We start from the raw sequence: 111,301 nt of genomic DNA on the forward strand, positions 1-111,301 counted from the left end.
CCAGGGCACGCCGATCCACGGCCCCGGTCGCGACCGCGGGGTCGTCTTCCAGTCCGCGACGCTCCTGCCCTGGCTGAGCGCCATCGACAACGTCGTCTTCGCCCTGCGCGGCGAGCCCGGCATGTCCCGTCGCCAGCGGGTGGATCGCGCCCGCGACGTCCTCGCCCAGGTCGGTCTGTCGGGCTTCGAGGACTCCTACCCGGCTCAGCTCTCGGGCGGCATGCAGCAGCGCGTCGCGCTCGCGCGCTCGCTCGCGTACGGTCCCGAGGTCCTCCTCATGGACGAGCCCTTCGGCGCCCTCGATGCACTGACACGTCGCACCATGCAGGAACTGCTGACGACCGTGTGGGAGCGCAACCGGATGACCGTCATGCTCATCACGCACGACATCGAGGAAGCCGTCTTCCTCTCCGACCGCGTCGTGGCGATGACACCCCGGCCGGGCAAGGTCCGTGCCGAGTTCACGATCGACCTGCCTCGCCCGCGCGATCCGGAGGTCATCGGCAGTCCCGAGTTCCACCGGTACTACAGCGACATCCTCGGCCTCATCCACCATGGCTGAGGTCTTCGACTACGTCGTGGTCGGAGGCGGGACGGCCGGCTGCATCGTGGCCGCCCGCCTCAGCGAAGATCCCGACGTGTCGGTGTGTCTCATCGAGGCCGGTCCGAGTGACGAGAACGAAGAACGCGCGGGGTCGATCCGCCGCTGGGCGGAGATGCTGGAGGGGGAGTACGACCGCGATTACCGGAGTGTGCCGCAGGCGCGCGGCAACTCGAGCATCCGTCAGGCCCGGCTCCGCATCCTCGGCGGGTGCTCGACGGCGAACACGATGATCACGTGGCGGCCGCTCCGCGGCGACCTCGAGGAGTGGGCGGCATCGGGGGTGGAGGGCTGGGACTACGAGACGGTCTCCCGGTCCTTCGACCGCATCATCGGTCCCATCCGACCGGTCGCGCCGGAGGATCGGAACGCCTACGTGGCGGACGCGGTCGAGGCGGCGGCATCCGCTCTGGGGCTTCCGCGGCGGCAGACGTGGAACGACACCGAGTTCACGGAGGGGGCGGGCTTCTTCGAGATCGGATACGACCCGACCACGAATCTGCGGTCGTCCACGTCGCGCGCGTACCTGCATGGAGTGGAGCGTCCGAACCTGACGCTGCTTCTCGAGGCGACGGCAGATGCCGTCGTCTTCGACGACGAGCGGGCCGTGGGTGTCCGCGTCGGTGACCGGGTCGTCTCTGCAGGGCGAGAGGTGATCGTCAGCTGCGGTGCGATCGACTCGCCGGCTCTCCTCATGCGCTCCGGGATCGGCCCGTCGCAGGTGCTCGCGGAGGCCGGTGTCGCACTCGTCGTCGATCTGCCGGGCGTCGGGGAGAACCTCCAGGATCACGCCGAAGGCCTGATCGTCTGGGAGGCGACGGGCGAGCGTACCGACGTCTGCGCGACAGGGTGGGATGCGGGATACGTCTTCCGCGTCGATGAGGACGGGTCGCTCCCCGACATCTCGACGCACATCCCGCTCGAGTCGTGGACGGTCCACGCCGAGAACTACGGCGCCGAGATCCCGGACAACAACGTCTCCTTCGCGCCGAACGTGGCCAAGCCGCGCAGCCGTGGTCGGGTGTGGATCACGTCTGCCGACCCCGAGGCCGCGCCGATGATCGACTACCGTTCCTTCACCGATGCTGACGGGCGGGACGAGCGGATGCTGGTGGCCGGCGTCCGCCGTGCACGTCTGGTCGCGCAGCAGGAGCCGTTCGCCTCGCACCTCGTCCGCGAAGTGTTCCCGGGCCCGGCCGTTCAGACCGACGAGGAGCTCTCCGCCGTCCTGCGCGCGACGCATCAGACGGTCTACCACGTCTCCTGCACCTGCCGGATGGGCGCTGAGGACGACCCCCTCGCCGTCGTCGACAGTGTGTTGCGAGTCCGTGGCGTCGCGGGACTGCGTGTCGTGGACGCATCCGTGTTCCCCACCGTCACCGCCCTGAATCCGGTGGGCACCGTCATGGCCGTCGCGGAGCGCGCAGTCGACCTGATCCGCGCGGCGGCGTCGCGGTGATGGGTGTGGGACCGATCCCATAGACTCTCCGTCGGCTCTCACATGGACACCGACACCCGCACCCCCATCGCACCGCGCCGCGACATCCAGGGCCTCCGTGCCCTCGCCGTCCTCGCGGTCATCGGCGCACACGCGGCCGGGTGGCCGGCGGGTGGCGTCCTCGGCGTCGACGTCTTCTTCGTGATCTCCGGATTCCTCGTCACGGGGATGCTGCTGCGCGAGGCGCGCGAAACCGGACGCATCTCCCTCGCCGGGTTCTACGCGCGTCGCGCTCGCCGCCTCCTCCCGGCTGCCCTCGTGGTGCTCATCGCCGTCGCAACCGCATCCTGGTTCCTGTTCAACCGCACGCGCGGCGAGCAGACGCTGTGGGATGCCGTCTCGGCCGCCCTCCTCGCATCCAACTGGCGCTTCGCCGCGCAGGGCACGGACTACTTCGCCGACACCGGCGCGGTCTCACCGCTCCAGCATTTCTGGTCCCTGTCGGTCGAGGAGCAGTTCTACCTCGTCTGGCCCGTGCTCCTGATCGCCCTGCTCGCCCTCGCGGGCACGCGCCGACTTCGCGCTGTCGCCGCCGGGGTCGCGGCGGTCGTCGTCGCGTCATCGTTCGCCTGGGCACTCGTCCAGACCGACATGCAGGCGACGGTCGCGTACTTCTCCACCCTGACGCGCGCGTGGGAGCTGGGCGTCGGCGCGCTCGTCGCCGCCATCGCACCGCTCCTGCGTCGGCTCCCGCGCGCCCTCGGAGGCCCGCTCCAGTGGGTCGGCCTCGCCGCGGTCCTCGCCTCGCTGCTGCTCATCGATCCCACAGGCACCGGGTTCCCCGCGCCGTGGGCGGCAGCACCCGTCGTCGCCACCGCGCTGATCCTCGCCGGCGGTGTCGCGGGAGACCCCCGACACCGCCCCCTCTTCCCGCTGACGAACCCGATCGCCGTCCTCCTCGGCGACGCGTCGTACTCGCTGTACCTGTGGCACTTCCCGGTCGTGGTCTTCGCCGATGCGCTGCTCCCGGCATCCGAGGTGCGCCTCTGGATCGTTCTCGGCGCCTCACTCACCCTCGGCCTCGCGTCGTACCTCATCGTCGAACAGCCGCTGCGCTACGCGCCGTTCTTCGGCGGGATGCCGCGGGTCCCCGCGCTCTCCGACCCGGCGCCCGCGCCGATCGAGCCGCCCCCCGCGGCGACACCCGCTCCCGCGGTCGCCGCGACGACCCGGCCCGCCGGGTGGACGCCCGGGACGCGCTACTACCCCGGGCAGACCCGACCGAGCGTGCCGGCGGCGGAGCCCGTCAGGGCCATCGCGGCGTCGGTGCCCGCAGCCGCTCTTCCCGCGCCCACCACCGCGGCGGCAGCCCCCACCGAGTCCGCGGGCCTCGCAGCCTGGCGCGAACGTTTCGGCGGACAGGTGTTCCTCTCGACCGCCGCACTCGTCATCGTCGCGCTCGCCGGCGCCCTCTGGGTGACGGCGTCGGGCCACGGCCCGCGGATCACCCTGCCCGAGACGGCACCCACAGCATCCGCTCCCGCCGTCGTCGGGGATCCGGGCGCCGACCTCCGAGCCGAGCTCGCGGCGGCGGTGACCGCCGACGCCTGGCCCGCCCTCGACCCCTCGCTCGATCGGGTCATGGCCGCCTCGTCCGGAGCGAACCCGGCGCACGCGTGCTTCGATCCGGGTGCGACACCCGACCCGGCCTCCTGTTCGTGGGGGAGTGGTGACGCCCCCGTGCACATCTGGGTCGTCGGAGACTCGACGGCCATGGCCTACGCGCCGGCCTTCCGGCGCATCGCCGACGACAGCGCCGGGGGCATCCGCGTGACCGCCATGGGCATGTACGGATGCCGCTTCACCGACGTCCTCGTCGAGAACGACGACCCGCAGGTCATGGCGGGCTGCCAGGAGCGCAAGGCCGCGGTGCGGGCGATGGTCCTCGCCGACCGCCCGGACCTCGTCGTGATGTCGAACGCGTTCACCCTCGGCCACACGGTCGCAGGTCAGGACCTGTCGGCCGACGCGCTGATCGGCGCGCAGCGCCGCGAGGCCGCGACCTACGACATGGGCGATCGGATGCTGTTCCTCGCCCCTCCGCCGCAGGGCGTCAGTCTCGCGGCCTGCTACACCCCGACGTCATCGCCGCGTGCGTGCGACAGCGCCGTCGACGGCACCTGGCGCACGATGGAGGCGATCTCCGAGTCGTCGGCGACGGCAGGCGGCGGCCACGCACTGTCGTCGCTGCCGTTCACCTGTGCCGACGATGTCTGCCCGCCGTTCGCCGGAACGATCCCCACGAAGTACGACCAGACGCACCTGACGGTCGAGTACGCCGAACACATCGCGCCGGCGTTGCGCCAGGCGCTCGACGCGATGGGGCTACTCGAGGCGTCGCGATAGACTCGTGCGCATGGGAACGATAAACGGAGCGCCGATGACGGCGTTCGTCTACTCGATCCGCGACCGCCGCGCCTGACGGCGCGTCGCTGATCTCCGCGTGATCGCGCCGTCTTCCGGGATGTCCTCGCACCCCGGCAGCGCGTCCTTCTCCGTACCCGCTCACCGGGGTGCTCCGAATCTTCCTTTGGAGCGCTCATGCGTACCCGTTCCGTTCACGGCGGCCGTCACGAACTCGGCCAGAACTTCCTCGTCCACCCGCCCACCATCGACCGGATCGCCGCCCTCGTCGCGGCGACCGACGGCGCGATCCTCGAGATCGGCGCCGGCGGCGGAGCGCTGACCACCGCACTCGCCCGCCTCGGCCGTGACCTCACCTCGATTGACATCGATGAGCGCCGCATCGCTGCGCTGCGCCGTTCGCACCCGGCGGTGCGCGTCGAGCACGCAGACGCGTTGCGGCATCCGTTCGACGCGCCGGTGATCGCCGGCAACGTCCCGTTCCACCTCACGACCCCGATCCTGCGCCGGCTCCTGCAGCGACCCGCCTGGCGCGACGCCGTCCTCCTCACGCAGTGGGAGGTCGCGCGCAAACGCGCGGGCGTGGGCGGCGGCACCCTCCTCACGGCGCAGGCCGCCCCGTGGTTCGAGTTCGCGCTGCACGGCAGGGTTCCCGCCCGCGCATTCCGCCCGATGCCGAGCGTCGACGGCGGCATCCTCTCGATCACTCGGCGCGGCTCGCCGCTCGTCCCGCTCGCCGAGCGACGCGCCTACGAACGGTTCGTGGGGGATGTCTTCACCGCACGCGGACGGGGGATGGCCGCCATCCTCTCGACGGTGAAGCGGATGCCGCGGCCCGCCGCCCGCCGCGTACTCGACAGCGCGGGGGTCGAGGGCGATTCGCTTCCGCGCGATCTCAGCGCTCGACAATGGTCGGACGTGTGGCGTGTAAAGGATTCTTGACACGCACGATCGCCCGTGTCATCCTTCCGATGTCAAACATTCCTGACATCGGAGGTGCAGCATGGCTCGTGAGGAACGCGCCGCGTGGGTCGGACTCGTCGTGTCGCTCGTCGCCATCGCGGTCTACGCCGCGGTCATCGGCGGACGCGCGGCATCCGCTCCGCTCACGGAGGTCGACTGGCTGGGGCCCATGCTCTGGACGATCATCGGCGGCCTCGTCGTCTCGATCGTGATCGCGATCATCTGGGGCGTCATCGCCGAGGGCGGGTCGCTGCGCGGCGAGAACGCCGCCGACGAGCGCGACCGCGCCATCACGCAGATGGGTGATCGCGTCGGCGTCGCGTTCCTCGTCATCGGAGGCGTGGTCGGCATCGTGCTGTGCGCGGTCGACGCTGCACCGTTCTGGATCGCGAACACCCTCTACGCAGGCTTCGCGCTCTCGTCCGTCGTCGGCGGCATCGCCCGCGTCGTCGCCTACCGCCGCGGGCTCGTGTGATGGTCAAGCCCACCCGTGTCACCAACGCCATCCGCGAGCTGCGCACCGATCGTGGACTCACCCAGGCCGACCTCGCCGGCGCCGTCGGCGTGACCCGGCAGACCCTGATCGCCATCGAACAGGGCAAGTACTCGCCCTCGCTCGAGATGGCCTTCCAGATCGTCCGCGTCCTCGGCGTCCCCTTCGACGCGGCCTTCCAGTACCCCGAGGACTGACTCATGACCGACACCATGACCGTCTGGCGCCAGCGGCGTTACGGCTCCGCAGACGCCGTCCGCCCCGAGACCGTCCCGGTGCCCGTCCCGCGTGCCGGTGAGGTGTTGCTGCAGACGGATGCCGTCTCCCTGAACTCCGGCGACGTCCACCTCATGCGCGGCGAGCCGGGGCTCGTCCGCGTCGCTCTCGGCGCGCGCGGGCCGCGCATCCGCGGACGCGGTATGGACGTCGCGGGCACCGTCCTGGCGCTCGGCGAGGGCGTGACGGAGCTCGCCGTCGGGGGCGCCGTCGTGGGTGCGTGGCGCGAGACCCTCGCCGACCGCGTCGTCGTGCCCGCGAAGCGCCTCGTCCGGGTACCGTCGCGCGTGACGCCCGCCGTCGCCGCGACGCTCCCCATCGCAGGGAACACCGCCGTGCAGACGCTCGACGCCTGCCGCGTCGGTCGCGGGTCGCGGGTGCTCGTGGCGGGGGCCGGCGGTGGCGTCGGCACCTTCCTCGTGCAGCTCGCCGCCGACCGCGGCGCCGAGGTGTGGGCGACGTGCGGCGAGCGGGCGCAGCCCGTGCTCGAGCGTTTCGGCGCCGTGCGCACGTTCGACTACCGGGCGCTCGAACTCGGCGACCTGCCCCGCGGCCGGTTCGACGCGGTCGTCGACATCGCCGGCGAGCCGCCCCTCACCGTCCTCCGCGACCTGCTCGCCCCCGGCGGCACCGCGGCCCTGGTCGGCGGCGACGGGCATCCGTTCTTCGGTCCGGTAGGGGGAATCCTGCACTCGCTCGTCGCCCGCGGACGGTTCCGGCCGATCACCTCGGTCGCGAAGACCGAGACGACGGCCCAGCTCGTCGACCTCGCGGCATCCGGTCGTCTGACGCCCCACATCGAGCGGGTCTTCCCCCTGTCGCAGGCCCGGGCGGCGCTCGCGCACGTCGAAGCGGGCCGCACGGTCGGCAAGGTCGTCGTCGTGCGCGACGAGATCCTCGACGTGTGACGCGACCGTCCGACAGGATGGCGGGATGCCCCTCCTCCCCGCACCCCGTCTGATCGACCCCACCACCGTCCCCGCGCTCCGCTGGGGCGTCATCGGCACCGGCATCGCCGATCGGTTCGTGCACGCGATCGACGCCCACACCGGCCAGCGGGCGGTGGCGGTGACCGCACGGGATGCCGAGAGGACCCGCGCGTTCGCCGCCACCCACGGCATCGAACGCGTCCACGCGTCGGTGGCCGACCTCGTCGCCGATCCGCACGTGGACGTCGTGTACGTGGCCACACCGCATCCGCTGCACCGGGAGCAGGCGCTCACCGCGATCGCCGCCGGCAAGCACGTCCTCATCGAGAAGCCGATCGCCCTCACGGCCGCTGAGGCGACTGAGATCCTCCGCGCGGGGCGTGCAGCCGGCGTACTCGTCGCGGAGGCGATGTGGACGCGCTACCTGCCGCAGGCCGACGTCATCCGGCAGGTACTGGACGCCGGCCTGCTGGGTGAGATCGACCTCGTCCGCGCCGACTTCGGTTCGCTCGTCCCGTTCGACCCCACCAGCCGCATGTTCGACCCGGCCCTCGGCGGCGGCGCGATGCTCGACCTCGGCGTGTACATCGTCGCGTTCGCGTCGTCGATCATCGGTCCGCCGCGCACGATCCGCGCCGTCGGGACCCTCGCCGCCACGGGAGTCGACGACAGTGCGACCGTCGCCCTGAAGACGGATGCCGGGGCCCAGGCCGCGCTCACGACCACCTTCGGCGCCGTCACACCCGTCGAGGCCTCGGTCTTCGGCTCACGAGGGCGGCTCGACGTCCTCGCACCGTTCTACGGACCGACCGGTCTGCGCCTTCGGGTGGACGACGCCGACGCCGAGGTGTGGCGGGACGAGGCCCTCCCCACCGTGCACGACGGTCTCGGCTATCAGGCGACGGCGTTCGCGTCGTACGTCGAACAGGGGCTGGTCGAGTCCCCGCTGCACCCGCACGACGAGGTGGTCTCCGTGCTGACGACGATCGACGAGGTCCGTCGTCAGATCGCCGAGGAGTGAGCGGGCGGGGCTAGCGTGGACGCATGACCATTCAGCACACCGTCGTGTTCGCCCTCCACCACGCCGAGGACTCCTCGGAGGAGAAGACGTTCCTGACGGACGCGCAGCGGTCGCTCACGGCGATCCCCGGCGTGCAGCAGTTCCGTGTCAACCGTCAGATCAGCGATAAGAGCGACCTGCGCTGGCAGTTCACCATGCTCTTCGACGATCAGGCCGCCTACGACGCGTACAACGCCCACCCCGACCACGTCGCGTTCGTCGAGAGCCGCTGGCAGCACGAGGTGCGTGCCTTCCAGGAGTACGACTTCGTCGCCGGAGACTGATCCGGCTCAGCGCTCCGCGCGTGCCTCGGCCAGCGACGGGTAGTCGGTGTAGCCGACGGCCCCGCCCGCGTAGAAGTACTCCGGCCGCGGCTCGTTGAGCTCGGCCCGCTGCTCCCAACGCTGGGCCAGGTCGGGGTTGGCGATCGCGGGTCGGCCCACCGCCACGCCGTCGGCCCAGCCCTCGAGCACGAGCTCCTCGGCCTCCTCACGGGTCGTGACCGTGCCGAAGCCCGAGTTCACTACGGCCGGTGCGGCCGCCTCGTGACGGATCCGCTGCACGATCGTGCTCTTCGGGTCGGCGTGCAGCAGATCGACGAACGCGAGCCCGAGCGGGGCGAGACCCTGCGCCAGCGCGGTGTACGTCGCGAGGGCGTCGACGTCGTCCGACTCGAGCACCCCCGGGATCTGGTGCTGCGGCGAGAGACGGATGCCGGTGCGTCCCGCCCCGACCGCGTCGGCGACCGCGCGGGTCACCTCGACGGCGAAACGTGCGCGGTTCTCGGGGGAACCACCGTAGACGTCGTCGCGGACGTTCGACTCGGGGGAGAGGAACTGGTGCACGAGGTAGCTGTTCGCCCCGTGGACCTCGACGCCGTCGAAGCCCGCGGCGATCGCATTGCGCGCCGCCTGCACGAACTGCTCGACGACGCCGGCGACCTCCGCCGTGCTCAGCGCGTGGGGGACGGGCAGCGCGACCTTGCCGTCACGAGTGCGCCCCTCGCCGGGCGAGGCGATCGCGCTCGGACCGACGACGCGGTCGACGCCGGAGATCTCGGGGTGAGAGACGCGACCGCCGTGCATGAGCTGCATGACGATCGTGCCGCCCTCGGCGTGCACGGCCTCGGCGACCCGGCGCCAGCCCTCGACGTGTTCGGGCGTCTCGATGCCGGGCTGCCCGAGGTACGACATCCCCTCGCGCACCGGCCAGGTGCCCTCCGACACGATGAGACCCATGCCCGCACGCTGGCGGTAGTACTCGACCATGTCGTCGGTCGGCACACCCTCGTCACCCGCGCGGGTGCGGGTCAGCGGCGCCATGACGACGCGGTTGGAGAGGTCCAGATCGCCGAAGACAGCGGATTCGTACAGGCTCATGCTGAGGGGGAACGACGCGGGCCGGCCGTCCTATTCCACGCCTCCCGATACGATCGCGCACATGCGTGTTCACCTCATCGGCGGAGGCCGTGACGACACCCACATCGTCCCGCTGCTCGCCGCCGGGCTCGCCGGCGCGAGACGGGTCCGGATCCTCCTCGTCATCGAGGCGGATGATGAGGAGTCGGTCCCGCGGTGGCGCCGGCTCGGAGAACTGGCCGGAGTCGCTGATCCGGACGTGGTGAGTGTCGTCGAGGGCGAGCGCTTCACCGCGCGCATCCTCGAGGGCGTCGATGCCGTTGTCGTCGGCGGCGGACTGACCCCCACCTACGCCCACGCCTTCGCCAACGTCGCACCACACGTGCGCGAGCGGGTCGCGGGCGGGATGCCGTACATCGGCTTCTCGGCGGGGTCGGCGATCGCGGCGTCCTCCGCTCTGGTCGGCGGCTGGCGGCTCGACGGGGTGCCGGTGGCGAACGAGGATGCCGGCGAGGAGGAGGACGAGCTCCTCATCGTCCCCGGACTGGGCCTCGTGCCGTTCGCCGTCGACGTCCACGCCGCGCAGTGGGGGACGCTCACCCGGCTGACCGCCGCCGTCGCTGCCGGGCTCGTTCCCCGCGGCTACGCGGTCGACGAGCACACCGCGCTCGTCGTCACCGATCCGGGCAGCAATCCGACGGTCGCTGGAGTCGGCGCCGCCTGGCACGTCGCACCCGACGGGCGGTCGGCCGTCGTGACACGGCTGACCGCCCGCGGGTAACGCCGGCTCACTCGGCCGGGGCCGCGCTCTCCTCGGCCGGCGCCTCGGCGAGATCGTCGTGCGCCTGCTCGAACTGCGACCGGTACAGGCGGTAGTACGCGCCCTGAGCGGCGATCAGCTCGTCGTGCGTGCCCTTCTCGACGATGTCGCCGTGCTCCATCACGAGGATGAGGTCGGCGTCGCGGATGGTCGAGAGTCGGTGTGCGATGACGAACGACGTTCGTCCCTCACGGAGCGCGGCCATCGCGTGCTGCAGGAGTAGCTCGGTGCGGGTGTCGACCGAAGAGGTCGCCTCATCGAGGATCAGCACCGCCGGCTGGGCGACGAACGCGCGGGCGATCGTGATCAGCTGCTTCTCGCCCGCCGAGACGTTCGAGGCATCCTCGTCGAGCATGGTGTCGTAGCCGTCGGGAAGCGACCGGACGAACCGGTCGACGCGGGTCGCGACCGCGGCATCCACGATCTCGTCGTCGGTGGCCGACTCACGGCCGTAGCGGATGTTCTCGCGGATGGACCCGGCGAACAGCCATGGATCCTGCAGCACCATGCCGGTGCGGGAGCGGACGTCGTCGCGCGAGAGCTCGGCGATGTCCTGCCCGTCGAGGAGGATCCGACCGCCGTCGAGCTCGTAGAACCGCATGAGCAGGTTCACGAGCGTCGTCTTTCCGGCACCCGTCGGCCCCACGATCGCGACTGTCTGGCCCGGTTCCACCCGGAACGACAGGTTGGTGATGAGGGGGTGCTCCGGGGCGTATGAGAACTTCACGTGCTCGAACTCGATCACACCGCGTCCGTCGCCGCGGGCGGGGGCGTCAGCGGCATCCGGATCCTGCTCATCGGCGTCCAGCAGCTCGAACACCCGCTCGGCCGACGCGGTTCCCGACTGGACGACCGCCGCCATGCCGCCGAGCTCCGACAGGGGCTGCGTGAACTGCTGCGAGTACTGGATGAACGCCTGCACGTCGCCGAGGCGCAGCTGGCCGCTCGCGACCTGCAGTCCGCCGAGCACCGCGATGCCGACGTAGGTGAGGCTGCCGATGAACGTCATGCCGGGCATGATCATGCGCGAGAGGAACTGCGCCTTGAACGCCGCCTGGAACAGCTCCTCGTTCTCCTCCTGGAACTTCGCCTGCGCACCGGCCTCGCGACCGAACACCCGCACGAGCGAGTGACCCGAGAACGACTCCTCGACGCGGGCGTTGAGTCGACCGACCTTGCGCCACTGCACACCGAAGGCCTTTTGCGATTTCGGGCCGATGATGCCGAAGATGACGGCCATGAGGGGAAGCGCGACGAGCGCGACGATGGCGAGCTGCCACGAGATCGAGAACATCATGATGAGGACGCCGACCACCGTGAGGATCGCTGTCAGCGCGCCCGAGAGCGACTGCTGCATCGTCTGCGTGATGTTGTCGATGTCGTTGGTGACGCGCGAGATCAACTCGCCGCGCTGTACCCGGTCGAAGTGCGACAGGGGCAGACGGTTGAGCTTCGCCTCGACCTGCTCGCGCAGACCCCACATGGTGCGCACCATGATCACGTTGATGACGTAGCCCTGCAGCCAGGTCAGGACGGCGGACACGACGTAGATCACCAGCACCCAGGTGATGACGACCTTGAGGGCGTCGAAATCGACACCGGCGCCGGGGGCGTAGTTCTGCATCGACGCGACGATGTTGGCGAAGTCATCCTGACCCTGCGCGCGCAGCGCAGCGACCGCTTCGCCCTGCGTCAAGCCGGCCAGCGCCGGGTTCTGGCCCAGGAAGTTCGAGAGGAAGCCCTCGAACACGATGTTGGTCGCCTCGCCCAGGATCTTCGGGGCGATCACGGCGAGCACGACGCCGACAGCACCCGCGATGGTCACGAGACCGAACCACCACTTGAACGGGGAGAGCAGCCCGATCATGCGGATGAAGCTCGGACCGAACTGCGATGCCTTACCCGGGGCCACCGAGTCCCAGCTGCCGCTGTTGAGCCGCGCCTGTTCGGCGAGTTCCGCCTCGGCGCGCTCCTCTTCGGTCATCTCCTTCTCGGACGTGCTCATGCGTCCACCCCCAGCTGCGATTCGACGATCTCGCGGTAGGTCTCGTTCGAGGCGAGCAGCTCGTCGTGCGTGCCGACACCGACCATCCGGCCGCCGTCGAGCACGACGATGCGGTCGGCATCCGTGATCGTCGACACGCGCTGGGCGACGACGATCTTGGTCACCTGCGGCAACTCCCGCCACAGCGCCTGCCTCAGCTTCGCGTCGGTGGAGAGATCGAGCGCCGAGAACGAGTCGTCGAAGACGAGGATGTCGGGCTGGTGCACGATCGCGCGGGCGATCGACAGGCGCTGACGCTGCCCGCCGGAGACGTTGGTGCCGCCCTGCGCGATGCGGGCGTCGAGGCGGTCGTCCATCTCCTCGACGAAGGCGCGCCCCTGGGCGATCTCGAGAGCGTGCCACAACTCCTCGTCGGTGGCGTCCTCGCGCCCGAATCGGAGGTTGGAGGCCACCGTTCCGGTGAACAGGAACGCCTTCTGCGGCACGAGGCCGATGCCCTGCCACAGCCTGTCGAGGTCGGCGTCGCGCACGTCGACACCGGCGACCCGCACCGATCCGCTCGTGACGTCGAACAGCCGCGGGATGAGGGAGACGAGCGTCGTCTTGCCGGCACCGGTGGAACCGACGATCGCGACCGTCTCACCGCGCGCGGCCGAGAAGCTCACGCCCGCCAGCACCGGCTCGTCGGCCCCGGGGTAGGTGAAAGTGACGTCGTCGAACTCGACGGTGCCCGGCGTCGGGAAGTCGGAGACCGGCTGCGCAGGCTTGACCAGGCCGCCCTCCACCGCGAGCACCTCTCCGATGCGGTCGGCCGACACCGCGGCCCGGGGGATCATGATCGTGATGAAGGTCGCCATCAGGACACCCATCAGGATCTGACCGATGTACTGCATGAAGGCGAACAGGGTGCCGATCTGGACCGAGCCTTCGTTCACCTCGATGCCGCCGAACCAGATGACCCCGACGACGGTCACGTTCAGGATCAGCATGGCGAGCGGGAACATCAGCACGAACAGCGAGCCGACCTTGCGGCCGACGACCATGATGTCGGTGTTCGCGCCGCGGAAGCGCTCCTCCTCGATGCGTTCGCGCACGAACGCCCGCACGACGCGGACGCCGGTGAGCTGCTCCCGCATGATGCGGTTCACCGCGTCGAGCTTCTTCTGGTAGCTGCGGAACAGCGGCACCATCCGGCTGATGATCAGGATGCCGACGACCAGCAGCGTCGGCACCGACACACCGATCAGCCAGCTGAGCCCGACGTCCTGCTGCAGCGCCATGATGATGCCGCCGATGGCCAGCAGCGGCGCCGTCACGAGCATCGTCGCGCCCATCATCGCCAGCATCTGCACCTGCTGCACGTCGTTCGTGTTGCGGGTGATGAGCGAGCCGGCCCCGAACTGCGTCACCTCGCGCTCCGAGAAGCCGCTCACCCGCTGGAAGACATCGCGACGGAGATCGCGTCCCACGGCCATCGCGGCCCGGGCGGCGAAGAAGGTGGCGATGATCGAGGCGGCGATCTGCCCGAGGGCGATCGTCAACATGAGGACACCGTGCGACCAGATGTAGCCGATGTCGCCGCGCGTGACGCCGTTGTCGATGATGTCGGCGTTGAGGCGCGGGAGATACAGAGCGGCCATCGCGGAGGCGAACTGGAACACCAGCACGCCCACGACAAGCCAGCGGTAGGTGCGGAGGTACCGCACCAGAAGGGTTCCGAGCATAGGAATCAGAGTGCCACCACCCGCCGACATCCGCGTCCCCCTGAGGGTGGATGTCCGCTGACGGCGTACGCCGTCAGCGCGCGGGGGAGAGCAGCTCCGTGACGTGCGCCACGATCTCGCGGGGCCGGAACGGTTTCGCGACGACCTCGTCGACCCCGGCCCGCAGCGCCTCCTCGCGGTCCGAGGTGTGCACGCGCGCCGTGAGCATGATGATGTGCGGCTGCGGGATGTCGGCGGCACGGATCTCACGAGAGGCCTGGGTGCCGTCGGTGCCGGGCATCATCCAGTCCATCAGGACGACGCGCGGGTGGTCGGCGAGGACCCGTTCCACGGCCTCCCGGCCGTTGGACGCGCGGCCGGCGACGATGCCTGCCCGCTCGAGGCTGGAGACGAGGAGCATAGCGATGTCATCGTCGTCGTCAACCACGAGCACGGATATGTCCACCCCCGTACTCTGACACGATCCCGGGTCGTGGAAGAACCTGGGCCGCGGCGGGGGGATCGCCGGAGTACTTCTGGTAAAGGGGGCCGATGTGAGCAGGAAACCTCTGTGGACACCGATGCAGCCGGGGGATCTGTTCCTACGGCTGCAACTGCCGTTCCTCGCAGGCACGCTCTTCGTCGTCGTGGCAGCGGGCCTCGCGGTGCCGAGTTTGTGGACGTCGCCGCTGCTGCTCGCCGGCGCGGGCGCCGCGGTCGCGGCATCCGTCGCCTTCGTCCCGTCGCGGCGCGGCTGGCTGCTGACGTCGTGGGGCATCGTCGTCCCGCTGGTCGATGTCGTCTCCGTGGCGCTGGTCCGCGCCGAGCTGTTCGGCTACATCCCGACCGTCGGCGTGCTCTGCCTCATGCCGTTCGCGTGGATCGCGCTGCGGTACCGCTGGCCGGCGCTGTCCCTCGTCTTCCTCGGCGGGCTCCTCATCTCCGCGCTTCCGCTGGTGATGCGGCTTGAATCGCTCTCGACGCCGCTGATGGTTCTCAACTTGGTGACGCTGCCGGTCCTCACGACGGGCATCTCGATCGGCGTCCATCTCGCGGCGAACAGCTTCCGCCGCAGTCGGCGTCAGGTGCAGGACACCGCCGAGTCGCTCGCGTCGACACTCGCGCAGTCGCGTGACGACGAGCTCGTGCTGCGCACCGTGCTCGACACCGTCAACGGTGCCGTCGCCTTCTACAACGCCGACGGTCGGCTGGTGCTCGCCAACCGTGCCGCGCAGAAGCTCGCCGAAACGGTCGGGTTCCGTTTCGACGATCCGCCCTACGCGGGGCCGAACGTGTGTCGGGGTGACCGCACGACACCCGTCCCGTGCGAGCAGCAGCTCGTGCCGCGCGCGCTGCGCGGCGAGGTCATCCACAACCACCTCGAGTGGTGCGGTCCGGAGGGCAGTCAGATGGCGATCCTCTCGTCGTCGCGCCGGGTCCACCGGCCCGACGGAGCGTTGCTCGGCACCGTCATCGCGGCCTACGACGTCACCGACCTCGCCGACGCCGTCGAGGCGCGCGAGGAGGTCCTGACGACCGTCTCCCATGAGCTGCGGACCCCGTTGACATCCGTCGTCGGCTATACCGAGCACGTCGTCGACACCCTCGGGGCGGATGCCGAGAAGCTCGGCGTCGAGCAGGCGCTGAGCGCGATCGCACGGAACGGCGAGGTCCTGCTCGAGCGGGTTTCGCAGCTGCTCACCGCAGGCAACAAGCGGATGGTGCTGGCGCCGGCGCGTGTCGACGTCCGCGCCCTGGTCGAGGAGACAGTCGCCGTTGTGACGCCGTTCGCGAGCCAGGCAGGGGTCTCGGTGTCGGTCGAAGGCGAGAGCGACGTCGAGGCCGACCTCGACGCGCGTCGCATCGAGCAGGCGGTCGAGAACCTCCTCACCAACGCCGTCAAGTTCACGCCGCGCGGAGGCTCGGTCACGGTCCGTGTCGGCGGCGAGGGCGAGCGGGCGCTGATCGCGGTCTCCGATACCGGTATCGGGATGAGCGCGGACGACAAGCAGCGCGTGTTCGACCGCTTCTACCGTGCGAGCTCGGTGCGCGAGAACGCCGTCCAGGGGATCGGGGTGGGGCTCTCCATCGTGAAGTCGATCGTCGACGCGCACGGCGGCGAGGTGACGATCGAGAGCGAGCCCGGCCAGGGCACGACGATCGGTCTGTCGCTTCCGCGCACGCACGAGACGACACCACCGGCCGAGGAGTTCGCCCTCTCGGCATGAGAGGACGGCGCGCGTCGCTAGGATGACGCCGTGACAGCCTCCGGAGACGAGCCGCGGGACAGCCGGTCCCCGCGGAACACCCGCTGGCTGCGCGAGATGACCGACCGGGTGCCGACCGCCTGGGTGCCCGGCATCCTCACTGCGGTGTTTCTCGGCGCGGCGGCCGCGTTCGGGGGGCTGGAGGCCGTCGCCGCCCCTCCCCTCGCGACGCTGCAGCCGGGGGACGAGCATCGCAACGACATGCTGTCGATCACGGTGGATCGGGCGGTGCTCATCGACGCCCTGCCCGACGCGGGGGTCTACGCCGACCCGGAGAAGGGACAGCGTGTGGTCGCTGCCGTGGTCCGAGCGGAGAACGTGTGGGACACCGCCCTGCCCGGAGGGACCTCGAGCGCCTCGCCGACGGGGCTGGCGGGCTCCCTCCTCGCCGCCAACCTGGACGGACGGACGCCGGACGCGGTCGCGCGGCTCGACGACGCGACAACGTCGGTCTGGCTCCAGCCCGGTGTTCCCGCCGAGCTCGTCGTCGCCTGGGTCATCGACCGGGACGAACTTTCGGCGGACGACACGCTTGAGCTTGAGATCCGGGACTTCACGCTGCGGGAGGGCGCCCTGATCCTGGAGGGGCGCTGGTGGGACACCCCGATCGTCGTCGCGACGATGGACGTTCCACTGACCGATGTCGGCGCCGGGGCCGACCAGCCGCCCGCGGAGGAGTCGGAGTGAAGCGTGCGGGAGTCTGGGGCCTCGGCATCCTCCTTCTCGTCGCCGCGTGGTTTGTCACACAGGTGACCCCGGGGCAGGCGCTCACCGAGTCCTCATTCGTCCAGACCGTGGCCGTGGGGGATCGCGCCGTCGGTCGCGAGATGATCGTCACCGTCACCGACGTCGGGGCAGCGGACGCACTGTCGGATGCGAACGGCTGGTCTGCCGAGGGCAATTGGGTCTTCGTCGATGCGGACGTAGAGTCGCGATCGACCGAGATCTCCGTGCGACTCGGGTTGGCCGTGCTGGTCATCGACGGCGTGACCTACCGCGCGAGTGAGCGACCGAAATCGTCGTTGTTGGGCCGGCAGCTCGAGGTCGGTGTTCCGACGAGCGGCAGCCTGGCGTTCGAACTGCCGGCGGACCTCCGCCGCGGTGACGCCGTCATCCGGTTCACGGTCGACGACCAGGACTGGCGGCTGGACTCCGTCGTCGAGCTCCCCGTCGAGCTGGGGCAGCTGCCTCGGAACGACGAACACGAACTGGCGACATTGTCGGGGGGTGGCGTGTGAGCGGCTGGTGGCGGCGCAATCGAGGCGCACTTCTCGCTCTCGTCATCCTCGTGCCCGTCACGGTCGGGGTCTTTGGCGGCTGGGAGTGGTGGAAGACCGCGAGCGGGCAGCCGACGTTCGCCGTCACAGCGCAGCAGGGGGAGTCCGTCGACCTCGGCGGCGTCACCTTCGGGCCCGCGCGAGTGACCGAGACCACCATCGCGGACACGGACACCCCCGCGGGCACGAAGATCCTCGCCGTCAGGGTCCCGGTCGACCGGCACGGCGCAGTGACGGGGTGCCAGGTCTACGCACTGCGCGAGCTCGACGGGAAGGAGCGGGTATTCGAAGCCGATACGACACTCGTGCCGTGGGACTACCACCGGTACACGCTGTGTCCGATGGATCCCGAGGCCGACCTATTCCCCGCGGGTCCGTTCGGCATCGACGTCCCCTTCATCGTGCCCGACGACGTCGACGGACCGCTCGGCATCGAGCTCGTGATCGTGGACGAGCTGCCGCGCTACGCGCGACTCGTCGTCGTGCCCTGAGGTGACGACGGGGGCCCCGATGAGGGCCCCGACCGTGGCGTCGTACGTGCTCGCGATCAGAACCGTGCGGAAGGGCTCGATGATGAGCGGCGCGACGAGGAGGAAGATCGCTCCCCACGAACGCCAGAACTCGACGGGGCTCTGCGGTCCGACCAGCCGCGTCACCGCGAAGTCGATGTAGTCCTGGCAGAAAAGCAGGAGGACGTAAGCGAGCACGTACCCGCCGATGAGGATCGGCCCACCGCGCCACATCAGGACGAGTGCGCGCCAGATGGGCTGGAACCTCGCACCGACGCTCGCGCCGATGTCGCCCAGCCGGCGGCGCAGTCGCTGCGGGACGGTGCCGTAGCGCTGCCGCGCCCGTTCCACGAGGCGTCCACGCCACTGCAGTCCCTGAGGCGCGACCGCCTGGCCGTAGATGACCCCCGCGACGGTCAGCCAGGCGAGGGGCACGCCGATGAGCCCCGCGGCAGCGCCGATGACGGTGGCCACGGCATCCCATGTCCATCCGAGCGGCGCGAACCAGGCGCCGACCGTCTCGCGGAGATCGCCGATCCAGGCGATCGCACGACGCGACTGCACCCAGGCCGAGACCTGCCCCAAGGCATCGCCGATGAAGTAGGCCGCCAGGAACACCCACAAGCCCTCGAGGTACGTCGCAGCGAGAGAGCTCCATCGAGGGAGACGGTCACGCCAGCGGTTCCACGCCCAGCGGCCGGCGAACGCGAGGACGACGACGAGTATCGTCCACGGCTCCCAGGAGAGCTTGTCGACGGCGCCGGAGGTGTCGACGTCGACGCCCGTGGCGGCGGCCATCGCGTCTCGGCCGATCTTGACCTGCAGTGCGGTGTCCAGATAGGTGGCGACATCCTCGACCAGGAAACCCAATGCGGCGTAGACGGCGATGAACGGCAGGATCGACGACAGCATCGCGTCGCGGAAGGCCACTCGCCGGGCGCGCGGCTCGGTAGGCGGCGGGGCGATCGCGCCCAGCCGCACCATGCCGTCCCGGAGGACGAGGAACATGCCGACGTAGCCCAGGAGTTTCGCCAGGATGGCGATCGGGATCAGCAGGATGCCGCCGAGCGCCGTGTATCCGCCGACGTACCCCGCGACCTCGAGCCCGACGTAGCGGCCCAGGGTTCCTGCCAGGTACCACGCGAGCAGGGCCGGCCAGTGGCGCACGAGGAGGCGCCACGTCAGACCGAGCATCGTTCGCACGGTCTCACCGTAGTGGCACCGACGCGGCGACGCCCGCCCGACCACAGGGATCGGACGGGCGTCAGCGGATGCCGCGGCTCAGCCGACGTCACCGTCCGAGTCGCGGGTTCCCCGGCGTCCCCGACGCTCGCGTTTCGCGGCGGCGGCGGCGAGCTCGGCCCGGATCGTGTCGGTGCGGACGTCGGTCGGGCGGTCACCGGCATCCCACATCCGGTCGACGGCTGCCTGCGGGTGACCCTCCTCGGCGGCGAGCGACGCCTCGAGCGCGCGTTCGTAGCGGCTCTGGCGACGCTTGAGCCACAGACCCGCGACGAGCATCACGATCAGCACCGAATAGGCGACGGCGGCGAACGGGTGCAGCACCAGATCGGCCAGGTCGCCCTGGCTCAGCTGCAGCGCCTTGCGCAGCTGCTGCTCGCCCATGGGACCCAGGATGAGGCCCACGATCAGCGGCGCGATCGGGAAGCCGAATCGGCGCATGAAGTAGCCGAGCGCGCCGACGATCAGCAGGATCGCGATGTCGAGCGTCGAGAAGCTGACCGCGTACGCTCCGAGCACCGCGAAGGTGATGATGCCCGCGTACAGATAGGGGCGCGGGATCTGCAGCAGCTTCACCCAGATGCCCGCCAGCGGCAGGTTCAGGATGATGAGCAGCACGTTGCCGATGTAGAGGCTCGCGATGAGCGCCCACACCAGGTCGCCCTGGTTCTGGAACAGCTGCGGGCCGGGCTGGATGCCGTACGACTGGAACGCCGTGATGATGATCGCGGCGGTCGCCGTGGTCGGGAGTCCCAGTGTCAGCAGCGGCACGAGCACACCCGCCGCCGCGGCGTTGTTCGCCGCCTCGGGGCCGGCGACGCCTTCGATCGCGCCGCGACCGAACTGGCCCTTGTTCTTCGAGAGGCTCTTCTCGCTCGCGTAGGAGAGGAAGGTGGCGACATCCGCACCACCGGCGGGGATCGTGCCGACCGGGAAGCCGATGAACGTGCCGCGCAGCCACGGCTTCCACGAGCGCTTCCAGTCCTCGCGACTCATCCAGTTGCGCCATCCGCGGGTCACCGGGATCACCGGGATCGGTCCGTGCCGCAGCCGCGCGGCGACGTAGAACGCCTCGCCGATGGCGAAGAGGCCGACGGCGACGAGCACGACGCTGATCCCGTCCGACAGGGCCAGGATGCCGAGCGTGTACCGCGCCTGCCCGGTCGTCACCTCGGTGCCGATGAGCCCGATGAGCAGGCCGATGCCGAGCGAGGCCAAGCCGCGCGCGGGGGAGGACCCGAGCAGGGCTCCCACGGTGATGAAGGCGACGACGATCAGGGCCACGAAGTCCGCCGGCGCGAGGTTCACCGCGAAGCGGGCGATGATCGGGGCGAACAGCGTCAGCAGAGCCGTCGCTATCGTACCGGCGACGAACGAGCCGATCGCCGCGGTGGCGAGCGCCGCGGCACCTCGACCGAGCTTGGCCATCTTGTTGCCCTCGATGGCGGTGATGACCGACGCCGATTCGCCGGGGGTGTTCAGCAGGATGCTGGTGGTCGACCCGCCGTACATGCCGCCGTAGTAGATGCCCGCGAATGTGATGATCGCTGCCGTGGGCGAGAGGGAGTACGTCAGCGGCAGCAGCAGGGCGACGGTCATCGCCGGGCCGATGCCGGGCAGCACGCCGACGGCGGTGCCGACGATCACGCCGATGAAGGCGAAGAGGAGGTACTCGGGCTGCAGCGCGGTCGCGAAGCCCACCATGAGGGAGTTCAGTGCGTCCATGATCTCTTCCGATCAGCCGAACAGAGGACCGGGGCCGTACCACCAGTCGAAGGCCATGCCGCGGGGCAGCGACAGGCCGAGGCCTTCGCCGAACAGCAGCTGGGTGCCGATGCCGAGGATGAGCCCGGCGAGGAAGGCGACCCAGGGGCGCTTGGCTCCGAGGGTCCATGCGGCGCCGCCGAACAGCAGGGCGGCGACCATCCACCAGCCGAGGATCTCGAGCAGGACGATGACGCCGACGACCAGGCCGACGAGCTTGAGGATCGTCCACCAGTCCGTCGCTGCGTTCGGGTCGATGTCCTCGCCCTCCTCGGGCGCGGCGACCTTGCCGCGGACGGCGGCGACCACCAGGAACGTCCCCGAGGCGAGGAGGATGGCCGACACCAGGAAGGGGAACACCTGCGGGCCGATCACCCCGCCGGCGGGGACGCGGATCGAGAACGCACCCACGAGGGCGAACACGCCCAGGGCGACGATCACGCCGGCGAAGATCAGGTTGCCGATGCGGTCCGCCCCCCAACCGGGGCGCGCAGTCTCCTGCGCACCCCGGTCCAGAGTGCTCTCGCTCATGACACGAGACCGATGTTCTTCAGCGTCCCGGTGACCTCGGTGATGTTGCCGTCGAGGAACGACGTGAACTCGTCGCCGGTGAGGAAGGCGTCGGTCCATCCGTTGGTCTCGAGCGCGTCCTGCCAGGCGCCCGACTCGTGCATCTCGGTCACGAGGTTCACCAGGCCCTCGGCATCCGCGTCGCTGATCCCGCCGGGGGCGAGCAGGCCGCGCCAGTTGGTGTACGTGATGTCGAAACCCTCGTCGAGCATCGTCGGCGTCTCGGGCAGCAGCTGCGCCGGCTCGTCGCTCGAGACGGCGAGCGCGCGGAGGTCGCCGGAGTCGACGTACTCGGCGAACTCGCCGACGCCCGAGATGCCGGCCGCGGCGTTGTTGCCGAGCAGCAGCGAGACCGCCTCGCCGCCGCCGGCGTTCGGGATGTAGTTCAGCTTGTCGGTGATGCCCGCACCGTCGAGGCCGGCCTCCTCGAGGAGGAGTCCCGCGAGGATGTGGTCGGCGCCTCCGGCGGAGCCGCCGGTGATGGTGACGGACTGGCCGTCGGCGACGACGGCGTCGACGAGATCCTGCAGGGTCTGGTACTCGCTGTCGGCCGGGACCACCACGACCAGCGGCTCCTCGGTCAGACGGGCGATGGGGGTGGTGTCCTCCATGCGGTTCTCGGCGGCATTGGTCTCGACCGCGCCGACCATGACGAGGCCCGTCACCATCAGGGTGTACGGGTCCTTCTCGTTGGCGAGGCTCGCCAGACCCACCGTGCCGCCCGCTCCGCCGATGTTGGTGACCGCGGCGGTTCCGACCAGATCTTCGCCGGTGAGCACCGACGAGACGGCGCGGCCGGTCTGATCCCAGCCGCCGCCCGGGTCGGCGGGGACGATGATGCTGACGTCGCCGACGGCGGCCGCAGCCTCTGACTCCGTTCCGCCGCCACCGACGGCAGCGCCGCGGGGGTTGCAGCCCGAAAGGGCGAGAGCGGCGACACCGGCGAGGGCGACGATCGCGAGGGACTTGCGCATGGGGGACTCCTCTTCGAGTTCCGCCGAGGCATCCTCGCCTCGACGTCCGTTCGGACAGACGCTAGGGAGCCATCGTCGGACTGTCGCGCTTGCGGAACTAAGACGTAGTTCGGAAAGTATTGGTCGCGTACGGGGTGGGCGCGCCGGGGCGGTGCGGGGGAGAATGAGCGCGTGCCCCGAGCGATGTCGCTGAGATGGCAGCTGTTGCTGCTGCAAGCCTTCATCGTCTGCGTCGTCATCGTGATCGCCGGTGTCGTCGCGATCTCTCTGCAGGAGCGCTCCATCCGCGAGTCCTATCGGGAGCGGATGGTGGGGGTCGCCCTCTCGATCAGCCGGCTGCCCTCCATCGCCGAGGCGTTCGACGACCCCGACCCGAGTGCGACGATCCAACCGATCGCCGAGGTCATCCGCGAGGCATCCGATCTCACCTACGTCGTCGTGACGGATGCCGCCGGCATCCGCTACTCGCATCCGAACCAGGACCGGATCGGTGAGGCTGTCTCGACGGACCCGTCTGTTCCGCTGTCGGGCCAGGTGTGGTCGGGGACGGAGACGGGCACCCTCGGCGAGTCGTACCGTGTGAAGGTGCCCCTGTATGCGGGCGGAGGCGTCTCGGGCGAGATCATCGGGTCGGTCTCGGTCGGGGTTCTCGAGTCCGAGCTCGCCGCCGACGTGCAGTCGCGCCTGCCGTGGCTGCTGCTCGCGCTCGGCGGCTCGGCCGTCGTGGGGGTGTTCGGCGCCGCCGGCGTCGCCGCGCTCATCCGCCGCCGCATCCTCGGGCTCGAACCGGGGCAGATCGCCGAGCTCGTGGGCGAGCGCGAGACGATGCTCCACCGCCTGTCGGAGGGCGTCGTCCGTGTCGACCGCGACGGCGTCGTCGCCAGCGCCAACGACGCCGCCGTGCGTCTGCTGGGTGCGGGACCGCTCGTCGGGGAACGCGCGTCGGATGTGCTCGAGGGGCCGATCCACGAGGTGCTCGTCGTCGGCGAACGCGAGGGGCGCCTCGTGCTCGCGGGGGAGCGACCCCTCATCGCGCGGGCGACGGGTCTGTACGACGACGACGGCAAGCCGGTCGGCGGCACGCTGCTGCTGCGCGACCACACCGAGCTGCACCAGGCGGTGCGCGAGATGGACGGGCAGCAGTCGCTCACCGACGGCCTGCGCGCCCAGGCCCACGAGTTCGCGAACTCGATGCACGTCGTGTCGGGGCTTCTCGAGCTCGGCGCGTGGGACGACGCGCGCGATTTCATCGCCCGGATGCAGCCCGGGGGATCGCTCGACATCGGGGCCGCCAGCGAGCAGCTCGGTCCCGAGCTCGCCGCGCTCCTGTCGGCGAAGCTCGCGCGATCGCGGGAGCTCGGCATCACGTTCTCCATCGACGCCGAGGGAGCCGTTCCCGCCGCCGTGGCGGGCGATCTCGTCACCGTCGTCGGGAACCTCGTCGACAACGCGTTCGACGCCTGCCATGCCGGAGACACCCTCGCGCTCGCCGTCCGCGCCGATGCCGACGGCGTCAGCGTGGTCGTTGAGGACAGCGGCCCCGGCGTCGACCCGGCCCTCGCCGACCGCGTGTTCGACGAGGGCGTCAGCACGAAGGACCCGAGCGCCCGCACCCGGGGCGTCGGGCTCGCTCTCGTGCGGCGCATCGCCCGCCGGCACTCCGGCGACGTCGTCCTGAGCCGCTCCGAACTGGGCGGTGCCCGATTCAGCGTCGTGCTGCCCGTCGCCGCGAGGGTCTCGTGAGTCTCCGCGTCCTCGTCGTCGACGACGCTCCCGCCGTCGCGCAGCTCCACGGCCGTTTCGTCGCCGCCCACCCGCAGTGCGAACTCGTCGGCACTGCGGCATCCGGTCCCGACGCCGTCGCCGCGATCCGCTCCCTCGAGCCCGACCTCGTGCTCCTGGACGTCCACCTGCCGGGCTTCTCGGGCATCGAGGCGCTGCGCGCCGTCCGAGCGGATGCCGCCGTCCGCCAGCCCGAGGTCGTCGCCGTCACCGCGGCCCGCGACGTCGACACCGTCCGCGACGCCCGGCTCATGGGCGTGCGCCACTACATCGTGAAGCCGTTCACCGCGCACGACCTGCACCAGCGGATCGACGACGTCCTCGCCGAACGGGGAGCCGCGGCATCCGGCGGCACCCTCGACCAGACGCGGATCGACGCCGTCATGCGGCCGTCCGCGCGGAGGTCGCTCCCGAAGGGACTGACGCGCGAGACGCTCGACCTCGTGCACGACGCGCTGCGGCGCCTCGGCGGCGGCACGGCGGCCGACCTCGCCGCCGAGCTCGGCCTCTCGCGCGTGAGCTGCCGGCGCTACCTCGAGCATCTCGCCGACGAGGGCGCCGCCCGCCGCACGATGGACTACGCGACGGCTGGGCGGCCGAGCACGCGGTACGTCGTCTAGTCGGTCAGCGCGCGGCCGCGTACTCCTCGATCACGACACCGGAATCGAAGGCGCGCGTCCCGACGAGATCGAACGACCGCGGCGCATACGCCGATCCGCCGAAGAGCGGGATGCCGCGCCCGAACACCACGGGATTGCGCTTGAGGATGAGGCGGTCGATCTCGGGCCGCAGGGATCCGGCGAGCTCACCGCCGCCGCACAGCCAGAGGTCCCCGCCCGGCGCGCCCTTCAGCTCGCGCACCGAGCGGAGCGGATCGTCGGTGACGTCGAGGTCGGCGGAGAGCCCGCGCGGCCGGTGCGTCGCCACGATCTGTCGCAGGTGCGGGTAGGGGCTGGCGACTCCGATCTCGAGAGCCGGACCCAGCGTGTTCCGCCCCATGATCACGGTGTCGAACCGCCCCGCGGCGATCGGGATGCCGAGGGCCTCGGCGACATGCACGGGGACCGTCTCGGGGAACTCCGCGAGGAGGGCGCTCAGGTGATCTCCCCCGGCGAGGAAGGCATCCGTCTCGCCCGAGGGCCCAGCGATGAATCCGTCCAGGCTGACGGCGACGTAGTAGACCAGTTCCCATCACGACTCCATTCACGACGTTTGTCGTGGTTAATGTACGACATGTGTCGTGATGGCGCTACAGTCGCCCCATGGTCCGCAACGACGAACGACGCGCCGCGCTCGCCGACGCCGGCATCCGCGTCCTCGCCGCCGAGGGTGCACGAGGGCTCACCCACCGCGCCGTCGACGCCGCCGCGGGCACCCCCCGGGGCACGGCGTCGAACTACTTCGCGACGAGGACAGACCTCATCGCCGCCCTCGTGGAGCGGATCGGACAGCGACTCGCTCCCGACCTGGACGCCCTGGCCCCCCTGCGCGATCGGGAGCCCAGCCGCAAGGTGTTCGGCGACTACGTCCGTGACATCGTGCGCCGACTGACGGCTGATCCGCATGTCGCCCTGGCACTGTTCGAACTGCGTCTCGAGGCCGTACGCCGTCCCGAGGTCGCCGGCGCGCTCGCCGAGTGGCGTCGTCACGGCTTCGAGAACGACGTCGCCTTCCACCGCGCCGCGGGGCTGCCCGGCGACGCCCTCGAGATCGCGCTGTTCCACTTCGCGATCGACGGGCTCGTCTTCGACCGGCTGACCCAGCCGCTCGACGACGGCCTCGCGGTGGACGACGCCGTCGACGCCCTCGTGTCTCGGTTGCTCCCATGAACGGCCGGCGCGGGACCACCTTCACCGAGGTGACGCGGGTCGCGTGCGATCCCGCGACGCTGTTCGAGCTGTCGCTGTCGATCGACGCGCACGTGGATTCGATGCGTCGCTCGCGGGAGCGCGCGGTGGCCGGTGTCACGAGCGGCACGATCGGACTGGGCGAGACGGTGACCTGGCGTGCCCGCCACTTCGGGGTGATGTGGACCATGACCTCGCAGATCACCGCCCTCGACCGCCCGCGCCGCTTCGTCGACGAACAGGTGCGGGGGCCCTTCCGCGTCTTCCGCCACGAGCACCGCTTCGAACCGGACGGTGACGTCACGGTGATGACGGACACAGTGACGCTTCGCTCGCCGCTGCTCGGATGGGTCGTCGAACGGCTCCTGCTGAGGCCGTACCTGCAACGGCTCATCCGCTCCCGCAACGCGGTCCTCGTCGAGAAGGCGACCCCCGGCCGGGGCGTCGGCGGCCACTGACGCGGCGACTCTTCCCGTCCACCGGGGATTTTGGTGCCCGGCGCGATAGCGTGGGAGCGCGTCCGTCCCCCGCGAAAGGAACCCATGAGCACTGGCAGTGAACCGGCACGGGCGTACGCGCACGTCACCGGGGGGTCGGCACGGTTCACGACGGTCGACGGCGCCGACCAGACTCTCGACGCCCTCGACGCGGACGGCGTCCGGCAGCTCATCGTCGATCGGGTGAGAGCGGATGCCGCGGCCACCGGCATCCCCATCGAGCTCCACACCAGCGGCGACCGCGGTGAGCACCTCCTCGTCGTCGACCCGTCGGGCGCGATCGACGTCGACGTCGACGACCGCACGGTCACCCGCGCGGAGCTGCGGCAGCAGGCGTGGTGGATCACCGACCCGGCTCCCGCGACCGACGAAGAGACGGACGCGGAGCACGAGAAGCCCGCCGCGGCCGCCGAGCCTGGCCCCGAGCCTGTCCTCGTCGACGAGGTCCCCGCCTTCTTCCCCCCGACGCCGACTCCCGGCAGCGAGACGGACGAACGACCGCCCGTGTTCGACAGTGGCGACGACGACGACCTCGACGACGATGAGGCCCCCGCTGAGTGGGCGCCCGCGCGAGTGGCCGAGATCCCCGCGGCCGCCCCCGCGACGGGAACCGACCCCGTCGACGTGGCCCACGACTCTGTCGATGCCGAGGCGGATGCGGCGCCCCAGACGCCTGACGCGGATGCGTCGCCCGAGGCGGCACCCGCGCCCGAGGCGGCACCCGCGCCGGAGACGGCAGCGGAAATCGAGCCCGAGACCGTAAAGCCGGCGGCGGGCACGGCGGACGCCGCCCCTGCGCCCGAGACCGCCTTCGAGGCATCCACTGCCGACGGCACGCGTCCCTCGTTCATCGAGCCGCCCACGAACCACCCCGCGAAGGTGACCGGCTGGCGGTCGTTCTTCGTGCGGCTGGGCATCAAGATCCCTCCCTCGAAGGCCGAGCTCGAGCGCGCGGAGCGCGAGAAGGCGGTCTCCCGCCAGTGGGCCGGATGCCGCGCCATCGCTGTCGCCAACGGCAAGGGCGGCGTCGGCAAGACGATGACGACGGCCGTCCTGTCGGCGGTCTTCGCCCGCCACGGCGGAGGCAACGTCCTTGCCTGGGACAACAACGACACCCGCGGCACCCTCGGATGGCGCACCGAGCAGGGCGACTACGACACGACGATCCGCGACCTGCTGCCCGAGGCGCAGCGGCTCCTCGAGGCGACGGCATCCGTCTCCGACATCGCGCGGTTCGTCCACCATCAGTCGGTCGACCGGTACGACGTGCTGCGCTCGAACCCCGAGCTGCTCGCCGCCGACCAGCGCATCACGACGGCCGACTTCGATCTGCTCGCTCAGGTCGCGGCCCGGTACTACCGGATGGTCATCTTCGACTCCGGCAACGACGAGTCGGCCGACCGCTGGCTGCGGATGATCGATTCCGCGCACCAACTCGTGGTTCCGACGCTGGCCGCCCCCGAGTCCGCCGAGTCCGCGGCGCTGCTGCTCGACGCTTTGCGCAAGCGCGACGAGCACTCCCGCCGCCTCGCCGACGGTGCCGTCGTCGTGGTCGGCCAGTCCGAGCGCGCCGGCATCGGTGCCGCGCAGCGCATCGCCGCAGGGTTCGAGGGACACGTACGCGCCGTCGAGATCATCCCCTTCGACGACGCGCTCAAGGCCGGTCGCATCCGCTACGACGCCCTGCAGTCCCGCACGAAGAACGCCTGGATGCGCGCGGCCGCCGCCGTCGCGGACGGCCTCTAGACCGGCGGACAGATGCGCGCCACGACGGGCGTTCTGCTCGTGCTCGCCCTCCTGGCAGGTACAGCGCTGGTCGCCGGCCTCTGGCTGGATACGCGCGAGAACGTCGAGACGCGGTGCTGGCTGGATGACCCTCACGTGGGTGTCTCGGTATCGGAGACAGCGCTCATCTCCGCCGAGGAGACAGTCTGGCCTGTCGGGCGCCGTTGCGAATGGGAGCCCGCCGCCGGTGACGGCGTCATCGTGACCCAGACGGGCTGGGCTCGAACGGCTGCCTTCCTCGTCATCGGTTCCGCGAGCGCCGCGTGGGCTGTCGTGGGCGCCGCCCGTCGCCGACGAGCAGCCGCCCTGCCCTTCGCGGTGTGCGTCTGTGTGCTCGCCATCGTCCTCTTTCGGACGGCGTGACCGGGTCGGTCAGTGAACGGAGCTCACCACACGCATCGGGCGGAGCTGCAGATCGCCGCCGCAGTTCGGGCAGGCGCGACCGGGAAAGGCATCGCGGCACGTCGCGCACCACGTGCACTCGTACGAGCAGATGTACGCCTCGCCGTCCGGCGGCAGGTCACGATCGCAGGACTCGCACGTCGGGCGCATCTCGAGCATGCTCCGACGATAGGGCGGGAGGCGAGCCGGCCGCGGTCGGAGGGGTGCCGCGGGACGTCGGAATCCTGCCGATCCGTCGGCGGCCGACGTGGGGGAGGATGAGCAGATGACCGGTGAGACGGACGACACGCGGCTGATCGAGGTCGCCGCGCGGTTGAGTGTCGCTCCGGCCGGTGACTTCGTCGCATTGCGCACCGCGGCCGCGGCGGAAACGGCCGACAAGGATCTCGCGGCGGCGATCAAGAAGCTCCGCAAACCGGTCCTCGCCGCCTGGGTCGTGAACGTTCTGGCATCCCACGACGCCGACGCGCTCGCCCCGGCCGCGGACCTCGCCGAGGAGTTCCGAGAGGCCGCGGATGCCGGTGACGCCCGCGCCCTCACCGACCTCGCCCGACGTCGTCGCAGCATCCTGCGCGAGCTCGTCGGCCGTGCCGTCGAGCGTGCGGGCGAGCGTGGTGTCGAGGTCGGCGGCGCCGTCCGCGCCGCGGTCGAGCAGACCCTCGACGCCGCTCTGCGGGATCCGGATGCCGCGGCCGCCGTCGCGAGCGCCCGGCTGCTGCGCCCCATCGAGGCCACCGGAGTGGACGCGCCCGATCTCACCGACGCGGTCTCGGGCCCGTTCGAGGCGGCGACTGCCCGGCCGGAGCCGAGCGACGAGCTCGCCGAACGGCGCGCCGCCCGTGCCGCGGCTCGCGCCGCGGCCGAAGCGCGCCGCCACGCCGAGAGCACGGAGAGGGATCTCGCGCGGGTCGAGGATCAATGGCGGGCCGCGCAGGAGCAGGAGTCGTCCCTCGAAGACCGACTGGCGTCACTGGAGGTGGAACGCGCGAGAGTGGAGGACGAGATCGAGCGGGTGCGCCGTGAGGTCGAGCGTCTCGGCGAACAGCGACTGCAGGCGCGCGATGCCGCACGGAAGGCGAGGAAGGCCGCGGAGCGGGCTGCCGACTGATCAGCCGCGAGAGCGGAACTGATCCAGGGCGGTCGTAGCCGTCGACCAGACGAGGGTCTGAGCGACCTCTTCGGCGCGGTCGTATCGCGACCCCGTGAGGACGACGAAAACCGCGCCCACCACGTCGATGAAACCGGCGACCTCGCCCGCGATGCGGACCTCGTAGCGGTCGTCGGCGATCAGGCTCCACTGGATGCGCGAGGCCCGGGGCGGGGCGTCCGCCGGTCGTCGAGTCGGCAGCGCCCGCAACGTCTCCGCATCCACGAACATGATCCGCACCTCGTCCCGCTGACCCCACCGACTCCGATCCCAGGACTTCACTGTCACCCGCGATCCGCGGGACACCCAGGGGATTGACGACGGGCGGGAGGCTCGCTACACCAGGGCCGGTGAGCGGTCCGCCGCCTCGCGGACGGCCGAGGTCACGGTGTCCAGCAGCGGCGATGCCAGATTCCATCGCTGCCAGAACAGGGGGATGTCGATCGTGTCGTCCGAGAGGATCACGAGCGAGCCGTCCGTCACACCGGTCTCGAACTGTCCTGGCAGCAGCATTCCCCAGCCGAGCCCGAGGGTGATCGCCTGCGCGAACTCCGCGGAGGCGCTGATGATGTGCCGCGGGGCGTCGCGGTCGGCACCGTGTCGCTCCGCGAACGAGCTCTGCAGCGTGTCGTGACGGTCGAAGTCGACGCGGGGCGCCGCGCCGAGCGCCGTGTTGCTGAGTCCCTCCGGGAACCAGCGTTCGGCGAAGGATCGGGTCGCGACCGGGGTGTACCTCATGCGCCCGAGCGGCGAGGCGACGCACCCAGTGACCGGCTCGCGTTGCGACGTGACCGCCGCCATGACGGTCCCTGCGGCCAGCAACTGCGCCGTCCGCTCCTGATCCTCGCGGTGCACCTCGAAGGTGACCGTGTGAGCCGCGGTGACGGCGGCGAGAGCCGGCAGGAACCAGGTGATGAGCGAGTCGGCGTTGACGGCGAGGGGCACGTGCGCCGAGCCGGCGTCGTCGCCGAGCACGGCCTTCGCCTCGTGCTCCAGCAGGTCGAGTTGGCGGGCGAGGCGGACGAGCGGTTCGCCCGCCGCCGTCGCGGTCACCGGCTTCGTGCGGCGCAGCACGACGCGGCCCACGCGTTGCTCGATGACCCGGATGCGCTGGCTGACGGCGCTCGGCGTGATCCCCAGGCGGACGGCCGCCCGATCGAGTGTGCCGGCGTCGACCGCCGCTGCGAGGGTGCGCAGGTGTTCGAACGGGATGTCCACCCGACCCACCCTAATGAAGAAGAGCTTCAGATCATGCAGAATCCTTCGCTGTACTGCAGATCGGGCTCACCCTAGCGTGGACGACGTGACCCCTGAACTCGCCGCCCTCCTGTCGGGCCTCGGCCTCTGCCTCGGCCTCATCGTCTCCATCGGCGCGCAGAACGCGATCGTGCTGCGACAGGGTCTGCGCCGCGAGCACGTCGGGATCGTCGTGATCGTGTGCGTCGTGAGCGACGCCATCCTGCAGACCCTGGGAGTCGCCGGCGTCGCGACCCTCGTCACTGCGCATCCGTGGCTCGAGACGCTCGCTCGATCGGCGGGCGCGGCCTTCATCGTGGGGTTTGCGTTCGTCAGCGCGCGCCGCGCATGGCGGGGCGGCGGCAGCCTCGAGGCAGCGGGAGACGATGCCTCGACAGCGGATGCCGCGGGCACCGGCACGGTCCTCGTCCGGCCCCGAGCGGCGACGCGGACGGCGACGCTCCTCACGATCCTCGCCGTGACCTGGCTCAACCCGCACGCGATCGTCGAGACGACCGTCGTGCTCGGCTCGGTCGCGGCGACGCACGGCGACGCGCGGTGGTTCTTCCTCGCCGGCGGTATCACCGGGAGCACCCTGTGGTTCGTGCTGTTCGGCTACGGAGCGCGCTACCTGGCGCCGCTCCTGCGCACCGCACGCGCATGGCGGATCCTCGACGGCGGCATCGCCGTCATCATGCTCGTGATCGCCGTGAGCCTCATCCTCGGCTGAGGGGGCTCGCCGCGGTCAGTGCGCGGCGTCGTAGGCGTCGAGCACCTGAGCCGGTACGCGGCCGCGTTCGGACACCTGATAGCCGTTCTTCGCCGCCCATTCGCGGATGGGCGCGTAGTCGCGCTGGCCCGCGCGCTTCTGCTTGCGACCTCCCCCGTTCGACGAGGTCGTCGTGCGGGGGGTCGTCGCGCGCGACGAGACACGGCGGGCGGCGTCGATGTACGGGGCGAGCGCGTCGCGCAGCGCGGTCGCATTGTCGTGGGTGAGGTCGATCTCGTAGGCGGTGCCGTCGAGTGAGAAGAGGACGGTCTCCCCGTCACCGACCTCGAGGACGGTGCCGTCCAGGTCGTCGACGAGCTGATGCACGATTTTGCGAGCCATGCGCTGAGCCTAGTGGCGCGGGCGCCCGCTACGGCAGAAGGCCGGCACGGCGCGCCTTGGCGACCGCCGCGTGGCGGGTGGAGGCATCCAACTTCGCCATCGCCGACTGCAGGTACGACTTGACCGTGCCTTCCTTCAGCGACAGCGACGCCGCGATCTCGGCGTTCGTGGCACCGAGAGCGCAGCACGCGAGGACGTCGAGTTCGCGAGGGGACAGCATCACCTCCGGTGCCGCCTCCGCGGGTGCAGGTCGCGACATCCCCGCCAGACGCTTCTCGACCGCCGCGATCCGCTGTCGGAGATCGGGATCGGTGACGGATGCCGCAATGCTCCGCAGCTCGGCGTAGCTCTCCCGCAGGTCTTCCTGTGCGAAGGCGGGGAGCGCGGGCTCGCCGGGCAGGAGCGCAGTGACACGTCGATCGACCTCTTCACGGACGCGCAGCTCGGTCGCGAGCATGTCGGCGGCGCGGAAGGCGGGTCGGCTGACGAGATCGCCGACGGGGCCGGGCGTCCACGACCCGCAGTAGACGATGCCGCGGGGTCGTCCCGTCACGACCACCGGCACGGCCAGCAGGGTGGAGATGCCCTCACCGAGGATGGCTCGGTCGTAGTCATGGGTGATCGTCCGGGCTGTCCTGTAGTCCAGGGCCAGACGCGGCCGCTTCTCGATCATCGCGGCACCGCCCAGGCCCCGACCCGCTTCGACGACGAGTCCTTCGATGCTGCGCGTGCGGGTGCCGGCGATGGCCGTCACGTGAACGGCGCCGCCGCGTTCCAGACCGCCGAACACGACCGGAAACCGCGTCTGACGTGCCAGATCCGACACGGCTCGGGAGACGAGCCGCGTGTCCGCGTCGCTCTCGACCGACGATCCCACGCGTACCTACTTCCGGGGGTGACGGCACCTCTGCCGCCTTCGTACGGTCGAACCTACCACGCGGCCGATTCCCAGGAACGGCCCGTTCGAGCACCGTCGCTCACCCCATGAGGCAAGGAGGCCACATGTCGTCCCAGTCACCCCGCCGAGGCGTGGAAGGGAGTGCCATCGACTACGTCGCGGTCGAACGATCGCCGCGGTTCGTCGAACTGAAGAAGAAGCATCGCAGCGTCGTCTTCCCGCTCGCGGTGCTCTTCCTCATCTGGTACTTCGTCTACGTCCTGCTCTCGTCCTTCGCCCCCGACTTCATGGCGCAGGAGGTCTTCGGCCACATCACCGTCGGCCTGCTCCTGGGCCTCGGGCAGTTCGTCACGACCTTCGCGATCACGATGGGCTACGTCGCCTTCGCGAACCGCCGGCTCGACCCGATCTCGTCCGAGATCCGCGCCGACCTCGAGAGGCAGGAAGCCCGATGAGCCCGATCCTCCTCGCCGCGGCACCCGCCGGCGCCGCCGAGAACAACCCCGTCCTCAACATCTCCATTTTCGGCGCGTTCGTCGCGGTGACCCTCTTCATCGTCATCCGGGCGAGCCGCAACAACAAGACGGCCGCCGACTACTACGCCGCCGGTCGCTCGTTCACCGGCCCGCAGAACGGATTCGCGATCGCCGGTGACTATCTGTCGGCGGCATCCTTCCTCGGCATCGTCGGCGCCATCGCCATCAACGGATACGACGGATTCCTCTACTCCATCGGCTTCCTCGTCGCGTGGCTCGTCGCGCTGCTGCTGGTCGCCGAGCTCATGCGCAACACCGGAAAGTTCACGATGGCCGACGTGCTGTCGTTCCGCTTGACGCAGCGTCCGGTGCGTCTGGCCGCCGCGATCACGACCCTCGCGGTCTGCTTCTTCTACCTGCTCGCGCAGATGGCCGGTGCCGGCGGCCTCGTCTCGCTGCTGCTCGGCATCACGGAGCAGATCGGCCAGTCGATCGTCGTCGCCGTCGTCGGCGTGCTGATGATCGTCTACGTCCTCATCGGTGGCATGAAGGGCACGACCTGGGTGCAGATCGTGAAGGCGTTCCTGCTCATCGGCGGCGCCATCGTCATGACGATCTGGGTGCTCGCGATCAACGGGTTCAGCCTCGACACACTCCTTGAGGCGGCCGTGCAGAAGTCGACGACCGATCCGCAGGACGCGATCCTCGGCCCGGGCCTGCAGTACGGCGCGAACCCGTGGGACTTCATCTCCCTCGCGATCGCCCTGGTCCTCGGCACCGCGGGTCTGCCCCACGTCCTGATGCGCTTCTACACCGTGCCGACCGCCAAGGAGGCGCGTCGCTCGGTGGTCTGGGCGATCTGGCTGATCGGTCTCTTCTACCTGCTGACGCTCGTCCTCGGTTACGGCGCCGGCGCGATCGTCGGGTCCGAGACGATCAAGGCGGCACCCGGTGGCGTCAACTCGGCAGCACCGCTCCTGGCGGCGGCGCTCGGCGGACCGGTCCTGCTCGGGTTCATCTCCGCGGTCGCCTTCGCCACGATCCTCGCGGTCGTCGCCGGTCTCACGATCACTGCGGCCACGTCGTTCGCGCACGACATCTATGCGAACGTCGTCAAGAAGGGGAACGTGCCGCCGGACGGCGAGGTCAAGGTCGCCCGTCGCACGGTCGTCGTGATCGGCGTGCTCGCGATCCTCGGCGGAATTGGCGTGCAGGGGCAGAACGTCGCGTTCCTCGTGGCGCTGGCCTTCGCGGTCGCCGCCTCGGCCAATCTGCCGACGATCCTGTACTCCCTGTTCTGGCGCAAGTTCACGACGCGAGGCGCCGTGTGGAGCATGTACGGCGGCCTCGCGACCGCCATCGTGCTCATCGTCCTGTCGCCCGTGTTCTGGGGTACGGAGACGAGCGTGTTCAAGAACGTCGGAACGGCGATCTGGCCGCTCAACAACCCGGGCATCATCTCGATCCCGGTCGGGTTCCTGCTCGGCTGGCTCGGGTCCGTGACCTCGCGCAAGGCGGAGGACGCGACGAAGGCCGCGGAGATGGAGGTCCGTTCGCTCACCGGGTACGGCGCCGAGAAGGCGGTCGACCACTAGAAGCGGATGCCGCGACGAGGCGGGCAGGGACGGCCTACACGTCCCTGCCCGCCTCCGTCATGCGCGGCCCGTCGAGCCGACGGCCCGCTCCTCGAGATCGAGGAGGAACCGCTTGTGCTCGGGCCGGCCGCCGTACTCGCCGAGCGACCCGTCGCTGCGGATCACCCGGTGAGCGGGCAGCACGATCGACCAGGGTGTGCGGGCGCACGCGGTCCCCACCGCGCGATGCGCCCGCGCAGACCCCGCGGCGACGGCGATCTCGGCGTACGACGCGGTCTCGCCGTACGGGATCTCGACGATGGCTTCGAGCGCTCGCCGCGTGAACCCGGCGGTCAGGCGCCAGTCCAGCGGCACCGTGAACACCTGACGAGTACCGGCGAAGTATTCGTCGAGCTCGACCGTCACGTCCGCCGACGGTCCGTCGTCGGGGGTCGGCACGGCGTGCAGCAGCATGCTGAGCCGCGCGACCTCCGCGTAGGCCGGGCCGTCGAGGACCGACAACGCGACCAGGCCCGCCTCGGTCGTCACCAGGAGGGCCTCGCCGATCGGTGTCGGGTGCACCGAGTACGTTGCGATCGTCATGACCTCATCATGGCCGTCGGGTCCGGGCTCGAGCGCGGAGGAGTGCGCGAGAGGGGAGAAGCGGCATCCCGACCGGGTTGTGGAGGAAAGTCCGCTCATCAGGCGACCGATCCGCGAAACTCGGCCGTCGATCCCGCTTTCCCAGGCTGACGCGCCTAATGTTTTCGGTGTGTGGCGAGCAGAGAGCGGTGCTGTGCGCGGCGAGAGTGCCGAGCAGTTGCCCGCGGTGACCCCGGCGGACGTGACGCTGTCCGACCCCGAGGTGCTCGTCATGCACGCCGCGGTCCCCGAGCGCAAGCGACTGCGCGAGGAGGCCGCCCAGTTGGGCGGTGCCTCGACGCTCCTGCACTACCGGGACGACGGCGACGCGGGCATCGACATCACCAAAGCTCACCCCGGCAGTCTTCCGCAGTTCATCACGGGTCGTCCGACCCTGCTGTCGAACATGTTCCGCGACGAGGTCGCCCTGCGCACGGCGCGATTGGCCGCCGAGCGGATCACGTCGAAGGACGTCGAACTGCGCACCGCACGCGGACTCGACACGGTGCACCTGGCGATCGGCATGGCGTCGTGGCGGATCGGCGGCGTGAGCTGCACCGCTCCTGTGCTGCTGCGCCCGCTGACCATCCGCCGCCACCACACCGATTTCGACCTGCGGCTGCACGGTCCCTTCCACGTCAACCGCGAGCTAGTCACGGCCGCCCGCATCCACTTCGGCGTCGACCTGGACGGCGAGGCCCTCGCCGCTCTCGCGTACGACGGCGGCGTGTTCCAGCCCCAGCCCGTCATCGACCGCCTGCGCGCGCTCACGGCGCACGTGCCCACCTTCACGGTGCAGCCCCGCCTGGTGGTCTCGACCTTCGCCGACGTCGCCTCCGACATGGAGCGGGATGCCGTCGACCTCGATCACCCCGTGCTCAACGCCCTCGCGGGCCATCCGGCCGATCGCGAGCGTCTCTCGTTCGTGCGTCCGCAGCCCGATGCGGTGAGTCCCGACGACCGCACCCCCGCCTCGGATCGGCTGATCCTCGACGCGGATGCGGAGCAGGAGGCGGTCCTCGCCCGCATCACCGAGGGGCAGTCGCTCGCCGTCCACACCCTTCCCGGGACGGGCGGGACGCAGACCGTCATCAACGCGGTCGGCGAGCTGGTCCGCTCAGGCAAGCGCGTGCTGGTCGTGAGCGCCCGCCGGTCGACCCTCGACGGCGTGCGTCACCGTCTCGCGGGGATCGGCCTCCCCGGCCTCGCCGTCTCGCCCACCCGGTTGCACCGCGACCTCATCCGCGCGATCGCCCGCAACGAGAAGGCGGAGCAGCCCAAGGTCGCCGAGGTGGACGACGCGCTCGTCCGCCTGCGCACCGTGCTGCGCGACTATCGCGCCGCCCTCACCCAGCGTCACGCCTCGGTCGGGGTCTCACCGCTCGAGGCGCTCCGAGAATTGACACGCATCGGCGAGCACGAGCCGCAGCCCAGCGCGACCACGCGCTTCGACCTCGCCACGGTGCAGCGTCTCGCGACCCGTCGCGTCGAGGCGGCAGAGGCGCTCGCGGCCTCCGCGCGGCTCGGGGAGTTCCGGATCGGACCCGACGACTCGCCCTGGTACGGGGTGGCGTTCTCGACGACGGACGCGGCGCGTTCCGCGCACGCGCTCGCCGGTCGCCTCCACCGCGCCGAGGTGCCCGCTCTCCTCGAGCGCGGCTACGAACTGATCGGACAGACGCGGATGCGGCCGTTCACCACGGTCGCCGAGATGGGCTCCTACGTGCAGCTGCTCCAGGGCATCCGCGCCTCGCTCGACCGCTTCAGCCCCACCGTGTTCGAGCGCCCTCTCACCGACCTGATCGCGGCGCACTCGTCGCGCCGCGACTCCGCGCAGATGACGACGGCCAACCGGCGGCGTCTGCGTCGGCTGTCGAAGGAGTACGTGCGTCCCGGCATGCACGTCACCGACATGCACGAGGCGCTGCTGCGGGTGCAGAATCAGCGCGCGCAGTGGCAGCAGCTCGTCGACGCCGGGGTCACCCCCGAGATCCCGATCGGCCTCGACGACGTCGCAGCTGCCTGGCAGCGGGTGAACGCCGACCTCGCCGACCTCGACCGCGCGCTCGGACGCACCGAGGGGCTTGCGAGCCTGCCGATCCCGCAGCTTCTCCGCACGCTCGCGGGGCTCGCGGCGGCATCCGATGTCTTCGAAAACCTCGTCGAGCGGGCGGCACTGCGCAGTGAACTGGCGCAGCTCGGGCTCGAACCGCTCCTGATGGAGCTCTCGACGCGGCACGTTCCGGAGTCCGAGGTCGCCGCGGAGTTCGAGTACGCCTGGTGGCGCTCGGCCCTCGAAGCCATGCTGCGCTCGGACCGGGCGCTGCTGGGCGCGAACACGACCGTCCTCGACCGGCTCGAGCGCGACTTCCGCCTCGTCGACGAGGCGCACGCCTCGTCGTCCGGACCGCTCTTGGCCTCGGAGCTCGCCAAGCGGTGGCGGATCGCCCTCGTCGATGAGCCTCGCGAGGCGGCCTCGCTGAAGGCGGCACTGCGCGGCGGCACGGCGTCGGCGTCCGAGCTCGTCGCCTCGGCGCCGACGCTCATGCGGGTCCTGGCCCCGGTGTGGCTCGCCTCGCCGTACGAGGTGCCGCACGTGCCCGACCACCCCGAGTTCGATGTCGTCATCGTCGCTGACGCTGCGGCTCTGTGCCTCGCGGAGGCGACCCCCGCACTGCGCCGCGCGCGCCAGGTCGTCGTCTTCGGCGATCCGGTGACGCAGCTGCCGACGCCGTTCCGGTTGTGGTCGGGCCGCGGCGACGACCTCGAGACGCCCGAGGTGCCTTTCGACGAGACGAGCGTGTTCGAGCGGCTCAGTGAGCTGATCCCGGTCGAGACGCTCACACGCAGCTACCGGGCCGGGGGAGAGGATCTCGCCGAGCTCGTCAACGACGCCTTCTACGGCGGCGCGATCAGCTCGCTGCCCTGGGCGGGCTCGTACCTCGGGCGCGGCAGCCTCAGCGTGGACTACGTGGAGGGCGGCACGGGCGCGCCGAACCCCGACACGGGGGCCGTGGAGAGCCCGGATGCCGAGGTCGCCCGTGTCGTGACCCTCGTCGTCGAGCATGCGATCAACCGTCCGGCCGAGTCGCTGATGGTGGTGACCGCGTCTGCGCGGCACGCCGAGCGGGTGCGCGCCGCCGTCGCCAGCGCATTCGCGGGGCGTTCGGACGTCGCGGACTTCGTCGGCCGCGAGACGGCTGAGCCCTTCGCGGTCCTCGGCCTCGAGGAATCCGTCGCCGAGAGCCGCGACCGTGTCATCTTCTCGCTGGGGTTCGGGTTGACCAAGCACGGCCGGGTCCTCAGCGATTTCGGCGACCTGTCGACCCCCGACGGCGAACGACTGCTGACGGTGGGCATGACCCGCGCACGTCGGTCGATGGTGATCGTCTCGTCGATCCGCCCGTCGGCCTTCGACGAGGGTCGGCTCACGTTCGGCGCCGCCACGCTCATGGCGATCCTCGGCCGCATCGCCGCCCGGGGGCGCGATGCGCGACTCGAGGACCTCGCCGATCCGCTGACCCTCACGCTCGCCCAGCACCTGCGGAGCCTGGGCGTCTCGGTCGACGTGCACTACCGCGGCGGGCAGCTGCCGCTCGTGGCGCAGTACAAGGGCAAGGCCGTCGTCGCCGACATCGACCCCGAGACCACCCACGACAGCCTGCGCGAGACCCTCCGTCGTCGCCCGCAGCTGCTGCGTCGCCTGGGATGGCACTACGTGCGCGTCCACGCGTTCGACGTGTACAACGATCCCGCCGCGGTCGCCCTGCGCATCGCCGGGGTCATCGGCGTCCAGCCCGAGACGCCGTCGGCGCCCGGCTCGACCCAGCCCATCGATGTCGACTGAGCGTCAGCGCGTCGAGCGGGTCCCGGGGTCGCGCCGCGCAAAGCTGACGCCCGCGCCGGGGACGGACCCGAGCCCTGAGACGCCGAACGGGCCGGACGCGGGGCAACCCCCGGCATCCGGCCCGAACGACGATCGACTGCGGAACGACGTCCCGCCGCACTACTGACGCGTCAGATCGACGGCGACGGCGGTTCGGTCGCGCGCGTCGGAGCGGCGGTGCCGCGCTGCTGCTCGAGCAGGTCGCGGATCTGGACGAGCAGCTCGGCCTCGGTCGGGAGCTTCGCTTCCTCTTCGACGACTCCGGCTCGCGCCGCCTGACGCTCCTTCCACTTGTTCATCGGGACGACGAACACGAGGTAGACGACGAGGGCCACGGCGAGGAAGCTGATGATCGCGCTGATGAGCCCGCCGATGGGGAAGGTGACGACGTCGAAGAGGCCCTGCACCTGAATGCCGAATTCCCCCGTCTTCGGGTCGGCCTTGAAGAACAGGCTGATCAACGGAGTGATGATGCTGTCGACGATCGCGGTCACGACGGCGCTGAAAGCCGCGCCGATGACGACCGCGACCGCCAGGTCGATGACGTTGCCGCGCATGATGAAGTCTTTGAAGCCTTTGATCACGGCTCCTCCTTCCTCCGCCGGCACGGGGCCGGGCTACGAACCCGCGGGAGCGGGCGAAGCGGGTGCTTCGGATTTCTTCGATGATGTCGAAGAACCCGAGCTCTCGCCAGAGGATGCAGGGGAGCTGGCGCTGCGCGAATCGGTGCGGTAGAAGCCCGAGCCGTTGAAGGTCACGCCGATCGACCCGTACTGCTTGCGCACGAGGCCGCCGCATTCGGGGCACTCGGTGAGGGTGGCGTCGGAGAACGACTGGACGGCGTCGAAGCGGTGTCCGCACGCGGTGCAGGCATAGGCGTAGGTGGGCATGAGACCTCGGTGGTTCAGCGGAGGGGAAGGCGGACGGTACGGGTGGGGGTCACGACCCCCGAGACGGGCTGGTCGTGCAGCTCGCGGGGGACCTCATCGACCAGCTCGGAGTCGAAGATGACGGCGTACACCGGCGGGCACTTCTCCATCGACCCGATGGTCTTGTCGAAGTAGCCGCGGCCCCAGCCCAGCCGCATCCCACTGCGGTCGACAGCGGCCGCGGGGATCACGAGCAGATCGACGTCGTTGACCGCGACGGGGCTCAGCAGTTCGCCGACGGGCTCCGGCAGTCCGAACATCCCCTCGGCGATGTCGCCGTCGTGTTCGGCGACCGCCCAGTCGAGCAGACCGTCCGCGCGGGTGACGGGCAGGAGAACGCGGATGCCGCGGGCCACGGCCTCGGCGATGAACTCCCGCGTGCCGGGCTCGGTGGGGGTGGAGAGGAAGCACGACATGGACCGGACGCCGTTCCCGGCCACCAGCGCGTCGAGCTGCGCCCGGATGCCTGAGGAGGCCTCGTCCAGGGCGCCGGCCGAGCGCTGCTGACGGCGTTCGCGGAGTTCCGCGCGCAGCGCGCGCTTCTCGGTGTCCACGGGGCCGGTCATGGTCCGATTCTAAAGGGACACGCCCGCCGTCCCGCCGTGTCATATGCACGACACGAGTGATCTGTATGGTGATGGTCATGTCTTCCGAGCGCATCAAGGCCGTCATCCCTGCCGCGGGCCTGGGCACCCGCTTCCTGCCCGCCACGAAAGCCATGCCGAAGGAGATGCTGCCGGTCGTCGACAAGCCCGCGATCCAGTACGTGGTCGAAGAGGCAGTGTCCGCCGGGATCGACGATGTGCTCATCATCCTGGGGCGCAACAAGAACAACATCTCGAACCACTTCGACTCCGTGCCCGAGCTCGAGTCCAACCTCTCGAAGAAGGGCGACCACGAGAAGCTGAAGCGGGTGCAGGACTCGTCGGTCATGGCCGACATCCACTTCGTCCGTCAGGGTGAGCCCAAGGGCCTCGGCCACGCCGTGCTGCGTGCGCGCTCGCACGTCGGTGACAGCACCTTCGCGGTGCTCCTCGGCGACGACCTCATCGACGCGCGCGACGTGCTCCTCGAGAAGATGCTCGAGCAGAACAAGAAGACCGGCCTGACCGTCATCGCGCTCATGGAGGTGTCGCCCGACCAGATCCACATGTACGGCGCGGCCGCCGTCGAAGCGACCGATGAGCCCGACGTCGTGAAGGTCACCGGTCTCGTCGAGAAGCCGAAGAAGGAGGACGCACCCTCCAACTACGCGATCATCGGACGCTACGTGCTGACTCCGGGCGTCTTCGACATCCTCGAGCGGACCGAGCCGGGCAAGGGCGGCGAGATCCAGCTGACGGATGCGCTCGAAGAGCTCGCCACCACGGAGGGCGTGCTCGGTGTCGTCTTCCGTGGCCGCCGGTACGACACCGGTGACCGTGCCGACTACATCAAGGCGATCGTGCAGCTCGCGGTGGACCGGGAGGACCTCGGCGCCGAGCTGCGCCCATGGATCAAGGACTTCGCCTCGGGTCTGTGAACCCGAAGCGTCACTGATGGGCATGGACGGGCCGGTCGTGCGCGCGCACGGCCCGATCTCGATCCGGCTCGTGCGTCCGCGCGACGCGAAGATCCTGCAGACCGAGCTCGTGCAGAACCGGGCGTGGCTGCGGCAATGGGAGGCGACGAGCCCCGACGGTCCGATCTCCCTCGACATGCGCAGCGGTGTGCGTCGGCTGCTCCAGCAGTACCGCGACGGGACCGGGGTCCCGTTCGTCATGGAGCACGAGGGTGAGGTCGCCGGCCAGTTGAACGTCTGGGGGATCGCCCGCGGCTCGCTGTCGTCGGCGACGATCGGCTACTGGGTGAGCGAACGATTCGCCGGCAAGGGCATCACTCCGACGTCCGTGGCCTTGGCGACGGACGTGTGCTTCGAGGATCTGCGTCTGCACCGCATGGAGATCTGCATCCGTCCCGAGAACACGAAGAGCCTGCGTGTCGTCGAGAAGCTCGGGTTCCGATACGAGGGCCTGCGCCGCCGCTACATCCACATCGACGGCGATTGGCGCGATCACTATGCGTTCGCGCTCGTGAGGGAAGAGGTCCGCGAGGGTGTCCTCAACCGGTGGTTGGCGGGACGCGCGCCGCAGGATGCGGCATCCACCCCTCCGGCCGACCGTTAACCCTCAACCAGAAGTTCAGACACGCCCAGCGGATGCCGGGCCGCACCGCTCCGGCGACATACGGTGAGCGGCATGGGTGAGCAGGTGATGGGTGGCGGGGTGATCGTCCTCGTCGCTGTCCTCTTGTGGCTGGTGTACCTCCTGCCGTCGTGGCACGGTCGTCATCAGTACCAGGCGGCCGAGCGCAACGCCGTGCGGCTGAACCAGGCCCTCCGTGTGCTGGCTCAGACGAGCGAGACGCCCGGCGAGGTCCGTCTCGAACTCAACGCGCGCACCGCGCTCGCGCAGCAGCGCCTCGCGCGTCGCGTCCAGGCCGAGCAGGAGAGCGTCGGCCTCGAAGCCGCGCGGGCCGAACTCGCCGCCGCCAAGGCTCAGGCCGCCCTCGACCGCGAGATCGCGAAGGCCGACCGGCGTCGCGCGATCGCCGACGCGGAAGCTGCCCGCGAGAAGGCCCGAGCGGACGCCGCGATCGCCCACGAGCAGGCGGTCGCAGAGGCGGCCGCCGCCCGTGCTCTGCCCGCCGCCCGTCGCGCCCGCGCGCGTCGCCGCGTGCGCCTGACCGCCTCGATCGCTGCTGTCCTGGCTTTCGTCGTCGCCGGTGTCGGCGGTTATCTCGGCGCGATCGGCGCCGGCTGGACTCTTCTGGTGGTCGGTTCGAGCGGGGTCGTCTCGAGCCTCCTCGTGCTCGTGCGCATGAACACCGTCGCGCGACGCGCGGCATCCCGGGTGGCCCCGGCCGCCGTCGTTCGCGAGGCGGGGTTCGTACAGGATGTCGCGCTCGAATCGGACCGTGCGGAATGGACCCCCCGCACGCTGCCGCGCCCGCTCACGGCATCCGCGGGTTCGCGCGCGGCTGCCGTGCTCGACGCCTCCGAGGCGCAGGAAGCGCTGCGCCACGCGGCCGTCGAGGAGGCCCTGCGCGAGCGCGCGGCCCAGGCCGCTCCGCCCTCGATCGACACGGCCCGCCGCACCCGTGCGGCCGAGGTCGCCTTCGCCGGACCGGCCGACGATGACCGCATCGAGGCCCACGTGCGAGAGCTCCTCGCCCGCCGTGCATCGGGTCAGTAAGACCCCGCCTCGCGTTCGAGCGACCATCGTCGTCATGGTAATGTTGAGGCTTCCGGGCCTGTGGCGCAGTTGGTAGCGCGCTTCGTTCGCAATGAAGAGGTCAGGGGTTCGAATCCCCTCAGGTCCACCATCGGAAAGGCCCCCGTTCGCGGGGGTCTTTCCTCGTTCTCAGTGATCACGGACCTGCCTGTCGTGGGCCGTAACAGGCCGCCCTTCTCATGGACGACGGTGTCGACGAGGCTGGGTGTGAAGAAGTCCACGGTCGACTCGCCGTACGCGACGTCCTCGGGATCGGCGCCGGACGATGGAAAGGGCCGCTGGCTACCGCCACCCTTGCGTATGCAACCGTGACGTGGGGCACGGCGCGCGCGGGTGGTCGCAAACCCCCTGACACCGGCGGGTGGCGGGCCGAGGCGGGTTCTAGTCCGGCAGGCGCACCGCCGCGCGCGCGGCGTCGAGCTCGGCAGCGCGCCGGTCGGGGGTCCAGTCCAGCTCCGCGCCGGCGATGTCGGCAGCCGCCGACAGGACGTCCTCACCCGGGTCGCCGCGCCGCCCGATGCCGGTGCGGTTGAGCAGGATGTCGGTGAGATGCAGCACCGACTCGTGCCGCGCCGCGAACGCCACGCCGGCGAGCAGTTCGCCGTCGTCCGTCGCCGGCCGCGACAACACAGGCGACTCGGCGGCGATCGCGCGGAGGGCACCGGCATCCGATCCGTAGAGCCGGTCGATCAGGTCGGAGGTGCCCGTGTCGGCGAAGTCCGTGCCGTCGAGCGGCACGTCGGCGGTGCGGCTCCGTGCGACCGTCAGACCGAGGGCGCGCGCGAGCACCGGCACGGTCTTCTCGGCGAACGCCCGCGCGGTCGTGTACTTGCCGCCGGTCGCCGTGACGATTCCTGGCACGCCGTCCCTCGCGTGGTCGACGAGCTCCGATGCGCGCGTCGCGCGGTAGGTGTCGGTGCCGCTCGTCTCGGTGAGCGGGCGCAGGCCGCCGTACGCGGCGACGACGTCCGAGAACGACAGCTCGACGGGAAGGCGCCCCGCCGCGTTGATCTCGGTCAGGAATCGCTCGATCGCCTCGCGCGTCAACCGCCACTGCGACACCTCGCCCGTGTACGGGGTCTCGGTCGGGCCGATGAGCGTGCGCCCGCGCCACGGCGCGAAGCTGAAGTGGCCGCCCGACGAGACCGTCAGCACCATCGTCTCGGTGAGGGGTCTCGTGAGCAGGTAGATGCCCTCCGAGCGCACCGCCGGGCGCGGCCCCGCGGCATCCTGCAGCAGTCCGTCGGCCACCAGCACGTCGTGGGCCCAGGGACCGCTCGCGTTCACCGTGATGCGCGCCCGGATCTCGTGCTGCGTCCCCGTCACGAGGTCCGTGACCCGCGCGCCGCGGACACGACCGGATGACGCCATCAGCCCATCGGCGCGCGCGTAGTTCGACACCCGGGCACCGTGTGCGACGGCGGACCGCACGAAGGCGAACGTCAGGCGTTCGGGCGAGAGCATCATCGCGTCGTGGAACAGGATGCCGTGCTCGAGGTGTCCGAGTCCCCGTCGGCGCAGCTCGTCGCGGCTGAGGCTGCGGTGACGGGGGATGCGGTGACTGTCCGGCACGCGGTTGCGGTCGAACGACAGCAGGTCGTACGCGGTCAGACCGAGGTGCTCGATCAGCCCGGGATCGGGGAGAACCATCCCGATGGGGGAGACCAGTCCCGGCGCGATGCGGGAGAGAGTGCGCCGCTCGACGAGGGATTCGCGCACGAGCCCCACCTCGAGGTTCTTCAGGTACCGCAGCCCGCCGTGGACGAGCTTGCCCGTCGCGGCCGACGTCGCCCCGCCGAAGTCGCCCTTCTCGACGAGCGCGACGGACAGGCCGCGGCTCGCCGCCTCGTACGCGATCGCCGCGCCGGTGACGCCGCCGCCCACGATCAGGACGTCCACCGTCTCTCCACGCCCTGGCAGCGACCGCCGCACCGTGGTCGTCATCGCGCGATCACCGAGCGGATGCCGCCGAGCAGCCGTTCCCGCTCGCTGGGGATGTCGAGCATCCCGAGGCGTAGGACCCGCGCCGCAGTCGCCCAGCGGTCGAGCCGCGCCGTCGTCAGGCCCGTCAGAGCGAGGTACTCCGAGAGGTACATGCGTCCCATCGCGCCGCGCGCCGCCCCGTAGACGAGCAGTTGCGCGCGGGTCGCGCCCGGGAAGAGCTCCGCCTCGGTGAACAGCAGCCGTGTCATGGCGACGTCGGCGGCCGGGTCGCCGCACGCCGTCGACTGCCAGTCGATCGTCGCGATGCCACCGCCGTGACGGAAGACGTTCATCGGGTGGAAGTCGAGGTGCAGCACGCTCTCGCCGCCGGGGAGCGAGGCGAGGTGATCGAGCAAGGCGCTGCGTTCGCGGGCGGTGAGGGCGGTGAACGGCGCGGTGCCGACGAGATCGGCCGCGACATCGCGGACGTCGGGGAAGCGGTCGGTGCTGACGCGGTGGATGCGGGCGTGCTCGCGCGCGAGCGAGCGGGCGACCCGCCGCATCCTCAGGGGGTTCTTCTCAGCCACGGTGGTGAGCGCGACGCCGTCGATGCGGTCGAACGCGACGGCGCGGCGACCCCCGGCATCCGTCCTGCCGTGGCACCGGATCGGGGTCAGCCCGAGGTCGAACGCGGCCGTGGCGTCCTCGACCTCGCGGTCGATCGCCTCGTCGGGCCACTCGTCGTGGTAGACCTTCAGCACCCGGTCGGGGGTGAGGGAGTGCACGTCGGCCGAGCGACCGTGCGCGACGAGTTCGCCGACGCCGCTCACGCCGACACCCGCTTCGTCGCGCCGTATCCGAGCCGGGTCGCGTGCGCAATCACGGCCCGCTGCTGAGCTTCATCGAGCGGGCGCGGGACGCCCACGACCGCGGCGCGCAGGTACAGGTCGGCGAGCCATTCGACGAGCAGCGCGTTCTCGATGGCCCCGGCGAGATCGGGTCCCAGGGCGACGGCGCCGTGGTTCGCCATGAGCGCGGCCAGCCGCCCGTCGAGGGCGGCGCCCACGGCCGCCGCGAGCTCGGGGGTGCCGAAGGCATGGAACGGCGCGACGCGCAGGATGCCGCCGAGGGCGAGCTGCTGGTAGTGGATGACCGGGAGCTCGTCGAGCACGAGCGACAGCGCGGTCGCCTTCGGCGCGTGGGTGTGGACGACGGCCGACACGCGTTCAGGCGGCGCGGAACGCAGGACGCCGAGGTGGAGAGCGAGCTCCGACGTGGGGGCCAGCGAGCCCTCGATGACCGCGCCGTCGAGATCCACCACCGTGACGTCGTCGACGGTCGCGTCCGCGAGGACCGCACCGGTCGCTGTGACGGCGACGACCTCGCCGCGGCGTGAACTGACGTTGCCGGCGGTTCCGATGAGCAGGCCGTGCTCGGCGAGGCGGCGGGATGCTGCGGCCACCGACGCGCGGAGATCGTGGTGGTGCGACGTCGTCGTCATGCTGCTAACGTTGCCGCCACCCCTAATCAAAGTCAAGTTTGATTCGCATGGACACCTCTGACGACACCGCCGCCGACGACCCCCAGGACTGGGCGACGCTCGTGCTGCGCCGCACGCCGACGCAGCGGCGGTCGCGGCGGAAGCTGAGCCAGGCGATCGCCGCCGCTGAGACCCTCGTTCTGCGCGACGGTGTGGACGTCATCACCCTGCCGCGCGTCGCTGCCGAGGCGGGGCTGAGCGTCGGCGCGCTGTACCAGTACCTGCCCGACCGTGACGCGATCCTCGGCGCCATCGTCGCCCGATATCACGACCGTCTCGAACGCCTCCTCGACGACGCGATCGAGCGCATGAGCGCCGACACGCGCACGGAGGACCCTGTCGGGCGAGTGCTGCGGGCGGTCGCGGACGTCTACCTCGACGAGCGGTCCGCCCGCTCGCTCGGCACCGTCGCGATCTCGGCGGAGGCGGATGCCGCGCGGCGCCGTCACAAGCGGGCGATGGCCGATCGGGTGCACACGCTGCTGCGCCTCGCGGGCGTCCTCGACGGCGTCGACCCCGAGCGCGGCGCTGCGGTCGCCCGGGTCGCGTTCGCCTCGGCGGACGCCGTGCTGCATGAGGCCTTCGCCGCACCCGAGGCCGAGCGGACACTCCTGCTGGCCGAGCTCGAGCGCGCGCTGCGCGCCTCGCTCGGCGCCTGACCGGGTCAGACGGTCGTGCGGCGCCACGCCGGAATCGCGGCGGCGAGCAGCAGGGCGGGCAGGAGGAACGCGAGACCGGAGCCGGTCACGTCGGTGAGGACCCCGACCCCGACGGCGCCCAGGACCGCGCCGGCGTAGTTGAAGAGGTTGACGCGGGCGACGACCTCGTCGCTGCGCGCCGGGTCGATCGCCCCGGCGAGACCGAACGCGATCGGCACGAGAGCCCCGACGGCGAGGCCGCTCACGGCGAACGCCGCGATCGTCACCACGGGCGACGGCACCGCCGCGACGACGATCGCCCCGATCACGCCGAGGACGAGGCCGATCGCGAGCAACCGGCCGCGGCCGATGCGCCGGACCACGGCATCCGTCGCCAGTCGCGCCGCGAGCACCCCGCCCTGGTAGGCCGCGAGGCCCACCGGTGCGAGCGCCCCTGCCGCTCCGATGGCGAGGAGGTGCACCGAGCTCCACGAGCTGACGGCGGAGTCGACCGTATACGCCGCGAGGATCACGAGTCCGACGACGGTGATCGCGCGTCCGTCGAGCCGGGGGCCGCGGGGGCCGCTCCACTCGGCGCTGCGCGCGGCGCGCTCGCGGCTGAGCAGCCGGGCGAACGCGACGACGAAGACGATCTGCAGGGCCGCCGCGACGATCAGTGCCGCGAACGCCGGAGCGCCGGAGGCGAGGATCCCGGCCATGCCGAGCGCTCCGACGATCGAGCCGGTTGTCAGCGTCGCGAAGAGGCGTCCGAGCAGCGGCGTCTCCCGCCCCCGCTGGACGAGCACTCCCTGCATGTTCGACGACGCGTCGATCATGCCGAGCCCGAGTCCGTAGAGCAGGACGGATGCCGCGAGCACCGCGGTCCCCGGGGAGAGCGCCGTCGCCACGAGTCCCGACGCCTGCAGCGACAGGCCGACGATGATGCCGTGCCGGCTGCTGGCGCGGCGGGCGATGGCGTCCGCGGTCAGCGATCCGAGCGCGGCGGTGACGCACACGCCCAACAGGATCAGGGCGATGCCGGTCGCATCCAGTCCGGTGCGCTGCTGGAACGCCGGCAGCGCCGTCACGATGACGGCGTATCCGAGGCCCTGCAGCCCGTACACCCCCGCGACGACGAGGACGCTGCGGGTCGAGGTCGGGGCGATCGTGCCGCTCACCCTCACACCGCCGCGGGGTGGCGCGTGCGGAGGGCGGCGAAGGCGTCGGCGGCGATCTCGACGGTGCGGTCGACGTCGGCCTCGGTCACAGCGGCATTCAGGAAGTGGTTGTGATGCGAGGTGAGGTACGCGCCGCGCCGCACGCATTCGGCGATCCAGTCCTGGTGCAGCATGAGCGAGTCCGCCGGGTCGGCGACCCGCAGATAGAACAGGGCGGGCGCGCCGGACGCCACCAGGGTGTACCCGGCGTCCGCGGCGGCCTCGGTCAGCCCGTCCGTGAGCCGTCGCCCCATCCGTTCGAACAGCGCCGGCGCATCGAGCTCGCGGAGCTTGCGCTGGGTCGCGATCCCCGCGGCGAACGGCACCGCGCTCATCCAGTAGCTGCCCGTGTAGGTGATCGAGCTCACCGCCTCCTTCAGCGAGTCCTTGCCCAGCAGGGCGGAGACGTTGTAGCCGTTGGCGAGCGCCTTGCAGAAGCAGATGAGGTCGGCCTCGAACCCGAAGTAGTGGTCGCTGCCGGCCAGGTCGAGTCGGAAGCCGGCGCGTACGTCGTCGATGATCAGGACGACACCGTGCTCGTCGCAGAGCCGGCGTACGGCCTGCCAGTAGCCGTCCGCGGGCAGCTGGTTGTCGACGAAGTTGCCGTGCATGTACGGGGTCGAGATGAGGGCGGCGACCTGTCCGCGGTGCTCGGTCAGCGCGCGCCGCAGCGCCTCGATGTCGTTCCACGGCACGTACAGGTTGTTCGCGACGTCCTCCTCGAGCACGCCGGGATAGTCGAGCTTCTGCGTCCACGGTGCGACCCCGTGGTAGAAGCCCTTCACGAAGATCACCTTCTTGCGCAGCGTGGCGGCGCGGGCGGTCATGATCGCGAGCGTCGTCGTGTCGCCGCCGTTCTTCGCGAACATCGCCCAGTCGGCGCTGGCAACCTGATCGACGAGCAGTTCGGCGAAGTCGATCATCACTGTCGAGGGGAGCGAGACGACGTCCTCCTTCTTCGCCTGCTCCTGAGCCGCCGCGGCCACGTCCGGGTCGTTGTACCCGAGGACATTGGGGCCGTAGGCGCACATCCAGTCGATGAACTCGTTGCCATCGAGGTCCCAGAAGCGCGTGCCCTCGGCACGGACGGCGAACTTCGGGAAGCCCTCGTTCGGCAGGTGCAGGCCCTCGGTCGGACCGAGGTGGCCGGGGATGCCGCCCGGGATCACCCGCTGGGCGCGGCGGAAGGCAGCGAGGCTCTTGTCGAAGGTGTACACGGAGGAGCTCACTTTCCGAGGTAGTGGCCGACGCGGTCGAGGATGCGGCTCGTGTTGTCGACGAGCGGGATGTAGCCGCGGATGGCGATGCGCCCGTCGCCGACGCACGCGAGCGCGCTCTCGCGTCCGGCGAGGACGTCGCCGGCGGTCTGCAGATCGGCGAACCGGAAGACGGCTCGCGGCGCGGCATCCGTCACCGGAATGCGCGAGAGCCGGTGGTCCCGCACGCGCAGCCGGTGTCGCAGCGCGTCGCCGACGGCGATGTCGAGGTCGCCGTCGGTCATCTGGTCGGCGCTGAACCGGCCGGACCGGTCGCGGTTCGCGACGATCGCGATCGCCCCGACCGCCACCTCGAGGAGCATCGTGCGGTGCGCGTCGGCGAACGCGGGGCCGTCGAGGTCGGCCGCGGACGGACGCAGGTATCGCCCGAGCAGGTCGCTCAGCGGGGTGAACACCCGGGTGAGGAAGCGCAACCCCGCGGGACCCGCGAAGGGCAGGGGCGAGCCGCGGCCGTCGAGGACCGCGTTCAGGTGGCCGGGGGAGCGGAACACCAGGGTGGCCGTCGTCGCGCCGGCCGGCTCGCCGTCGGCGTGGCGGACACCGTCCCGCGCGAACACGAGTCGGAGGGTGTCGCCGCCGACGACGCGCACCGTCAGGAGCACGGGCCGCGGCAGGCCCGCGAGCAGCCCCGACGCCTCGGAGGCGACGTCCGCCAGCCGCGGCAGCGCGCCGAGGACGGCGTGCAGGTTGACCGCAGCCAGGACGCGGTCGTCGATCTCAGTCAGCACGGATGCTCCCTTCGGTCGGTGCCCCGAGCGGGGCGGATGCCGCGGCGAGGGCGGCGGCGGCGAACGATGCCGTGCGACGCGCGGCATCCGTGTTCCCGTCGGCGAGCCATGTGGTCGTGATGCCGTCGACGACGACCACGAGGTGGCGTGCGAGCTCGGCGACGGGCTGCGTCCATCGGCTGCGCGTGATCTCGGCCGCGTAGACGAGGATCTGCTCCGCGGCGTGGAAGTAGGTCTGCCACTGCGCCCGCATCTGGCCGGAGGGATCGCGGCGACGTGCGACGAGGGCGAGCTCGAGGAGCGCGATCTCGTGGTCGGGGTCGCGCTCGAGCAGGTCGATGTAGCCCTCGAGACCCGACTGCAGGGCAGAGGTCATGGAGGTCGGGTCGATGGCCCGCGACTCGGCCGCGAAGCGCTCCTGCTCGATCACGGTGTCGATGACCGCCGTCATGAGATCGTCCTGCGTGCCGAAGATGTAGGTGAAGGCGCCCAGCGGCATGCCGGCCTCGGCGGTGATCGCGCGGGTGGTCGCCGCCGCGACGCCGCGCCGCGCGATGACGCGGATGGCCGCGGCGATCAGTTCGTCCCGACGTTCCTCGGGCGGCATCCGGCGCATCATGCGCCTCCCACCGCGCGGGCCGCCACCCAGAGGCGGAGCCGTCGGGGCGAGACCCGCGCGACCCAGCCCTGCACGCGGTTGGCGGCACCGACCGTGCGGACGGGCGACGGGTTCGGGGCGTCGAGCACGGCGAACGCCTCGTCGAGCACCTCGTCGACCGACTTCGTCCCACCGACCTTGAAGGTCTCGGACCCGGCCGCCGCGAAGAACTCCGTCTCGGTGGGACCCGGGCACAGGGCGAGGACGGTGAGGCCGGTGCCACGCGTCTCCTGCCAGATCGCCTCGGTGAGCGAGGTGACGTACGCCTTCGTCGCGGCGTACACCGCCAGGCCCGGCAGCGGCTGGTGTCCGGCGTTGCTCGAGACGTTGACGAGCACACCGCGCGCCGCGATCAGCTGGGGGAGGAGCGCGCGGGTCACGAGGGTGAGCGCGGCGACGTTGACCTGCACTTCGGCGGCGACGCGCGCCGCGTCCTCATCGACGAAGGCGGAGGCCGTGCCGAACCCGGCGCTGTTGACGAGCCCCGCGGGGTGGATGCCGCGCGCGGCCAGGTCGGCGGCGATCGCGGCGGGCGCGGCGGGGTCGGCGAGGTCGGCGGTGAGCACGGTGGCCCCGACGCGGTGCACCCCGCGCAGTTCTTCCGCCAGTGCCTCGAGGCGCTCCGCGCGGCGGGCGATGAGGACGACGTCGCGGCCGCGGGCGGCGAACCGGCGGGCGAACCCCGCCCCGATCCCGGAGCTCGCTCCGGTGATGACGATCGCTCCCGGCATGGGGCCTCCTCTGGGTGCACGAGCGGAGTTGTACAGATGAACAAGTGCGGTGGTGACTCAGTATGGCGGCACCCGCGCGCGACGTAAAGAGGCGGATGCCGGTGAGTCCCGGCATCCGCCTCTGTCGTCGATCCCGTCAGACCGCCGCGGGCTCCCGCCTGCCGGCCGCGAGCCGCTCGGCCGCGTAGGCCTCGGCCGCGTCGAGCGGGGTGACGCCACGCTCTGCGGCGTCGTCGAACAGGCGCCGCAGAGTGTCGCCGATGCCGTCGATGCGCGTCGCGATCTCTTCCCGGTGACCGGGCGTGCGCGCCTCGACGTCGAGGTAGATGACGCCGCCCGCGTTCGCCACGAAGTCGGGGGCGTAGAGGATGCCGCGGTCCGCGAGCCGTGCCGCGCCGGAGCGCTCGGCGAGCGGGTTGTTCGCCGGACCGCAGACGGCCTTCGCGGCGAGGGCATCGATCACCTCGTCGTCGAGCACACCGCCGATCCCGGCGGGCACGAAGACATCCGCGGGGACGACGTGCTCGGTGCCGGGCTCGACCCACGTCGCGCCCAACTCGGCGGCCAGCGACATCTTCGCGGGGTTCACGTCGGTGACGGTGAGCAGGGCGCCCTCACCCGACAGGCGCACGGCGAGCCGGCTGCCGACCTGGCCGAGCCCCGAGATCGTGATGCGGCGACCGGCCACATCGCCCGAGCCGACGATCCGCTCGAGCGTCGCGCGCAGTGCGGCGTAGACGCCGCGGCTGGTCGGGCCGGCGGGTTCGCCCGAGCCGCCCACCGAGTCGGGCAGACCGACGACGTGCGTCGTGCGCTCGCTGACGACGAGCATGTCGTCGGTCGTCGAACCGACGTCCTCCGCCGTCCGGTACTGACCGCCGAAGGACTCCACCGCGTCGCCGAGGTCGAGGAACGCCGCGCGCCGACGGTCCGCATCGAGGGTGTCGGCCTCGCCGAGCGCGATGACGGATTTGCCACCCCCGGCATCCAGGCCCGCCGTCGCGTTCTTCAGCGTCATCGCCGCCGACAGTCGCAGAGCATCGCCCATCGCGTCGGACCAGTGCGGGTACCGCCACAGTCGGGCGCCGCCGAGGGCGGGGCCGAGCGTCGAGGAGTGGAGGGCGACGGTGACCACGAGTCCGCTGCGCCGACCCGTCATCACCTCCACGCGTTCGTGGCTGAAATCGGGCAGGGGCAGGGTGTGCGACATTGCAATCCTTCTCGGCGGGCCTTGTGGGCGCTGCGGTGCGGATGCCGCCGATCTGCGGCATCCGTCATCATTCTGCCTCGCATATCGCTCGCCGCCTAGGCTGTGCACCATGCAGACCGAGCGGTATTCCCACGGCCATCACGAGAGCGTCCTTCGGGCGCACACCTGGCGGACGGCGGAGAACTCGGTCGGGTACCTGCTTCCGCACCTGCGCCCCGGCGCCTCGCTCCTCGACGTCGGATCCGGGCCGGGCACCATCACCGTCGATCTCGCGCGCCGCCTCGCGCCCGGTCACGTCGTCGGACTCGACGCGTCCGCCGACGTCGTCGCCCAGGCGCAGGCCCACGCCGCCGCCGAGGGCGTCACGAACGTCACCTTCCAGACCGCGGATGCGTACCGCCTCGAAGCGGCCGACGGCTCCTTCGACATCGTGCACACGCACCAGCTGCTGCAGCACCTCGCCCGCCCCGTCGACGCCCTGCGCGAGTTCCGCCGTGTGGCGGGGGCCGACGGACTCGTCGCCGCGCGCGAGGTCGACTACGCCGGCATCATCATCCACCCGCACGTCCCCGCGCTCGACGAGTGGCTCGACCTCCTGCTGCGGATGGGGCGCAACAACGGGGGAGAGCCGTCGGCCGGACGCCGCCTGAAGGCGTGGGCGCGGGCCGCCGGCTTCGCCGAGGTGACCGTCAGTGCGTCGACGTGGCTGTTCGAGACCGACGAGCAGCGGGCGTGGTGGGGTGGATCCTGGGCCGACCGCGCGCTGCACTCCTCCTACGCCGATCACGCGCTCGAGCAGGGGCTCGCGACGCGAGCCGATCTCGAACGCATCTCTGCGGGATGGCGCGAGTGGGCGGCGTCCGCAGACGGCTGGCTGCTCATGCCCCACGGTGAGATCCTCGCGAAAGGCTGACCATGACCGAGAACCTGAGTGCCCGCAGCCGCCTCGTCCACGACGCCCTCCGCGCCGCCGGCATCCCCGGCGACATCGTCGTCCTTCCGGATGCCGCCTCCACCGCAGCCCTCGCCGCCGCCGCGCTCGGAGTCGAGGTCGGCGCGATCGCGAACAGCCTGGTGTTCCAGTGCGACGGTGCGCCCCTGCTCGTGATGACCAGCGGTGCCCACCGCGTCGACACCGCCGCGCTCGCCGCGCGCCTCGGGCGCGGCAGGATCAGCCGGGCGACGCCCGAGCAGGTCCGCGACGCGACGGGGCAGGCCATCGGCGGAGTAGCCCCCACCGGCCACCCGGCTCCGCTCGAGACCGTGATCGACGAGGACCTCGCCCGCTACCCGCAGATCTGGGCGGCAGGCGGTACCCCTCACACGGTCTTCCCGATGACCTTCGACGAGCTCGTCCGCCTCACCGGCGGTCGGGTCGTCTCGGTCGTCTGAGGCCGCCGCTCACGTGTGGATGAGCTCGCGCCAGTTCAGCGGAACGCGTCCGCGAGGGCCGGGGGAGGGCTGATCTGCGGGATGGCTCGTCGGCGGCGCGAGCTCGGGCCCGTCGAACATCGCCTCGTCGGCGTAGTCCCAGTACCAGTCCTCGCCGGGCTCGAAGCTCTGCACGAGCCGGTGCCCGGTCTCGCGGAAGTGCGCCGTCGCGTGCTGCCCGGGTGACGTGTCGCAGCATCCGATGTGACCGCACGACGCGCAGCGGCGCAGATGCACCCAGAAGCCCGCCTGCTCGTCGCACTCGTGGCATCCGCTCCCCGAGGGGGCGACGTTCGTGTCGATGTCGGAGCTCATCTCGTTCCTTCCGATCAGTAGGCGAGAGCGCGGTGGACGGAGGCGACGGCGCTCGAGCCTTCGCCGACCGCCGCGGCGACGCGCTTCATGGACCCGCGGCGGACGTCGCCCGCCGCGAAGACCCGCGGCGCGGACGTCTCGAACGGGAAGGGCTCGCGGCCGAGGTCCCGCCACTGCGCGATCGACTGCACCGCGACATCGGTCCCCGTGCGGATGAAACCGTCGGAGTCGCGGTCGAGCGTGGGCAACCACGAGGTCGCCGGATCCGCGCCGATGAAGCAGAACAGGCCGCGCGCGTCGACCGCCCCGGCGGAGTCGATCGTCACCGACTCGAGGGTGCCGTCGCCGTCGAGCCCGGTGATCTGGGATGCCGTGTGCAGCCGCACACGCGGATCCTCGGCGAGCCGGTCGGCGAGATAGCTCGACATCCGCGCGCGCAGGTCGGTGCCGCGCACGACGAGGTGGACGGGGGAGCCGTGCGCGGCGAGGTAGAGCGCGGCCTGTCCGGCCGAGTTCGCACCGCCGACCACGACGACGGGCTTGCCCTGCACCTGGCGGAGCTCGAGCGGTGTCGCGGCGTAGTAGACGCCGGAGCGCTCGAAGTCCTCCCAGCGGTCGAGCGCCAGGCGGCGGTAGGCGGCGCCGGAGGTGACGATCGCACTCCGCGCACGGATCACGCGACCGTCGGCGAGGGTCACGTCGAGGAGGTCCGGGCCGACCTGCTCGAGTGCGACGGCCTCGCACGGTGCGTAGACGCGCACGCCGAACTTCAGCGCCTGCAGCACTGCCTGCCCGATGAGGTCGCCGCCGCTGACCCCGAAGGGAAACCCGAGGAAGTTCTCGATGCGGGACGTGGACGCCGCCTGCCCGCCCGGCGCCACGGCGTCGAGCAGGACCGTGCTGAGCCCCTCGGACGCGCCGTAGATGGCGGCGGCCAGTCCGGCGGGGCCACCCCCCACGACGACGAGGTCGACGACCTCGTCGGCCTCGGCCTGATAGCTCAGACCGAGACGCTCCGCGACGAGGCCGGGAGTGGCGCGCAGGATCGGTTCCCCCTGGACGTAGGCGACCGGGAGGTCTTCGGGGGCCATGTCGTGACCGTCGAGCGTCGCGAGCTCGTCAGGGGCGACGGCGACCGCCTTGTGCACGAGATCGAGGCGTTCGGCGAAGCGGCGCAGCGACAGGAAGTCGTTCGAGGTGGTCGTCCCGACGAACTTCAGCGTCATCGCCGCCGGGCCGGTGCGCAGCGACTCGCGTCGCGCCCACAGCGCGTGCAGGATGAGGTCGCAGAGCTCGTCGTCCTCGCTCATGATCTCGCGGAGCGCCGCCCGCGAGAGCCGGTGCACCCGACCCGCTTTCGTGACCCGCGCCGAGAGGAAGGCGCTCTGCCCGTTGAGGATGCCGAGCTCTCCCGCGAACCGGCCGGGCCCGACCGTCGTGATGACGGCCTCGTCGACCCAGCGGAGGGCATCGCGGACGATCTCGAGCTCGCCCGACTCGACGACGATCAGGTCGTATCCCGCTTCGCCGGTGCGGAAGACGTAGTCGCCGACCTCGACGTCCTGCGGCACGGCGGCGGCCGTCAAGCGGCGCCAATGCGCGTCCGACAGGTCGGGCGACATCATGGCGTCCATCGCGGTGGGAGCGGTTTCGTCGGTCATGTCGATCAACCTACCGACCGGCGGGGGCGACGGACGCGTCGGCATCGGCCTGCAGCGCCCGGATCAAGGTCTGCGCGTCGTAGGGACCCGTGTGCCGGCGGCCGTTGACGAAGAACGTCGGCACGGAACGGATGTTCATCGCCTCGGCGTCGAACATGTCGTCGCGCACGCGACCGGCGACATCGGGTGAGGTGAGGTCGCGCTCGAACTTCGGGACGTCGAGCCCCAGCTTCTCGGCGAGCCGCACGATGTCGGACGGCAGCTGGTTGTCCTGGTCCGCGAACAGCCCGCGCTCGAATTCGAAGAACTTGCCCTGCTTCGCCGCCGCCTCCGAGGCCTCGGCGCCGGCGAGGGCGTTCGGGTGCTGCTCGGTGAGCGGTGCGTGCCGCCAGACGTAGCGCAGGTTCGGACCGAGCTCGGCCATGACCTCCTGGATCGAGCCCGAGGCCTTGAGGCAGAAGCCGCACTGGAAGTCGCCGTACTCGACGATCTCGTATGGGGCGTCGAGCGAACCGAAGATGTGGTCGCGGCGGGGGTCGACGGGACGCACGAGCGTCTGCCCGACCTCCTCCTCGGGGTGACGCGCATCGGCGACCCGGAAGACGAGCGCGCCGAGCGCGAAGGCGAGCACGGATGCCGCGAGCACCCCGACCCGCGCTTCGTTCTGCGCGTCCGGGTCCTCGATGGCGAGGTCGATGATGAACAGCGAGATCGTGAAGCCGATACCCGCGAGGGCGGCGCCGCCGGCGATGCGGTCGAGCGAAAGGCCGGGGCCGAAGTCGCCGACGCGCAGCGCCTTGAGCACCGCCGTCGACCCCCAGATGCCGGCGAACTTGCCGATGACGAGTCCGACCACGATGCCCCACGTGAGCGGCGACATCGCGGCCGCCGCGAGGATCTCGGGGCTGAGCTCGACCCCCGCGTTCGCGAGGGCGAACAGCGGCAGGATCACGTAGGCGACGTAGGGCGCGTAAGCCGTCTGCAGCCGTTCGTTGATCGAGATCGACTCGCGCAGGCTGTTCGCCGCGGCGCGGGCGTACTCGGTGCTCGGCGACTGGCGGAACGTGCGGGCGAGCTCGAGGGCGTGCTCCACGTCGCGGCGATCGGGCCGGTACACCGGCACGAGGAGCGCGATCGCGACGCCGGCGAGCGTCGGGTGGACGCCCGAGGCGAGGAAGGCGAGCCACACGACGATCGCCAGGGTGGCGTAGATCGGTCCGCGACCGCCGCGCAGGTACCGGACGAAGTAGATCCCGACGAGCCCGACGGCGGCGATGAGCAGCGGCATCGGAGTGAACGTGTCGGTGTAGACGAGCGCGATGATGCTGAGCGCCCCGATGTCGTCGACCACGGCGAGGGCCAGGAGGAACACGCGCAGACGGCCCGATCCACGTGGTCCGATGAGCGCGAGGGCGCCCACGAGGAACGCCGTGTCGGTCGAGATGACGACTCCCCAGGCATCCGCGTTGCCGGTGGGACCGGCGATGAGCACGAACAGCAGTGCCGGCAGGGCGAGACCCGCGACCGCAGCGACCACGGGGATGACGGCGCGCGACCAGCTGGTCAGCTCGCCGATCGCGAACTCGCGCCGCACCTCGAGGCCGACCGTGAAGAAGAAGATCGCCATCAGCGCGTCGTTGACGAGGGCGTGCAGGGTGAAGTCGAGCTGGATGTCGCCGAGACCGATCGACATATGCGTCTCCCAGAACCCGTGATAGGTGCCCGACGACAGGTTCGCCCACACGATGGCGGCGGCCGTCGCGATGAGCAGCAAAAGGGCACCGGTGCGGGTTCGTCCCATCCTGCCGATGTGGTCCGCGATCGAGGCGAGTTTTCGCGCCATGCATCCTCCGGGATTCGAGTCGGAAGTCAGTCTCCACCCGAACCGGGGGATCTGTCAGCCGGTGCGCGTGACGATCTCGTGACACACGACGGCAGCCGCCGCCGACCACGCCTGTGGACGGCACGCCGCCGGGTACGGGGCCGGCACGGCGACGTCGCTCGCGGCGTCACCGGCGTGCAGCTCCGGCATGCGGTAGGCGAACGCCTCGGCGGCGGCGAGCATTCCGTCGACGAGGATGAGCGCGTGCCGATGCAGGCCGGCCCGGGCCATTCCGCGAGCGACGATGGCCGTGTCGTGCGCCCAGACGCTGCCGCCGTGATAGCTGAGCGGCCAGTAGCCCCCGGCATCCGTCGACATGGTCCGCAGCCCGAAGCCCGACGACATCGACGGCCCGGTGAGCAGGTCGGCGACCGCGCGCTCCTCGTCGGGGTCGAGGATGCCGGTGCCCAGGAGGTGTCCGGCGTTCGAGGTCAGCGTGTCGACGGGGCGGCCCTCGCGGTCGAGCGCAATCGCGGGGTAGCGGCCCTCGGGCGTCTCGACCCAGAAGCGCTCGCGGAACCGGGTGCGCAGCTGCGCCGCCCAGGTGCGAAGACGCTCCGCCCCGTCCTCCTCGAGCGCGTCGAGCAGGTCGGCCGCCGTCATCGCCGCCTCGTATGCGTAGCCCTGCACCTCGGAGAGGGCGATGGGGCCGGCGGCGAGCGAGCCGTCGCGCCACTGGATCGAGTCCCCGGAATCCTTCCATCCCTGGTTCGAGAGGCCGTGCCCGGTCTCGTCGACGTAGTCGAGGAACCCGTCCGCGTTGGCGGCCGAGATCACCCAGTCGAGCGCGTCGTGCATCATCGGAAGGAGGTCCCGGACCTCGGCCTCCGGCATGCCGGCGGCGTGCGCCTCGGCGAGCAGCGTCACCCACAGTGGGGTCGCGTCGACCGTGCCGTAGTAGAGGGGCGGCAGTGAGATGCCCTCGCCGGGCATCGACAGCGTGCCGGCGCGCAGCTCGTGCGCGATCTTGCCCGGCTGCTCGGCCGTCTCCGGGTCTGCCGTGCTGCCCTGCAGTCGGCCGAGAACGCGCAGGGTGGATGCCGCCATGCCCGGGTCGACCGGCAGGAACAGCCGTGCGGCCCACAGCGAGTCGCGCCCGAACAGCGTGAAGAACCAGGGCGCGCCGGCGGCGAAGAACTCGTCGGGGTGGCCGGGGAGGGTGAGCCGGAGCGCGTCGAGGTCGTCGAGCGCCTGGCGCAGCCAACGCTGCAGTCGAGGGTCCGCGCCGGCGGCCTCGGGCACGGCCCACCCGATGTCGCGCGCGGTGCCGCGGACGACGAGGGACGGGTCGTCGAGGTCGACCTGCCACGAGACCGTCATCCGTGCGCGCGGCGGGCACTCGACACGCCACGTGAGCACGATGTCGTCGTCGGATGCCGCGACCTCCGCGCCGGGCGCGGACAGCCGCATCGACGCGGTGCCGGCGGTGAACGAGGCGGCGTCGGCCGCGAGCGTGCGATCCACCGCCGCTGCGGGCACCGTCCCCGACTTCACCTCCTGCATGGGGGTCGCGTCGGGGGTCACGGCCACCTCGAGGACGAGGGGGACCGCCTCGTCGAGGTGGGACACGAGGGTGAACTCCTCGGTGACCCGTCCGTCACCGACGACCCGGCGGCGCGTCATCCGGATCTTCGGGTCGGGTGTCCGGTCGTCGAGGCGCCGGAGCAGCGCCTCGAACCGCACGTCCGACGCCGAGTCCGCTGAACGTGAGATCCACTCCGGCGCGTGGGCCGCGGCATCCGCTCCGTAACGGACGCGCGTCGCGCGAACGAACCGGGTGTCGCCGTGGAAGACCCCGTCGATCGCGCCGGAACCGATCTCACCGTCGGCCCGCGACCACACCTGAGTGGGGGCGCGGAGGGCCACGACGGCGTCGGACAGGAAGGGCTGGAGGCCTGCGGTCATCCCTTGACTGCTCCTTCGGAGGTGTTCATGATGCGTTTCTGGAAGATGAAGAAGACGACGGCGACGGGGATCGTCATGAGTGCGGCCGCCGCGAGCTTCAACGGGTACTGCGTGCCTTGGCTGAGCTGGCCCGAGGACAGGCTCGCCACGCCGCGCGTCAGAGTGAACAGGCCGGGGTCCTGCACCGACACGATGAAGTGCGTCAGCTCGTTCCACGATCCCTGGAACGAGAGGATCACGATCGTGACGAGTGCCGGGCGTGCCATGGGCAGGACCACCGACCAGTAGACCCGGAAGGTGCCGGCGCCGTCGATGCGGGCCTGCTCCTCGACCGAGGGCGGGATCGACTCGAAGAAGTTCTTCATGATGAACACCCCCGCCGCGTCGACGAGGAGCGGAAGGATCATGCCCGCGTACGAGTCGTACATCCCCAGCTGGTTCAGGACGAGGAAACGCGGGATGAGGAGCACGACCGCGGGCACCGCCATGACGGCGACGACGAGCGCGAAGATCACGTTGCGGCCGCGGAAGGTGAGGCGCGCGAGCGCGTAGCCGGCGAGCGAGACGAAGAACACGCGTCCCAGGGTCACGAGGATCGTGACGATCGCCGAGTTCGCGAACCAGAGCGGGAAGTCGCTGTTGAGGAACAGCCGCTCGTACGCCGCGGTCGTGACGGTCTGCGGGATCAGCGAGATCGGATTGGATGCCGCCTCCTGCTCGCTCTTGAACGAGGTCGCCACCTGCACGAGGAACGGGTAGATGTACACGAGGGCCAGCGCCGCGAGGACCGCGTAGAGGACGATCTGCGTGGCCAGCGATCCTCGGATCATGCGGATCCGCCGAGCCGGTCGGGCGTCGATCGGCTTGTCGGTGAGGGTCTTCGTACGGACGAGGGTTCGATTGTCGGTCACGACCGCGCTCCCTTCGGGGTGTAGGCGCGGATGCGGCGCTTCGAGACGGGGCGCTCGCGCAGCAACCACCGCTGGAACAGCGTGAACGCGATGATGATAAGGAACAGGATGAAGGCGATGGCGGCGCCGATGCCCCAGTCCTGGTTGCTGAACGCCGACGTGTAGGAGAGATAGGCAGGTGTGATCGTCGTCTTGCCCGGCTGGCCCTTCGTGCCCGTGTAGATCTGGTCGAACACCTGCCAGCATCCGATCAGGCCGAGCGTGATGACCGTGAACAGGGTCGGTCGCAGCTGCGGCAGCGTGATGCGCCAGAAGCGCTGCCAGGCGTTCGCGCCGTCCATCATCCCCGCCTCGGTCAACTCGAAGCCGACGTTCTGGAGGGCGGCGATGAACAGCAGCATGAACGTGCCGCTGGTGGTGAAGACGGCCATGAGGATGAATGCGCTCATCGCGACCGACGGACCGGCGATCCAGTCCCAGCCCGAAAGGCCGAGGAATCCGGGCTGCGAGATCGCCGCGGGCGCGGCATCCACCCCGAACACGCCGAACAGCAGGTGCACGATGCCGCGGGGATCGTTGAACCAGTTCGGTCCCTTTCCGCCGGTGACCGCGGCGATGAGCGCGTTGACCGGCCCGGCGGCGCTGAAGAGGAAGATCCACAGCACCGTGATCGCGACCGAGCTCGTGACCGAGGGGAAGTAGAAGGCGGTGCGGAAGAACCCGCGGGCCTTCATCATGCGACGGCTCACGAGCACCGCGAGGAACAGCGAGAGGGCGGTCTGCAGGGGCACGACGAGGAAGACGTACCACGCGTTGTTGCGCAGGGCGGTACCGAAGTCGCGGCTGCGCAGCCCCTGACCGGAAGTCAGGGCGGCGTAGTTGTCGAGGCCGACGAAGTTGACGTTCGGGGACAGGGGGCTGCCCCGGCCACCCCAGTCCGAGACGCTCACCCAGAGCGCCATGAGGACGGGGAGGAAGAGGAACACCCCGAGGATCACGACGACGGGGGAGACGAAGAGCCACCCGGCGGCTCCCTCGCCGCGACGCAGACCGCGGGAGCGGTGGTCGCGGCGAGGGAGCTTCTCGGATGCCCGTTCGGTGGCGACGGGCGTCGACATGTCAGCCGACGATCGCCTCGAGGTTGCCCTGGACCGACTGCAGGATCGTCGCCGGATCGCCGTCCTTCAGCGTCGCGAGCTGCGCGTTGAAGTCGGTGAACACGTCCGAGACGCCGTCGTTGGTCGGGACACCCTGGGCGTAGTCCGCACCGGCAAGGAAGGCGGCGAGGTCCGGGTTGTCTGTCGTCCACTGGTCAGCGGCGGACTGCACCGACGGCATCGGTCCGAAGGCCTTCGAGAACGCCAACTGCTGGTCGGCGCTCGTCAGGTACTCGACCAGGTCGAGGGCGGCCTGCTGGTTAGGGCTGTCGGCGGCCATGCCCCAGCAGTTCGTGAACTGCAGGGTGCCCTTGCCGGCGGGGCCGGCAGGCAGCTCGACGACGAGCGGGTCGACGTCGGGGTAGTCGCCGAGCGCACCGGTGATCCAGTTGCCCTCGATGGTCATGGCGCCCAGCTGCTTGCCGAACGCCTCACCGCCCCAGCCGGCACCCACGTCGGCGGCGTAGGCGAACGTGCCGTCGGCCAGGTGCTCCTTCACGTAGGTCAGGGCATCGATGTTCTCCTGGCTCTCGGCGACGGCGCTGGTGCCGTCCTCCGAGACCAGGCGTCCACCGGCCTCGGCCATGAACGCGCCGACGCGCTGGTACTCGCCGCTGAAGACGAGCCCGGTCGTGTTGCCCGAGGTGAGCTTCTGCGCCGCGGCGGCGAGAGAATCCCAGTCGGTGGGGATGTCGGCATCCGTCAGCCCCGCCTGCTCCCACAGGTTCTTGTTGATGATCAGCTGCAGCGTCGAGAAGTCCTTCGGAGCGCAGTAGAACTGGTCGTCGTAGGTGAAGTTCTGCACGAGCGACGGGTAGAAGTCGTCCTTGTTCTCGAGCATGTCGCCGTACGCGATGACCGAGCCGTTGTCGGCGTAGCCGGCCAGGAGCTCGGTCGCGAGGTAGAACAGGTCGGGCGGGTTGCCCCCCGCGAAGCCCTGCGAGAGCTGCTGCGTGAGGTCGGTCGCCGCGACGACCTCGGCATCGACGCCGGTCTCCTCCGACCACGCGGCGACGGCGTCCTTGACGGCCGTCGTCTCGGCATCGCCGGACGATCCGATCATGATCGTGAGGGCGTCGTCCGACGAGGTGAGCTCGCCGCCGCCTGCTCCGGCGCTTCCCGAGGCGGCGGGGCCGTCCTCGAAGCCCGAGCCGCCGCATCCCGCGAGGGCGAGTGTCGCCGCGATCCCGATGCCGCCGAGTGCCATCCATCTGCTGTGTCGCATGTCCGTATCTCCTTCGATCCCGGTGCCGTCGATCGTTCCGACCGCGCTGATCTCGGTCGACTTTGAACGATCAAATTGTGGAATGATGCCCAACGTAAGAGGCTGGGTCCGTCACTGTCAAGGGGGTGCGCCGGTGAGTGAGAAGTCGATCACGATCGAGGACGTCGCCGCCCTCGCGGGTGTCTCGCGTCAGACGGTGAGCAATGTGCTCAACACTCCGGCGATCGTCAAGACCGCGACGCGTGAGCGCGTGCAGGACGCCATCACCCGGCTGGGCTACTCGCCGCACGCCTCTGCGCGCCGGTTGCGCACGCGCCGCAGCGCGACCATCGGCATCCACCTCGACCCGTACGCGGGCGGCATCTCGGGCGTCGTTCTCGACCGCTTCGTGCATGCCCTCACCGAGAGCGCGGGAGACCGGGGGCTGCGCGTGCTCGTGTACGCGGCATCCGATCAGGACGAGGAGATCCGGCGGATGTCGGAGCTCGTCGACGCCGGCGACGTCGAAGCGGTCGTCGTCACCGGCACCCGGTACGGCGACCGCCGACTCGCCTGGCTGACCGAGCGCGGGGTGCCGTTCGTGTCGTTCGGTCGCCCGTGGGACGTCGCCTCTCCCGAGGACAGCACCCACCTCTGGGTCGACGTCGACGGCGCGTCGGGGACCCGCGCGGCGACCGCGCACGCGCTCACCGTCGGTCGACGCGTGGCCTTCCTCGGCTGGCCCGCCGGGTCGCCCACGGGGGACGACCGCGAACGAGGGTGGCGCGAGGCGATGACGGATGCCGGTGCCCGCCCCGACCTGCGACTGTCGGCCGAGGAGCGGGTCGCCGAGGCGCGCGAGCGGGTGGCCGAGCTGCTGACCACGACCGCCGTCGACGCGATCGTGTGCGCGAGCGACACGCTCGCCGTGGGTGCGCACGTCGCCGCGGTCGGGGCGCAGCGTGCGGACGTCCTCATCATCGGGTTCGACAACACCCCCGCGGTCGAGGCGCTCGGACTCTCGAGCGTCGAGCAGCTGCCCGAGCTCGTCGCCGCGGGAACCCTCGACCTGCTCATGGCCGGCGGGAGCCGCATCGAACGGCGCGCCGCGGGCGAGGGTGACGGGCACGTCCTCGTGCAGCCGCGCCTCGTCGTCCGCTGAGGGCGGGTCGGTCCCGGCGCTGTGCCCACCCGCGGAGATCCGGCGAGACACGCCGTGGATCCGGGGCGACGCGCCGCGAGGATGACCGGATCTCCGCGCGACGACCGGGCCCTACCGCCGGCCGATGCGGCGCGACAGGTCGGCGGCCGCCTCGGTCGCGAGGTCGGCGAGGCGACCCGGGTCGGCGACGGTGTCCTCGGGCCAGGTGACGGCGATCGCGGCGGCCGGCCAGTCGGCGTGGTCGCGGACGGCGACGCCGACCGAACGGAAGCCGAGCGTGACCTCGCCGTCCTCGCTCGCGTGGCCCGCGGCGCGGGTCTGTCGCAGCAGTTCGCGCAGCTCCGCCGGGCGGCCGGGGCCCCGTCCGGTGCGCTGGGTGGAGAGGGAAGCCGCATCCGGGAACAGCGCGCGCACCTGTTCGCGGGGGAGGGCGGCGAGCATCGCGCGGCCGGTCGCGGTCAGGTGCGCGGGCAGGCGCACGCCGACGTCGGTGATGAGGGCGGGTCGCCGGGGCGCGCGTTCCTCGACGATGTAGAGGACGTCCCGCCCCGTCATGACGGCGAGGTGGGCGCTCTCGCCGGCGCGGTCGGCGAGCTGCGCGACGATCGGCCGGCCGAGTCGCGCGAGAGGCTCCTGTCGGGCGTACCCGCCGGCGAGTTCGAACGCCGCGGTGCCCAGCCCCCATCGACGGTCGCCGTCGAGGTGTACGACGAAGCCGTGGGATTCCATCGCCGCAAGCAGGTGATAGACACTCGAGCGCGGGAGGCCGAGCTGGCCCGCGATGGTCTGCGCGGCGACGGGTCCGCGCTGATGGGCGAGGAAGCTCAGGATGCGGAGAGTCTGATCCGCCGCGGGGACCTTCGGCTTGACCGGCCTGTCTGGTATCACAGACACATCATCCTCTGAGCGCCTGCGGACGACCACCCCCGCGCGCTGGAATCGGAGCATGCCCGACTCCGCCGTCCTGACCGCCGTGACCCTCGGCGACGCCCCGCTCACCCCCGCCGACGTCGTCGCCGTCGCGCGGCACGACGCGCGCGTCGTCGTCTCGGACGAGGCGCTCGCCCGCACCGCCGAGACCCGCGCGCTCATCGAGCGCCTCGCCGACGACCCGCAGCCGCACTACGGCATCTCGACCGGGTTCGGCGCGCTCGCGACGACGTTCATCGCGCCCGAGCGCCGGCGTCAGCTGCAGGCCAGCCTCATCCGCTCGCACGCGGCGGGCACGGGTCCCGAGGTCGAACGCGAGGTCGTGCGCGCCCTGCAGCTCCTCCGCCTGCAGACGCTCGCGACCGGCCGCACCGGCGTCCGTCCCGTCGTCGTCACGACCTACGCGGCGATGCTCAACGCCGGCATCACACCGATCGTGCACGAGTACGGGTCGCTCGGATGCTCCGGCGACCTCGCCCCGCTCTCGCACATCGCCCTCGCCGCTCTCGGCGAGGGTCCGGTGCGCACGGCGGACGGCATGACGCTCGACGCCGCCGAGGCCCTGGCGGCCGCCGGCATCCGCCCCCTCGTCCTCGAGGAGAAGGAGGGACTCGCCCTCATCAACGGCACCGACGGCATGCTCGGGATGCTGTCGCTCGCCCTCGCCGACCTCGACACCCTGCTCGCGACCGCCGACCTCGCCGCCGCCCTGTCGGTCGAGAGCCAGCTCGGCACCGACGCCGTCTTCGCAGCCGATCTCATGGCACTGCGCCCGCAGTCGGGTCAGGCGGTCTCGGCCGCGAACCTCCGTCACGCGCTCGCCGACTCGCCGATCGTCGCGAGCCACCGCGACCCCGCCGTCTGCACGCGCGTGCAGGATGCGTACTCGCTGCGGTGCTCACCGCAGGTGCACGGCGCCGCCCGCGACACCCTCGACCACGCCCGCATGGTCGCTCACCGCGAGCTCGCCTCGGCCGTCGACAACCCGGTCGTGACCCCCGACGGACGCGTCGAGTCGAACGGCAACTTCCACGGCGCGCCGGTCGCGTACGTCCTCGACTTCCTCGCGATCGCCGTCGCCGACGTGGCCTCGATCTCGGAGCGCCGCACCGACCGGGCGCTCGACCGCTCGCGCAGCAACGGTCTGCCGCCGTTCCTCGCCGACGAGGTCGGTATCGATAGCGGACTCATGATCGCGCAGTACGCCGCGGCCGGGATCGTCTCGGAGCTCAAGCGCCTCGCCGTGCCGGCATCCGTCGACTCGATCCCGTCGTCGGCGATGCAGGAGGACCACGTGTCGATGGGCTGGGCCGCCGCCCGCAAGCTGCGCCGCGCGATCGACGGTCTCGCCCGCGTCCTCGCGATCGAGGTCGTGACCGGATGCCGCGCCCTCGACCTGCGCGCCCCGCTGCAGCCCGCACCGGTCACCGGCGCCGTGCGCGACCTGGTGCGCTCCGTGGTCGAGGGACCGGGGCCCGATCGCTTCGTCGCCCCCGACCTCGAGGCCGCCACGCAGCTCGTCGTCTCGGGCGAGATCGCCCGCACCGCATTCGGATCGTTCGAAGGAGATCACGCATGACCGACACGACCACGACCCGCACGGTCCGCGCGGACCGCGGCAGTACCCGAACGGCCAAGAGCTGGGGCGCCGAGGCGGCCAAGCGGATGCTGATGAACAACCTCGACCCCGAGGTCGCCGAGCACCCCGAGGATCTCGTCGTCTACGGCGGCACAGGCAAGGCCGCCCGCACCTGGGAGGCGTACGACGCGATCGTCCGCACTCTCGACGAGCTCGAACCCGACGAGACGCTGCTCGTGCAGTCCGGCAAGCCGGTGGGAGTCTTCCGCACCCACGAGTGGGCGCCGCGTGTGCTCATCGCGAACTCGAACCTCGTCGGCGACTGGGCGACGTGGCCCGAGTTCCGCCGCCTCGAGCACCTGGGGCTCACGATGTACGGGCAGATGACGGCGGGCTCGTGGATCTACATCGGTACGCAGGGCATCCTGCAGGGCACGTACGAGACCTTCGCCGCCGTCGCCCGTTCGCTCGGCCGCGACTCGCTCGCCGGCACGCTCACCCTCACCGGCGGGGCGGGCGGCATGGGCGGCGCGCAGCCGCTCGCGGTGACGATGAACGGGGGAGCCGTGCTCGTCGTCGATGTCGACGAGTCGCGCCTGCGTCGCCGCGTCGAGCACGGTTACCTCGACGAGCACACCGCCGACCTCGACGCCGCCATCGAACGCGCGCTGGCCGCGAAGGCGGCCGGCGAAGCACGCTCCATCGGCGTCGTGGGGAATGCGGCGGATGTGTTCCCCGAGCTGCTGCGCCGCGGCATCCCGATCGACATCGTCACCGACCAGACGAGCGCGCACGACCCGCTCGCCTACCTGCCGTCCGGTGTGGCGTTCGAGGACTGGAAGGCCGAGGCCGCCGCAGACCCCGAAGGGTTCACGGAGCGTTCGCGCCGGTCGATGGCGCGTCACGTCGAGGCGATGGTCGGGTTCCAGGATGCCGGGGCCGCGGTCTTCGACTACGGCAACTCGATCCGCCGCGAGGCCGAGCTCGGCGGCTACGACCGCGCGTTCGCGTTCCCCGGCTTCGTCCCCGCCTACATCCGGCCGCTCTTCGCCGAGGGCAAGGGGCCATTCCGGTGGGTCGCGCTGTCGGGCGATCCCGCAGACATCGCGAAGACCGACCGCGCCGTCGCCGAGCTCTTCCCCGACGACGCCGCCCTGCACCGCTGGCTCGAGAAGGCGGGCGAGAAGGTGCACTTCGAGGGTCTCCCCGCACGCATCTGCTGGCTCGGGTACAAGGAACGCCACCTCGCGGGGATCAAATTCAACGAGATGGTCGCCTCGGGGGAGCTGTCGGGTCCGATCGTCATCGGCCGTGATCACCTCGACGCGGGGTCCGTGGCGAGCCCGTACCGCGAGACCGAGGCGATGGCTGACGGCTCCGACGCGATCGCCGACTGGCCGCTGTTGAACGCACTGCTGAACACGGCGTCGGGGGCGGCGTGGGTGTCGATCCACCACGGCGGCGGTGTCGGCATCGGTCGCTCGATCCACGCGGGTCAGGTGACCGTCGCCGACGGCTCCGCCCTCGCCGCCGAGAAGCTCGCCCGCGTCCTGGTCAACGACCCGGGCACCGGCGTCATGCGCCACGTGGATGCCGGATACGACCGTGCGAAAAAGGTCGCCCGCGAGCGCGGCCTGACCGTCCCGATGCTGGATGCCTGATGGCGACCCTCTTCACCGGCATCGCCGAGCTGACGACGAACGCGGATGCCGCGGCCCCCACCACCACGATCGCCGACGCCGCGCTCCTCGTCGACGAGGGCCGGGTCGCGTGGGTGGGTGCGGCCTCTGACGCCGAGACAGCAGCGGCAGCCCGAGACAGCGGTCCCGGGTCGCCGTCTCGGGCTTCGGGTGCAGTCTCGCGGTCAGAGATCGAGGTTGTCGACCTCGGCGGACGCGCGGTGATCCCGGGGTTCGTCGACAGTCACACGCACCTCGTGTTCGCCGGCGACCGCGCCGACGAGTTCGAGGCGCGGATGACCGGCGTGCCGTATGCCGCCGGCGGCATCCGGCGCACCGTCGCGGCGACGCGATCAGCCACCGACGACGCGCTCCGCGCCCGCCTTGCCGCGCTCGTGGCCGAACTCCACGCCCAGGGAACGACGACGTTCGAGGTGAAGACCGGCTACGACCTCACCCGCGACGGCGAAGAGCGCCTCGCGCGCCTGGCCGCCGAGGTCACCGAAGAGGTCACGTACCTCGGGGCGCATGTCGTGCCCGAGGGTGCCGAGCGCGACGCCTACGTCGACCTGGTCTGCGACGACATGCTCGCCGTCGTCCGGCCTCATGCGCGCTGGGTCGACGTGTTCTGCGAGCGGGGTGCGTTCACGGAAGTCGAGAGCGAACGCATCCTCCGTGCGGGAGCGGCGGCCGGCCTCGGTGTGCGGGTGCACGGCAACCAGCTGGGCGAAGGCCCCGGTGTGCAGCTCGCGGTGCGGCTGGGCGCGGCATCCGTCGATCACTGCACGCATCTGACGGATGCCGACATCGCGGCGCTCGCGGGATCGGACACCGTCGCGACGCTGCTGCCCGGCGTGGAATTCTCGACCCGCCAGCCCTACCCCGACGCGCGTCGCCTGATCGATGCCGGAGTGACCGTCGCGCTCGCGAGCGATTGCAACCCCGGTTCGTCCTTCACGAGCTCGATGCCGCTCATGATCGCCCTCGCGGTGCGCGAGATGGGGATGACGGTCGGCGAGGCGGTCTGGGCGGCGACCGCCGGGGGAGCGCGGGCCCTCCGCCGCGACGACGTCGGTCACCTCGGCGTCGGAGCGCGCGCCGACCTCGTGGTCCTCGATGCACCGAGCCGGCGCCACCTGGCCTACCGCCCGGGCGTGCCACTCGTCCACCGTGTCTACCGCGGCGGCGAGGTCCTCAGCCCTCGGTGACGTCGCGCGGGGTGTCCACGCTCCAGCGCGTCGGCGGCGTCGCGGTCGCGACATCCCAGTCGTCGGTGTCCCACACGAAGGTCGCGACCGCGCAGGTCGGCATCGCGCCGATCCCGCCGTCCGACAGGCGCTCGGCGAGGACCGTCATCCCCGGATCGTGTGCAACGACCATCACGTCGGTGACGCCGCTCGCCGCGGCGGCCGCGAGGAGCTTCGCGCCGGGCGCCCCGTAGAGGCCCTCATCCGCCTCGACGGAGACACCGAGGGCGTCGGCGAAGACCTGCGCGGTGGTCCGGGCGCGGACCGCCGTCGAAGAGAGGATCCGCGCCGGCCGGAACCCCGTCGTCGCGAGGCGTCTCGCCATCACCGGCGCGTGCCGCCGGCCGCGGTCGTTCAGGGGTCGCTCGTGGTCGTCGACGCCACTGCCCCAGTCGCTCTTGGCGTGACGGACGAGGATGAGGGTGATCATGCGAGTGCCCTTCCGGCGAGCAGTTCCAGGACGCAGAGTGCGGCGAGTCGGACCGTGCGAGCGTCGGCCGCATCCGCTGTCGCGTCGACCTCGACGATGTCGGCGCTGACGATGCGCCGGTCGCCGGTGGCCGCGCGGACGAGGGCGCGTAGCTCCCACGCCTCGAGTCCGCCGGGGACGGATGCCGGGCATCCCGGCGCGACGGAGCGGTCGCAGACGTCCACGTCGATGTCGAGGTGCACGTCGCCGGCCGCTCCGGCGATAGACAGCGCCTGGATCATGACGTCCTCGGCGCCGCGGCGCCGCACCTCGTCGAGCGTGATGACGGTGATGCCCAGGTCGGCGGCGCGGCGGGCGTAGGCCACCGAGTTGGCGAAGTCCGCGATCCCGATCTGCACGATCCGGCGCGGGTCGAGCCCGTCCTCGACGAGGCGCCGCACGGGTGAGCCGTTCGAGACGCCGTCGCGCAGATCGAAGTGCGCGTCGAGTGTGATGAGACCGGAGACCCCCGCACCCTGCGCGGTCGCATAGGTCACGGAGTTGTCGCCGCCGAGCGGGATCACGAGGTCCGCCTGGTCCCGGAGACCCTGGACGCGCTCGCGCACCCGGGCCTCACCGGCGGGTCCGTTCGGATCGTCGACGTCGCCGGCGTCCGCGATCCGGAGCGCCGCACTCAGATCGACCGGGGGAGGACCGAGCAGGGTCGGGCTGAACCGGCGCAGCGCCTCGCGCACCGCGGCGGGCGTCGCGTGCGCACCCGTGGGTGAGAGCGAGGTGCGGAAGGCCGGCAGGCCGAGCAGGACGGCATCCACCCGTCCCTCCGGCGACGGCCAGTCGCCGGCCCGGAGCCACAGGGGATCGACGGAGAGCGCCATGGTCAGGGGAGGAGGAGGTGGGCGACGGTGAAGATCACGAGCCCCGCGAGGGCGCCCACGACGGTGCCGTTGAGGCGGATGTACTGCAGGTCGCGGCCGACCTGCAGCTCGATCTTCTGGCTCGTCTCGTCGGCGTCCCAGCGCGCGACGGTGTCGGTGATGATCGACGCGATGTCGTGGCGGTAGCGGTCGACGAGGAACACGGCGGCGTCGGCGATGCGCTTGTCGACGCGCTCCTGCAGGGCCGTGTCGGTCGCGAGGCGGTCGCCCAGGTCGCCCAGCGCCGCCGCGACACGACGGCGCAGCGGGCTGTCCTGGTCGGCGAGGGAGCGCAGCAGGCCCGCCTTCGCCGTGTTCCACGCGTCGGCGGCGAGGGCGCGCACACGCGGGCTGTCGAAGACGGCGCTCTTCGCGCCCTCGAGCCGGCCGATGGTCTCGGGATCGTGCTGCAGGTTGTCGGCGAGTCGTTCGAGGTACTGGTCGAGCGCCTTTCGGGCCGGGTGCTCGGGGTCGCGCTGCACGGCCGCGACGAACTTCGTGGCCTCGTGGTAGACGGTGTCGTCGACCAGGCGCATCGCGACTGACGGCACCCAGGAGGGCAGCCGGCGTGAAACGAGGCCGTCGAAGGCCTCGCGGTTCGCGTCGAGCCAGCGGGCGATGCTGTCGACGCCGAGGTCCACGGCGCCCCGGTGGGCGTCGGCGTCCACGACCCGCGACAGCCACGTCCCGAGCGACGGACCCCACGACGGCGAGAGCAGGTGCTCGTGCGCGAGGTCGCTGATGAGGTCCTGCACCTCGTCGTCACTCAGGGCGGTGAGGATGCCGGTGGCCATCGTCGAGGCCTCCGCTGCGACGGTCTCAGCGTGTGCGGGGTCCTGCAGCCAGGTACCCGCCGTCCGCGCGATGTGCGTGGATTCGAGCTTCTGACGGACGACGCCGCCCTCGAGGAAGTTGGTCTCGACGAACTCGCCGAGGGTGCGACCGATCTCGTCCTTTCGCCGCGGGATGATCGCGGTGTGCGGGATGGGGATGCCCAGCGGATGCCGGAACAGCGCCGTCACCGCGAACCAGTCCGCCAGTGCGCCCACCATGCCGCCCTCGGCAGCCGCGCGCACGTACCCCCACCCCGAGAGGTCCTTCTCGAGGACGAACGCGATGACGAAGACGACGGCCATGAACAGCAGCGCACCGAGCGCGACCGCCTTCATGGTGCGGAGCCCGCGATACCGCTGCTGATCAGCGGTGCTCAGCGAGCCGTACGGGATGCGGGCCATTCGGCCATCCTGCCACGGCGCCCCTCACGCGCCGGGGCGACTCACGGCTCGACGGGACCGAGCCAGGCGTTGGCGAGGGTGCTGTGCACGGACTCGGGATCCGAGGGGTGGAACATCCCGGCGAGTACGTCGCGGTACAGCCGGCTGAGCTCGTTCCGCGTGAAGAAGGAGGATCCGCCCGCGACGAGCACCGCCTCGTCGACGACCTCCTTCGCGGCCACCACGGCGCGGTGCTTGATCGCCGAGAGCTTGGGGAACCACATCCCACCGTGGTCGACGAGCCCGTCGACGTCCGCGGCGAGGGACTCGACCTGCACCGGGAGGGCGTCGTAGGCCAGTGCCATGTCGGCGACGCGCCAGCGGATGTCGGGGTCCTGACTGTAGGTGCGGCCCGTCCTCTTCGAGGTGCGGGTGCGTGCGGTCTGGGCGGCGAGGTCGAGAGCGCGGCGCGCGATGCCCGTGTAGACCGAGGCGAGCAGGATCTCGAACGCGCTGAAGATGCCGAACACGAGCGGGTCCGGGCTCGGACCCACGGGCAGGCGCCGCACGATGCGATCCGCCGGGGCGACGGCGCCGTGCAGCTCGGTCGTGCGCGACTGCGTGCCCCGCATCCCCAGGGTGTCCCAGTCGTCGCGCGTCACGACGGCGTCGCTGCGGGGAACGAACGCGAACACCAAACGGGGATCGTCGGGGTCGGACGAGTCGAGTCCGTGCAGTCCCAGGTGCGTCCACACCGGCGCGAGCGACGTGAAGATCTTGGTGCCCGTGAAGGCGTACGAGCCGTCGGGCCGGGGCGCGGCATCCGTGTCACTGCCGAAGAGCACGAGGTCGTTGCCCGCCTCGCTGATGCCGAAGGCGAAGACCTCGCCCCGGACGGCGCCCTCCTGGAGGAAGCGGAGGGCGTTGTCGCCGCGGTCCGACATGACCTTCGCGACGCCCGTCCACACCAGGTGCATGTTGATCGCGAGTGCGGTCGCGGGAGCAGCGCCCGCGAGTCGCTGCTGCAGGACGGATGCCTCGCGCAGCCCGAGGCCGGCGCCGCCGAGGGCGGTGGGGACGAGGATTGCGAGGTACCCCGCGTCGCGCAGCTCTGCGAGATCGTCCTCGGGAAAGACGTTCTCGGCGTCGACGGCGGCGGCGCGCGAGCGGATCCGCTCGAGCAGATCATCCGGCAGGTGGGCGGCGGGGTCGAACGTCATGCTCCGAGCCCCCATGCTCGGACCGCGTCGAGGAGCGCCGCCGCGGCGGCATCCGGATCGTCGCGGTGCGGCGAGTGACCGGTGCCCGCGACGACGGCCATGGTCACGACCGGGTTCTGCAGCACCTGCCGGGCGAGCTCTCCCGTGAAGATGGAGTAGACCGCGGGGTCGCCGCCGATGACGTGGGTCGGCACCGTGAGGCGGGATGCCGCCTCCCGCACGTCCCACGTGTCGTTCTGCTCGCTCGTCTGCTCAACGGCCCAGCGGCTCGCCTGGGCGGCCGCGACCGCCTTGAGCTCGACGTCGAGCTCGACCCACTCGGGGTGGGCGGCTCGCACGGCGGCGACGGAGGTGTCGGCGAAGGCCTGTTCCTGGCTCGCGCGGACGACGTCGCGGTCGGCGTCGGCGAGGTGGATCGCGGGGTCCACGAGGACCAGATGCCGAGTCCACGCGGGGGTGTCGGCGGCTGCCACGGTCGCCGCAGCTCCACCGAGCGAGTGGCCGAGGACGAGGTCCCACGGCTCGTCATCGGACGGGCCGGTGTGGACGAGGTCGGTCGCGTACGCGTCGATCGAGTAGTCGAGGGCGCGGGGGGCGGTGCCGTGACCGCGCAGGTCGACCGCCTCGACCCGCCATCCGGCGTCGGCCAGGGCGACGGCGTAACGCCACATCAGGGCGCCGGTGGAACCCAGGCCGTGGACGAGGAGCGCCTGTCGGTCGGCGCGGGGGTCGCCCCAGCCGAGCCGGGGGAGGGTGACGGGTGACGGCATGCTCTCAGCCTAGGACGGGCCTCGCACCGCGGCGCCGGGCCAGGATGGGGGGATGATCTCCACCGACCTGGCACGCGAGCTGCGCGCGAGCGGCCTGATCTGGCGTCCCCGCTCCGGTGATCGGTTCCAGCTCGACGAACCCGAGTTCGAGGCCGACGTCTACACGGTCAGCGAGATGACGGTCGAGGCGCGCAGCTATCCGACCGGCGACCTGCTCGCCTTCAACGGCACGACCGAGTGGGCGCTGGACTCGGTCGCGCTCGAGGATGCGCTGTGGTTGCCGTCCGAGGCCCAGTTGCGCGAGATGCTCCGCGGCACGTTCCGCGCGCTCCGTCGCCTTCCCGACACGCACGAGGTCGAGATCGAGGTGGATGCCGCGGCCCACCGCTTCCGGCATCCCGAGCCTGCCGACGCCTACGGCTTGGCGGTGCTGTTCCTGCTCGGACGGATGCGCTGAGCCGCCTCAGGTGATGAGCGGGACGGGCTCGGTGTCGGGGATGGGGCTCGCGTCGCGGCCTCGCAGATCCGGGAAGCCGCGGACGAACACCGCCGCGACGAGCGCGCCGGCGACCGCGAACGCCGACGCGGCGAGGAAGGCGCCGACGGCGTCCATGGCGTCGATGAGGAAGCCGGCGACGGCGGAGCCTGCGGCGGCGCCGATGAGCTGACCGGTCCCGATCCACCCGTAGGCCTCCGCCGTCTCGCTGAAGCGCACGCTCGCGCTCGTGATGGCGAACATGACCGCCAGGGCCGGGGCGATGCCCAGGCCCGCCACGAAGAGCGAGGCGCCCATCCACCAGGCGTTGAGGCTGATCATGACGAGCGTCACGCCGACGGCGACGATCGTGAGGCGGCGGGCCATCGCCCAGCGGCCGATCGGGATGTGTCCGAATCCGAGCCCACCGGCGAGGCTGCCCACCGCGAAGACGGCGAGAACGATGCCCGCCTCGAGACCTTCGTGTCCGAAGGTGGCGACGACGCCCGCCTCGACCGCGGCGCAGGCACCGACGAGCAGGAAGCCCGTGACGGTAGACAGCAGGACGACCGGCTTGCCGAGCACGCGCCCGAAGCCGCGGCGGCTGCGGGGGATGCGGACGCGTCCGACCTCGGGGGAGGCGATGAACCACGTGCACCCGCCGATGAGGATGACGACGATGAGCAGCAGCGCCGGGACGGTGCCGACCTGGGTCGCAACGAGGGTGATCACTACGGGCGCGAAGATCCAGATGATCTCCTGCAGGCTCGCATCGAGCGAGAAGAGCGGTGTCAGCTGGCGCGAGGTCACGATCTTCGGATAGATCGTCCGGACGGCGGGCTGCACCGGCGGGTTGGCGATGCCCGCGATGAAACCGAACGCGATGAATCCCGGCATCCCGAACGGATTGAGCGCGAGCGCGAGGACCGCCGCCGCGCACACCGCGGCGGTCAGGGTGAGGACGCGCCGCATGCCCCAGACACCCATCCAGCGGCTGGTCACCGGGCCGGAGACCGCCTGCCCGATCGAGAGGGCCGCGAGCACGATGCCGGCTGCTCCGTAGGAGCCCGTCGACTGCTCGACGTGGAGGAGGACGGCGAGGCTCGTCATGCCGCTCGGGAAGCGGGCCGTCAGCTGTGCCGCGATGATGCGCGCGACACCCGGTGCGCGCAGGAGCTCCGAGTATCCCGCCACCCCTCCACCGTACTGGGCGCCGGGGACGTCCGACGGTGACCGGAGCGGACGCGACACGCCGAGACACGCCCGACACGCCGAGGTGCGCCCAGATCGGATGTCGGTGGCCCGCTCTAACGTCCGACCTGTGGACAACCGTCTCGTCCTCGTCGGGTTTCGGCCGGAATCCTGGCCTTTTCGATCCGGTCCCGAACCTGCTCGGTTGGGGATGAAACGGTGGAGAAGTTGTGTTGTACCTGTGGAGGACGGCGGAAAAACTACACGGATGTAACTACTACCCCTTGTGGTGCTTCCTGGTGTCGGCACCCATATGTAGTATTGAGCTCCCGGCAGGCTCCCAGCCTTCCGGACCACGGATTCACCCCCTGATTCACACGAGATGGACCCCGCGCGACGGGTTCCGGAGGACAAGAGAGAGGTTCGACGAATGGCGATCACTGTGTACACGAAGCCGTCCTGCGTGCAGTGCAACGCGACGTACCGCGCATTGGACTCCAAGGGCATCGACTACGAGGTCCTCGACCTCTCCGAGGACCCGGCGGCGCTCGAGCACGTCAAGTCGCTCGGCTACCTGCAGGCCCCCGTCGTCGTGACCGACGAGGACCACTGGTCGGGCTTCCGTCCCGACAAGATCGACGAGCTCGCCGCGCGTCTGGTCTGAGCGATGAGCGCGGCCGTCATGACGAACGTGCCGCTGCTCGTCTACTTCTCGAGCGTGTCGGGCAACACGGCGCGTTTCATCGAGAAGCTCGGGATGCCGGCTCGCCGCATCCCACTCCACTCCTCCGAACCCGTGCTCCACGTCGACGAGCCGTACGTCCTGGTCACCCCCACCTACGGGGGAGGCCAGGGCAGGGGAGAAGAGAAGGGCGCGGTCCCCAAGCAGGTCATCCGCTTCCTCAACGACGAGGGCAATCGGAGCCTGCTGCGCGGAGTCATCTCCGCAGGCAACAGCAATTTCGGTGAGTCGTTCTGTCTCGCCGGAGAGATCATCAGCCGCAAGTGTCATGTGCCGCACTTGTATCGGCTCGAAGTATTCGGCACGCCCGAGGACGTCGACCGCGTGAGCGGCGGATTGGAAGACTGGTGGAAGCTGCAGTGACCGAAATGGCCTTCAAGACGGAGGCGCGCTTCGAGGGGATGGACTACCACGCCCTCAACGCGATGCTGAACCTGTACGGTGCGGACGGGAAGATCCAGTTCGACGCCGACAAGCGTGCGGCGCGGGAGTACTTCCTGCAGCACGTGAACCAGAACACCGTCTTCTTCCACTCCCTGAAGGAGAAGCTCGACTACCTCGTCGAGAAGGAGTACTACGAGGGCGCCGTCATCGACGCCTACCCGTTCGAGTTCATCCAGTGGCTCAACGATCACGCCTACGCGCAGAAGTTCCGCTTCGACACCTTCCTCGGAGCCTTCAAGTACTACACGAGCTACACGCTCAAGACCTTCGACGGCAAGCGCTACCTCGAGCGCTTCGAGGACCGCGTCGTGATGACTGCTCTCGCCCTCGCCGCCGGCGACCAGGACCTGGCCACCAAGCTCGTGGACGAGATCCTCTCGGGTCGCTTCCAGCCCGCGACGCCCACCTTCCTCAACGCCGGCAAGGCGCAGCGCGGCGAGCTCGTCTCCTGCTTCCTCCTGCGCATCGAGGACAACATGGAGTCGATCGCCCGCGGCATCAACTCCGCACTGCAGCTCTCCAAGCGCGGCGGCGGCGTCGCCCTGCTCCTCTCGAACATCCGCGAGGCGGGCGCCCCGATCAAGCAGATCGAGAACCAGTCGTCGGGCATCATCCCCGTCATGAAGCTGCTCGAAGACAGCTTCAGCTACGCCAACCAGCTGGGTGCGCGTCAGGGCGCCGGTGCCGTCTACCTCTCGGCCCACCACCCCGACATCATGAAGTTCCTCGACACCAAGCGCGAGAACGCGGACGAGAAGATCCGCATCAAGACGCTGTCGCTGGGTGTCGTCGTGCCCGACATCACGTTCGAGCTCGCGAAGAACGACGAGGACATGTACCTGTTCTCGCCGTACGACGTCGAGCGGGTCTACGGTGTGCCCTTCGGCGACATCTCGGTCACCGAGAAGTACCGCGAGATGGTCGACGACGCGCGCATCAAGAAGACGAAGATCAAGGCGCGCGAGTTCTTCCAGACCCTCGCCGAGATCCAGTTCGAGTCGGGCTACCCGTACATCATGTTCGAGGACACGGTGAACAAGGCCAACCCGATCAAGGGTCGGATCAACATGTCCAACCTCTGCTCGGAGATCCTGCAGGTCAACACCCCGACGACGTTCAACGAGGACCTCTCGTACGACCAGATCGGCAAGGACATCTCCTGCAACCTCGGTTCGATGAACATCGCCCTGGCGATGGACGGCCGCAACCTCGCGGGAACGGTGGAGACCAGCATCCGCGCCCTCAGCGCCGTCAGCGACCAGAGCCACATCCGGTCGGTCCGCTCCATCGAGGACGGCAACGACAAGTCGCACGCCATCGGCCTCGGTCAGATGAACCTGCACGGCTACCTCGCCCGCGAGCATGTCCGCTACGGCTCGGAGGAGGGTGTCGACTTCACGAACATCTACTTCTACACGGTGCTGTTCCACGCGCTTCAGGCCTCGAACAAGATCGCCATCGAGCGCGGTCAGGTCTTCGACGGCTTCTGGGACTCGACGTACGCCTCGGGGGAGTTCTTCGACAAGTACACCGAGCAGGAGTGGACGCCGGCGACGTCCCGTGTCGAGGAGCTCTTCGAGGGCATCCACATCCCGACGCAGCAGGACTGGCTCGAGCTGAAGGCCTCCATCCAGCAGCACGGCATCTACAACCAGAACCTGCAGGCGGTGCCGCCGACCGGCTCGATCTCGTACATCAACAACTCGACGAGCTCGATCCACCCGATCGCGTCGAAGATCGAGATCCGCAAGGAAGGCAAGATCGGCCGCGTCTACTACCCGGCGCCGTTCATGACCAACGACAACCTCGAGTACTACGAGGACGCGTACGAGATCGGCTACGAGAAGGTCATCGACACCTACGCCGCCGCCACCCAGCACGTCGACCAGGGTCTGTCGCTGACGCTGTTTTTCAAGGACACCGCCACCACGCGCGACATCAACAAGGCCCAGATCTACGCCTGGCGCAAGGGCATCAAGACGATCTACTACATCCGCCTCCGTCAGATGGCGCTCGAGGGCACCGACATGACCGAGTGCGTCTCCTGCATGCTCTAACCGGCCGAGATTCGATAGAGGAAGAAGACATGACCCCCGAACCCCTGAAGCTCCTCGGCTCGGTCCAGGCGATCAACTGGAACCGCATCCAGGACGACAAGGACCTCGAGGTGTGGAACCGCCTCGTGAACAACTTCTGGCTGCCCGAGAAGGTGCCGCTGTCCAACGACATCCAGTCGTGGGCGACGCTCACCCCCGAGGAGCAGCAGACGACGATGCGGGTGTTCACCGGCCTGACGCTGCTCGACACCATCCAGGGCACCGTCGGCGCCGTCTCGCTGATCCCCGACGCGATCACCCCGCACGAGGAGGCCGTCTACACGAACATCGCGTTCATGGAGTCGGTGCACGCGAAGAGCTACTCGTCGATCTTCTCGACGCTCGCCTCGACGCCCGAGATCGACGACGCGTTCCGCTGGTCGGTCGAGAACGAGAACCTTCAGAAGAAGGCCCGCATCGTCATGGACTACTACCGCGGCGACGAGCCCCTCAAGCGCAAGGTCGCCTCGACCCTGCTCGAGTCGTTCCTCTTCTACTCGGGGTTCTACCTGCCGCTGTACTGGTCGTCGAAGGCGAAGCTGACGAACACCGCCGACATCATCCGCCTCATCATCCGCGACGAGGCCGTGCACGGCTACTACATCGGCTACAAGTTCCAGCGCGGGCTCGAGACGCTCGGGCAGGCCGAGCGCGACGAGCTCAAGGACTACACGTTCTCGTTGCTCTACGAGCTCTACGACAACGAGGTGCAGTACACGCAGGACCTCTACGACGGCATCGGCCAGACCGAGGACGTCAAGAAGTTCCTGCACTACAACGCGAACAAGGCGCTCATGAACCTCGGCTACGAGGCGATGTTCCCGGCCAGCGTCACCAATGTGAACCCGGCGATCCTGTCGGCCCTCTCGCCGAACGCCGACGAGAACCACGACTTCTTCAGCGGGTCGGGCTCCTCGTACGTCATCGGCAAGGCCGTCGCGACCGAGGACGACGACTGGGACTTCTGAGTCACTGACGTCCTGGCGAAGGCCCCGCACGCGCTCGTCGTGCGGGGCCTTCGTCGTGCGCATCCACCGGTGTGTCCACCGATGCAATGGATTCGCGCGGGCTCGCCGCGACTCGACGCACGACCGCGGCGTGTCGCGTCGGATCCGTTGCATCCGCGCGCGGTCGCGAGGGCATGACGCGGCCTCAGTCGGAACTGCCGCACTCCGACACCGCGAGCAGGTCGAGTCCCGGGCGGCCCTCGACGGTCGACTCGGTGATGTCGACCGATACGTTCGTCTCGGCGCGGCTGAGGCGTACCGTCGCGATGTCGAGGTCGACGCCGGCGGGCTCGAGGGCCCACCCGTCGCCGAGGGCGACGGGGAGCTCGGTGACCGTGGTCGCGGCATCCACTCCCTCGGGCAGGCTCACCGCGCCGTGGACCGTCGCGAACTCCCCGGCGGCGCGTCCGCGGGGGCTGACCTCCGAGTCGCACACCTGCGCGCTGGATCCGCCGTCGGGACGGAACTCGGCGCCGTCGGGAAGTGCGGCGACGATCTCGGCGACGGCATCCTCGGCCTGTGCGCGCACCTCCGCGTAGGACGGGCCGGAGCTCGCGGAACAGGCGGTGAGGCCGGTGAGGAAGGTCACGAGCAGCATCGTCGCTGCGCCGGACCGGGCGCGCATCAGCCGCTGCTTCCGCGGGCCAGTGAGGCCAGGAGTAGACGTACGTCTTTCAGGACGGTCCCGTTGGTGCGCCCGTCGCCGCTGAACAGCCGGTTGTGGAGGTCGAGTCCCTGCATGAGCATCGCGCCCACCGAGCCCGTCGCCTGCTTCTCGGAGTAGCCGGGGTCGACGATGACCACGCCGGGGATGTCCTCGGGGCCGACTCCGTAGCCGATGTCGCCCACCTGGAAGCCGGCGTAGTACCGATTCACGTCTTCGGCCGCCTGCGCCGCGTAATAGGTCGTCCCCGCCACGGGGTGATAGCCGTCCGTTGCGCCCACCCCGCCCGCGAGGAAGCGGACGTCGAAGCGGGCGCCGTGCGCCTCGGCCGCGCTCCCGACCTGCGAGCCGGCACTGTGCTCGTAGCTGAGCGTCGGGAGGCCGGGGAAAGCGACGTCGATTCCCTTCACGATGCGAGCGTAGCCCGCACCGGCAGCGGTGGCGATCGTGTTGTTCTGCGGTCCCGTCGCGAGGTTGAGCGAGAGCTGCGGCATCGGTGCCGCGAGCACGGTGAACGCGACGATGGGCGAGCTGGGATCGGCGTTGGCGACCTGCCAGTCGGCGAAGGAGGTCACCGGGTCGTCGACCATGAAGCTGCGCACCGACGCGTTCGTCCCGGGCACCACGAGAAGGATGCCGGCGGCCGTCGAGGGATCTCCGGCCATCTCGATCATGGCGCCGCGCTCCGGGGCGTACAGGTAGAGATGCACCTGGTCGGCGACGACCTTCGTGAGGTAGCGGCGTTCGAGCAGCAGGTCGTCCCGCTGAGCGGCGTCGCCGTCCTGGTCGCTGCGGACCAGGCTCTGGAGTCGCTCGTCGACACGTGCCAGGCGGGCGCGCGCCGCGTACCGGTTTGCTCGCACGCGATCGGCGGCGTCTACGCCGTCGAGCGAGCCCACGAGCAGGGGGACGGTGCGAGTGAGGACGGCACGGTGCGCGGCATCCATCCCCGCCCACCACACCGAGACCTCGGCGGCCGACGTCTGCGTGAGCAGGGTCGCGACCAGACCCGGGGTCCGCTCGAGCAGATCCACGATGCCCGCCCGGTCGAGCGAGGCGAGATCGGCGAGGGCTACGGACGCACCGGGGGCGCCTGCGTGGAGGTGGTGATCGGTGGTGGCGGTCGCCGCGGATGCCTCGGCCACGGGCACCCCCGGAGCCACCAGGGCGAACGCCATCGCCGCAGCGGCCATGGCTGCGGTCGGGTGGGCGCGCGCGCGCATCATAGCGCTGATTGTATGGGCAATCGTGACCGCTGCCGGTCACAGCAATCCCCGGCCGTCGGGCGCTTGACTCATAGACTGCTCGCGTGGCAGATACCCCGACCGAGGATGCACCGCGTTTCAGCCCGGTGATCGCACTGCTCGCCGTCTCCGCCTCTTGGGAAGCGCAGTTGGCCGCGGAGCTCCGCGACCTCGGCATCTCGACCCGCAAGTTCGGCCTGCTGGGTCACATCGGAGCCGAACCCGGGATCTCCTTCTCGGAACTCGCGCGCCGGTCCCGCATCACCGTCCAGTCGGCCCACGCCGCGGTGCACGCGCTCGTCGACGACGGTCTGGTCGCCGATGCGACCGCACAGGCGGGCGCCGCCAGCGACCTGAGCGTCACACCGCGCGGTGCGAAGGTCCTGCAGGACGCGCAGGAGCGTCTCGCCGCGCTCGACCGTGCCCTCGCGCAGGCGCATCCGAGGGTCGCCGAGTCCCTCGACGGCATCCGAGCCGGCGTCGTCGAGTGACCGGGCGCCGCGGCCGAACCCGGCACGATCCGTTGCGAGTGGCAGCGCGGTCGGCGCTGGCGGTCCTGCTCGTCGCCGCCGGTGCCGGTCACCTCACCATCCTGCGCCGAGGCTTCCGCATCGCGGTGCCCGACTGGGCGACCCGGCTGCTGCGGACCGACAAGGACACCATCGTCGTCGTGTCGGGCGTCATCGAACTGATCCTCGGGGCGGCGCTCGTCGCGCTGCCACGGGAGCGACGCCGTGTCGGCGCGGCGATCGCGGCACTGTTCGTGGCCGTCTTCCCCGGCAACGTGCACCACTGGCGCACCGGGCGCGACGTGCCGGGACTCGATTCCGACGCGAAACGGTTCGCGCGACTGTTCCTGCAGCCGGTGCTCGTGGCGTGGGCCCTGTGGTCGACGCGCCGCTGAGCGGTCACAGCGATCGCACAGGCTGGACTCGAGCCTTCAGGTAGCCTGAAGGAGTGTTCCGCACCCCCGCATCCCTGTATCGCGTCCTCGCCATCGCCGAGCTGTTCTCCTGGACCCTCCTGATCGGCGGCCTCATCATCCGCGCCGTGGGTGGTCCGGCCATCGCCGTCACGATCGGCGGCGGCATCCACGGCTTCGTCTTCCTGTCCTACGGGGCGACCGCCATCCTCGTCGCCCTCAACAACCGCTGGCGCCTCGGCGTCGCCGTCCTCGCGGTCGTCTCGGCGATCGTCCCCTACGCCACGCTCCCGATGGAGATCTGGCTGCGCCGCACGGGACGCCTCGACGGGCGGTGGCGGCTCGACGAGACCGACGACCCGCGCGACCGCCGCCCGATCGATCGGATGCTGCGGTGGTCCCTGCGCCACGCCGGCATCCTCGTCGCCCTCATCGTGGTCGCGGTCGTCGCCCTCTACGTCACCCTGCTGATCCTCGGGCCGCCGGGTGGTCGGTGATCCTCGTCAGCGACGTGTCGACATCGTCACGGTGAACTTCGCGTCGCGTGCGACCTGCCGCGTCGGCCCCACGATCCGCTCGAGGGCTCCGCGGTAGCGCAGACCGGAGTTCCAGACGCACCACAGCTCGCCGCCGGGTCGCAGGACCCGGGCCGCGTCGGCGAACATGCGCGGGGCGAGGCGGTCGGTGACGGCCGCCCCGCTGTGGAAGGGCGGGTTCAGCGCGATGAAGGATGCCGAGGCATCCGCTCGCGCCCCGAGCAGATCGTCTCGCGTCACCTCCACCCGGTCGGCCACGCCGTTCGCCTCGGCCGTCGCTCGGGCCGACGCGACGGCGGCCGCCGACTGGTCGGACGCGTAGACGCGCCGCGCCGGGCTCGAGAGCGCGAGACGGGCAGCGACCGCACCGGTGCCGCACGCGAAGTCGATGAGCGGGTCGTCGGCCGTGCCGCCCGCGGGATCGCCGGGGAGGTGCGCGAGGAGCAGGCGCGTGCCGATGTCGAGGCGGGCGCCCGCGAACGCGCCTCCGAAGGCGCGCAGAGCGAGGCCGTCCGCGTCGCCCTGCGCCGGAACCGGGTCGTGCCCGTCGTGCGGGCGCCGGGCGATCAGCACCCGCGACTTCTGACGCGCGAGGGTCACGTCGAGCTGCCCGAAGTACTGCGCGAGGACCTCGTTCATGCCGAGTCCCATGTGCTTCAGCCGTCCGCCGGCGAACACGACGACATCGGGCTGCGCGTGCGCCGCGATGAGCGCCGCGACGTCCTCGAGCGCATCGAGCGAGCGGGGCAGGCGCAGCAGCACGACACGGGCCTTCGCGACGACCTCGCGGCCGAGGGGGAGTGAGGCCACCCGGTCCGTGAGGTCGAGCGCGGCGGCGTTCCGCGCGAGGGCGCGTTCGCCGAGAAGGGCGTCCTGATGGACGCGGATGCCCGTGCCACCCTCCCACGCCGCTGCCAGCGCGAGCGCCCCGTAGGCGTCGCCGATGACCGCGACCTCACCGGGCGCCGCGGCGGCCCGCGCACCCGCGGACTCGTCGAGGATCAGCCGGTCGGCGGCATCCGCTGCCACCAACCCGGGCGCCTCGACATCCGGACGACGGGACAGCCGCGCGAACGGGAACGGCGCGGCAGAGGTCACCGTCCGAGGGTATCTCCGAGCCGCGGCATCCGCCGCCGGGGGATACTCGGACGATGAAGACTTTCGCACGCTGGGTACTCGCCGGCGCCATGGTGTTCGCCGGCCTCAGCCACCTGTTCTGGGCGCGCAAGGAGTTCCAGGCGCAGGTGCCGGACCTCGTCACCGAGGTGCTGCCGATCGATAAGGACGGCGTCGTCGTCGCGTCGGGCGCTGTCGAGATGATGCTCGGAGCCGCCCTCGTCGCCCTGCCGAAGGAGCGCCGGCGCGTGGGCGTGATCCTCGCGGCCTTCTTCGTCGCGATCTTCCCCGGCAACATCGGGCAGGCGCTCGGGCGCCGCGAAGGCTTCCGCCTCGACAGCGACAAGGCTCGGTGGGCGCGGCTGCTGTTCCAGCCCGTCCTCGTCGCCTGGGCGCTGTGGTCCACGCGGGATCAGGGGTCCACGCGGGATCAGGGGTCCACGCGGGATCAGGGGTCCACGCGGGATCAGGGGTCCACACGGGACTGACGACGCGAGAGTGGCCCCGGTCGGACGGACCGGGGCCACTCTCACCTCTGTCGCACCGTCAGGTGCGCATCCCGCCGGTGCGCAGTCGCGACAGCGCGTCGACCGTGGCGGCGAGGATCAGGACGCCGCCGGTGACCAGCAGGTTGAAGCCGGCATCCATCTGCAGCAGACCCAGCCCGTTGATGATGATCGCGATGACGAGCGCGCCGATCGCGGCGTGGATGAGGCGTCCTCGGCCACCGAACAGACTCACCCCGCCGACCACGGCCGCCGCGACACCGGAGAGGACGATGTCGCGACCCACGGCGCCGTCGACCGAGCCGACGCGCGTCTGGTTGAACAGCAGCGAGACGACCGACAGGCCCGAGGCGATGACGAAGCACCACCACTTCACCCAGCGGACCTTGATGCCCGCGCGCCGCGCCGCCTCGGCATTGCCGCCGATCGCATAGACGTAGCGACCGAACGTGGTGCGGTCGAGCACGAACGTTCCGATGAAGAGGATCGTGAGCACGACCGGGACGATGATCGGCACGCCCTCGATCGGGATGATCGACTGCGACCGGTTGAGGTTGAGGACGAAGACCGCCGCGCCACCGAGGAGCGCCAGCACGACCAGCTTCGCCCAGACGAGCGCGATCGGCCGGTTGGGGACGCCGGCCCGCGTGCGGCGGCGGCGGTCCCAGAACGCCAGCCCGCCCGAGATCAGCAGCATGACGGCGAGCATGGCCCAGCCGCCCCAGACCGGGAGGCGTCCGTTCTGCAGCGCGAGCAGCTCCGGGGCCTCGATCGGGTAGAGACCGCCCGCGCCGATGATGAGCAGCGCGAGCCCCTGGTAGCCGAGGAACAGGCCCAGGGTGACGACGAAAGACGGGATGCCGATCCTCGCCACGAGGAAGCCGATCAAGGCTCCCGTCGCCAGCCCGATCAAGAGGCCCAGGGCGAGCGCGAGCGGCCACGGAATGTCGAGCTTGACGTTCAGGACGACGAAGGACGCGATGCCGACGCCGCCGGTGACACCCGCCGACAGGTCGATCTCGCCGAGCAGCAGCACGAACACGAGCGCCATGCCGAGGACGACGAGGGATGCCGCCTGGCTCATGAGGTTCGCGAAGTTCACCGGGGTGAAGAAGAACCGGCTGAGGATGCTGAACAGGATGACGAGGAGGACGAGGCCGCCGACAGCCGGCAGTGCACCCATCTCGCCACCGCGCACACGCTGCAGCCAGGCATTGATCTGGTCGCCGACGCCTCCTTCGACACCGCTGCCGATGAGGTCGCTGACGACGGGGTCGGGTGCCGCCGCGGTCCGGGTGCTGGTGCTCATGCGTCGCCTCCGACGGGGATCGTGGACGTCCCGACGAGCTGCACGCCCGGGGGGACCTTGGTACCGGTGATGTAGCCGACGATGTCGTCGCGGGTGGTGTCGGTGGTGGCCACCTGCGCCACCATCTGACCGAGGTAGAGGACCGCGATGTCGTCGGCGACCGCGAAGACGTCGGCCAGGTTGTGGCTGATGAGGACGACGGCGACGCCCTGATCGGCGAGGCGACGGACGAGGTTCAGGACCTGCTCCGTCTGCGCGACGCCCAGGGCGGCGGTGGGCTCGTCGAGGATGACGACACGCGCCTTCTTCAGCACGGCCCGCGCGATCGCGACTGTCTGCCGCTGGCCGCCGGACAGACTCGACACCTTCTGCCGGACGCTCTTGACGGTCCGCACGGACAAGGAGCGCAGAGTGTCGGACGCGTCCTTCTCCATGCGGCCCTCGTCGAACGTGCCGCCGATGACCTCCTCGCGACCGAGGAACATGTTCTGGACGATGTCGAGGTTGTCGCACAGGGCGAGGTCCTGGTAGACCACTTCGATCCCCAGGGCACCCGCCTCACGAGGGGTCCGGAGTGCCTGCTCCTGACCGTCGACGAGGATCTCGCCGGTGTCGTAGGGCTGCACGCCGGCGAGGCCCTTGATGAGGGTGGACTTTCCGGCGCCGTTGTCGCCGACGAGGGCGGTGACCATTCCCGGTCGGACCGTGAGGTCGACGCCCTTGAGGACGCTGACCGGGCCGAAGGACTTCGTGACGCGCCGGAGTTCGATGATGGGTTCGCTCATGCGGGTTCTCCTGAGAGGTCGAGGTGTCGCGCAGACAGGGAGGGTGGGGATGCCGCGGGTCGCGGCATCCCCACCCTGGTCAGATCACTCGACGCCGAATTCGGTGCACTTGTCGGCGAGGCTGACCCCGGCGATCTCGCCGGAGCAGACATCCGAGGCCGAGGCGTCACCGGCGGCGACGACGTCCTTGACCTTGTCGGGCCCGACGAGCTGCGGCGTCACCGCGATGTAGGGCGTGCCGTCCTCGAGCTTCTGGTCGGCGCTCGGCGTCGATCCCTGGAGGAGGTCGGTCGCGACCTTGATGGCGGCCTCGGCCTCATCCTTGACCGGCTTGTAGACCGTGGCGGTCTGCCACCCGGTGAGGATGTTGCGCAGGCCCTCGACGTTGGCGTCCTGGCCCGAGACGGCGACACCCGTGAGGTCGCGGTCCTGGAGCACCTTGATGACGCCGTCCGCGTTGGTGTCGTTCGCAGCCCACACGCCGTCGACCTTGCCGCCGTTCGCGGTGAGCGCCTGCTCGAAGTTCGTCTGCGTCTTCGCGCCGTCCCAGACCCCCGGAGGCTCGGCGACCGCCTTGATGCCTGCCGCTTCCATGACCTCGACGGCGCCCTTCTTGAACATCGCCGCGTTGCCGTCGGTGGGGTCTCCGCCCATGTAGTACACGGCGGCGGTCGCCGGGTCCTTGCCCGCGGCCTTCAGCCCGTCGAGCACGGTCTGGCCCTCGAGCTTGCCGACCTCGACGTTGTCGAAGGAGACGTAGTAGTCGGCGCCCTGGAACGGACGGTCGTAGGCGATGACGGGGATGCCCTGGGCCTTCGCCTTGGTGGCCACCCCCACAGCGGCACCGTTGTAGTCGACGAGCATCATGACGCCGCAGCCCTGGGTGAGTTGCTGGTCGCCGATCGTCGCGTACTTCGAGGTGTCGCCCTGCGCGTTCTGGATGTCGACGTCGAAGCCGGCGGCCTTCAGGCCCTCATCCAGGTACTTGCGGTCGAAGTTCTCCCAGCGGGGCGAGGACGCCGCGTCGGGGAGGATGACGCACGCGCGGCCGGCTTCGGCCGGTTCGGCGCCGCCGCTCGAGCCCGCGGGTGCCGGGGTGTTCGTGGTGGAACAGCCGGCGAGCAGGAGTGCAACGGCCCCCAGGGCTGCTGCGACGGACAGGGACTTCTTCATCGTTCGCCTTTCGACAGTGAAATCAAACGAGCGCGGCATCGCGCTTGACGATGATCTTGATGCGTTCACGAAATGAAGTCAAGATGTGAACATAACGCTTTCGTCACCGCCGACGACCCGATGCACCATGACCGGACAGCGGTGTTCAGGGTGCCTGCGCCCTGCTACAACCCGCCGGATCCGAGCCGGGACCGACGGGTCACGGCGTCAAGCGCGACGGCGAAGACGAGCACGGCTCCGGTGACCATGAACTGCACGGCGGAGCTCAGATTCACGAGGGTCAGGCCCGATGAGATCGCCTGGATCACGACGACGCCCAGCAGCGCGGCGAAGGCCGATCCGCGACCGCCGAACAGCGATGCGCCGCCGATGATGGCCGCCGCGATCGCGTTGAGGTTCGTGTCGGAGGCGCCGGTGCTCTGGTTCGCCGCCGCGAGCCGCGCCGCCGCGAGCAGTCCGCCGGTGGCCGCCAGTGCCGAGCACAGGACGAAGACCGACAGCACGATGCGGTCGACACGGATGCCGGCCCGTCGAGCCGCCTCGATCGAGCCGCCCACCGCGAACACCGACCGCCCCCAGCGGGTGCGGGTGAGCGACAGATGGGCCGTCACCACGAGGACGACGAAGACCACGAACATGACGCCGACGCCCCGTGAGAGGCCCAGGTACCAGCACGCACCGACCAGACCGATCAGCAGCAACGCCCCGCGGACGACGATCGTGAGAGTGCGCTCGCTCTCGAGCTCCGCCGCCGCTCGCCGTCGCGCGCGGCGGAGCAGCGTCGCGGTGTAGGCGACGGCCGTGCCGGCGGCCAGCGCATACGCCAGCCAGTGCGGCAGGTACATCTGCTGCGCGAACTGCACGATCCACGAATCGAACGGGAGGTTGATCGACCCGGCGTCGCCGAGGACCCACAGCTGGACGCCGAGGAGGCCGAGCAGTCCCGCGAGCGTCACCACGAAGCTCGGCAGTCCGAGCTTCGTGCGCAGGAAGCCGTAGCAGACCCCCACGACGCAGCCGGCGGCGACGGCTGCGCCGACCGCGAGCGGCAGGGGCCACTGCAGTTGGACGGCGCCGACGGCGAGGATCGCGGCGGCGACACCCGACATTGACCCCACGGACAGGTCGATCTCGCCGATCAGAAGGACCAGGACGATGCCGAGGGAGATGGTGCCGATCGCCGCGCACTGCATGAGCATGTCGCTCAGGTGACGGCTGGTGAGGAAGACGGGATTGAGTGTCTGGAAGACGATCGCGATCACGATCAGGGCGATCACCACCGGCATCCGGCCCAGCTCGCCCGACCGCAGACGCGCCAGCGCGAGCGCGACGATGCCCGCGTCGCGGCTCACCGGTCGCCCTCCGTGCGCCGGCGCGCCTCGGAGAGTGGGATGACGGGGGCGCGCGGCTCGTCGGCGACGGGCGCGGGGCGCCCGGCATCCAGTGCACCCGTGATCGCCGCGATGAGGACCTCGCTGGTCGCCTCTTCGGCATCGAACTCGCCGTTGTCGCGCCCGAGGCGCAGCACGACGATGCGATCGGCGACGGCGAGCACGTCTGTCAGGTTGTGGCTGATGAGCACCACGCCGTGCCCGCGATCGCGCAGCCGCTCGATGAGGTTCAGCACCTCGGCGGTCTGCGCGACGCCGAGGGCCGCCGTCGGCTCGTCGAGGATGACGATGCGCGGCTCGCCGATGAGCGATCGGGCGATCGCCACCGTCTGGCGCTGGCCCCCCGACAGCGTCGACACCGGGACGCGCACGGCGGGGATCTTCGCTGCGAGCTCGCGCAGCAGCATCCAGGTCCGCTCCTCCATGCCGACCTCGTCGAGACGCCCCCGTTCGAGGAGCTCCCGGCCCAGCCAGAGGTTGGCGACGACGTCGAGGTTCTCGCAGAGCGCGAGATCCTGGAAGACGGTGGCGATGCCGAGATCCTTCGCGTCGGCGGGGCTCGAGAGCTGCACCGTTTCGCCGTCCAGCTCGATCGTGCCCCCGTCGGCGGGGTGCACTCCGGCCAGCACCTTCACGAGTGTCGACTTCCCGGCGCCGTTGTCGCCGACGAGGGCGACCACCTCGCCCTCGCGAACCCGGAAGTCGACGCCGCTGAGGGCGCGCACGGCGCCGAAGCGCTTGTCGATGCCGCGCATCGTGAGGACGTGGTCGCCGGTGCGACGCGAGGAGACGGTCACAGGTCGATCACTCCAGTCCCGCCGCGGCGCACGCCTCGGCGTAGGCCGGGGTGCAGATCTCCGCCACCGTCCAGAACCCGTCCGCGACGACGGTGGTGGCGATGTCGTCGACGGTGACCGCGACCGGTGTGAGCAGGGTCGCAGGGATGCCGTCGACGGTCGTGTCGCCAGCGGGCCGGTCGCCGGCGGCGAGGGCCGTCGCGACGTCGGCGGCGATGGTCGCCTCGGTGCGCAGGGCCTTGTAGACGGTCATGTACTGATCGCCCGAGACGATGCGCTGGAGCGCGGTCAGCTCGGCGTCCTGCCCGGTGACGAGAGGGAACGGCGAGACATCGGCCGCGCGGAGGGCGGCGATCGCGCCGCTGGCCGTGCCGTCGTTCGCGGCGTACACCGCGACGATCTCGTCGCCGTACTGGGCGATCTGCCCGGCGACCCAGGCCTGCGCCTTGTCGGGGCTCCAGTCGGGGGTGTCGTACTCGGCCAGGATGCGAAGCCCCGCGTCGGCGATGACCTGGCGGGCACCCTCGCGGAACTGCGCGGCGTTGCTGTCGGTCGGCGAGCCGTGGACCATGAGGATGCCGCCGTCCGTCCGCCCCTCGCGCTCGAGCCCCGCGACGAGCGCCTGGGCCTGCAGCTCGCCGACCCGCTCGTTGTCGAACGACACGTAGTAGGCGGGCGTCCCGCCGCCGACGATCATTCGGTCGTAAGAGATCACGGGAACGCCCTCGGCGGTCGCCGCGGCGAGGATCGAGGCGGCGGCGCGCCCGTCGACGGGGTCGAGCACGAGCACGGCGGCGCCCGCCGCGAGGGCGGATTCCGCCTGCTGCTGCTGGCGCGCGGCATCCTGATCCGCGTTCGTGTACAGCACCTGTGCGTCGCCGAGTTCGGCGATGCGCTCCTCGAAGACCGGCCGGTCGAAGGTCTCGTACCGCGCGGTCTTCTTGTCGGGCAGGAGGAGGGCGATCGTCGTGCGGCCGGGGGAGTTGTCGGGCAGCGCGCACCCCGAGAGTGCGGCGGCCGTTGCCCCCACCACGAGCAGGGCGGCGCACAGCCGTCTCATGCGGGGAACGCGACCAGTTCTGCGTCCACCGCGACGTGATCGAGTGCGAGCGCGATGGCTCCGCGGGTCTCCGCCCACTCGGCGAAGTCCGACGCGACGATCTCGGGGACGCCGCCGCCGAGCACGGACCGCTCGAGGGAGTGGCGCAGGGGCGCGAGCAGGATCTCGCCCGCCCGCGCGAGCTCGCCTCCGACGACGATGCGTTCGGGGTCGATGAGGTTGCACAGGCTCGCCGCGGCGATGCCGATGTGGCGCCCGGCATCCGCGATCGTGCGCTGGGCCGCCGCGACGCCGTCGCCCGCCGCCGTCACGAGATCACGAAGGCGATGGATGCCGTCGGCCTCACTGAATCCCGCGAGCAGCGCCGGCCCGGCGGCCACGGTCTCGAGGCAGCCGCGGTTGCCGCAGCGGCAGTGGGCGCCGTTCTCGTCGATCGTCATGTGTCCGATCTGACCCGTGCGGCCGCTCACGCCGCGGAAGAGGTCTCCGTCGACGAGCAGCCCGGCGCTGATCGAATGGCCGACGGTGATGTACACCGAGGAGGAGGCGCCGCGGGCGGCGCCCTCGCGTGCCTCTGCGAGGGCACCGAGGTTGGCCTCGCTGTCGACGTGGACGGGGCGGCCGATGCGGGCCGACAGGCTGCGCGCGATGTCGACGCCGTCCCATCCCGGCAGCAGCCCGGGTGTCGAGATGACGGAGGTGCGCGGGTCGACGGGTGCGGGGACTGCGAGCCCCACCGCGAGGAGGTCCGACAGCGATCCGCCCAGGCCCTCGACCATGTCGCCCAGGAGGAGGCTCAATCGATCGAGCTCGGCGTCGTGACGGTGATCCGGCGCGAGCGGCAGCGAGGTCTCGGCGACGACCGAGCGGGTCGCGTCGGCGATCGCGACGTGCAGCTTGCGGGTCGAGAAGTGCCCCCCGGCCACCAGGCCCACCTGCCGTGCCAGCGAGACGAGTGTGGCGCGTCGGCCGCTGCGCGAGGTGAACGAGGTGTGCAGCACCCCGGTGGCGGTGAGTTCCTTGACGATGTTCGACACCGTCGCGGGGGAGAGGCCGGTCGCTCCGGCGAGCTCGATCTGCGTCAGGCGCCCATGCCGCTTGAGCGAATCGAGCAGACGTGCACGATTCGCTTCTCGCAGTGAGGACTGCGAGCCGGGCGGTGTTGACCGGCGAGCCACGGGGACACCCTACCGCGCGGGCGCCGACTGCGGCCGGACCGGGTCAGCCGGCGTCGACGAGGCGGACGCGCACGATGTTCGTGCTCTCGTCGAGTTCCGCGATGCTCGAGTGGTCCTTGACGAAGTCCGAGAACGAGCGGTGCCCGAGAGCTTTCTCGCTAAAGGACGGATCCATCCGCTTCAGCAGGTTCTTCACGGCCGACAGGTGCACCCACTCCTCGTCGGTGCGCTCGTGCTCCAGACGCAGCGCACGCGAGAGCAGCTGCTCGACGGGATCCACCGTCTTGCGGCGCCGTCGCCCCGTCGTGGGCGCTGTCTCCGGTGCGGGCTCGCTATGGGTGACGGTCACGCCGGGGAGCGAGTCGTACGCGTCGAACTGATCGCACGCGGCGGCGAGGGACTTGGCCGTCGATCCGGCGACGCCGACCGCGACGACGTAGCGGCCGAGGCGTTTGCACCGCTGCGCGAGGGGGACGTAGTCGCTGTCGCCTGCCACGATGACGACGTGGGTGAGGTCCTGGAGCCGGAACAGGTCCTCGACGGTGTCGACGGCGAGGCGGATGTCCGCGCCGTTCTTCGCGTACGCCGCCGCGGGGAACAGCTGCACGAGGTCGACCGCGCGGGCGACGAGCTGCTGCCGGTAGAGCGAGTTGACCGGCGAGGACCAGTCCGCATAGGCACGTGTCAGGACCAGGGTGCCGAAGGAGGCGGCGTAGTCCATGATCGCGCCGACATCGATCATGGCCGCGGAGAGGCGCTCGGCGATCTCCTTCTCATCGGGATCCGCGGCGATCCGCTGTCGATCCCGTGAATAGCTGTTCCGACCGTGCACCCGGTCGTACCAACTCATGACGATGTTGTCGAAATCGAGGTAGACCGCGACGCGGGGGGTGGAGGAATCCGGCATCCCCCCAGTCTTACAGTTCGCGGCCCGGAGATGTCCCGGGAACCGTGTCGCCGAGACCCAGGACGAAAGTCAGGATGTCGCGCGCCGACGCCGGCCGAGCCGGGCCGCGGCCGAGCGACCAGCCGGAATCTTGGGCCACGAGGGTCGCGCCCGAGACGGCGGCGCGGCGGTCGAAGGGCATGCGCGTCACGGCATACAGCGCGACGGCACCGCTCACGGTAGCCGGCAGGTCGACGGGGCGGTCGTCCGCGAGCGCGAGGAGGGCGCGGGTGGCGTCGACGAGTGAACGGATGCGTCGCCGCCGCCCGGCGCGGATGTCCGCCGCCACCTCGGCCAGCGGCGGCGTCGCATCGAGGCCCGCATCGGCGAGGAACCGCGTCGCGTCGTCGGGCGACGCGATCAGAGGCGCCGCCAGCAGGACGACGTCGGCCAGCGCCTCTCGCCAGTCGCCCGTCACGGTGGACTCGTCGACACGCTCGCGGTTGCTGAGCGGCAGGTGGCGCGAGAGGTCGGACATGCGGTCAGCTTAGGTGCGGAATCGGCGTCCGGCCTGATGTGACAGAGGTCGTCTGTCACACGCGAGAGCGGGGAATCCGCGGGACATAGGGTGTGTGGCAGGGGTTCGCGTGCATAATGGCGCTGGATCCATGTGACCGTGAACATTCAGCAAGGGGCCCGATGAGCGACGATGCCGCCGGCCGGAGACCGAGTATCCGCGATGTCGCGCGCCTCGCGGAGGTTTCGCACCAGACGGTGTCACGCGTCCTCAACGACCATCCCAGCATCCGTCCGGAGACCCGGGATCGGGTGCTGGCGGCCATGCGTGAGCTCTCGTACAGCCCGAACCGCGCGGCGCGCGCGCTCGTGACGAGCCGGTCGCGCACCATCGGCATCCTCGCCGCATCGGCGACGCAGTACGGCCCCGCCTCGTCGATCGCCGCCATCGAGGCGGCCGCCCAGGCCCGCGGGTACTGGGTCTCGACGGCGAACATCGACCCCGGGGATCCGCAGTCGATCCCCGACGGCATCGCGCACCTCATGGCGCAGTCCGTCGAGGGTCTCGTGGTGATCGCGCCTCAGGTGCGGGTCATCCGCGCGATCGCCGCGCACGCCGTGGACGTCCCCTTCGTGACGCTGCAGTCCACCGATCAGACCGCCGGGCATTCCGTCGCCGTCGACCAGATCACCGGTGCCCGTCTGGCCACGCGGCATCTCATCGAGCTCGGGCATCGGTCGATCTACCACCTCGCCGGTCCGCAGGACTGGATGGAGGCCGAGGCGCGCATGACGGGGTTCCTCGAGGAGATCAACGCGTGGGACCTCGCCACGACCGCCCCGATCCTGGGGGACTGGACCGCTGATTTCGGCTACTACGCGGGGCGGGAACTCCTGCGTTATCGCGACTTCACCGCGATCTTCTCCTCCAACGACCAGATGGCTCTGGGGCTGCTGCACGCCGTGCGCGACGAGGGGCTCGACTGTCCACGGGACGTCAGCATCGTCGGGTTCGACGACATCCCCGAAGCCGGTCACTTCTGGCCGCCGCTGACCACCGTGCGTCAGGACTTCGCTGAGCTCGGTCGCCGATGCGTCGAAGTCCTGCTCGACGACGGTGCGTCCGCGCCCTCCGCCGCCCTCGCGCCGGAGCTCATCGTGCGCTCGTCGACCGCGCCCGCGGGCCGGCTCTGAACCCCGCGGCGCGTCGTGTTTGACATCTCCGTGATCTTGGGTGCATCATCTCCGATGTGAACGGTCACATGGTCGTCACCCCATCCGGGTGACGGCGACCGCGCAAGACGAAGGAGTCGTGCAATGGCGTCGAAGGACGAGCGCTACGTGAGCGGGGTGAAGACCGAGGTCGCCGTCGCACGCATCCGCGAGCGCGTGGCATCTCTGCTGGTCGACCTCTCCCGTCGCGGTCTCGTCGCGGCGACCCTCTGCGAACGCGTCCCCGGCGCGGACCTGTTCGTCACCCGTCCGACGGACGTCGAGGACGAACCGACTCCCGAGAAGATGATGGTGCTGTCGCTGACCGGTCAGCCGGTCGCCGGTACACCGGGCGAGAGCGGTGTCCGTCCCGCCGACGTCGAGCTCTACGCGACGGTCCTGCGCGAGCTCGACGGCGCGACGGCGCTCGTGCACCTCGAGACCGGTCACGCGGCGGCGTGGGCGGCGCGCGGGCGGGAGATCCCCTGCCTCACCGCGCAGGCCGCGCGCGAGTTCGGCGGGACCGTGCCGGTTCTCGCCGGCCCGCGGGTCGATCCGGCGGAGCTCATCGAGGCGCTGCGCGGCGACGACGCATCCGTCGTCCTCGTGGCGGGCCTCGGCGCTTTCTGCGCGGCCGCCTCCTCCCGCGAGGCGGTCCGGACCGCGCAGATCCTCGAAGGCGTCGCCCGTACGGCGACCCTCGCGGCCGTCGCCGGCGACGCCGAACCCCTCTCCGCCGAGTCGATCGCGGATCTCTCGGGCCGCGCTCGACTCCTGCGGGAACCGATCACCGACGGCCGCCGGTAGCCCGATACCGGGCGCGGCCACCTCCACAAAGACCCTCACCAGGTCGAATGCACCAACCGAACACCACGACACCGAAGTCCACGGGAAAGGAAACACAGTGAAACTCAAGAGGATCATCTTCGTCGGCATCGCAGCCGGCGCCCTCGCACTCACGGCATGCGCCGGTGGCGGCAACACCGCCGGGGGCGGCGGCAACGAGGGCGGCGGCGACGGCGGCCTCATCGGCGTCGCGATGCCCACCAAGAGCTCCGAGCGCTGGATCCAGGACGGCGACGCCGTCAAGAAGGCCCTCGAGGACCAGGGCTACAAGGTCGACCTGCAGTACGCCGAGGACGACATCCCCACCCAGGTCTCGCAGATCGAGAACATGATCACCAAGGGCGCCGAGGCGCTCATCATCGCCTCGATCGACGGCACGACGCTGACCGAGGCCCTGCAGAACGCCGCGGATGCCGACATCCCGGTCATCGCCTACGACCGCCTCATCAAGGGCACCGAGAACGTCGACTACTACGCGACGTTCGACAACGAGCTCGTCGGAAACCAGCAGGCCTGGACCGTCCTGAACGGTCTCGGTCTGACCGACCTCGAGGGCAACCCCGTCGACGGCGCGCCCGAGGGGCCGTTCAACATCGAGCTGTTCGCCGGCTCGCTGGACGACAACAACGCGTTCTTCTTCTTCAACGGCGCGATGGACGTCCTCCAGCCCTACATCGACGAGGGCACCCTCGTCGTGAAGTCGGGGCAGACGAGCATCGAGCAGGCCGCGACGCTCCGCTGGGACGGTGAGACCGCGCAGAGCCGCATGGAGGACATCCTGACGGCGAACTACAGCGACGGCACGCAGGTCGACGCGGTCCTCTCGCCCTACGACGGCATCTCGCGCGGCATCATCTCGGCTCTGGCCGACGCCGGCTACTCCGTCGGTGACGAGTGGCCGATCATCTCCGGTCAGGACGCCGAGGTCGACTCGGTCAAGGCCATCCTGAGCGGCGAGCAGTACGCGACGATCTTCAAGGACACCCGCGAGCTCGCCAAGGTCGCCGCCGACATGGCCGTGGCCGTGCTGAACGACGAGGAGCCCGAGACCAACGACACCACCACGTACGACAACGACGTCAAGGTCGTCCCGTCGTACCTGCTGGCGCCGGTCCCGGTCGTCAAGGACAACGTGCAGTCGGCCCTGGTCGACACCGGCTACTGGACGGCGGAGGAACTGGGGCTCTGACCCCTGTCCACCACTGACCATCCGCGTCGGCGGCGAGGTTCGCCTCGCCGCCGACGCACCCCCATCCATCCCTCACGGAAGTCGGAGATCGTGACCGAGACCATCCTCGAGATGCGCGGCATCACCAAGACGTTCCCGGGCGTGAAGGCGCTGTCGAACGTCAACTTCGCCGTCGAGCGTGGCGAGATCCACGCCATCTGCGGCGAGAACGGCGCGGGCAAGTCGACGCTCATGAAGGTGCTGTCGGGCGTCTACCCGCACGGCACCTACGACGGCGAGATCCACTACGCCGGCGATGTCGTCGAGTTCAAGAGTCTGCGCGACAGCGAAGCGCGCGGCATCGTCATCATCCACCAGGAGCTCGCGCTCAGCCCCTACCTGTCGATCGCCGAGAACATCTTCCTCAACAACGAGCGGACGGGCGCCGGCGGCCTGATCGACTGGAACAAGACCAACTTCGAAGCGGCAGAGCTGCTCAAGCGCGTCGGCCTGCGGGAGAACCCCACGACGAAGGTCAATCAGCTCGGTGTCGGCAAGCAGCAGCTCGTCGAGATCGCCAAGGCCCTCTCCAAAGAGGTCAAGCTCCTCATCCTCGACGAGCCGACCGCCGCGCTCAACGACGAGGACTCCGACCACCTGCTCGACCTGATCCTCAGCCTCCGCGAGGAGGGGATCACGTCGATCATCATCAGTCACAAGCTGAACGAGATCAAGAAGGTCGCCGACGCCGTCACGGTCATCCGCGACGGCAAGACGATCGAGACGATCGCGAAGTCCGACGTCACCGAGGACCGCATCATCAAGGACATGGTGGGCCGCGACCTCGAGCACCGCTACCCCGACCACGAACCGCAGATCGGCGACGAGCTGCTGCGCGTCGAGAACTGGACCGCGCACCACCCGCAGGACCCGACCCGTGTCGTCGTCGACGACGTGTCGATCACGGTGCGCGCGGGCGAGATCGTCGGCATCGCCGGGCTCATGGGAGCGGGACGCACCGAGTTCGCGATGAGCCTGTTCGGACACAGCTACGGCACCCGCATCTCGGGCAAGGTCTTCATGCGCGGCAAGGAGATCCGCACCCGCACCGTGTCGGAGGCCATCGCGAACGGTCTCGCCTACGCGACTGAGGATCGCAAGACGTACGGCTTGAACCTCATCGAGGACATCAAGCGCAACATCTCGATGGCGTCGCTGAAGAAGCTCGAGAAGGCCGGCCTGGTCGACGACAACGAGGAGTTCGCCGTCGCCAACCAGTACCGCAAGAGCATGAACATCAAGGCGCCGACCGTGCTCGCCAAGACCGGCAAGCTCTCCGGCGGCAACCAGCAGAAGGTCGTCCTCTCCAAGTGGATCTACTCCGACCCCGAGGTGCTGATCCTCGATGAGCCCACCCGCGGCATCGATGTCGGGGCGAAGTACGAGATCTACACGATCATCAACAAGCTCGCCGCCGCCGGGAAGGGCGTCATCGTCATCTCGTCGGAGCTCCCCGAGCTGCTCGGCATCTCCGACCGCGTGTATGCGCTCTCGGAGGGTCGCATCACCGGCGAGGTGCCGATCAGCGAAGCCACACCCGAACACGTCCTCAAGCTCATGACCATGGAGAAGCCCCGCTGACGGGGCAGGAGACACACATGTCGAACACCACCACACCCCCGGAGACCGCCGCCGGCGGCGGCATCAACCCCGCCGACAACCGCGTCACCCGCTGGCTGACGACGGTCCTGTCCGACCTCGGCCGCAACGGCATCTTCATCGCCCTGATCGCGGTCGTCGTCCTGTTCGCGATCCTCACCGACGGCATCCTGCTGCGTCCGCAGAACCTGTCGAACCTCGTCGTCCAGAACGGGTACATCCTCGTCCTGGCCATCGGCATGGTGATGATCATCATCGCGGGTCACATCGACCTGTCCGTCGGCTCGGTCGCCGCCTTCATCGGTGCCGTCTCGGGCGTCCTGGCGGTCCACTGGGGCCTGCCGTGGGGCGTCGCGATCATCCTCTCGCTCCTGATCGGTGCCCTCGTCGGCGCCTGGCAGGGCTTCTGGGTCGCCTACGTCGGCATCCCCGCCTTCATCGTCACCCTGGCGGGCATGCTCATCTTCCGCGGACTCGCGCTCGTGGTGCTCGGCAACCAGAACATCGGCTCGTTCCCGACGGAGTACCGCTCGCTCGGCAACGGCTTCCTCGCCGGCCTGTTCGGCGAGTCCGATCCCGACCTGTTCACCCTCGTGATCGGCGCCGTCGCGATCGTCGCGCTCGCGGTGCAGCAGGTGCGCACCCGCCTCGGCCGGCAGAAGTACGACCAGGACGTCGACCCGCTGCTCTGGTTCATCGCCAAGCTCGCCCTCGTCGCGGTCGTCATCGGCTGGTTCACCCTCGCGCTGGCCTCGTACAAGGGCATCCCGGTGACGCTCATCGTGCTGGCCGTCCTCGTGCTCGTGTACGGCATCGTCATGAACCGCACCGTCTTCGGTCGTCACATCTACGCGATCGGCGGCAACCGCCACGCGGCGGAGCTGTCGGGCATCAAGACGCGTCGCGTCGACTTCTGGCTGTTCGTGAACATGGGCGTCCTGGCGGCTCTCGCCGGCCTCATCTTCACCGCTCGCCTGAACCTCGCCGGTCCCAAGGCCGGTGAGGGCTTCGAGCTCGAGGCGATCTCGGCGGCCTTCATCGGCGGCGCGGCAGTGCAAGGCGGCGTCGGCACGATCGGCGGCGCGATCATCGGTGGACTCATCATCGGTGTCCTCAACAACGGCATGTCGATCATGGGCATCGGCATCGACTGGCAGCAGGCGGTCAAGGGCCTCGTGCTCCTGTTCGCGGTCGCCTTCGACGTCTACAACAAGCGTCGGTCGGGTCACTGAGATGGCGAAGAACGCGTCCTCGCGCAGCGACCTCGACCGTCCCGGTCCCACGACCGCGCGGATCACGATGTGGATCTGCGGCGGCGCCGTGGGGCTCTACATGGTCGTGAGCGGCCTCATCGGTGCCCTGACCACCGGCTGAACAGGCCTGCTCACCGGCCGACCGCATCCCCTCCTCCTGCTGTGGAAGAGGGGATGCGGTCGTTCACCGCCCACTCATAGACTCGGCCGCATGCCCTATCTGGTCTCGCTCGTCGTCCTGGCCGGCATGATCTTCGCGCTCATCGACATCATCACGCGCGATCAGAGCCTGGTGAAGCACATGCCCAAGACGGTGTGGCTGTTCGTCGTGATCCTGCTGCCGTTCCTCGGCACGGTGCTGTGGTTCGCGATCGGCCGCGAGTACCCGCGCCGCGAGGTCAGCCGTCCGCCGCAGTTCGCGCCGTGGGCCACCGAGCCGCCGGCGCCGCCGGTGGGGCGCCGCGACGCACGGTCGACCGAGCAGCAGCTCGCCGATCTCGAACGCGAGATCGAGGAGGAGCGGCTGCGGGCCGAGCTCGCGCGCCGACGTCGGGAATCCGGCGAACCGGCCTGATCCCGGCTCTCAGCTGCGCGGGTAGACGACGCCGATCTGTCGGCGGATCTCGTCGAGCGTGCCCATGATCGCCACGCTCTCGTCGATCGGCAGGATGTCGCCGTCGATGCGGCCCTGGGAGATGAGCTCCTCGGCGTGGAGCGCCTGGAACTGCATCCCGCGGCCGTCGATCTCGGAGCGGAACTCCTCGACGACGGTGCCGTCCCGGTCGAAGACGCGGAAGCTCGTGGGCGCGTAGAAGACGCCGTCGATCTCGATGCGTCCCGCCGTGCCGACGATCTGGGCCGCGTTGGCACCTGCCGCACGCGACGAGGTGAGGAGCGAGGACACACCGCCGCCCGCGTGCACCATGGCGATCGCGACATCCGTGTCGGCGCCCGTCTCACCGAGCCGGCCGCTCGCCCGGACCTCGCTGGGCTCGCCGAGGATGTCCCAGGCGAAGGAGACCGGGTAGATGCCGAGGTCGAGCAGCGCGCCGCCGCCGAGCGAGAGGTCGTTCAGACGGTGCGTGGGGTCATCGGTGATGTTCTGCGTGTGGTCGGCGCTCAGGACCCGCACCTCGCCGATGACGCCGTCCGCCAGGATCTCGCGCAGGCGCACCGTGTGCGGCAGGTAGCGCGTCCACATCGCCTCCATCGCCAGCAGGTCGTGGTCGGCGGCGAGGTCGCGGATCACGACGGCCTGGTCGGCGTCGAGGGTGAGGGGCTTCTCGATGAGGACGTGTTTGCCGTGCTCGAGCGCCAGGGCGGCGCCTGCGAGGTGGTGGCTGTGCGGTGTCGCGACGTAGACGATGTCGACCTCGGGGTCGGCGACGAGCTCCTCGTACGACCCGTGGGCGCGGGGGATCCCGTACTTCTCCGCGAACTCCTGCGCGGAGTCGAGTCGTCGGGACCCGACCGCCGTCACCGTGAGGCCGGCTGTCTTCAGATCGGACGTGAAGGCGTGCGCGATGCCGCCGGTGGCCAGGATTCCCCAGCGAAGAGAGGTCATGGCCCGAGCCTATCGGCGCGGGGCGGGCGGCCGATCTAGAGTCGGATCGTGACCCGAACCGACGACGCCGCCCTGGAGCGGTTCCGCGAACTCCTGCGGATCCCGACGGTGTCGATGCCGACGGATGACCCCGCCGCCGACGACACCGCGTTCGTCGCCTTCCGCGACGCGGTGGCCCGGCTCTACCCGTCCCTCCACGGCGCCCTCGAGCGCGACGTCGTCGGCGGCTACTCGCTTCTCTACCGTTGGCGCGGGGCGGATGCCGCGGCCCCGCTGGTCCTCATGGCGCACATCGACGTCGTGCCCGTCGTCGCGGAGGAATGGGCGCATCCCGCGTTCGCCGCCGAGATGGTCGGAACCGGCGAGGAGGCCGAGATCCACGCGCGTGGCGCGGTCGACGACAAGGGCTCGCTCGTCGCGATCCTCGAGGCGGTCGAGGCCCTCGTGGCCGAGGGCTTCACGCCTCAGCGCGACGTCTACCTGGCGTTCGGCCACAACGAGGAAATCGCCGGCGACGGTGCGCAGGCGATCGTCGAGGTGCTCCGGGGGCGCGGGGTGCGGCCCTCGCTCGTGCTCGACGAGGGGGGCGCGGTGGTGGAGGGTGCGATCCCCGGCGTCAAGGTCCCCACGGCGGTCATCGGCGTGGCCGAGCGCGGCGTGATGACGGTGCACCTCACGGCTCGCGAACCGGGCGGGCACGCGTCGACCCCGCCCCGCGATCCGGCGACCGCACGGCTCGCACGCGCCGTCCTGCGGCTTCATCGCCGCCCGTTCCCCACCCGGCTCGTGCCGCCCGTGCGCGCGATGTTCGAGACCCTGGCGCCGCACACGACCGGGCCGCTGCGGCCGGTGTTCGCGAGCATCGGCGTCACCGGGAGGCTGCTCACCAAGGTCTTCCCCCGATTCGGTCCCGAGCTGAACGCGCTCGTGCGGACGACCGCGGTGGTGACCGAGCTCGCCGGTGCCGCCGGTGCCAACGTGCTCGCGACCTCCGCCCGCGCGAGCGTCAACGTGCGCCTGCTGCCCGGCGACACAGCGGCGTCCGCCGCCGCCCGCATCCGTCGGGTCGTCGCCGACCGCCACATCGAGATCGAGGTCGAGTCCGCCTCCGAGCCCTCACCGGTGTCGCCGTGGTCGGGCGCCGCCTGGAACCGCCTCGTCGCCGCGACGGCGTCGGCGCTCGGCGAGCACGTCGTCGCGACGCCGTACATCCAACTCGGTGCGAGCGACAGTCGCTGGTTCACGGTGATCAGCGATCACGTCTACCGGTTCACACCGTTCCACCTGACGCGCGGTGAGCGCGAGGCTCTCCACTCGCACAACGAGCGCATCCGGGTGGGCTCGTGGCTGCGGGGGATCGAGTTCTACCGCGACCTGGTGCGGGCCAGCTGACCTCAGCCGCGCTCGGAGAGCGCCCTCGAGATGCGCTGCAGCGAGACGGGTTCGGCCGTGCCGAGGCGCTGGGCGAACAGGCTGACGCGGAACTCCTCGAGCAGCCAGCGCGCGTGGGCGAGGTGCGCGGGCGCGCCGGCCGGCAGCGGCAGGGCGCCCCCGGCATCCGTGAACAGGGCGGCGGCGCGCTCGTACTCGGTCATCCGCTGACGGTCGCGACCCGGGTTGTCGGCCAGGGCGTCGACTCGTTCCTTCGCCCCCTGCAGATAGCGGGGGAGGTGGGCGAGTCGGGTGGTGCCGGTGCGCGAGAGGAAGCCCGGGTGGACGAGCGCCGCGAGCTGGCCCTTCACATCGCCGAGCGCCGCCAAGAGGGTCATCGAGTTCTGGTTCTTGACGGCGCGTTCGACGTCACGTTGGAGGGTGAGGATGCGGGCGGCCAGCGACACCGTCTGGAAGAGCTCGTCGACGACGCGGCTCGAGAAGGCGTCGCGCGCGGCCGTGAACCCGGACTCGGTGCGAATCACGGTGTCGCCCATGACCTCGTCGGCCACGGCGACGCGCGCATCCTCGATCAGCGCCTTCGCGGACGGGTACGGCGAGGCGGCGAGGGCCAGCTTCTCGGCCGACGTGAGGTGGTCGAGGACGTAGGCCGTCGGGGAGGGTACGGACAGCAGCAGCAGGCGACGGACTCCTGCGCGGGTGAGCTCGGCCGCCCGGTCGGCGGTCGCCTCGATGCGCAGCGACACGGAGTCCTTCGCATCGACGAGGGCGGGGTAGCCGCGTACGACGCCGCCTGCCACCTTCGTGTCGACGACGAGGGGCAGATCGCCCACGTCCCACGTCGTGATGCCCGTGCGTTCGATCGGGGCGCTCGCGGCCGCCACGGCCGCGGCGGGGGATGCCGCCGGTCCCGGCGCGTGCGTCGGGCGGAGCGACCGGGCCACCGATTCCCGGGCGCGCCCGGACAACCTGTCCTGCAGGTCGCGGAGGTCGCGGGACGACCCGACCGTGCGGCCGCGCTGATCGACGGCGCGGAACGACACCGTGAGGTGCGCGGGGACCCGGTCCAGGTCGAAGTCCCGCTCGGTGACCGGCTGATGAGCGACCCGCTGGATCCGCGCAGCCAGCGCCGCTCGCAGCGTCGAGGCGGGGAGCCCGTCGGTGTCCTCGGGGCCGGATCCGCGCAGCTCGTCGCCGAGGGTCGCCGCCCAGTCCGCGGCCGGCACCACGTGTCGGCGGATCGTCTTCGGCAGCGCCTTGATCAGCGCCGTGACGAGCTCGTCCCGCATCCCCGGCACCTGCCAGTCGAACCCGTCCGGGCGCAGCTGCGCAAGGAGGGCGAGGGGAACGACGACGCTCACGCCGTCGTCGGCGGCGCCCGGCTCGAAGCGGTAGGCGACGGAGAGCACCTGATCGCCCTGGCGCCAGCGCGCGGGGAAGTCGCGCTCGTCGGTGCGGGCCGACTCGCCGAGGAGGTCGGCCTCGGTCATGTCGAGGAGCTTCGGGGTGCGCGGCTGCGTCTCGCGCCACCACGCCTCGAAGGAGCGCACGTCGAAGACGTCGTGGGGCACGCGGGCGTCGTAGAACGCATAGACCGCCTCGTCGCCCACGAGGATGTCGCGGCGACGTTCGCGTTCCTCGATGCGCTCGAGCTGACGACGGAGCTCGCCGTTGCGGCGCTCGAACGCGGTCAGGCGCTTGTCGAGGTGCTGGCTGTTCCACTCGCCTTCGACGAGCGCGTGGCGCAGGAAAAGTTCACGTGCGAGGTCGCGGTCGCGGCGGGCGAGCTGCACCCGCCGGCGGGGGATGATCTCGACCCCGAAGAGCGTCACCTTCTCGGCGGCGACGGCGGCACCGGCATCCTTCGACCAGTGCGGGTCGCTGAGACTGCGGTGCGCGAGGTCGCCAGCGAGGTCTTCGGCCCAGGCCGGGTCGATCGCGGCGACGGTGCGGCCGAACAGTCGCGAGGTCTCGACGAGCTCGGCGGCCATGACGGCGTCGGGGGAGGCCTTGCGCAGTCCGGAGCCGGGGAAGATCGCGAACGACGCGCCACGCGCACCGCGGTACTGCGGGAGGGGCTTCCGTGCGTTCTTCTTCGCGGGGTCGGTCGTCACCGAGCGGGTGTCGAGGATGCCGATGTGCGAGAGCAGCCCCGACAGGATCGCACGGTGCAGCGCATCGGGGTCGGCGGCTCCCGCCGGCTGGCGCGGGGCATCCTTCGGCGAACCCGAGCGCGACAGGGTCGAGAGCTGACGGTGCACGTCGAACCATTCGCGCACCCGCACGTAGTTGAGGTGCTCGCTGCGGCAGAGCCGTCGGAACGCGCTCGAGCCGAGCTCGCGCTGCTGCTCGCGCAGGTGGTTCCAGAGGTTCAGCAGGGTGAGGAAGTCGCTCGTGGGATCGACGAAGCGCGCATGCAGGCGGTCGGCTTCCTCGCGTCGCTCCTCGGGACGCTCGCGGACGTCCTGGATCGAGAGGCCCGCGACGATCGCGAGGACGTCCCGCGAGACGCCGAGCTTCTCGGCCTCGAGCAGCATCCGGGCGAAGCGCGGGTCGATCGGCAGGCGGGCGATGCGACGCCCGAGGCTCGTCAGGCGAAGGGCGCCGGTGCGCCCGCCCACCGCGCGGAGTTCGGTGAGCAGCTCCACGGCCGCCTTCACGCCACGGCTGTCGGGCTTCGTGAGGAACGGGAACTCGGTGACGTCGCCGAAGCCGAGGGACAGCATCTGCAGGATGACCGAGGCGAGAGAGGTGCGGAGGATCTCGGGCTCGGTGAACTCGGGCCGCGCCGTGAAGTCGTCCTCGCCGTAGAGGCGGATCGCGATGCCGGCCGAGGTGCGGCCGGCGCGACCGGAGCGCTGCTGCGCCGAAGCCTGCGAGATCGCCTCGATCGGCAGCCGCTGGATCTTCGAGCGCACGCTGTAACGCGAGATGCGCGCCGTGCCGGTGTCGACGACGTACCGGATGCCGGGGACCGTGAGGCTCGTCTCGGCGACGTTCGTGGCGAGGATGATCCGCCGCCTCACCCCGGCGACCGCGGACGGCTCGAACACGCGGTGCTGCTCGGCGGACGAGAGCCGCCCGAACAGGGGCAGTACCTCGGTGGGGCGGGCGTCGTTCGCGTAGAGGCCGCGGACGGCATCCATCGCATCGCGGATCTCGGCCTCACCGGGCAGGAAGACGAGCACGTCGCCGTCGGGCTCGCGGTCGAGTTCGCGCAGCGCCGCGAGCAGACCGTCGACGTCGTCCTCGGACTCGGTGTCGTGCGCGCGGTAGCGGATCTCGACCGGGTAGGTGCGTCCCGACACCTCGATGATCGGGGCGGGGATGCGCTCGCCGTCCGCCGTCGTCGCGGCGAAGTGCGCTGCGAAGCTCTCGGGGTCGATCGTCGCGGAGGTGATGATCACCTTCAGGTCGGGACGCTCGGGCAGGATGCGGGCGAGGTAGCCGAGCAGGAAGTCGACGTTGAGCGACCGTTCGTGCGCCTCGTCGACGATGATCGTGTCGTAGCGGCGCAGCAGCCGGTCGCGGTGGATCTCGTTGAGGAGGATGCCGTCGGTCATCAGCGTGACCTGCGTCGCGTCGGTCACCTCGTCGGTGAAACGCACCTTGTAGCCGATCGCGCCGCCGAGCGGCACCTGCACCTCGTGGGCGAGGCGTTCGGCGATGGAGCGGGCGGCGATCCGTCGCGGCTGGGTGTGCGCGATGCGCGAGCGGCCCAGTTCGAGGCACATCTTGGGCAGCTGCGTCGTCTTGCCCGAGCCGGTGGCGCCGGCGACGATGACGACCTGGTTCTCCGCGATGGCGCGCGAGATCTCGTCCCGCGCGGCGCTGACGGGCAGCTCCGGGGGATACGAGAGGACGGGGGCGGGTGCGGACACAGCCTTCGATGCTATCGCGCAGGCGGATGCCCGCGGCTCAGCGCTCGGCGGCCTGCGGGGCGTCGAGGAGGGGCAGGTCCGCCGCCGTCACGAGACGGGAGAGGACGGCGTGCTCGACCAGGCGCGCGCGTCGATTGGTGGCGAGCTTGCCGGCGCCGCCCCGGAGGCCCTGGACGCCCTCGCGATCGAACTTGTCGCAGACGTTGTCGAGCTTGCGATTGAACGTCGTGAGAGGCCAGCCCAGACGCTCGGCGGCCTTCGCGGAGGAGGGGATCTGCGAGGACCCCATCATCCCGCCGCGCAGGATCGGCTCGCACAGGGCGATCAGCAGCAGCCGCTGGCTCGCCGTCAGCGGCACCGCACCGATCGTCGTGCCGCCGTCGGTGCTGTCACCCTCGAGGGGCGAGATGCGCCCGGTGAAGCGGGCGGCGCCGTTGCGGATCGTGAACTCGTACGTGTACGCGCCGGCGGTGAACATGACGACCAGTTCGGGGAAGACCAGCGGCACCCTCGTGCCCGGGCCGAGCATCGCCTGGTAGGCGCCGTCGGCCGTGGCGAGGGCGACCGAGATCGACCGTCCCGTGTTGGTCAGCCACCACATCCCCTGGGACGACTCGATCTCGAGGAGTCGGCGGTGCAGGTACGGGTTGGTGTCGATCACCAGGTCGGCGTCGCGGCCGATCGAGAACGTCTCGCCCGGCGAGGGATGGAACCACTCGCCACAGAATTCGATCCCGAGCTCGGCGGCCTCGGTCTCGGCCGTCATCTCGATGTCCTCCGTCATCCGATTCCCCCCTGGACGATCACGATGATGCCCCACACGGCGGCGGCGACGATCGCCGTCCCCGCGAGGGCGACGAGCAGCAGGACCCCGCCGTGCGATCGCCGCGGCGCTGCGGGCGCCGCCGCGGCCGGTGGAGCGATCTCGGTGCGCACGACCGATGGCCCGGTCTGGGTGCGGCGGGGTCCGTAGACGGGATGGGATACCAGGGTGCCGGGCGCCGAAGCCGTCCGCGGGGTGTCCGCACGCCCGTGCGCGATGGCCGTGCCGCCGGTGGTCACCCGGGGCGTGACACGCCGCGCCGTCCCGCGGGTCGGGTCATCGGTGTGCCGGTCCGCGATCACCGTCTCGTCCTCCCCGGCGGCGGCCGGGCCGACGGGGGCGGCCGTGCGGCGGGCGACGATGCGCGTGACGTCCTCGCGATCGGCGCGCAGGTCGCGGCGGGTGCGAGGCACGCGGTGGGTCTGATCGTCGAGCGGGTCAGTCATGGCGTCTCCGTTGCGAGGGCACGGTCTCGACCTCGATCGTGCCCGTCGCCGGTTCGCTCGTGACGAGCCCGCCGGTCGTGTCCTCGAGGCGGGGGTGGATGCCGCCGCCCACCACATCGACGACGATCGCCGTCACGTTGTCACGACCGCCGTGAGCCAGGGCCTGCGCCACGAGGGCACCCGTCGTCTGGGAGGGGGAGGCGCCGCTGAGCAGACCTGCCCGGATCGCTTCGTCGGTGATCTCGCCCGACAGACCGTCGGAGCACACCAGCAGGCGCTCGCCGGTGACGACCGGCAGCAGCCAGAAGTCCGCGGGACTGCGTTCGCCGCCGACGGCACGGGTGATGACGTTGCGCCCCTCGAAGGACGACATGTCCGCGCGGGCGAGGCGCCCGGCATCCACCATCTCCTGCGCGATCGAATGATCGATCGTCAGCTGCTCCAAGCGCTCCGCGATCAGGCGGTAGACGCGCGAGTCGCCGATGTTGACGACGAGCCATCGCGGTTCGCCGTCGTGGTGCACCGCCACGACGCCGGTGAGGGTCGAGCCGGCCCCGCGTGTCGTGCCCCGCGCGATCGCGCCGACGGCGCGGTGCGCGGCGTGGACCGCCTCGGCGACCTCTTCGGGCGCGACGTCGCTGCGCCCCACGAACCCGCGGAACGCGTCGATGACGGCAGCGGCGGCGCGGTCGCCCGCTTCATGACCACCCATGCCGTCGGCCACGATGAACACGGGGAAGCTCGCCAGGTGCGCGTCCTCGTTGACGCGGCGCCGCAGACCGGTGTCGGTGAGTGAGCCGCTGATGACGTCGACGTGCAGCGGCCGCTCGGTGGTCATCGTGCCCCCGTGTCGAGGAAGAGTTCCGCGTCGCCGAGGAGGAAGCGGCCCGACACGGCAACCGCCGTGCCGACCGCGATCTCGGTGTCGCCGTCGCCGACGATCACGCCATTGGTCGACGAGAGGTCGGTCACGGTCCATCCCTCGGGTCCTCGTCGCAGCAACGCGTGCGTCTTCGAGACCGTTCGCGTCGCGTCGTCGACCGCGACGGGGTGGGCTCCGGCGGCGTCGGCGGGCGGGCTCGGATTGCGTCCGAGGACGACGAGATCACTGGGGAGTGCGATCGTCTGCCCGTCTGGCAGGCGCAGCGATGCGCTCGGGCGGCGGTGTGCAGCGAGCACCGTGTGCTCCTCGACCTCGCCGGTCGTCGGCGGCAGGGCGGACGCCGGCGCCGCGGGTGCGACCGCCGGGACCGCGGGTGCGGCGGGGGGCGCGGCGGCTGGCGACGGTCCGAGCGGCGGCGGCGACCATGCCGCAACGGGCGCGGCGGC

Annotated in this window: 109 protein-coding genes, 1 tRNA gene and 1 pseudogene (2 of these 111 only partly in view); 52 read left to right on the plus strand and 59 right to left on the minus strand. The window is 70.7% G+C overall.

Going from position 1 to position 111,301, the window contains the following annotated elements; translation table 11 throughout:
• From ACIGEP_RS02475 to ACIGEP_RS02515, 9 genes and pseudogenes are all read left to right on the plus strand, one after another.
• Window positions 1-562, plus strand: the 3' portion of a protein-coding gene (locus ACIGEP_RS02475; protein WP_396660049.1) for an ABC transporter ATP-binding protein. The gene continues 206 nt to the left of window position 1, outside the view; 562 of the gene's 768 nt are visible here — the last part of the coding sequence; the start codon falls outside the window, past its left edge; the stop codon is at window positions 560-562.
• Window positions 555-2,060, plus strand: coding sequence for a GMC family oxidoreductase (locus ACIGEP_RS02480; RefSeq protein ID WP_396660050.1), 1,506 nt, complete (start codon window positions 555-557; stop codon window positions 2,058-2,060). The genes ACIGEP_RS02475 and ACIGEP_RS02480 overlap by 8 nt, the downstream gene beginning before the upstream one ends.
• Before the next feature lie 42 nt (window positions 2,061-2,102).
• On the plus strand, window positions 2,103-4,445 hold the full coding sequence (locus ACIGEP_RS02485) for an acyltransferase family protein (RefSeq protein WP_396660051.1): 2,343 nt from the start codon (window positions 2,103-2,105) through the stop codon (window positions 4,443-4,445).
• Window positions 4,446-4,640: 195 nt separating this feature from the next.
• Window positions 4,641-5,451, plus strand: a pseudogene (gene erm / locus ACIGEP_RS02490) (23S ribosomal RNA methyltransferase Erm).
• Between the two features lie 15 nt (window positions 5,452-5,466).
• Window positions 5,467-5,901, plus strand: coding sequence for a hypothetical protein (locus ACIGEP_RS02495; protein ID WP_396660053.1), 435 nt, complete (start codon window positions 5,467-5,469; stop codon window positions 5,899-5,901).
• Window positions 5,901-6,116 carry a helix-turn-helix transcriptional regulator gene (locus ACIGEP_RS02500; protein ID WP_359917007.1) on the plus strand — a complete coding sequence of 72 codons (216 nt, stop codon included), beginning with the start codon at window positions 5,901-5,903 and terminating at the stop codon, window positions 6,114-6,116. The genes ACIGEP_RS02495 and ACIGEP_RS02500 overlap by 1 nt, the downstream gene beginning before the upstream one ends.
• Before the next feature lie 3 nt (window positions 6,117-6,119).
• Window positions 6,120-7,103, plus strand: coding sequence for an NAD(P)-dependent alcohol dehydrogenase (locus tag ACIGEP_RS02505; protein WP_396660054.1), 984 nt, complete (start codon window positions 6,120-6,122; stop codon window positions 7,101-7,103).
• 25 nt (window positions 7,104-7,128) lie between these two features.
• Window positions 7,129-8,145 (plus strand): Gfo/Idh/MocA family protein, encoded by a 1,017-nt coding sequence (locus tag ACIGEP_RS02510; RefSeq protein WP_396660055.1) that lies wholly within the window; start codon window positions 7,129-7,131, stop codon window positions 8,143-8,145.
• A gap of 23 nt (window positions 8,146-8,168) precedes the next feature.
• Entirely contained in the window at window positions 8,169-8,468 is a 300-nt protein-coding gene (locus tag ACIGEP_RS02515; protein WP_396660056.1) for a Dabb family protein, read from the plus strand.
• A gap of 6 nt (window positions 8,469-8,474) precedes the next feature.
• Here ACIGEP_RS02515 and ACIGEP_RS02520 read toward each other — a convergent pair whose 3' ends face one another.
• Window positions 8,475-9,563 (minus strand): alkene reductase, encoded by a 1,089-nt coding sequence (locus tag ACIGEP_RS02520; protein WP_396660058.1) that lies wholly within the window; start codon window positions 9,561-9,563, stop codon window positions 8,475-8,477.
• Window positions 9,564-9,624: 61 nt separating this feature from the next.
• On the opposite strand from ACIGEP_RS02520, the gene ACIGEP_RS02525 reads away from it, so the two are divergent.
• Window positions 9,625-10,323 carry a Type 1 glutamine amidotransferase-like domain-containing protein gene (locus ACIGEP_RS02525; protein ID WP_396660059.1) on the plus strand — a complete coding sequence of 233 codons (699 nt, stop codon included), beginning with the start codon at window positions 9,625-9,627 and terminating at the stop codon, window positions 10,321-10,323.
• 7 nt (window positions 10,324-10,330) lie between these two features.
• Here the strand turns inward: ACIGEP_RS02525 and ACIGEP_RS02530 are convergent, their stop codons facing one another.
• From ACIGEP_RS02530 to ACIGEP_RS02540, 3 genes are all read right to left on the minus strand, one after another.
• Window positions 10,331-12,367 carry an ABC transporter ATP-binding protein gene (locus ACIGEP_RS02530; protein ID WP_396660060.1) on the minus strand — a complete coding sequence of 679 codons (2,037 nt, stop codon included), beginning with the start codon at window positions 12,365-12,367 and terminating at the stop codon, window positions 10,331-10,333.
• Complete coding sequence (locus ACIGEP_RS02535) at window positions 12,364-14,091, minus strand: ABC transporter ATP-binding protein (RefSeq protein WP_396660061.1); 1,728 nt, start codon at window positions 14,089-14,091, stop codon at window positions 12,364-12,366. Before ACIGEP_RS02535 ends, ACIGEP_RS02530 begins: the two co-directional genes overlap by 4 nt.
• A gap of 73 nt (window positions 14,092-14,164) precedes the next feature.
• Window positions 14,165-14,536: a response regulator transcription factor gene (locus tag ACIGEP_RS02540; RefSeq protein WP_396660062.1), complete on the minus strand. Its 372-nt coding sequence runs from the start codon at window positions 14,534-14,536 to the stop codon at window positions 14,165-14,167.
• 88 nt (window positions 14,537-14,624) lie between these two features.
• On the opposite strand from ACIGEP_RS02540, the gene ACIGEP_RS02545 reads away from it, so the two are divergent.
• From ACIGEP_RS02545 to ACIGEP_RS02555, 3 genes are read left to right on the plus strand one after another with little or no spacing between them, the layout of a single operon-like run.
• The gene (locus ACIGEP_RS02545) at window positions 14,625-16,298 is read left to right on the plus strand and encodes a sensor histidine kinase (RefSeq protein WP_396660064.1); all 1,674 of its coding nucleotides are present in this window, start codon (window positions 14,625-14,627) and stop codon (window positions 16,296-16,298) included.
• 30 nt (window positions 16,299-16,328) lie between these two features.
• The gene (locus tag ACIGEP_RS02550; protein ID WP_396660065.1) at window positions 16,329-17,024 is read left to right on the plus strand and encodes a hypothetical protein; all 696 of its coding nucleotides are present in this window, start codon (window positions 16,329-16,331) and stop codon (window positions 17,022-17,024) included.
• Window positions 17,021-17,575, plus strand: coding sequence for a hypothetical protein (locus ACIGEP_RS02555; protein ID WP_396660066.1), 555 nt, complete (start codon window positions 17,021-17,023; stop codon window positions 17,573-17,575). Before ACIGEP_RS02550 ends, ACIGEP_RS02555 begins: the two co-directional genes overlap by 4 nt.
• 398 nt (window positions 17,576-17,973) lie before the next feature.
• On the opposite strand, the gene ACIGEP_RS02560 is transcribed toward ACIGEP_RS02555, so the two are convergent.
• The 4 genes from ACIGEP_RS02560 to ACIGEP_RS02575 all read right to left on the minus strand — a co-directional run bounded on the left by ACIGEP_RS02560 (window position 17,974) and on the right by ACIGEP_RS02575 (window position 22,673).
• The gene (locus ACIGEP_RS02560) at window positions 17,974-19,317 is read right to left on the minus strand and encodes a hypothetical protein (RefSeq protein WP_396660995.1); all 1,344 of its coding nucleotides are present in this window, start codon (window positions 19,315-19,317) and stop codon (window positions 17,974-17,976) included.
• An 87-nt stretch (window positions 19,318-19,404) separates the two neighbouring features.
• The gene (locus tag ACIGEP_RS02565) at window positions 19,405-21,090 is read right to left on the minus strand and encodes a tripartite tricarboxylate transporter permease (RefSeq protein ID WP_396660067.1); all 1,686 of its coding nucleotides are present in this window, start codon (window positions 21,088-21,090) and stop codon (window positions 19,405-19,407) included.
• 12 nt (window positions 21,091-21,102) lie between these two features.
• Window positions 21,103-21,660, minus strand: a complete 558-nt coding sequence (locus tag ACIGEP_RS02570) for a tripartite tricarboxylate transporter TctB family protein (RefSeq protein WP_396660068.1) — start codon at window positions 21,658-21,660, stop codon at window positions 21,103-21,105.
• On the minus strand, window positions 21,657-22,673 hold the full coding sequence (locus tag ACIGEP_RS02575) for a Bug family tripartite tricarboxylate transporter substrate binding protein (RefSeq protein WP_396660069.1): 1,017 nt from the start codon (window positions 22,671-22,673) through the stop codon (window positions 21,657-21,659). The genes ACIGEP_RS02570 and ACIGEP_RS02575 overlap by 4 nt, the downstream gene beginning before the upstream one ends.
• 171 nt (window positions 22,674-22,844) lie before the next feature.
• Here ACIGEP_RS02575 and ACIGEP_RS02580 point away from each other — a divergent pair, with 171 nt between their 5' ends.
• Window positions 22,845-24,416 carry an ATP-binding protein gene (locus tag ACIGEP_RS02580; protein ID WP_396660070.1) on the plus strand — a complete coding sequence of 524 codons (1,572 nt, stop codon included), beginning with the start codon at window positions 22,845-22,847 and terminating at the stop codon, window positions 24,414-24,416.
• On the plus strand, window positions 24,413-25,075 hold the full coding sequence (locus ACIGEP_RS02585; protein ID WP_396660071.1) for a response regulator: 663 nt from the start codon (window positions 24,413-24,415) through the stop codon (window positions 25,073-25,075). Before ACIGEP_RS02580 ends, ACIGEP_RS02585 begins: the two co-directional genes overlap by 4 nt.
• A 4-nt stretch (window positions 25,076-25,079) precedes the next feature.
• Here ACIGEP_RS02585 and ACIGEP_RS02590 read toward each other — a convergent pair whose 3' ends face one another.
• Complete coding sequence (locus ACIGEP_RS02590) at window positions 25,080-25,640, minus strand: dihydrofolate reductase family protein (protein WP_396660996.1); 561 nt, start codon at window positions 25,638-25,640, stop codon at window positions 25,080-25,082.
• A gap of 77 nt (window positions 25,641-25,717) precedes the next feature.
• Between ACIGEP_RS02590 and ACIGEP_RS02595 the strand changes: the two genes are divergently transcribed.
• The 4 genes from ACIGEP_RS02595 to ACIGEP_RS02610 all read left to right on the plus strand — a co-directional run bounded on the left by ACIGEP_RS02595 (window position 25,718) and on the right by ACIGEP_RS02610 (window position 28,947).
• Window positions 25,718-26,284 (plus strand): TetR/AcrR family transcriptional regulator, encoded by a 567-nt coding sequence (locus ACIGEP_RS02595; protein WP_396660072.1) that lies wholly within the window; start codon window positions 25,718-25,720, stop codon window positions 26,282-26,284.
• Complete coding sequence (locus ACIGEP_RS02600) at window positions 26,281-26,760, plus strand: SRPBCC family protein (protein WP_396660073.1); 480 nt, start codon at window positions 26,281-26,283, stop codon at window positions 26,758-26,760. Before ACIGEP_RS02595 ends, ACIGEP_RS02600 begins: the two co-directional genes overlap by 4 nt.
• Window positions 26,761-26,844: 84 nt before the next feature.
• Complete coding sequence (locus tag ACIGEP_RS02605) at window positions 26,845-28,545, plus strand: ParA family protein (RefSeq protein WP_396660074.1); 1,701 nt, start codon at window positions 26,845-26,847, stop codon at window positions 28,543-28,545.
• A 12-nt stretch (window positions 28,546-28,557) separates the two neighbouring features.
• The gene (locus ACIGEP_RS02610) at window positions 28,558-28,947 is read left to right on the plus strand and encodes a hypothetical protein (protein WP_396660075.1); all 390 of its coding nucleotides are present in this window, start codon (window positions 28,558-28,560) and stop codon (window positions 28,945-28,947) included.
• 9 nt (window positions 28,948-28,956) lie between these two features.
• On the opposite strand, the gene ACIGEP_RS02615 is transcribed toward ACIGEP_RS02610, so the two are convergent.
• Complete coding sequence (locus ACIGEP_RS02615) at window positions 28,957-29,145, minus strand: DUF1272 domain-containing protein (protein ID WP_396660076.1); 189 nt, start codon at window positions 29,143-29,145, stop codon at window positions 28,957-28,959.
• 106 nt (window positions 29,146-29,251) lie between these two features.
• On the opposite strand from ACIGEP_RS02615, the gene ACIGEP_RS02620 reads away from it, so the two are divergent.
• Window positions 29,252-30,094, plus strand: coding sequence for a hypothetical protein (locus ACIGEP_RS02620; RefSeq protein WP_396660077.1), 843 nt, complete (start codon window positions 29,252-29,254; stop codon window positions 30,092-30,094).
• Here the strand turns inward: ACIGEP_RS02620 and ACIGEP_RS02625 are convergent, their stop codons facing one another.
• The gene (locus tag ACIGEP_RS02625; RefSeq protein WP_396660078.1) at window positions 30,095-30,421 is read right to left on the minus strand and encodes a hypothetical protein; all 327 of its coding nucleotides are present in this window, start codon (window positions 30,419-30,421) and stop codon (window positions 30,095-30,097) included.
• A 48-nt stretch (window positions 30,422-30,469) separates the two neighbouring features.
• Window positions 30,470-31,351: a LysR family transcriptional regulator ArgP gene (locus ACIGEP_RS02630; RefSeq protein WP_396660079.1), complete on the minus strand. Its 882-nt coding sequence runs from the start codon at window positions 31,349-31,351 to the stop codon at window positions 30,470-30,472.
• Between the two features lie 76 nt (window positions 31,352-31,427).
• Between ACIGEP_RS02630 and ACIGEP_RS02635 the strand changes: the two genes are divergently transcribed.
• Window positions 31,428-32,099: a LysE/ArgO family amino acid transporter gene (locus ACIGEP_RS02635; RefSeq protein ID WP_396660080.1), complete on the plus strand. Its 672-nt coding sequence runs from the start codon at window positions 31,428-31,430 to the stop codon at window positions 32,097-32,099.
• A 15-nt stretch (window positions 32,100-32,114) separates the two neighbouring features.
• On the opposite strand, the gene ACIGEP_RS02640 is transcribed toward ACIGEP_RS02635, so the two are convergent.
• Window positions 32,115-32,480 carry an Lsr2 family protein gene (locus tag ACIGEP_RS02640; protein ID WP_396660081.1) on the minus strand — a complete coding sequence of 122 codons (366 nt, stop codon included), beginning with the start codon at window positions 32,478-32,480 and terminating at the stop codon, window positions 32,115-32,117.
• Between the two features lie 28 nt (window positions 32,481-32,508).
• Window positions 32,509-33,357 carry a response regulator transcription factor gene (locus ACIGEP_RS02645; protein ID WP_396660082.1) on the minus strand — a complete coding sequence of 283 codons (849 nt, stop codon included), beginning with the start codon at window positions 33,355-33,357 and terminating at the stop codon, window positions 32,509-32,511.
• Window positions 33,358-33,482: 125 nt separating this feature from the next.
• Between ACIGEP_RS02645 and ACIGEP_RS02650 the strand changes: the two genes are divergently transcribed.
• Window positions 33,483-33,833 (plus strand): DUF485 domain-containing protein, encoded by a 351-nt coding sequence (locus ACIGEP_RS02650; protein WP_396660083.1) that lies wholly within the window; start codon window positions 33,483-33,485, stop codon window positions 33,831-33,833.
• Entirely contained in the window at window positions 33,830-35,449 is a 1,620-nt protein-coding gene (locus tag ACIGEP_RS02655; protein ID WP_396660084.1) for a cation acetate symporter, read from the plus strand. Before ACIGEP_RS02650 ends, ACIGEP_RS02655 begins: the two co-directional genes overlap by 4 nt.
• A gap of 57 nt (window positions 35,450-35,506) precedes the next feature.
• On the opposite strand, the gene ACIGEP_RS02660 is transcribed toward ACIGEP_RS02655, so the two are convergent.
• On the minus strand, window positions 35,507-36,031 hold the full coding sequence (locus tag ACIGEP_RS02660; protein ID WP_396660085.1) for a methylated-DNA--[protein]-cysteine S-methyltransferase: 525 nt from the start codon (window positions 36,029-36,031) through the stop codon (window positions 35,507-35,509).
• A 193-nt stretch (window positions 36,032-36,224) separates the two neighbouring features.
• Between ACIGEP_RS02660 and ACIGEP_RS02665 the strand changes: the two genes are divergently transcribed.
• Window positions 36,225-39,917, plus strand: a complete 3,693-nt coding sequence (locus ACIGEP_RS02665; RefSeq protein WP_396660086.1) for a DEAD/DEAH box helicase — start codon at window positions 36,225-36,227, stop codon at window positions 39,915-39,917.
• Between the two features lie 170 nt (window positions 39,918-40,087).
• Here the strand turns inward: ACIGEP_RS02665 and mscL are convergent, their stop codons facing one another.
• The 3 genes from mscL to ACIGEP_RS02680 are packed head-to-tail and all read right to left on the minus strand — an operon-like array spanning window position 40,088 to window position 41,451.
• Window positions 40,088-40,540, minus strand: a complete 453-nt coding sequence (mscL, locus tag ACIGEP_RS02670) for a large conductance mechanosensitive channel protein MscL (RefSeq protein WP_396660087.1) — start codon at window positions 40,538-40,540, stop codon at window positions 40,088-40,090.
• A gap of 33 nt (window positions 40,541-40,573) precedes the next feature.
• On the minus strand, window positions 40,574-40,846 hold the full coding sequence (locus ACIGEP_RS02675) for an FmdB family zinc ribbon protein (protein ID WP_396660088.1): 273 nt from the start codon (window positions 40,844-40,846) through the stop codon (window positions 40,574-40,576).
• Window positions 40,847-40,860: 14 nt separating this feature from the next.
• Window positions 40,861-41,451 (minus strand): 5-formyltetrahydrofolate cyclo-ligase, encoded by a 591-nt coding sequence (locus ACIGEP_RS02680; protein WP_396660089.1) that lies wholly within the window; start codon window positions 41,449-41,451, stop codon window positions 40,861-40,863.
• 77 nt (window positions 41,452-41,528) lie between these two features.
• Between ACIGEP_RS02680 and galU the strand changes: the two genes are divergently transcribed.
• From galU to ACIGEP_RS02700, 4 genes are all read left to right on the plus strand, one after another.
• Window positions 41,529-42,407, plus strand: a complete 879-nt coding sequence (galU, locus tag ACIGEP_RS02685; RefSeq protein ID WP_396660090.1) for a UTP--glucose-1-phosphate uridylyltransferase GalU — start codon at window positions 41,529-41,531, stop codon at window positions 42,405-42,407.
• Between the two features lie 22 nt (window positions 42,408-42,429).
• A complete protein-coding gene (locus ACIGEP_RS02690) occupies window positions 42,430-43,050 on the plus strand; it encodes a GNAT family N-acetyltransferase (protein ID WP_396660997.1) in 621 nt (206 codons plus the stop codon).
• Window positions 43,051-43,122: 72 nt separating this feature from the next.
• Complete coding sequence (locus ACIGEP_RS02695) at window positions 43,123-44,118, plus strand: large exoprotein (RefSeq protein ID WP_396660091.1); 996 nt, start codon at window positions 43,123-43,125, stop codon at window positions 44,116-44,118.
• A gap of 54 nt (window positions 44,119-44,172) precedes the next feature.
• Window positions 44,173-44,248 (plus strand) — tRNA-Ala (locus ACIGEP_RS02700).
• A gap of 290 nt (window positions 44,249-44,538) precedes the next feature.
• On the opposite strand, the gene ACIGEP_RS02705 is transcribed toward ACIGEP_RS02700, so the two are convergent.
• Genes ACIGEP_RS02705 through ACIGEP_RS02715 form a run of 3 tightly spaced genes read right to left on the minus strand, consistent with a single transcriptional unit; the run spans window position 44,539 to window position 47,581 of the window.
• Entirely contained in the window at window positions 44,539-46,101 is a 1,563-nt protein-coding gene (locus ACIGEP_RS02705) for an FAD-dependent oxidoreductase (protein ID WP_396660092.1), read from the minus strand.
• On the minus strand, window positions 46,098-46,910 hold the full coding sequence (locus tag ACIGEP_RS02710) for an aminoglycoside phosphotransferase family protein (protein ID WP_396660093.1): 813 nt from the start codon (window positions 46,908-46,910) through the stop codon (window positions 46,098-46,100). The genes ACIGEP_RS02705 and ACIGEP_RS02710 overlap by 4 nt, the downstream gene beginning before the upstream one ends.
• Window positions 46,907-47,581, minus strand: a complete 675-nt coding sequence (locus tag ACIGEP_RS02715; protein ID WP_396660094.1) for a class II aldolase/adducin family protein — start codon at window positions 47,579-47,581, stop codon at window positions 46,907-46,909. The genes ACIGEP_RS02710 and ACIGEP_RS02715 overlap by 4 nt, the downstream gene beginning before the upstream one ends.
• A 47-nt stretch (window positions 47,582-47,628) precedes the next feature.
• Here ACIGEP_RS02715 and ACIGEP_RS02720 point away from each other — a divergent pair, with 47 nt between their 5' ends.
• Entirely contained in the window at window positions 47,629-48,279 is a 651-nt protein-coding gene (locus ACIGEP_RS02720) for a TetR/AcrR family transcriptional regulator (protein ID WP_396660095.1), read from the plus strand.
• A 5-nt stretch (window positions 48,280-48,284) separates the two neighbouring features.
• Here ACIGEP_RS02720 and ACIGEP_RS02725 read toward each other — a convergent pair whose 3' ends face one another.
• The 6 genes from ACIGEP_RS02725 to ACIGEP_RS02750 form a co-directional block, all read right to left on the minus strand.
• A complete protein-coding gene (locus tag ACIGEP_RS02725) occupies window positions 48,285-49,436 on the minus strand; it encodes a hypothetical protein (protein ID WP_396660096.1) in 1,152 nt (383 codons plus the stop codon).
• A 2-nt stretch (window positions 49,437-49,438) separates the two neighbouring features.
• Window positions 49,439-50,704, minus strand: coding sequence for an aminotransferase class III-fold pyridoxal phosphate-dependent enzyme (locus ACIGEP_RS02730; RefSeq protein WP_396660097.1), 1,266 nt, complete (start codon window positions 50,702-50,704; stop codon window positions 49,439-49,441).
• Complete coding sequence (locus ACIGEP_RS02735; protein WP_396660098.1) at window positions 50,701-51,480, minus strand: hypothetical protein; 780 nt, start codon at window positions 51,478-51,480, stop codon at window positions 50,701-50,703. The genes ACIGEP_RS02730 and ACIGEP_RS02735 overlap by 4 nt, the downstream gene beginning before the upstream one ends.
• The gene (locus tag ACIGEP_RS02740; RefSeq protein ID WP_396660099.1) at window positions 51,470-52,087 is read right to left on the minus strand and encodes a TetR/AcrR family transcriptional regulator; all 618 of its coding nucleotides are present in this window, start codon (window positions 52,085-52,087) and stop codon (window positions 51,470-51,472) included. Before ACIGEP_RS02740 ends, ACIGEP_RS02735 begins: the two co-directional genes overlap by 11 nt.
• An 8-nt stretch (window positions 52,088-52,095) precedes the next feature.
• The gene (locus ACIGEP_RS02745; RefSeq protein WP_396660100.1) at window positions 52,096-52,869 is read right to left on the minus strand and encodes an SDR family NAD(P)-dependent oxidoreductase; all 774 of its coding nucleotides are present in this window, start codon (window positions 52,867-52,869) and stop codon (window positions 52,096-52,098) included.
• Between the two features lie 136 nt (window positions 52,870-53,005).
• On the minus strand, window positions 53,006-54,079 hold the full coding sequence (locus ACIGEP_RS02750) for a Glu/Leu/Phe/Val dehydrogenase dimerization domain-containing protein (protein WP_396660101.1): 1,074 nt from the start codon (window positions 54,077-54,079) through the stop codon (window positions 53,006-53,008).
• Window positions 54,080-54,188: 109 nt separating this feature from the next.
• On the opposite strand from ACIGEP_RS02750, the gene ACIGEP_RS02755 reads away from it, so the two are divergent.
• Window positions 54,189-54,992, plus strand: coding sequence for a methyltransferase domain-containing protein (locus ACIGEP_RS02755; RefSeq protein ID WP_396660102.1), 804 nt, complete (start codon window positions 54,189-54,191; stop codon window positions 54,990-54,992).
• A gap of 2 nt (window positions 54,993-54,994) precedes the next feature.
• Window positions 54,995-55,471, plus strand: coding sequence for a YbaK/EbsC family protein (locus ACIGEP_RS02760; RefSeq protein ID WP_396660103.1), 477 nt, complete (start codon window positions 54,995-54,997; stop codon window positions 55,469-55,471).
• A 9-nt stretch (window positions 55,472-55,480) separates the two neighbouring features.
• On the opposite strand, the gene ACIGEP_RS02765 is transcribed toward ACIGEP_RS02760, so the two are convergent.
• Genes ACIGEP_RS02765 through ACIGEP_RS02795 form a run of 7 tightly spaced genes read right to left on the minus strand, consistent with a single transcriptional unit; the run spans window position 55,481 to window position 64,566 of the window.
• Window positions 55,481-55,825, minus strand: coding sequence for a UBP-type zinc finger domain-containing protein (locus tag ACIGEP_RS02765; protein ID WP_396660104.1), 345 nt, complete (start codon window positions 55,823-55,825; stop codon window positions 55,481-55,483).
• 14 nt (window positions 55,826-55,839) lie between these two features.
• Window positions 55,840-57,486, minus strand: coding sequence for an FAD-dependent oxidoreductase (locus tag ACIGEP_RS02770; protein WP_396660105.1), 1,647 nt, complete (start codon window positions 57,484-57,486; stop codon window positions 55,840-55,842).
• Between the two features lie 10 nt (window positions 57,487-57,496).
• Complete coding sequence (gene nhaA, locus ACIGEP_RS02775) at window positions 57,497-59,329, minus strand: Na+/H+ antiporter NhaA (RefSeq protein ID WP_396660106.1); 1,833 nt, start codon at window positions 59,327-59,329, stop codon at window positions 57,497-57,499.
• 54 nt (window positions 59,330-59,383) lie between these two features.
• The gene (locus ACIGEP_RS02780) at window positions 59,384-61,273 is read right to left on the minus strand and encodes a glycogen debranching N-terminal domain-containing protein (protein WP_396660107.1); all 1,890 of its coding nucleotides are present in this window, start codon (window positions 61,271-61,273) and stop codon (window positions 59,384-59,386) included.
• On the minus strand, window positions 61,270-62,184 hold the full coding sequence (locus ACIGEP_RS02785; RefSeq protein ID WP_396660108.1) for a carbohydrate ABC transporter permease: 915 nt from the start codon (window positions 62,182-62,184) through the stop codon (window positions 61,270-61,272). Before ACIGEP_RS02785 ends, ACIGEP_RS02780 begins: the two co-directional genes overlap by 4 nt.
• Window positions 62,181-63,302 carry a carbohydrate ABC transporter permease gene (locus tag ACIGEP_RS02790; protein ID WP_396660109.1) on the minus strand — a complete coding sequence of 374 codons (1,122 nt, stop codon included), beginning with the start codon at window positions 63,300-63,302 and terminating at the stop codon, window positions 62,181-62,183. Before ACIGEP_RS02790 ends, ACIGEP_RS02785 begins: the two co-directional genes overlap by 4 nt.
• 1 nt (window position 63,303) lies before the next feature.
• Window positions 63,304-64,566 (minus strand): extracellular solute-binding protein, encoded by a 1,263-nt coding sequence (locus ACIGEP_RS02795; RefSeq protein WP_396660110.1) that lies wholly within the window; start codon window positions 64,564-64,566, stop codon window positions 63,304-63,306.
• A 133-nt stretch (window positions 64,567-64,699) separates the two neighbouring features.
• On the opposite strand from ACIGEP_RS02795, the gene ACIGEP_RS02800 reads away from it, so the two are divergent.
• Window positions 64,700-65,707: a LacI family DNA-binding transcriptional regulator gene (locus ACIGEP_RS02800; RefSeq protein WP_396660111.1), complete on the plus strand. Its 1,008-nt coding sequence runs from the start codon at window positions 64,700-64,702 to the stop codon at window positions 65,705-65,707.
• 111 nt (window positions 65,708-65,818) lie between these two features.
• Here ACIGEP_RS02800 and ACIGEP_RS02805 read toward each other — a convergent pair whose 3' ends face one another.
• A complete protein-coding gene (locus ACIGEP_RS02805; RefSeq protein ID WP_396660112.1) occupies window positions 65,819-66,601 on the minus strand; it encodes an IclR family transcriptional regulator in 783 nt (260 codons plus the stop codon).
• Between the two features lie 52 nt (window positions 66,602-66,653).
• Between ACIGEP_RS02805 and hutH the strand changes: the two genes are divergently transcribed.
• Genes hutH through hutI form a run of 3 tightly spaced genes read left to right on the plus strand, consistent with a single transcriptional unit; the run spans window position 66,654 to window position 71,103 of the window.
• Window positions 66,654-68,216 (plus strand): histidine ammonia-lyase, encoded by a 1,563-nt coding sequence (gene hutH / locus ACIGEP_RS02810; protein ID WP_396660113.1) that lies wholly within the window; start codon window positions 66,654-66,656, stop codon window positions 68,214-68,216.
• Window positions 68,213-69,877, plus strand: a complete 1,665-nt coding sequence (hutU, locus tag ACIGEP_RS02815; protein ID WP_396660114.1) for a urocanate hydratase — start codon at window positions 68,213-68,215, stop codon at window positions 69,875-69,877. The genes hutH and hutU overlap by 4 nt, the downstream gene beginning before the upstream one ends.
• Window positions 69,877-71,103 (plus strand): imidazolonepropionase, encoded by a 1,227-nt coding sequence (gene hutI / locus ACIGEP_RS02820; RefSeq protein ID WP_396660115.1) that lies wholly within the window; start codon window positions 69,877-69,879, stop codon window positions 71,101-71,103. Before hutU ends, hutI begins: the two co-directional genes overlap by 1 nt.
• Here the strand turns inward: hutI and ACIGEP_RS02825 are convergent.
• Genes ACIGEP_RS02825 through ACIGEP_RS02845 form a run of 5 tightly spaced genes read right to left on the minus strand, consistent with a single transcriptional unit; the run spans window position 71,090 to window position 75,690 of the window.
• Window positions 71,090-71,572: a SixA phosphatase family protein gene (locus ACIGEP_RS02825; protein WP_396660117.1), complete on the minus strand. Its 483-nt coding sequence runs from the start codon at window positions 71,570-71,572 to the stop codon at window positions 71,090-71,092. The genes hutI and ACIGEP_RS02825 overlap by 14 nt on opposite strands.
• Window positions 71,569-72,447 (minus strand): arginase family protein, encoded by an 879-nt coding sequence (locus ACIGEP_RS02830; protein WP_396660118.1) that lies wholly within the window; start codon window positions 72,445-72,447, stop codon window positions 71,569-71,571. The genes ACIGEP_RS02825 and ACIGEP_RS02830 overlap by 4 nt, the downstream gene beginning before the upstream one ends.
• Window positions 72,448-72,449: 2 nt before the next feature.
• Complete coding sequence (locus ACIGEP_RS02835; protein ID WP_396660119.1) at window positions 72,450-73,721, minus strand: DUF445 domain-containing protein; 1,272 nt, start codon at window positions 73,719-73,721, stop codon at window positions 72,450-72,452.
• A 41-nt stretch (window positions 73,722-73,762) separates the two neighbouring features.
• Window positions 73,763-74,935 carry an acyl-CoA dehydrogenase family protein gene (locus ACIGEP_RS02840; RefSeq protein ID WP_396660120.1) on the minus strand — a complete coding sequence of 391 codons (1,173 nt, stop codon included), beginning with the start codon at window positions 74,933-74,935 and terminating at the stop codon, window positions 73,763-73,765.
• Window positions 74,917-75,690: an alpha/beta fold hydrolase gene (locus tag ACIGEP_RS02845; protein WP_396660121.1), complete on the minus strand. Its 774-nt coding sequence runs from the start codon at window positions 75,688-75,690 to the stop codon at window positions 74,917-74,919. Before ACIGEP_RS02845 ends, ACIGEP_RS02840 begins: the two co-directional genes overlap by 19 nt.
• 52 nt (window positions 75,691-75,742) lie before the next feature.
• On the opposite strand from ACIGEP_RS02845, the gene ACIGEP_RS02850 reads away from it, so the two are divergent.
• Window positions 75,743-76,147, plus strand: coding sequence for a pilus assembly protein CpaE (locus ACIGEP_RS02850; RefSeq protein ID WP_396660122.1), 405 nt, complete (start codon window positions 75,743-75,745; stop codon window positions 76,145-76,147).
• 6 nt (window positions 76,148-76,153) lie between these two features.
• On the opposite strand, the gene ACIGEP_RS02855 is transcribed toward ACIGEP_RS02850, so the two are convergent.
• Window positions 76,154-77,359, minus strand: a complete 1,206-nt coding sequence (locus ACIGEP_RS02855; RefSeq protein WP_396660123.1) for an MFS transporter — start codon at window positions 77,357-77,359, stop codon at window positions 76,154-76,156.
• A gap of 427 nt (window positions 77,360-77,786) precedes the next feature.
• On the opposite strand from ACIGEP_RS02855, the gene nrdH reads away from it, so the two are divergent.
• From nrdH to nrdF, 4 genes are read left to right on the plus strand one after another with little or no spacing between them, the layout of a single operon-like run.
• Window positions 77,787-78,020, plus strand: a complete 234-nt coding sequence (gene nrdH, locus ACIGEP_RS02860; protein ID WP_251579792.1) for a glutaredoxin-like protein NrdH — start codon at window positions 77,787-77,789, stop codon at window positions 78,018-78,020.
• 3 nt (window positions 78,021-78,023) lie between these two features.
• Complete coding sequence (gene nrdI / locus ACIGEP_RS02865) at window positions 78,024-78,461, plus strand: class Ib ribonucleoside-diphosphate reductase assembly flavoprotein NrdI (protein WP_396660124.1); 438 nt, start codon at window positions 78,024-78,026, stop codon at window positions 78,459-78,461.
• Between the two features lie 5 nt (window positions 78,462-78,466).
• On the plus strand, window positions 78,467-80,599 hold the full coding sequence (gene nrdE / locus ACIGEP_RS02870; RefSeq protein WP_396660125.1) for a class 1b ribonucleoside-diphosphate reductase subunit alpha: 2,133 nt from the start codon (window positions 78,467-78,469) through the stop codon (window positions 80,597-80,599).
• A gap of 29 nt (window positions 80,600-80,628) precedes the next feature.
• Window positions 80,629-81,606 carry a class 1b ribonucleoside-diphosphate reductase subunit beta gene (gene nrdF / locus ACIGEP_RS02875; protein ID WP_091354938.1) on the plus strand — a complete coding sequence of 326 codons (978 nt, stop codon included), beginning with the start codon at window positions 80,629-80,631 and terminating at the stop codon, window positions 81,604-81,606.
• Window positions 81,607-81,790: 184 nt separating this feature from the next.
• Here the strand turns inward: nrdF and ACIGEP_RS02880 are convergent, their stop codons facing one another.
• On the minus strand, window positions 81,791-82,270 hold the full coding sequence (locus ACIGEP_RS02880) for a hypothetical protein (protein WP_396660126.1): 480 nt from the start codon (window positions 82,268-82,270) through the stop codon (window positions 81,791-81,793).
• The gene (locus ACIGEP_RS02885; protein ID WP_396660127.1) at window positions 82,270-83,535 is read right to left on the minus strand and encodes a hypothetical protein; all 1,266 of its coding nucleotides are present in this window, start codon (window positions 83,533-83,535) and stop codon (window positions 82,270-82,272) included. Before ACIGEP_RS02885 ends, ACIGEP_RS02880 begins: the two co-directional genes overlap by 1 nt.
• 83 nt (window positions 83,536-83,618) lie before the next feature.
• Between ACIGEP_RS02885 and ACIGEP_RS02890 the strand changes: the two genes are divergently transcribed.
• From ACIGEP_RS02890 to ACIGEP_RS02900, 3 genes are read left to right on the plus strand one after another with little or no spacing between them, the layout of a single operon-like run.
• Window positions 83,619-84,044: a MarR family winged helix-turn-helix transcriptional regulator gene (locus ACIGEP_RS02890; protein WP_082886071.1), complete on the plus strand. Its 426-nt coding sequence runs from the start codon at window positions 83,619-83,621 to the stop codon at window positions 84,042-84,044.
• Between the two features lie 32 nt (window positions 84,045-84,076).
• Complete coding sequence (locus ACIGEP_RS02895) at window positions 84,077-84,457, plus strand: hypothetical protein (RefSeq protein ID WP_396660998.1); 381 nt, start codon at window positions 84,077-84,079, stop codon at window positions 84,455-84,457.
• A gap of 53 nt (window positions 84,458-84,510) precedes the next feature.
• Window positions 84,511-84,972, plus strand: a complete 462-nt coding sequence (locus ACIGEP_RS02900) for a DUF3817 domain-containing protein (protein WP_396660128.1) — start codon at window positions 84,511-84,513, stop codon at window positions 84,970-84,972.
• Window positions 84,973-84,978: 6 nt separating this feature from the next.
• Here ACIGEP_RS02900 and ACIGEP_RS02905 read toward each other — a convergent pair whose 3' ends face one another.
• Complete coding sequence (locus ACIGEP_RS02905; RefSeq protein ID WP_396660129.1) at window positions 84,979-86,109, minus strand: class I SAM-dependent methyltransferase; 1,131 nt, start codon at window positions 86,107-86,109, stop codon at window positions 84,979-84,981.
• A gap of 53 nt (window positions 86,110-86,162) precedes the next feature.
• Between ACIGEP_RS02905 and ACIGEP_RS02910 the strand changes: the two genes are divergently transcribed.
• Window positions 86,163-86,615 carry a hypothetical protein gene (locus tag ACIGEP_RS02910; RefSeq protein WP_396660130.1) on the plus strand — a complete coding sequence of 151 codons (453 nt, stop codon included), beginning with the start codon at window positions 86,163-86,165 and terminating at the stop codon, window positions 86,613-86,615.
• Window positions 86,616-86,673: 58 nt separating this feature from the next.
• On the opposite strand, the gene ACIGEP_RS02915 is transcribed toward ACIGEP_RS02910, so the two are convergent.
• The 9 genes from ACIGEP_RS02915 to ACIGEP_RS02955 form a co-directional block, all read right to left on the minus strand.
• Window positions 86,674-87,942 (minus strand): sugar ABC transporter permease, encoded by a 1,269-nt coding sequence (locus tag ACIGEP_RS02915; RefSeq protein WP_396660131.1) that lies wholly within the window; start codon window positions 87,940-87,942, stop codon window positions 86,674-86,676.
• Window positions 87,939-88,727: an ATP-binding cassette domain-containing protein gene (locus ACIGEP_RS02920; RefSeq protein WP_396660132.1), complete on the minus strand. Its 789-nt coding sequence runs from the start codon at window positions 88,725-88,727 to the stop codon at window positions 87,939-87,941. The genes ACIGEP_RS02915 and ACIGEP_RS02920 overlap by 4 nt, the downstream gene beginning before the upstream one ends.
• An 84-nt stretch (window positions 88,728-88,811) precedes the next feature.
• The gene (locus ACIGEP_RS02925; RefSeq protein WP_396660133.1) at window positions 88,812-89,900 is read right to left on the minus strand and encodes a sugar ABC transporter substrate-binding protein; all 1,089 of its coding nucleotides are present in this window, start codon (window positions 89,898-89,900) and stop codon (window positions 88,812-88,814) included.
• Window positions 89,901-90,064: 164 nt separating this feature from the next.
• A complete protein-coding gene (locus ACIGEP_RS02930) occupies window positions 90,065-91,252 on the minus strand; it encodes a sugar ABC transporter permease (RefSeq protein WP_396660134.1) in 1,188 nt (395 codons plus the stop codon).
• Window positions 91,249-92,088, minus strand: a complete 840-nt coding sequence (locus ACIGEP_RS02935) for an ATP-binding cassette domain-containing protein (RefSeq protein WP_396660135.1) — start codon at window positions 92,086-92,088, stop codon at window positions 91,249-91,251. Before ACIGEP_RS02935 ends, ACIGEP_RS02930 begins: the two co-directional genes overlap by 4 nt.
• Before the next feature lie 7 nt (window positions 92,089-92,095).
• Window positions 92,096-93,148, minus strand: coding sequence for a substrate-binding domain-containing protein (locus ACIGEP_RS02940; RefSeq protein WP_396660136.1), 1,053 nt, complete (start codon window positions 93,146-93,148; stop codon window positions 92,096-92,098).
• Complete coding sequence (locus ACIGEP_RS02945; RefSeq protein ID WP_396660137.1) at window positions 93,145-94,326, minus strand: ROK family transcriptional regulator; 1,182 nt, start codon at window positions 94,324-94,326, stop codon at window positions 93,145-93,147. The genes ACIGEP_RS02940 and ACIGEP_RS02945 overlap by 4 nt, the downstream gene beginning before the upstream one ends.
• 43 nt (window positions 94,327-94,369) lie before the next feature.
• Window positions 94,370-95,233 (minus strand): NYN domain-containing protein, encoded by an 864-nt coding sequence (locus ACIGEP_RS02950; protein ID WP_396660138.1) that lies wholly within the window; start codon window positions 95,231-95,233, stop codon window positions 94,370-94,372.
• A 10-nt stretch (window positions 95,234-95,243) separates the two neighbouring features.
• Window positions 95,244-95,750 (minus strand): hypothetical protein, encoded by a 507-nt coding sequence (locus tag ACIGEP_RS02955; RefSeq protein ID WP_396660139.1) that lies wholly within the window; start codon window positions 95,748-95,750, stop codon window positions 95,244-95,246.
• A 161-nt stretch (window positions 95,751-95,911) separates the two neighbouring features.
• Here ACIGEP_RS02955 and ACIGEP_RS02960 point away from each other — a divergent pair, with 161 nt between their 5' ends.
• From ACIGEP_RS02960 to ACIGEP_RS02990, 7 genes are all read left to right on the plus strand, one after another.
• On the plus strand, window positions 95,912-96,922 hold the full coding sequence (locus ACIGEP_RS02960) for a LacI family DNA-binding transcriptional regulator (RefSeq protein ID WP_396660140.1): 1,011 nt from the start codon (window positions 95,912-95,914) through the stop codon (window positions 96,920-96,922).
• A gap of 123 nt (window positions 96,923-97,045) precedes the next feature.
• Window positions 97,046-97,747, plus strand: coding sequence for a class II aldolase/adducin family protein (locus ACIGEP_RS02965; RefSeq protein WP_396660141.1), 702 nt, complete (start codon window positions 97,046-97,048; stop codon window positions 97,745-97,747).
• 97 nt (window positions 97,748-97,844) lie between these two features.
• Window positions 97,845-98,975 (plus strand): multiple monosaccharide ABC transporter substrate-binding protein, encoded by a 1,131-nt coding sequence (gene chvE, locus ACIGEP_RS02970; protein ID WP_396660142.1) that lies wholly within the window; start codon window positions 97,845-97,847, stop codon window positions 98,973-98,975.
• Window positions 98,976-99,065: 90 nt separating this feature from the next.
• Complete coding sequence (gene mmsA, locus ACIGEP_RS02975; protein WP_396660143.1) at window positions 99,066-100,595, plus strand: multiple monosaccharide ABC transporter ATP-binding protein; 1,530 nt, start codon at window positions 99,066-99,068, stop codon at window positions 100,593-100,595.
• 17 nt (window positions 100,596-100,612) lie between these two features.
• Window positions 100,613-101,845: a multiple monosaccharide ABC transporter permease gene (mmsB, locus tag ACIGEP_RS02980; RefSeq protein WP_396660144.1), complete on the plus strand. Its 1,233-nt coding sequence runs from the start codon at window positions 100,613-100,615 to the stop codon at window positions 101,843-101,845.
• 1 nt (window position 101,846) lies between these two features.
• The gene (locus tag ACIGEP_RS02985) at window positions 101,847-101,987 is read left to right on the plus strand and encodes a hypothetical protein (protein ID WP_396660145.1); all 141 of its coding nucleotides are present in this window, start codon (window positions 101,847-101,849) and stop codon (window positions 101,985-101,987) included.
• Window positions 101,988-102,077: 90 nt separating this feature from the next.
• A complete protein-coding gene (locus ACIGEP_RS02990) occupies window positions 102,078-102,440 on the plus strand; it encodes a PLD nuclease N-terminal domain-containing protein (protein ID WP_396660146.1) in 363 nt (120 codons plus the stop codon).
• A 9-nt stretch (window positions 102,441-102,449) separates the two neighbouring features.
• Here the strand turns inward: ACIGEP_RS02990 and ACIGEP_RS02995 are convergent, their stop codons facing one another.
• Window positions 102,450-103,430 (minus strand): Gfo/Idh/MocA family protein, encoded by a 981-nt coding sequence (locus tag ACIGEP_RS02995; protein ID WP_396660147.1) that lies wholly within the window; start codon window positions 103,428-103,430, stop codon window positions 102,450-102,452.
• A gap of 48 nt (window positions 103,431-103,478) precedes the next feature.
• Here ACIGEP_RS02995 and ACIGEP_RS03000 point away from each other — a divergent pair, with 48 nt between their 5' ends.
• Window positions 103,479-104,822, plus strand: a complete 1,344-nt coding sequence (locus ACIGEP_RS03000; RefSeq protein WP_396660148.1) for a M20/M25/M40 family metallo-hydrolase — start codon at window positions 103,479-103,481, stop codon at window positions 104,820-104,822.
• A gap of 2 nt (window positions 104,823-104,824) precedes the next feature.
• Here the strand turns inward: ACIGEP_RS03000 and hrpA are convergent, their stop codons facing one another.
• The 5 genes in view from hrpA to ACIGEP_RS03025 are tightly spaced (at most 37 nt apart) and all read right to left on the minus strand, a layout consistent with a single transcriptional unit that may run on beyond the window.
• Complete coding sequence (hrpA, locus tag ACIGEP_RS03005) at window positions 104,825-108,703, minus strand: ATP-dependent RNA helicase HrpA (RefSeq protein ID WP_396660149.1); 3,879 nt, start codon at window positions 108,701-108,703, stop codon at window positions 104,825-104,827.
• Between the two features lie 37 nt (window positions 108,704-108,740).
• Window positions 108,741-109,469 carry a hypothetical protein gene (locus tag ACIGEP_RS03010; RefSeq protein WP_396660999.1) on the minus strand — a complete coding sequence of 243 codons (729 nt, stop codon included), beginning with the start codon at window positions 109,467-109,469 and terminating at the stop codon, window positions 108,741-108,743.
• Between the two features lie 14 nt (window positions 109,470-109,483).
• Window positions 109,484-109,972 (minus strand): hypothetical protein, encoded by a 489-nt coding sequence (locus ACIGEP_RS03015; protein ID WP_396660150.1) that lies wholly within the window; start codon window positions 109,970-109,972, stop codon window positions 109,484-109,486.
• On the minus strand, window positions 109,965-110,810 hold the full coding sequence (locus ACIGEP_RS03020; RefSeq protein ID WP_396660151.1) for a PP2C family protein-serine/threonine phosphatase: 846 nt from the start codon (window positions 110,808-110,810) through the stop codon (window positions 109,965-109,967). The genes ACIGEP_RS03015 and ACIGEP_RS03020 overlap by 8 nt, the downstream gene beginning before the upstream one ends.
• On the minus strand, window positions 110,807-111,301 hold the final stretch of the coding sequence (locus ACIGEP_RS03025; protein WP_396660152.1) for an FHA domain-containing protein. 687 nt of this gene lie beyond the right edge of the window; only the last 495 of its 1,182 coding nucleotides appear in the window; its start codon lies off the right edge, out of view — the gene reads right to left on this strand; it ends in the stop codon at window positions 110,807-110,809. Before ACIGEP_RS03025 ends, ACIGEP_RS03020 begins: the two co-directional genes overlap by 4 nt.

It is taken from the genome of Microbacterium sp. NPDC077663 (genome assembly GCF_044542795.1).
Classification (GTDB): Bacteria; Actinomycetota; Actinomycetes; order Actinomycetales; family Microbacteriaceae; genus Microbacterium.

What these genes read in the sequence shown, in the direction of transcription:
- ACIGEP_RS02480 (WP_396660050.1), top strand. Translation starts at nt 555, where the DNA reads ATGGCTGAGGTCTTCGACTACGTCGTGGTCGGAGGCGGGACGGCCGGC.
- ACIGEP_RS02485 (WP_396660051.1), top strand. Translation starts at nt 2,103, where the DNA reads ATGGACACCGACACCCGCACCCCCATCGCACCGCGCCGCGACATCCAG.
- ACIGEP_RS02495 (WP_396660053.1), top strand. Translation starts at nt 5,467, where the DNA reads ATGGCTCGTGAGGAACGCGCCGCGTGGGTCGGACTCGTCGTGTCGCTC.
- ACIGEP_RS02500 (WP_359917007.1), top strand. Translation starts at nt 5,901, where the DNA reads ATGGTCAAGCCCACCCGTGTCACCAACGCCATCCGCGAGCTGCGCACC.
- ACIGEP_RS02505 (WP_396660054.1), top strand. Translation starts at nt 6,120, where the DNA reads ATGACCGACACCATGACCGTCTGGCGCCAGCGGCGTTACGGCTCCGCA.
- ACIGEP_RS02510 (WP_396660055.1), top strand. Translation starts at nt 7,129, where the DNA reads ATGCCCCTCCTCCCCGCACCCCGTCTGATCGACCCCACCACCGTCCCC.
- ACIGEP_RS02515 (WP_396660056.1), top strand. Translation starts at nt 8,169, where the DNA reads ATGACCATTCAGCACACCGTCGTGTTCGCCCTCCACCACGCCGAGGAC.
- ACIGEP_RS02520 (WP_396660058.1), bottom strand. Translation starts at nt 9,563, where the DNA reads ATGAGCCTGTACGAATCCGCTGTCTTCGGCGATCTGGACCTCTCCAAC.
- ACIGEP_RS02525 (WP_396660059.1), top strand. Translation starts at nt 9,625, where the DNA reads ATGCGTGTTCACCTCATCGGCGGAGGCCGTGACGACACCCACATCGTC.
- ACIGEP_RS02530 (WP_396660060.1), bottom strand. Translation starts at nt 12,367, where the DNA reads ATGAGCACGTCCGAGAAGGAGATGACCGAAGAGGAGCGCGCCGAGGCG.
- ACIGEP_RS02535 (WP_396660061.1), bottom strand. Translation starts at nt 14,091, where the DNA reads ATGCTCGGAACCCTTCTGGTGCGGTACCTCCGCACCTACCGCTGGCTT.
- ACIGEP_RS02560 (WP_396660995.1), bottom strand. Translation starts at nt 19,317, where the DNA reads ATGCTCGGTCTGACGTGGCGCCTCCTCGTGCGCCACTGGCCGGCCCTG.
- ACIGEP_RS02565 (WP_396660067.1), bottom strand. Translation starts at nt 21,090, where the DNA reads ATGGACGCACTGAACTCCCTCATGGTGGGCTTCGCGACCGCGCTGCAG.
- ACIGEP_RS02570 (WP_396660068.1), bottom strand. Translation starts at nt 21,660, where the DNA reads ATGAGCGAGAGCACTCTGGACCGGGGTGCGCAGGAGACTGCGCGCCCC.
- ACIGEP_RS02575 (WP_396660069.1), bottom strand. Translation starts at nt 22,673, where the DNA reads ATGCGCAAGTCCCTCGCGATCGTCGCCCTCGCCGGTGTCGCCGCTCTC.
- ACIGEP_RS02595 (WP_396660072.1), top strand. Translation starts at nt 25,718, where the DNA reads ATGGTCCGCAACGACGAACGACGCGCCGCGCTCGCCGACGCCGGCATC.
- ACIGEP_RS02600 (WP_396660073.1), top strand. Translation starts at nt 26,281, where the DNA reads ATGAACGGCCGGCGCGGGACCACCTTCACCGAGGTGACGCGGGTCGCG.
- ACIGEP_RS02605 (WP_396660074.1), top strand. Translation starts at nt 26,845, where the DNA reads ATGAGCACTGGCAGTGAACCGGCACGGGCGTACGCGCACGTCACCGGG.
- ACIGEP_RS02610 (WP_396660075.1), top strand. Translation starts at nt 28,558, where the DNA reads ATGCGCGCCACGACGGGCGTTCTGCTCGTGCTCGCCCTCCTGGCAGGT.
- ACIGEP_RS02615 (WP_396660076.1), bottom strand. Translation starts at nt 29,145, where the DNA reads ATGCTCGAGATGCGCCCGACGTGCGAGTCCTGCGATCGTGACCTGCCG.
- ACIGEP_RS02620 (WP_396660077.1), top strand. Translation starts at nt 29,252, where the DNA reads ATGACCGGTGAGACGGACGACACGCGGCTGATCGAGGTCGCCGCGCGG.
- ACIGEP_RS02640 (WP_396660081.1), bottom strand. Translation starts at nt 32,480, where the DNA reads ATGGCTCGCAAAATCGTGCATCAGCTCGTCGACGACCTGGACGGCACC.
- ACIGEP_RS02650 (WP_396660083.1), top strand. Translation starts at nt 33,483, where the DNA reads ATGTCGTCCCAGTCACCCCGCCGAGGCGTGGAAGGGAGTGCCATCGAC.
- ACIGEP_RS02655 (WP_396660084.1), top strand. Translation starts at nt 33,830, where the DNA reads ATGAGCCCGATCCTCCTCGCCGCGGCACCCGCCGGCGCCGCCGAGAAC.
- ACIGEP_RS02660 (WP_396660085.1), bottom strand. Translation starts at nt 36,031, where the DNA reads ATGACGATCGCAACGTACTCGGTGCACCCGACACCGATCGGCGAGGCC.
- ACIGEP_RS02675 (WP_396660088.1), bottom strand. Translation starts at nt 40,846, where the DNA reads ATGCCCACCTACGCCTATGCCTGCACCGCGTGCGGACACCGCTTCGAC.
- ACIGEP_RS02680 (WP_396660089.1), bottom strand. Translation starts at nt 41,451, where the DNA reads ATGACCGGCCCCGTGGACACCGAGAAGCGCGCGCTGCGCGCGGAACTC.
- galU (WP_396660090.1), top strand. Translation starts at nt 41,529, where the DNA reads ATGTCTTCCGAGCGCATCAAGGCCGTCATCCCTGCCGCGGGCCTGGGC.
- ACIGEP_RS02690 (WP_396660997.1), top strand. Translation starts at nt 42,430, where the DNA reads ATGGACGGGCCGGTCGTGCGCGCGCACGGCCCGATCTCGATCCGGCTC.
- ACIGEP_RS02695 (WP_396660091.1), top strand. Translation starts at nt 43,123, where the DNA reads ATGGGTGAGCAGGTGATGGGTGGCGGGGTGATCGTCCTCGTCGCTGTC.
- ACIGEP_RS02705 (WP_396660092.1), bottom strand. Translation starts at nt 46,101, where the DNA reads ATGACGACCACGGTGCGGCGGTCGCTGCCAGGGCGTGGAGAGACGGTG.
- ACIGEP_RS02715 (WP_396660094.1), bottom strand. Translation starts at nt 47,581, where the DNA reads ATGACGACGACGTCGCACCACCACGATCTCCGCGCGTCGGTGGCCGCA.
- ACIGEP_RS02720 (WP_396660095.1), top strand. Translation starts at nt 47,629, where the DNA reads ATGGACACCTCTGACGACACCGCCGCCGACGACCCCCAGGACTGGGCG.
- ACIGEP_RS02740 (WP_396660099.1), bottom strand. Translation starts at nt 52,087, where the DNA reads ATGCCGCCCGAGGAACGTCGGGACGAACTGATCGCCGCGGCCATCCGC.
- ACIGEP_RS02745 (WP_396660100.1), bottom strand. Translation starts at nt 52,869, where the DNA reads ATGCCGGGAGCGATCGTCATCACCGGAGCGAGCTCCGGGATCGGGGCG.
- ACIGEP_RS02750 (WP_396660101.1), bottom strand. Translation starts at nt 54,079, where the DNA reads ATGTCGCACACCCTGCCCCTGCCCGATTTCAGCCACGAACGCGTGGAG.
- ACIGEP_RS02755 (WP_396660102.1), top strand. Translation starts at nt 54,189, where the DNA reads ATGCAGACCGAGCGGTATTCCCACGGCCATCACGAGAGCGTCCTTCGG.
- ACIGEP_RS02760 (WP_396660103.1), top strand. Translation starts at nt 54,995, where the DNA reads ATGACCGAGAACCTGAGTGCCCGCAGCCGCCTCGTCCACGACGCCCTC.
- ACIGEP_RS02765 (WP_396660104.1), bottom strand. Translation starts at nt 55,825, where the DNA reads ATGAGCTCCGACATCGACACGAACGTCGCCCCCTCGGGGAGCGGATGC.
- ACIGEP_RS02770 (WP_396660105.1), bottom strand. Translation starts at nt 57,486, where the DNA reads ATGACCGACGAAACCGCTCCCACCGCGATGGACGCCATGATGTCGCCC.
- nhaA (WP_396660106.1), bottom strand. Translation starts at nt 59,329, where the DNA reads ATGGCGCGAAAACTCGCCTCGATCGCGGACCACATCGGCAGGATGGGA.
- ACIGEP_RS02780 (WP_396660107.1), bottom strand. Translation starts at nt 61,273, where the DNA reads ATGACCGCAGGCCTCCAGCCCTTCCTGTCCGACGCCGTCGTGGCCCTC.
- ACIGEP_RS02790 (WP_396660109.1), bottom strand. Translation starts at nt 63,302, where the DNA reads ATGTCGACGCCCGTCGCCACCGAACGGGCATCCGAGAAGCTCCCTCGC.
- ACIGEP_RS02795 (WP_396660110.1), bottom strand. Translation starts at nt 64,566, where the DNA reads ATGCGACACAGCAGATGGATGGCACTCGGCGGCATCGGGATCGCGGCG.
- hutH (WP_396660113.1), top strand. Translation starts at nt 66,654, where the DNA reads ATGCCCGACTCCGCCGTCCTGACCGCCGTGACCCTCGGCGACGCCCCG.
- hutU (WP_396660114.1), top strand. Translation starts at nt 68,213, where the DNA reads ATGACCGACACGACCACGACCCGCACGGTCCGCGCGGACCGCGGCAGT.
- hutI (WP_396660115.1), top strand. Translation starts at nt 69,877, where the DNA reads ATGGCGACCCTCTTCACCGGCATCGCCGAGCTGACGACGAACGCGGAT.
- ACIGEP_RS02825 (WP_396660117.1), bottom strand. Translation starts at nt 71,572, where the DNA reads ATGATCACCCTCATCCTCGTCCGTCACGCCAAGAGCGACTGGGGCAGT.
- ACIGEP_RS02830 (WP_396660118.1), bottom strand. Translation starts at nt 72,447, where the DNA reads ATGGCGCTCTCCGTCGATCCCCTGTGGCTCCGGGCCGGCGACTGGCCG.
- ACIGEP_RS02835 (WP_396660119.1), bottom strand. Translation starts at nt 73,721, where the DNA reads ATGGCCCGCATCCCGTACGGCTCGCTGAGCACCGCTGATCAGCAGCGG.
- ACIGEP_RS02840 (WP_396660120.1), bottom strand. Translation starts at nt 74,935, where the DNA reads ATGGGGGCTCGGAGCATGACGTTCGACCCCGCCGCCCACCTGCCGGAT.
- ACIGEP_RS02845 (WP_396660121.1), bottom strand. Translation starts at nt 75,690, where the DNA reads ATGCCGTCACCCGTCACCCTCCCCCGGCTCGGCTGGGGCGACCCCCGC.
- ACIGEP_RS02850 (WP_396660122.1), top strand. Translation starts at nt 75,743, where the DNA reads ATGATCTCCACCGACCTGGCACGCGAGCTGCGCGCGAGCGGCCTGATC.
- nrdH (WP_251579792.1), top strand. Translation starts at nt 77,787, where the DNA reads ATGGCGATCACTGTGTACACGAAGCCGTCCTGCGTGCAGTGCAACGCG.
- nrdI (WP_396660124.1), top strand. Translation starts at nt 78,024, where the DNA reads ATGAGCGCGGCCGTCATGACGAACGTGCCGCTGCTCGTCTACTTCTCG.
- nrdE (WP_396660125.1), top strand. Translation starts at nt 78,467, where the DNA reads ATGGCCTTCAAGACGGAGGCGCGCTTCGAGGGGATGGACTACCACGCC.
- nrdF (WP_091354938.1), top strand. Translation starts at nt 80,629, where the DNA reads ATGACCCCCGAACCCCTGAAGCTCCTCGGCTCGGTCCAGGCGATCAAC.
- ACIGEP_RS02880 (WP_396660126.1), bottom strand. Translation starts at nt 82,270, where the DNA reads ATGCGCGCCCGGTCCGGCGCAGCGACGATGCTGCTCGTGACCTTCCTC.
- ACIGEP_RS02885 (WP_396660127.1), bottom strand. Translation starts at nt 83,535, where the DNA reads ATGATGCGCGCGCGCGCCCACCCGACCGCAGCCATGGCCGCTGCGGCG.
- ACIGEP_RS02910 (WP_396660130.1), top strand. Translation starts at nt 86,163, where the DNA reads ATGAAGACTTTCGCACGCTGGGTACTCGCCGGCGCCATGGTGTTCGCC.
- ACIGEP_RS02915 (WP_396660131.1), bottom strand. Translation starts at nt 87,942, where the DNA reads ATGAGCACCAGCACCCGGACCGCGGCGGCACCCGACCCCGTCGTCAGC.
- ACIGEP_RS02920 (WP_396660132.1), bottom strand. Translation starts at nt 88,727, where the DNA reads ATGAGCGAACCCATCATCGAACTCCGGCGCGTCACGAAGTCCTTCGGC.
- ACIGEP_RS02925 (WP_396660133.1), bottom strand. Translation starts at nt 89,900, where the DNA reads ATGAAGAAGTCCCTGTCCGTCGCAGCAGCCCTGGGGGCCGTTGCACTC.
- ACIGEP_RS02940 (WP_396660136.1), bottom strand. Translation starts at nt 93,148, where the DNA reads ATGAGACGGCTGTGCGCCGCCCTGCTCGTGGTGGGGGCAACGGCCGCC.
- ACIGEP_RS02950 (WP_396660138.1), bottom strand. Translation starts at nt 95,233, where the DNA reads ATGCCGGATTCCTCCACCCCCCGCGTCGCGGTCTACCTCGATTTCGAC.
- ACIGEP_RS02955 (WP_396660139.1), bottom strand. Translation starts at nt 95,750, where the DNA reads ATGTCCGACCTCTCGCGCCACCTGCCGCTCAGCAACCGCGAGCGTGTC.
- ACIGEP_RS02960 (WP_396660140.1), top strand. Translation starts at nt 95,912, where the DNA reads ATGAGCGACGATGCCGCCGGCCGGAGACCGAGTATCCGCGATGTCGCG.
- ACIGEP_RS02965 (WP_396660141.1), top strand. Translation starts at nt 97,046, where the DNA reads ATGGCGTCGAAGGACGAGCGCTACGTGAGCGGGGTGAAGACCGAGGTC.
- mmsB (WP_396660144.1), top strand. Translation starts at nt 100,613, where the DNA reads ATGTCGAACACCACCACACCCCCGGAGACCGCCGCCGGCGGCGGCATC.
- ACIGEP_RS02985 (WP_396660145.1), top strand. Translation starts at nt 101,847, where the DNA reads ATGGCGAAGAACGCGTCCTCGCGCAGCGACCTCGACCGTCCCGGTCCC.
- ACIGEP_RS02990 (WP_396660146.1), top strand. Translation starts at nt 102,078, where the DNA reads ATGCCCTATCTGGTCTCGCTCGTCGTCCTGGCCGGCATGATCTTCGCG.
- ACIGEP_RS02995 (WP_396660147.1), bottom strand. Translation starts at nt 103,430, where the DNA reads ATGACCTCTCTTCGCTGGGGAATCCTGGCCACCGGCGGCATCGCGCAC.
- ACIGEP_RS03010 (WP_396660999.1), bottom strand. Translation starts at nt 109,469, where the DNA reads ATGACGGCCGAGACCGAGGCCGCCGAGCTCGGGATCGAATTCTGTGGC.
- ACIGEP_RS03015 (WP_396660150.1), bottom strand. Translation starts at nt 109,972, where the DNA reads ATGACTGACCCGCTCGACGATCAGACCCACCGCGTGCCTCGCACCCGC.
- ACIGEP_RS03020 (WP_396660151.1), bottom strand. Translation starts at nt 110,810, where the DNA reads ATGACCACCGAGCGGCCGCTGCACGTCGACGTCATCAGCGGCTCACTC.